Annotated in this window: 71 protein-coding genes and 1 pseudogene; 43 read left to right on the top strand and 29 right to left on the bottom strand. The window is 62.4% G+C overall.

The window, feature by feature from the left end; all coding sequences use genetic code 11:
* The 7 genes from AB0H22_RS24280 to AB0H22_RS24310 form a co-directional block, all read right to left on the bottom strand.
* The coding region (locus AB0H22_RS24280; protein WP_358149704.1) for a type VII secretion protein EsxS at positions 1–266 on the bottom strand (266 nt) is incomplete at its 3' end.
* Positions 267–304: 38 nt separating this feature from the next.
* A complete protein-coding gene (locus AB0H22_RS24285; protein ID WP_180750940.1) occupies positions 305–613 on the bottom strand; it encodes a PE family protein in 309 nt (102 codons plus the stop codon).
* Positions 614–644: 31 nt separating this feature from the next.
* A complete protein-coding gene (locus AB0H22_RS24290; protein ID WP_358149707.1) occupies positions 645–4,829 on the bottom strand; it encodes an AMP-binding protein in 4,185 nt (1,394 codons plus the stop codon).
* Positions 4,826–5,077, bottom strand: a complete 252-nt coding sequence (locus AB0H22_RS24295) for an acyl carrier protein (RefSeq protein ID WP_180750938.1) — start codon at positions 5,075–5,077, stop codon at positions 4,826–4,828. The genes AB0H22_RS24290 and AB0H22_RS24295 overlap by 4 nt, the downstream gene beginning before the upstream one ends.
* Positions 5,070–6,584, bottom strand: coding sequence for an AMP-binding protein (locus AB0H22_RS24300; protein ID WP_358149710.1), 1,515 nt, complete (start codon positions 6,582–6,584; stop codon positions 5,070–5,072). Before AB0H22_RS24300 ends, AB0H22_RS24295 begins: the two co-directional genes overlap by 8 nt.
* Positions 6,585–6,612: 28 nt before the next feature.
* Positions 6,613–7,167, bottom strand: a complete 555-nt coding sequence (locus AB0H22_RS24305) for an FcoT family thioesterase (RefSeq protein ID WP_180750936.1) — start codon at positions 7,165–7,167, stop codon at positions 6,613–6,615.
* Positions 7,164–8,033, bottom strand: coding sequence for a TauD/TfdA family dioxygenase (locus AB0H22_RS24310; protein ID WP_358149713.1), 870 nt, complete (start codon positions 8,031–8,033; stop codon positions 7,164–7,166). Before AB0H22_RS24310 ends, AB0H22_RS24305 begins: the two co-directional genes overlap by 4 nt.
* Positions 8,034–8,424: 391 nt before the next feature.
* Here AB0H22_RS24310 and AB0H22_RS24315 point away from each other — a divergent pair, with 391 nt between their 5' ends.
* Positions 8,425–9,444 carry a hypothetical protein gene (locus AB0H22_RS24315; RefSeq protein ID WP_180750934.1) on the top strand — a complete coding sequence of 340 codons (1,020 nt, stop codon included), beginning with the start codon at positions 8,425–8,427 and terminating at the stop codon, positions 9,442–9,444.
* Between the two features lie 71 nt (positions 9,445–9,515).
* On the opposite strand, the gene groL is transcribed toward AB0H22_RS24315, so the two are convergent.
* The 3 genes from groL to AB0H22_RS24330 all read right to left on the bottom strand — a co-directional run bounded on the left by groL (position 9,516) and on the right by AB0H22_RS24330 (position 13,050).
* Positions 9,516–11,141 (bottom strand): chaperonin GroEL, encoded by a 1,626-nt coding sequence (gene groL / locus AB0H22_RS24320; protein WP_180750933.1) that lies wholly within the window; start codon positions 11,139–11,141, stop codon positions 9,516–9,518.
* 210 nt (positions 11,142–11,351) lie between these two features.
* The gene (locus AB0H22_RS24325) at positions 11,352–12,440 is read right to left on the bottom strand and encodes a hypothetical protein (protein ID WP_358149716.1); all 1,089 of its coding nucleotides are present in this window, start codon (positions 12,438–12,440) and stop codon (positions 11,352–11,354) included.
* A gap of 46 nt (positions 12,441–12,486) precedes the next feature.
* Positions 12,487–13,050 carry a TetR/AcrR family transcriptional regulator gene (locus AB0H22_RS24330; RefSeq protein ID WP_180750931.1) on the bottom strand — a complete coding sequence of 188 codons (564 nt, stop codon included), beginning with the start codon at positions 13,048–13,050 and terminating at the stop codon, positions 12,487–12,489.
* A gap of 100 nt (positions 13,051–13,150) precedes the next feature.
* On the opposite strand from AB0H22_RS24330, the gene AB0H22_RS24335 reads away from it, so the two are divergent.
* The 3 genes and pseudogenes from AB0H22_RS24335 to AB0H22_RS24345 all read left to right on the top strand — a co-directional run bounded on the left by AB0H22_RS24335 (position 13,151) and on the right by AB0H22_RS24345 (position 16,434).
* Positions 13,151–14,071, top strand: a complete 921-nt coding sequence (locus AB0H22_RS24335; protein WP_358149719.1) for an SDR family NAD(P)-dependent oxidoreductase — start codon at positions 13,151–13,153, stop codon at positions 14,069–14,071.
* A gap of 144 nt (positions 14,072–14,215) precedes the next feature.
* Positions 14,216–15,910 (top strand): DEAD/DEAH box helicase, encoded by a 1,695-nt coding sequence (locus AB0H22_RS24340; RefSeq protein WP_180750929.1) that lies wholly within the window; start codon positions 14,216–14,218, stop codon positions 15,908–15,910.
* Between the two features lie 19 nt (positions 15,911–15,929).
* Positions 15,930–16,434 (top strand): annotated as a pseudogene (locus AB0H22_RS24345) (cupin domain-containing protein).
* On the opposite strand, the gene AB0H22_RS24350 reads toward AB0H22_RS24345, so the two are convergent.
* Positions 16,431–17,345: an SDR family NAD(P)-dependent oxidoreductase gene (locus AB0H22_RS24350; RefSeq protein WP_358149721.1), complete on the bottom strand. Its 915-nt coding sequence runs from the start codon at positions 17,343–17,345 to the stop codon at positions 16,431–16,433. The pseudogene AB0H22_RS24345 and the gene AB0H22_RS24350 sit on opposite strands and share 4 nt — an antisense overlap.
* Positions 17,346–17,542: 197 nt before the next feature.
* On the opposite strand from AB0H22_RS24350, the gene AB0H22_RS24355 reads away from it, so the two are divergent.
* A complete protein-coding gene (locus AB0H22_RS24355; RefSeq protein WP_180750926.1) occupies positions 17,543–18,130 on the top strand; it encodes an MspA family porin in 588 nt (195 codons plus the stop codon).
* Positions 18,127–18,537, top strand: a complete 411-nt coding sequence (locus tag AB0H22_RS24360) for a hypothetical protein (protein WP_358149724.1) — start codon at positions 18,127–18,129, stop codon at positions 18,535–18,537. Before AB0H22_RS24355 ends, AB0H22_RS24360 begins: the two co-directional genes overlap by 4 nt.
* Here the strand turns inward: AB0H22_RS24360 and AB0H22_RS24365 are convergent.
* The gene (locus tag AB0H22_RS24365) at positions 18,534–18,923 is read right to left on the bottom strand and encodes a VOC family protein (protein ID WP_180750925.1); all 390 of its coding nucleotides are present in this window, start codon (positions 18,921–18,923) and stop codon (positions 18,534–18,536) included. The genes AB0H22_RS24360 and AB0H22_RS24365 overlap by 4 nt on opposite strands.
* 15 nt (positions 18,924–18,938) lie before the next feature.
* Positions 18,939–19,736 (bottom strand): HAD-IIA family hydrolase, encoded by a 798-nt coding sequence (locus AB0H22_RS24370; RefSeq protein WP_180750924.1) that lies wholly within the window; start codon positions 19,734–19,736, stop codon positions 18,939–18,941.
* Positions 19,737–19,888: 152 nt separating this feature from the next.
* On the opposite strand from AB0H22_RS24370, the gene glp reads away from it, so the two are divergent.
* The 14 genes from glp (at position 19,889) to AB0H22_RS24440 (ending at position 36,169) form a co-directional block, all read left to right on the top strand.
* Positions 19,889–21,082 (top strand): gephyrin-like molybdotransferase Glp, encoded by a 1,194-nt coding sequence (gene glp / locus AB0H22_RS24375; RefSeq protein WP_358149727.1) that lies wholly within the window; start codon positions 19,889–19,891, stop codon positions 21,080–21,082.
* A 39-nt stretch (positions 21,083–21,121) separates the two neighbouring features.
* Positions 21,122–21,853: a phosphatidylserine decarboxylase gene (locus AB0H22_RS24380; protein WP_180750922.1), complete on the top strand. Its 732-nt coding sequence runs from the start codon at positions 21,122–21,124 to the stop codon at positions 21,851–21,853.
* 11 nt (positions 21,854–21,864) lie between these two features.
* Complete coding sequence (pssA, locus tag AB0H22_RS24385; RefSeq protein ID WP_180750921.1) at positions 21,865–22,749, top strand: CDP-diacylglycerol--serine O-phosphatidyltransferase; 885 nt, start codon at positions 21,865–21,867, stop codon at positions 22,747–22,749.
* Positions 22,750–22,755: 6 nt separating this feature from the next.
* Positions 22,756–24,954, top strand: coding sequence for an AAA family ATPase (locus AB0H22_RS24390; RefSeq protein ID WP_180750920.1), 2,199 nt, complete (start codon positions 22,756–22,758; stop codon positions 24,952–24,954).
* Positions 24,955–24,994: 40 nt separating this feature from the next.
* Positions 24,995–25,759: a helix-turn-helix domain-containing protein gene (locus AB0H22_RS24395; protein WP_358149731.1), complete on the top strand. Its 765-nt coding sequence runs from the start codon at positions 24,995–24,997 to the stop codon at positions 25,757–25,759.
* Positions 25,760–26,940: 1,181 nt separating this feature from the next.
* Positions 26,941–27,234 (top strand): hypothetical protein, encoded by a 294-nt coding sequence (locus AB0H22_RS24400; RefSeq protein WP_358149734.1) that lies wholly within the window; start codon positions 26,941–26,943, stop codon positions 27,232–27,234.
* Between the two features lie 453 nt (positions 27,235–27,687).
* Positions 27,688–30,597, top strand: a complete 2,910-nt coding sequence (locus tag AB0H22_RS24405; protein ID WP_358149819.1) for a Na+/H+ antiporter subunit A — start codon at positions 27,688–27,690, stop codon at positions 30,595–30,597.
* On the top strand, positions 30,594–31,058 hold the full coding sequence (locus AB0H22_RS24410; protein WP_180750919.1) for a Na(+)/H(+) antiporter subunit C: 465 nt from the start codon (positions 30,594–30,596) through the stop codon (positions 31,056–31,058). Before AB0H22_RS24405 ends, AB0H22_RS24410 begins: the two co-directional genes overlap by 4 nt.
* Complete coding sequence (locus AB0H22_RS24415; protein ID WP_358149737.1) at positions 31,055–32,656, top strand: Na+/H+ antiporter subunit D; 1,602 nt, start codon at positions 31,055–31,057, stop codon at positions 32,654–32,656. Before AB0H22_RS24410 ends, AB0H22_RS24415 begins: the two co-directional genes overlap by 4 nt.
* Complete coding sequence (locus AB0H22_RS24420; protein ID WP_358149739.1) at positions 32,653–33,231, top strand: Na+/H+ antiporter subunit E; 579 nt, start codon at positions 32,653–32,655, stop codon at positions 33,229–33,231. Before AB0H22_RS24415 ends, AB0H22_RS24420 begins: the two co-directional genes overlap by 4 nt.
* A complete protein-coding gene (locus tag AB0H22_RS24425) occupies positions 33,228–33,518 on the top strand; it encodes a monovalent cation/H+ antiporter complex subunit F (RefSeq protein WP_180750916.1) in 291 nt (96 codons plus the stop codon). Before AB0H22_RS24420 ends, AB0H22_RS24425 begins: the two co-directional genes overlap by 4 nt.
* Positions 33,515–33,841 carry a monovalent cation/H(+) antiporter subunit G gene (mnhG, locus tag AB0H22_RS24430; protein WP_180750915.1) on the top strand — a complete coding sequence of 109 codons (327 nt, stop codon included), beginning with the start codon at positions 33,515–33,517 and terminating at the stop codon, positions 33,839–33,841. The genes AB0H22_RS24425 and mnhG overlap by 4 nt, the downstream gene beginning before the upstream one ends.
* 687 nt (positions 33,842–34,528) lie before the next feature.
* Positions 34,529–34,813 carry a hypothetical protein gene (locus AB0H22_RS24435; protein WP_358149741.1) on the top strand — a complete coding sequence of 95 codons (285 nt, stop codon included), beginning with the start codon at positions 34,529–34,531 and terminating at the stop codon, positions 34,811–34,813.
* 30 nt (positions 34,814–34,843) lie between these two features.
* Positions 34,844–36,169 carry a hypothetical protein gene (locus tag AB0H22_RS24440; protein WP_358149744.1) on the top strand — a complete coding sequence of 442 codons (1,326 nt, stop codon included), beginning with the start codon at positions 34,844–34,846 and terminating at the stop codon, positions 36,167–36,169.
* Between the two features lie 7 nt (positions 36,170–36,176).
* Here AB0H22_RS24440 and AB0H22_RS24445 read toward each other — a convergent pair whose 3' ends face one another.
* From AB0H22_RS24445 to AB0H22_RS24465, 5 genes are read right to left on the bottom strand one after another with little or no spacing between them, the layout of a single operon-like run.
* Positions 36,177–36,506, bottom strand: a complete 330-nt coding sequence (locus AB0H22_RS24445; RefSeq protein ID WP_358149746.1) for a YbaB/EbfC family nucleoid-associated protein — start codon at positions 36,504–36,506, stop codon at positions 36,177–36,179.
* 37 nt (positions 36,507–36,543) lie between these two features.
* Positions 36,544–36,849, bottom strand: coding sequence for a hypothetical protein (locus tag AB0H22_RS24450; RefSeq protein ID WP_358149749.1), 306 nt, complete (start codon positions 36,847–36,849; stop codon positions 36,544–36,546).
* 17 nt (positions 36,850–36,866) lie between these two features.
* Positions 36,867–38,789 carry an AAA family ATPase gene (locus AB0H22_RS24455; RefSeq protein WP_358149751.1) on the bottom strand — a complete coding sequence of 641 codons (1,923 nt, stop codon included), beginning with the start codon at positions 38,787–38,789 and terminating at the stop codon, positions 36,867–36,869.
* Between the two features lie 6 nt (positions 38,790–38,795).
* Positions 38,796–40,610 (bottom strand): type VII secretion AAA-ATPase EccA, encoded by a 1,815-nt coding sequence (gene eccA, locus AB0H22_RS24460; RefSeq protein ID WP_358149753.1) that lies wholly within the window; start codon positions 40,608–40,610, stop codon positions 38,796–38,798.
* A gap of 23 nt (positions 40,611–40,633) precedes the next feature.
* Positions 40,634–43,828: an AAA family ATPase gene (locus tag AB0H22_RS24465; protein WP_358149755.1), complete on the bottom strand. Its 3,195-nt coding sequence runs from the start codon at positions 43,826–43,828 to the stop codon at positions 40,634–40,636.
* Between the two features lie 135 nt (positions 43,829–43,963).
* On the opposite strand from AB0H22_RS24465, the gene AB0H22_RS24470 reads away from it, so the two are divergent.
* From AB0H22_RS24470 to AB0H22_RS24565, 20 genes are all read left to right on the top strand, one after another.
* On the top strand, positions 43,964–44,290 hold the full coding sequence (locus AB0H22_RS24470; RefSeq protein ID WP_358149757.1) for a hypothetical protein: 327 nt from the start codon (positions 43,964–43,966) through the stop codon (positions 44,288–44,290).
* Positions 44,287–44,643, top strand: a complete 357-nt coding sequence (locus tag AB0H22_RS24475; protein WP_358149760.1) for a YbaB/EbfC family nucleoid-associated protein — start codon at positions 44,287–44,289, stop codon at positions 44,641–44,643. Before AB0H22_RS24470 ends, AB0H22_RS24475 begins: the two co-directional genes overlap by 4 nt.
* Positions 44,644–45,100: 457 nt before the next feature.
* Positions 45,101–45,388: a hypothetical protein gene (locus AB0H22_RS24480; RefSeq protein WP_358149762.1), complete on the top strand. Its 288-nt coding sequence runs from the start codon at positions 45,101–45,103 to the stop codon at positions 45,386–45,388.
* A gap of 96 nt (positions 45,389–45,484) precedes the next feature.
* Complete coding sequence (locus AB0H22_RS24485; protein ID WP_358149765.1) at positions 45,485–46,753, top strand: hypothetical protein; 1,269 nt, start codon at positions 45,485–45,487, stop codon at positions 46,751–46,753.
* Positions 46,754–46,764: 11 nt separating this feature from the next.
* Positions 46,765–47,049 carry a PE domain-containing protein gene (locus AB0H22_RS24490; protein ID WP_358149766.1) on the top strand — a complete coding sequence of 95 codons (285 nt, stop codon included), beginning with the start codon at positions 46,765–46,767 and terminating at the stop codon, positions 47,047–47,049.
* Positions 47,050–47,090: 41 nt separating this feature from the next.
* Positions 47,091–48,191, top strand: coding sequence for a PPE domain-containing protein (locus tag AB0H22_RS24495; protein WP_358149768.1), 1,101 nt, complete (start codon positions 47,091–47,093; stop codon positions 48,189–48,191).
* Positions 48,188–49,003, top strand: coding sequence for an ESX secretion-associated protein EspG (locus tag AB0H22_RS24500; protein ID WP_358149770.1), 816 nt, complete (start codon positions 48,188–48,190; stop codon positions 49,001–49,003). The genes AB0H22_RS24495 and AB0H22_RS24500 overlap by 4 nt, the downstream gene beginning before the upstream one ends.
* Positions 49,004–49,073: 70 nt before the next feature.
* The gene (locus AB0H22_RS24505) at positions 49,074–49,346 is read left to right on the top strand and encodes a WXG100 family type VII secretion target (RefSeq protein ID WP_358149773.1); all 273 of its coding nucleotides are present in this window, start codon (positions 49,074–49,076) and stop codon (positions 49,344–49,346) included.
* A gap of 50 nt (positions 49,347–49,396) precedes the next feature.
* Positions 49,397–49,687 carry a hypothetical protein gene (locus AB0H22_RS24510; RefSeq protein ID WP_358149776.1) on the top strand — a complete coding sequence of 97 codons (291 nt, stop codon included), beginning with the start codon at positions 49,397–49,399 and terminating at the stop codon, positions 49,685–49,687.
* 188 nt (positions 49,688–49,875) lie between these two features.
* Positions 49,876–50,640 (top strand): hypothetical protein, encoded by a 765-nt coding sequence (locus tag AB0H22_RS24515; protein ID WP_358149778.1) that lies wholly within the window; start codon positions 49,876–49,878, stop codon positions 50,638–50,640.
* A 2-nt stretch (positions 50,641–50,642) separates the two neighbouring features.
* Positions 50,643–51,659 carry a 3-oxoacyl-[acyl-carrier-protein] synthase III C-terminal domain-containing protein gene (locus AB0H22_RS24520; RefSeq protein ID WP_358149781.1) on the top strand — a complete coding sequence of 339 codons (1,017 nt, stop codon included), beginning with the start codon at positions 50,643–50,645 and terminating at the stop codon, positions 51,657–51,659.
* A 63-nt stretch (positions 51,660–51,722) separates the two neighbouring features.
* Positions 51,723–52,037, top strand: a complete 315-nt coding sequence (locus AB0H22_RS24525) for a hypothetical protein (protein WP_358149784.1) — start codon at positions 51,723–51,725, stop codon at positions 52,035–52,037.
* Between the two features lie 3 nt (positions 52,038–52,040).
* Positions 52,041–53,615, top strand: coding sequence for a hypothetical protein (locus tag AB0H22_RS24530; protein WP_358149786.1), 1,575 nt, complete (start codon positions 52,041–52,043; stop codon positions 53,613–53,615).
* On the top strand, positions 53,612–54,094 hold the full coding sequence (locus AB0H22_RS24535; protein WP_358149789.1) for a YbaB/EbfC family nucleoid-associated protein: 483 nt from the start codon (positions 53,612–53,614) through the stop codon (positions 54,092–54,094). Before AB0H22_RS24530 ends, AB0H22_RS24535 begins: the two co-directional genes overlap by 4 nt.
* A 1,152-nt stretch (positions 54,095–55,246) precedes the next feature.
* A complete protein-coding gene (locus tag AB0H22_RS24540) occupies positions 55,247–61,744 on the top strand; it encodes an alpha/beta hydrolase (RefSeq protein ID WP_358149792.1) in 6,498 nt (2,165 codons plus the stop codon).
* Positions 61,731–62,366 (top strand): hypothetical protein, encoded by a 636-nt coding sequence (locus tag AB0H22_RS24545; protein WP_358149794.1) that lies wholly within the window; start codon positions 61,731–61,733, stop codon positions 62,364–62,366. Before AB0H22_RS24540 ends, AB0H22_RS24545 begins: the two co-directional genes overlap by 14 nt.
* Positions 62,367–62,387: 21 nt before the next feature.
* Positions 62,388–63,896 (top strand): hypothetical protein, encoded by a 1,509-nt coding sequence (locus AB0H22_RS24550; RefSeq protein WP_358149796.1) that lies wholly within the window; start codon positions 62,388–62,390, stop codon positions 63,894–63,896.
* A gap of 1 nt (position 63,897) precedes the next feature.
* Positions 63,898–64,635 carry a hypothetical protein gene (locus AB0H22_RS24555; protein WP_358149799.1) on the top strand — a complete coding sequence of 246 codons (738 nt, stop codon included), beginning with the start codon at positions 63,898–63,900 and terminating at the stop codon, positions 64,633–64,635.
* Between the two features lie 10 nt (positions 64,636–64,645).
* On the top strand, positions 64,646–65,305 hold the full coding sequence (locus AB0H22_RS24560; protein ID WP_358149801.1) for a hypothetical protein: 660 nt from the start codon (positions 64,646–64,648) through the stop codon (positions 65,303–65,305).
* Complete coding sequence (locus tag AB0H22_RS24565) at positions 65,302–66,357, top strand: hypothetical protein (RefSeq protein WP_358149803.1); 1,056 nt, start codon at positions 65,302–65,304, stop codon at positions 66,355–66,357. The genes AB0H22_RS24560 and AB0H22_RS24565 overlap by 4 nt, the downstream gene beginning before the upstream one ends.
* 1,152 nt (positions 66,358–67,509) lie before the next feature.
* Here AB0H22_RS24565 and dmpG read toward each other — a convergent pair.
* From dmpG to AB0H22_RS24585, 4 genes are read right to left on the bottom strand one after another with little or no spacing between them, the layout of a single operon-like run.
* Positions 67,510–68,586, bottom strand: coding sequence for a 4-hydroxy-2-oxovalerate aldolase (dmpG, locus tag AB0H22_RS24570; protein WP_358149805.1), 1,077 nt, complete (start codon positions 68,584–68,586; stop codon positions 67,510–67,512).
* Position 68,587: 1 nt separating this feature from the next.
* Positions 68,588–69,496: an acetaldehyde dehydrogenase (acetylating) gene (locus AB0H22_RS24575; protein ID WP_180751246.1), complete on the bottom strand. Its 909-nt coding sequence runs from the start codon at positions 69,494–69,496 to the stop codon at positions 68,588–68,590.
* A 6-nt stretch (positions 69,497–69,502) separates the two neighbouring features.
* Entirely contained in the window at positions 69,503–70,288 is a 786-nt protein-coding gene (locus AB0H22_RS24580) for a 2-keto-4-pentenoate hydratase (RefSeq protein ID WP_180750885.1), read from the bottom strand.
* Complete coding sequence (locus AB0H22_RS24585) at positions 70,281–71,930, bottom strand: FAD-binding protein (RefSeq protein WP_358149807.1); 1,650 nt, start codon at positions 71,928–71,930, stop codon at positions 70,281–70,283. The genes AB0H22_RS24580 and AB0H22_RS24585 overlap by 8 nt, the downstream gene beginning before the upstream one ends.
* Positions 71,931–72,027: 97 nt before the next feature.
* Here AB0H22_RS24585 and kstD point away from each other — a divergent pair, with 97 nt between their 5' ends.
* Together kstD and AB0H22_RS24595 are read left to right on the top strand one after the other, a co-directional pair.
* Entirely contained in the window at positions 72,028–73,707 is a 1,680-nt protein-coding gene (gene kstD / locus AB0H22_RS24590; RefSeq protein WP_255485993.1) for a 3-oxosteroid 1-dehydrogenase, read from the top strand.
* 9 nt (positions 73,708–73,716) lie between these two features.
* Positions 73,717–74,574: a MaoC/PaaZ C-terminal domain-containing protein gene (locus AB0H22_RS24595; protein WP_180750883.1), complete on the top strand. Its 858-nt coding sequence runs from the start codon at positions 73,717–73,719 to the stop codon at positions 74,572–74,574.
* Positions 74,575–74,583: 9 nt separating this feature from the next.
* Here the strand turns inward: AB0H22_RS24595 and AB0H22_RS24600 are convergent, their stop codons facing one another.
* Positions 74,584–75,342 carry a hypothetical protein gene (locus AB0H22_RS24600; protein ID WP_180750882.1) on the bottom strand — a complete coding sequence of 253 codons (759 nt, stop codon included), beginning with the start codon at positions 75,340–75,342 and terminating at the stop codon, positions 74,584–74,586.
* A 221-nt stretch (positions 75,343–75,563) separates the two neighbouring features.
* On the opposite strand from AB0H22_RS24600, the gene AB0H22_RS24605 reads away from it, so the two are divergent.
* Positions 75,564–76,250, top strand: a complete 687-nt coding sequence (locus AB0H22_RS24605; protein WP_358149822.1) for an Rv3717 family N-acetylmuramoyl-L-alanine amidase — start codon at positions 75,564–75,566, stop codon at positions 76,248–76,250.
* Between the two features lie 5 nt (positions 76,251–76,255).
* On the opposite strand, the gene AB0H22_RS24610 is transcribed toward AB0H22_RS24605, so the two are convergent.
* The 6 genes from AB0H22_RS24610 to AB0H22_RS24635 are packed head-to-tail and all read right to left on the bottom strand — an operon-like array spanning position 76,256 to position 82,275.
* Positions 76,256–77,416, bottom strand: coding sequence for a lipid-transfer protein (locus tag AB0H22_RS24610; protein ID WP_180750881.1), 1,161 nt, complete (start codon positions 77,414–77,416; stop codon positions 76,256–76,258).
* A complete protein-coding gene (locus AB0H22_RS24615) occupies positions 77,413–77,805 on the bottom strand; it encodes a MaoC family dehydratase (protein ID WP_358149811.1) in 393 nt (130 codons plus the stop codon). The genes AB0H22_RS24610 and AB0H22_RS24615 overlap by 4 nt, the downstream gene beginning before the upstream one ends.
* On the bottom strand, positions 77,802–78,758 hold the full coding sequence (locus AB0H22_RS24620) for an OB-fold domain-containing protein (protein ID WP_358149814.1): 957 nt from the start codon (positions 78,756–78,758) through the stop codon (positions 77,802–77,804). Before AB0H22_RS24620 ends, AB0H22_RS24615 begins: the two co-directional genes overlap by 4 nt.
* A complete protein-coding gene (gene fadE29, locus AB0H22_RS24625; protein ID WP_180750878.1) occupies positions 78,755–79,918 on the bottom strand; it encodes an acyl-CoA dehydrogenase FadE29 in 1,164 nt (387 codons plus the stop codon). Before fadE29 ends, AB0H22_RS24620 begins: the two co-directional genes overlap by 4 nt.
* A 12-nt stretch (positions 79,919–79,930) precedes the next feature.
* The gene (locus AB0H22_RS24630) at positions 79,931–80,992 is read right to left on the bottom strand and encodes an acyl-CoA dehydrogenase family protein (protein WP_358149816.1); all 1,062 of its coding nucleotides are present in this window, start codon (positions 80,990–80,992) and stop codon (positions 79,931–79,933) included.
* Positions 80,993–81,015: 23 nt separating this feature from the next.
* Positions 81,016–82,275: a cytochrome P450 gene (locus AB0H22_RS24635; RefSeq protein WP_180750876.1), complete on the bottom strand. Its 1,260-nt coding sequence runs from the start codon at positions 82,273–82,275 to the stop codon at positions 81,016–81,018.
* Between the last annotated feature and the right edge of the window lie 42 nt (positions 82,276–82,317).

An 82,317-nucleotide genomic window follows, 5' to 3' on the forward strand; every position in this document is an offset into this window, starting at 1 on the left:
GCGGCGTCTTCGGCGACGTAGGTTGCGGCGGCATCACCGAGGTTGAGCTGGGCGATATCGAGTAGGGCGTTGACTTTGGCGGCGACTTCCACGAACCGGGCGTGTGCGGCCTGGAAGGCCAGCGAGGATTCCCCGACGTGGAAGGCCTGTGCGGACATCGCGGCGGTCTCGGCTTGGGAAATCGTGGAACGCATCAGTGCGGTCTTGGCCCCGAAGGTGCCCTCAGCGGCCACCAAAGCCGGAATGTGTGCATCAAGCAAACTCATATGAACCTCTCCTCAATCATGTTGTGTTGGAACGATCTCTATGCGATTCCCGGCATATACGTTGCGGCGGCCTGCATATCGCCAACGGTGTAACTCGTGGCGGCCTCGGTGACCCCCACCCCTGCCCGGCCCAGCTCGTAGACGGCACCGGTGCCGGCGCCACTGCGCTCGACCCCATGAGCGCTGAACACCGCCGCACTCTGGATCGATACGGGGTCAGCGGCCGGTGGCACCACCATGCTGATCACGGGCGCGGCAGCGGCATGAACCGCAGCAAGCCGTGCGGTCAGGGCCTCGACCGCGGCACTGGCGGCGGCCAGTCCCTCGGGAACGACGTTGAGGTTCATCGCGAGTTCTCCTCCTCTGAGTGCATTTCGGTCATCGAGAACGTCCCTGCGCGAGCAGATCCCGGATCGACTCCGGGACCGCGGCGAGCTCCGTCACGGGCGCTGCGCCGAGGGAAATGGTCGGATACTCGGCAAGATAGTCCGCATAGGTGCGGGAGCCGAGCCTCATCCCGAGGCCCGACCAAGCGTCGATCACAGACCATCTCCGCGGATTCCGTTTGGCCCAATCGCTGAGGTCCAGTCGGCGCTTCCATTCCCGGAGTTCGAGTTCGTCAAGACCGAACCCGCCGAGGAATTCAGCGTACGGAACGGCCATGCCGCGCACCACGATGATGCCCCGGCCGAGTGCGGACGGTTCTCCCACCCTGCCGAGGATGGACTTCGCCGCGACACTGCCCGTGGTGACCTCCTCGGTCAGCGCCACAGAAGGGAAGGACCGCAAGGCCATACATGCATCGACGATCGACACCAACACGTCGGCACCGTCGCCCAACTGGCCGGCCTCACCGAGCACCCGGGGCAGCCGCACGAGCGTGAAGTCGAGCCCGCCCGGCGCCCCCGCGACAATCAGTTCGGCCAGCGCCTTGGACGCCGCATAGGGATAGACGGCTTCACGCGGATCGGTGACGCGTGCATCCGCGGCGTCCGCGTTGACGACGAACGTCGACATATGAACCAACCGAGCGCCGCGGTCCGCACACACCTGCGCGGCCGCAGAGACCCACTTCACGTTGGCATCTCGGATATCCCGGTAGGGCGCCAGCATGTTCGTGTTTCCGATGCAGTTGACCAGGGTGCGGGCACCGGTCTCGCACATCAGCGCGTCCAGTGCCCCCGGGCCGAACCCGGGCCCGGCATGCTGAACCCGGACACCGGCGACGTCCCGGAGGGCGGGCCAGGGTCCACTGTCGGGGAGCTCTGACCTCGTCACCAAGATCACATCGGGGCGCAGCACGTGTCCCCGTTTCAGGTCGAGCACCGCGCGGGCGAACCCGGTTCCAACGATCCCCGATGCACCCAGCACCACGATTGGTCCGTCGCGGTGGTCTTGAGAGTTACTGCTGTTCAACGACGTAACGTGTCGACTCGCCATCAGTCGTTCGAGGTCCGCGGCTATCTCGGTTGCGGTTTCTGTGGCCGCGAGCTCCTCGGCCGCCGCACCCGCCGCGGCAAGGTAGGCAGCACTGTCGGCACTGATCAGGTCCAGGACGGAGAGCTGGCGGCCGAGATACCTGCGGGTGTCCGGGAGGATTCTGATGAGATCGAGTGAGCCGATCCCCTCAGCCAGGAGCGACGACTCCGCGTGAATCACCCGTCCGAGATGTCGGCTCCAGATCCGTGCGAGTCCCGCGGCAGTCTCCCCGGTCTCCGCCTCGTCCGGTATGGCGTCCACGAATTGCGGTATCGCCCGCAGGCCGTCATTGTCGACTTTGCCGTTCGGCAAACGCGGAATGCTCGGCACACCCACCACGAAGAATGACGAGACACCGAGGCTCACCAGCAGGCGTCTGATCCGCACTGCTACCTCGTTCTCCTCCAGGTCTTTACGAAGGCTCCGGGCCCGGAACCACACCGCGAGGGCGCCGTTGTGCGGTCCCACGCCGATATCGGCGACCGCAGGGTCCGCGGAGATGCGGCGGATCACCTCGGCAGTGTCAATCCGCTTACCGGAGATCTTCACGATCGCATCGCGGCGCCCAGCGAAGACGGGGAAACCGTCCTCGTCGAACACCACGCGGTCCGCCGTGGCGAATGCCCGATGAGACGCGCCGGCGGCGGTGCTCACCACACCGAAGCCATCGCTCTGTGTCCCGAGATAACCCGCCGAAACGGTGTTTCCCACGATGACCACTTCGCCGAAAGCGACGAAGACTGTGTTGGGTACGACCGGCAGTCCCACCCGGAGCCGCTCGGTACCGTCTCCGGGTTGCTCACCTGCGATGGGCAGATACGTGACGACGACTGTGGTTTCGGTCGGCCCGTAGGTCGAGATCAGTGAGACATCCCGGGAAGCAGCGGACGCTATCCACTTGTCGACCGCACTGGAACGGATGGCCTCACCGCCAACGACAACCTGACGCAGACCAGAAGCACCGATTACGGCCAGCGCCTTGGCGTCCTCACACAGCAGGTGCCACACGGCGGTCGGCAGGTCGATCAGGGTTGGCTTGTGCTCACGGATATCCCGGGTGAGTGCGCCCAGGTCACCGGATTTCATTGCGGCGGAACGGACCAGCCGCGATCCACAGACCGCGGCACCGAAGATTTCCTCGACGCTGATATCCGATGTCAGTGGCGCACATTGGAGAATGCTGTCCTGCGCCCCCCAGCCGTAGGCATCTCTGATCGCGCCGACGAACAGCGCGAGCGCACCGTGAGAAACCGGCACAAGTTTAGGCCGCCCAGTCGACCCCGAGGTCGCCATGATGTACGCCGTCCTGGTGCCTAGATCGCCGTCACGCGCCAGCCGGTCGACGCGCTCGTCGACGAGCCGCTGTAGTTCACCGTCCAGATCCACCGCGGTCAGGTCCGCGGTGACGTCGACTACCCGTACCGCGGCTCCACCGCCATGTTCGAAAATCGAATCGGCGCGCAGGGGCAGCTCTTCCGAGCTGTCGCACACGCTGTATCCACAGCCGACGAGATGGCATGCGATCAGGAGATCGATGGCCTGGTCGGTGTCGTCGTCGACACAGACCACGATGTCACCCGGCGCGACGCCATCGCCCACCAGCCACGCAATCCAAGGCTCGACGAATCGCCGCCGGTGCAGGAACTGTTCCACACCACCGGTGGTGTCCAGGAACCAAGCGGGCGCCGTCGCAGACTCTGTCGGCAAGCAATCATCGCCTCTACGCCGGGTGCCGTCGGCGCCGATCCCGAACCATTCGTTCACGGTCAGGGCAATGGGCTTGTGCCACATGGATTCCATCGAGCCGAGCGCCGCGGCGATGCGCTCGGCAACCCACGGGTGTGCGGCCACCTCGGGCAGGTCCGCTCGGTGCCAGATGGACAGGGTGAGGGTGCGGTGGTCCTCGTCCAATACGCACGACACGGTCATACCCTCCACCGGGCCGATATCCGTCGCATATGGTGCGGCCGACAAAAACGGGCGTAGGGCAGGTGCACATGTCTCGCGGATGAAGTTGAAGGTTAACGATTCGACATGCGATGTCCTGTTTATTGCCAAGTACATTCGGCGGTACTGTTCCTCGCGGAGCCACCGGCGTCTCGACGCCTTGACATAGTCTCGATCGAGCGCACGCACGACATCCCGCACGGACGCAAAGGCCGGGAAACGGACGGGATGTGCGATCGAATTGACCAGGCAGGTCGCAACTTCCAGGTCGGGATCGCCGAACCTGTTGTCCACCGCGTGGACCAACAGCGTTGCTGTGCTCTGCCGCAGACTCGCGTCCACCGCAACCGAGGCCGTGGCCACCAGGATGTTCAGCGGCACCTGTTTGGCCTCGGAGAGCGCCTCAATCGCGTCGAATACCTTGCCCGACAGGGTGACCGATTCGCGCAGGACGCCCTTGGCCGCGCCCAACGGTGCGTCGCCCAGGCTCTGTCCGTGTCCGCCGTCTCGCGACGCATCGGCAAGCTCACGCTGAATCGTCTCGGCGAATCGCTGCAGCGATTCATCCGTCCTTTTCGTCTCGCGGCTGTGTGCTGCCGAGAGCTTCGCAAGACCCTCACTGATACAAGGAACTTCGGACTCACAGGTCCGCGCGAGACGCTGGCCGAGATCTGTCTCGATCATCCCCATGGCGCCGCCATCGAGCAGCAGATGGTGCGCATGGATATCGAGCCCCGACACCCGCCCGTCCGCCTCGGTGCGCACGGTATAGCGTACGAGCGGCTTGGTGACGAGATCCTGGGACCACCTGTGCACCAGCTCGCCTGTGGACCCAAACGTCTGATCCGCTCCGGCCGGAACCACCGACACAATGTCGCTGAACTGCAAACGCTGCACCAGTTCTGGGTAGTCTGTTCCCTCCTGCGCCGCCTCCATGACGCAGAGCTGGACGGGGTTCGCGGCGATCGACGCTTCCAAAGCGGACAGGAACACCGGCACCTCGAGCGGGTGGAACCGATAGCTCTTCCCAATCAGATACAACCCGGGATCGTCGGCCTGCAGCGCGCCGTTGTACATGTTCTGCTGGGACCTGCTCAACGGCACACGGTCCACTCGAGGTTCCATCGCCACCGTCATGTGGCATGCTCCCGCTGGGGCTGCTCGAGTACCCGGGTCCAGCCTGCGATGGATAGGTCTGCCACCAGACACTTCTGCAGTCCGGATCCGCGAGCCACACCAAGCTGCTTCATCAAGAGCACGAACCGAACCGAATCGAGCCCCAGGTCGCGCAGGTCGGTGACGTCACCGTCGAAGAGTTCCGATTCCGAGATGTACAGCACCTCGCAGACTGCCGCCAGGATCCGGTTCCGCGTGGTGTCAGGCACGTGACGGCGCTCCAATCACCATGGCGGCCAATGACGAACGCATGACCTTGCCTGACTTCGTCCGAGGGATATCCTCGACAAGGGCGATGGTGGCCGGTCTGGCCATCGACTCCGACTCGCGCCGATAGTTGGCTGCGATCCGCCGCTTGAGCTCGGCTGTGCCCGGCCCGTCGAGCTGTACGGCGGACACCACCGCCAACCCGACGAGTGCCCCGAACTCCTCATCCGGTATCTCATAGCACGCGGCTTCGCGAACGCCCGCAATGCTTTCGGCAATCCGGTCAACCTCGTCGGGTACCACGTTGACTCCTCCGGAGATGATTATCTCCGAGGAGCGTCCCCTGATGTAGAAGAAGCCATCGTCACGGCGCTCCACCAGGTCGCCGGTGTTCACCCATCCGTCGGCCAGTACCTTCCGGGTGCGATCGGCATTGTTCCAGTACCCCAGCATGTTCGCGGGCGACTTGATCCACAATGTGCCGTAAGAAGCAGAGGCTCCGCCGCGGATCGGCCCACCGGACTCGTCATCGGACAGAAAGGTCTGCACCCCCGGATACGGGCGTCCGACGGCACCCTCCTCGATCCTGGCGATCGACTCGCCATCGGTCGGCAGGCACAGTGCGGTACAGCCGGTTTCGCTCAGACCGTAGACCTGGGCCGTGCGCACCCCCGCTGCTTCGATGAACTGCACATCGGCCGGGATTGCCCGTGAGCCGCCATACGCAATCAACCGCAAGGAAGGAATTTCGACGCCGGTGACCTTGAGCTCGGACACCAACCTGGTGAGGAGGGTTGGCACCAGGCACGCCGTGGCCACCTCGTTCGTGACGAGCAGCTCCCGCAGCGATGCCCAGCCCTCACCACCGGTGATACACGATGCGCCATGCATCAGCCCGTTGAGGATCCACCAGAGCCCCCCGATATGCGTCGCGGGTAACGGAGAGTAGGTCGTCTCCCCCGTCACCCAGTCGATCCAGCTCAATCCCTCGTCACGCAGGATATCGGGGATGGCGAAGAACGTACGGTTGGGAAGCACCACGGCCTTCGGTTCGCCGGTTGTGCCACTGGTGAAGATCATGGCGAGCGCGTCGTCTGCTTGCCCTGTAACCCAATCTGTTTCGCCATTCGGGGAACTATCCGCGGCATCCTCCTCTGCAGCAGCACCCGTAGTCGCCGGAAGGATCGCGGTCGGGGCCGTGATCTCACAGAAGCGCGCGATGGCCGCCGGGGGCAGGGTGTTGTCCACCATGACGGCGATGGCCCCGAGCTGTGCGCACGCCAGTACCGAGAGATATGTCTCGGGTCCGTCGTCGGACAGAACCACAACACGGGATCCCCGGGTAACCGACTCGGCACGAAGTCTCGCGGCAAGCCTTCCGACCGCAACGACGAGCTGACCGTAGCTGACGGCACCGGTGCCGTCGCTGCGGCGCAACGCAATTGAATTCGGTTGGGCTCGAGCCTGGCTGAAGACCCGTTCCAGCACGGTGGGCGGTCGCTGAGACATGGCGGTGAAGTGTGCTTCCTGTCGGCGGCTACGGGATGTTGAGGACCGCGATGTCGAACTCTCCGGCCGCGGATCCTCCGTCCTGGTCCCAGAACTCGATGGTGCTGTGGAACTGGAGGTAACGCCACGACCGTTCGACGATATGAAAGTCGCGGGCCTGTAAGCGTGCGGAGAACTGCTGCGCATTGACCAGCCGCCGGAATCGCGATGACGTGCTCTTGATCAACATGCTGGCGAGTTGGTTTTGGCAGTAGTCGTCGACCGACCAGCCCCGGAATGCCCAGATATCGTCGTTGACAACACTTTGAGCGAATGCGCTGTACGCCAGCTGGTTGAAACACAGCACGAGCTCCACGGCGTTGAAATGCCCAGTGCTCCGGATATAGGCAGACTCGTTGATCGCGAAGTTTCCCTGCGCGTGGACCGCGTCGGCAGTGACTCCGTACTCCGCGTCGGCGAGATAGCGGCATCCCTTGTACGAATACGGCTCGAGGACCCTGCTGAGGAGATCCTCGGCGATGGGGGCCATGCCCGCAGAAGGCAACCCGGTCTGTACCGACAGGGTGGCCGCGACCGCACTCACGCCGCGAATCCCGGCGTCTCGAGGCCGTCCAGCATGGTGAGGCGATGGGTCGTCAGCGTGCCCGACGCCGTCCCGTGCTTCGCGCGGTGCACCAGGGACCGGTTGTCCCACAAAACAATATCCCCCACCTCGTAGTGCTGAGTGTGGATAAACGGCGATGCATAATCGGGGTCGAGCTGTCCCGACGCCTCTAGCAGCTGCCGGAGCAGCACTGCGTCCATGGGTCCCCCATTACCGTCCTCGATCGTTTCGGTACCGGCCTCGCAGATATAGAGGATCTCTTCCCCGGTCTTCGGGTGCTTGATCACCGTCGGCCATTTCTGTGGTGGCGTGATCTGCTCGATCTCTGCCAGGATTTCCCCGATGGGCCGGTAGACATCGCTCGGGCGGATCTTGATGTAGCGCCGTGGGGTATGCGTGCTGAATGTCCCCAGCGCCGCGTCCTTTGTCTTGGCGGGCAACGATTCCCACACCTTGTTGAGATCGATGAAATACGTGCCGCGGTCGCGCCCCGGCACCGCCAGCGGCACCACCATGGAGAACGCGAACGGCTTCGGCATAAACATGTAGTCGACATGCCAGAACGCACCGGTCCGCGGAACCCCTTGGCCCTCTTCGGTTGAAGACACGAAGATCTCCGGGTGATCCTGGTGGTGATACACGGGCTCGTAATAGGGCACGATCTCGCCGAGCAACCGTCCGAGCTGGATGAATTCCTCGGGTGAGGGATGTACGTCCTTGAGGACGACGAGCTTGTTCCGGTAGACGAGTTCGCGGATCTCCTGTGTGGTGATGCCCTCCAGGTTCCCCGGATCGATCCCTGTGACGTGCGCCCCCAGTCCCTCGCCCTTCACGTTGAGCGTCATCGACTCCCTGTTCTTTGTGCTGATCGGCCAACTGATGCGACTAAAGGAAGAGTCGAGCCAGGCTCGTGAAAAGTTCCCGAGAACGTGAAACCCGTTTCGGGCACCCGCGGCGCGAATGTGCGACTGCCGAGCTCGCGGCGGGTAAACCGTTGGAAAACAATGCAATTAGTGGTTGACATCACGCCCGGCGTCGAGAGTCGGCGATGTCAGCAGAACAGATTCCGCCCGACCCCGGCGCCGCGGTACGGCAGGGCAATCCGGGCAATGACTCAGGCCAACGCGTGAGCGACGCAAGGCCACCCCTACCGGTCGAGATCGCGCACCAGAACACACCTTTGGCCATACTGCACATATCTCATCCAGCAAACACATCCGCTGCTAGCCTTATTTGGTGACTTACCCACCGCAAGAACCGCCCGCATCGGGCGATCCCTCCGCGTACAACCCGAATCAGCCGCCACCGGGATATCCGCAGGCACCCCCGCCCGGATTCCAGCCCGGTCCGCCGCCGGGATATGCCCCGCAGCCCGGGTATCAGGCAGGTCCTCCGGGAGCTCCTCAGTACCCAGGTGGACAGTTCCCACCGCCGCCTGCCGGATACCCGCCCGCCGGATACGGCTACCCACCGCCGCAGGCGCCGTGGCCGCCACAGGGCCCGTTCTCAGCCGGCGAGGCGTGGAGCTGGTCGTGGGCTCAAGTCACCAAACGCTTCGGCACGATCGTTCCCCCATACATCGTCTGGATGTTGATCATTGCCATCCCGCAGGTACTGATCCAGGCGGTCGGCACGAGCATGGTGGCGGTGCCTGACTCAGACGATGTACTCGCCGTGTACACCGCGACGTCCCCGGTCGTCTCGTTGTTCACCACCATTGTGGCGATTGCTGTTGGACTAGTCGCAATGAACTGCCTCGTCGGCGCGAATCTTGAGATAGCCGACGGTAGACCCGTTGGGTTCGGCAGTTTCTTCCAGTTCCGGAATTTTGGCCAGTTCGCCGGAGCCGTGGTGTTGACCGCCGTCCCAGGCTTTGTGACGCAGTTGATCTCGTTCGGCGCGGCCCTTACCGGGAGTATTCCTCTAATCCTCCTGGCCGGCCTGCTGTCGCTCGTCGTGGGAATTGCGGTGTTTGTGTTCACCCAGTTCACCGGCTACTTCGCGTTGGAGCGTGGACTGTCCGGTCTTGCCGCTGTAAAAGCAGGTATCGAATTGGTCAAGAGCAACGTAGGTTCTGTGCTCCTTGTCGACCTCATCGCGATCGGGATCGCATTTGCCGCGGCACTCGCCACTGGGATCACCTGCGGATTGGGTGGAATCATTTTCCTGCCGTTCGCCATGGCTGTATGCGCTCTGATGCACGCCTACACCTACCGGCGTCTCACCGGAGGCGTCATCGCACCGCCACCGGTGTAAGCGAAGACGCTCCCGAAAACGAAAGAGGCCCGGCCTGCGTGATGCAGACCGGGCCTTTTCCGTTGGGGGACTTAGAAGTCCATACCGCCCATGCCACCGGTCGGGTCGCCCGCAGGTGCGGCCGACTTCTCCGGCTTGTCGGCAACGACGGCCTCGGTGGTGAGGAACAGTGCCGCGATCGACGCTGCGTTCTGCAGCGCCGAGCGGGTCACCTTCACGGGGTCGGCAACGCCGGCCGCGAGTAGATCCTCGTACACGTTGGTCGCCGCGTTGAGGCCGTGGCCCGCAGGAAGGTTCGCGACCTTCTCTGCGACGACACCCGGCTCCAGACCACCGTTGAAGGCGATCTGCTTCAGCGGAGCCGACAGCGCCACACGCACGATGTTGGCACCCGTGGCCTCGTCACCCTCGAGCGAGAGCGCATCCAGCGCGGGGGCAGCCTGCAGCAGGGCGACGCCACCACCGGCGACGATGCCCTCTTCGACGGCGGCCTTCGCGTTACGAACGGCGTCCTCGATGCGGTGCTTGCGCTCCTTGAGCTCCACCTCGGTGGCAGCTCCGGCCTTGATCACCGCAACACCGCCGGCCAGCTTGGCCAGGCGCTCCTGCAGCTTCTCGCGGTCGTAGTCGGAGTCGCTGTTCTCGATCTCGGCACGGATCTGGGCCACACGGCCCTGGATCGCGTCGGCATCGCCTGCACCCTCGATGACGGTGGTCTCGTCCTTGGTGACGACGACCTTGCGCGCGGTACCGAGCAGCTCGACGCCGGCGGTCTCCAGGGAGAGGCCGACCTCTTCGCTGACGACCTGGCCACCGGTGAGGATGGCGATGTCCTGCAGCATTGCCTTACGGCGATCTCCGAAGCCCGGGGCCTTGACGGCGACGGACTTGAAGGTGCCACGGATCTTGTTGACGACCAGGGTCGAAAGTGCTTCGCCCTCAACGTCTTCAGCAATAATCAGCAGCGGCTTGCCGGCCTGAATGACCTTCTCCAGCAAGGGCAGCAGGTCCTTGACAGTCGACACCTTGGAGCTGACCAGCAGGATGTAGGGATCCTCCAGGACGGCTTCCTGACGCTCGGCGTCGGTCACGAAGTAACCCGAGATGTAGCCCTTGTCGAAGCGCATGCCTTCGGTGAGCTCCAGCTGCAGGCCGAAGGTGTTGGACTCCTCGACGGTGATGACACCCTCGTTGCCAACCTTGTCCATGGCCTCGGCGATCAGATCGCCGATGGACTGGTCGCCCGCGGAGATACCGGCCGTGGCCGCGATCTGCTCCTTGGTGTCGATCTCCTTCGCAGAAGCGAGCAGGGCGGTGGTGATTGCTTCCACTGCCTTCTCGATGCCGCGCTTCAGGCCGAGCGGGTTGGCGCCGGCGGCAACGTTACGCAGGCCTTCCTTCACGAGAGCCTGAGCGAGCACGGTGGCGGTAGTGGTGCCGTCACCTGCGACGTCGTCGGTCTTCTTGGCAACTTCCTTGACCAGCTCAGCGCCGATCTTCTCGTACGGGTCCTCCAGCTCGATCTCCTTGGCGATGGACACACCATCGTTGGTGATCGTGGGGGCGCCCCACTTCTTCTCCAAGACGACATTGCGACCCTTGGGCCCCAGCGTCACCTTGACCGCGTCAGCGAGGGCGTTAAGGCCCCGCTCCAGGCCGCGGCGAGCCTCTTCGTCATACGCAATTATCTTGGCCATTGCGAAGTGATTCCTCCGTATAGGGGGTTGCACGTTCTTGGCCGGGCTCAGTGCCCGCGACGGACGGACGCAGCTGTGTGGGCTGCGGCCTCACCGTCCCGGCCTAGCACTCACCGGTCGTGAGTGCCAATCCCATTTTTAGCACTCGGACATGGCGAGTGCAAGGTCGATCTGGATGCAATACCCCGAGGACAACCGCCCTGTCGGCTCTTATGGACGGAATCGCTTACCCGCCGCGGCGGCCACGTCCTTGATGTCGTCACAGGACGAAGTTCCCCGCAATACGGCACCGGGCACCCGAACATCCTCCGGGCGAGCCCTTTCCGGCGTGAAGTACGTCGGCCGGTATTCCGAACCGAGGAACACGTAGACCTCGCAGAACGGCTTGTCGTACCTCCGAGTGACGGTGCTGACATGCAGCTCGACACCATCTCGCTGCTCGACCACCGAATGCCTCTCGTCCCCGTACGACGAGGTGTCGGGCTCATGTGGGTCCACCGGCCGCAGCGTCATCCGAACCCTGTGTGTCTTCGGGTCGCCGGGCGGGCCAGAACTAAATAGGCAGCCATATAGGCCCCTCCCCATTCCGGTGCCGCCGGGACTGTAGTTGGAGAAATCACGCAGATCGGGAAACAGCGCGCACGGGTCCTGCCCAGCGGGGAATGGAACGGAATCGGACCTGCCGGGCAGCTGCCGCGACCTGATCTGCGCAGCCCCGGAGGCGATCGCGATCGCCTCCTTGCAGGGATAGATCGGCCGACCCGGACCCGGGTCGTTCGACAGGCTGGCCCTCACCTCGACGCGCACCCGCTTCATCAAATCGGCGACGCCACCACGGGATGACGGATCGGGAACGTCACCGACACCCAGATTGAAGACATACCGGCACCATCCGCGATTGCTAGTCGGCCCCAACATATGGATGATCGTTATTCCGCCGACCTGCACCGCGTCAGTGGGCTGCTCCACCATCCCACCTGGATCAGGCGTGAAATCGAACCCGATGGTCGCCGAGACATCACTGGTGAAATCGCCGTCGTACGCGCCGAGCCGAAGGGTGCACCGGTCGAAACCCTCGGCGTATCCGTAGGAGATCGCACGCGGAATCTTGGCCTTGATCGATTCCGCGTCCACGAATCCGCACGGATCGATATCCCGCAGCACCGTGTTGATCGCCAGCTCCGCGGAATCCACGTCGGTCCGACCGCGCCAGTCGTCAGCGTGCTGCGACCCGAAGTACGAGCACCCGGTCACCAGCAGCGGCGCTGCCGCGACTGCCATCCACCGACGCATCAACATTTGCTACCTCCGACCCACTAAAGGTATCGAAGCTAATCACCCATGACTACCGGCGCGGCCGCAGCCCGTCGAACACGACGTTGGTCACCTGCTGCGAGACTTCCTTGTTGTAGCTCTGCATGGCCTGACAACCGACCATGAGCGCCTTGACCTCGTGCACACCGACATCGGGGCGCACCGTGCCCGCCTTCTGTGCGGCCTGCAGTAGGTCACCAAGGACGGCGTAGAAGGACTCCTCGATATGCGGTATGAGTGCCTGAACATCAATACCAGCGCCCGATAACGCGTCCACCAATCCTTGATCGGCGCTACTCCAGTCCATCACCACACGCAAGAATCCGAACAGCGCCTCACCCGGACTGGCAGATTCCAGCAGCTCGCGCCCCTTGCCAATCACGCTGCCCATTTGATCCTCCGCGACCGCGCGATACAGGTCCTCCTTGGCCGGAAAATGCCGGTAGACGGTCCCGGCACCTACCCCCGCGCGCCGCGCGATCTCGTCGATCGGGACGCCAAGGCCCTCCTCGGCGAATGTCTGATAAGCGACTTCCAACACCCGCGCGCGGTTGCGGGCGGCATCGGCGCGCAAGGGACGGGCGGGTTGATCCATCTCACAGTCCTCCGGGTGTTGACAAAACGGGGCGTACGTTCCGTATATTCGTAAGCGGAGTAACCGCCCCGGTTGCTGAAATACTACTCAAGGAATCCCCATGGCATCGACAACCAAATGGAACACCACCGACATACCCGATCAGGCCGGCCGCGTCGCGGTCATCACGGGCGCCAACACCGGCCTCGGGCTGGAAACCGCCAAGGCACTGGCCGCACACGGCGCCCACGTCGTGCTCGCGGTGCGCAATACGGAGAAGGGAAAGGCCGCGGCCGACGAGATCACCGCGGCGCATTCGAGTGCCGACGTCACCCTGCAGACATTGGACCTGTCATCACTCGATTCCATTCAGCGAGCCAGTGACGAACTCAAGTCGCGCTACGAGAAGATCGATCTGCTGATCAACAATGCCGGTGTCATGTGGACGGAGAAGTCCACCACCGCCGATGGCTTCGAGCTTCAGTTCGGCACCAACCACCTGGGCCACTACGCCTTCACCGGTCTGCTGCTGGATCGCCTACTGCCGGTCGAGGGGTCACGCGTCGTCACCGTCTCCAGCATCGGGCACCGTTTACGCGCAGCCATCCACTTCGATGATCTGCAGTGGGAACGCAGCTACGACCGGGTGGCGGCGTATGGGCAGTCGAAGCTGGCCAATCTGTTGTTCACCTACGAACTGCAGCGGCGCTTGGTGGGCACCAATACCGTCGCCCTGGCCGCGCACCCGGGCGGCTCCAACACCGAGCTGGCACGCAACTCACCGCTGTGGGTCCGCGCAATCTTCGGCGTGGTGGCTCCGCTGCTGACCCAGGGCGCCGATATGGGCGCCCTTCCCACTCTGCGAGCCGCCACCGACCCTGCCGTCCTGGGCGGCCAGTACTACGGCCCGGACGGATTCGCCGAGCAACGCGGGAACCCCAAGGTTGTCGCATCGAGCGAGCAGTCCTATGACCTCGATTTGCAGCGCCGGCTGTGGTCGGTGTCTGAGGGACTCACCGGAGTGATCTTCCCGGTCAAGTGAGCTAAACGGCAGGAAGCGGGCACCGTATCGACTGTCACGCCCGTGGCACGACACGCGGTGCCCGCCACGCCCGCCGGGATGCACTCTCGTAATCCGTTGCGCTAGTCTGCGACTCAATCATCGAATCAGAACGGAGTCGATAGGGTGCGGGCTGTAGAGGCGCCCAGCACCCATACATTGCGGGGCTGGCAGCGTAGGGCTTTGGTGCGGTATCTGGCCGCCAAACCCCGGGATTTCCTGGCCGTGGCGACCCCGGGATCAGGGAAAACGAGATTTGCCCTGCGCATTGCTACCGAGCTGCTGGCCGATGGCACCGTCGACAAGATCACCGTCGTCGTACCAACCGAACACCTCAAGGTGCAGTGGGCGCAGGCGGCAACGTCCTTCGGCCTGGCCCTAGACCCGAGGTTCAGCAACTCCGATGCACAGACCTCCTCGGAGTACCACGGCGTGGTCGTCACCTATGCACAGATCGCCAGCCACCCCACCCGACATCGGGTGCGCACTGAGAATCACCGCACCCTGGTGATCTTCGACGAGATCCACCACACCGGAGACGCCAAGACCTGGGGTGAGGCAGTCCGCGAGGCGTTCGACGACGCCACCCGACGCCTTGCATTGACCGGGACGCCCTTCCGCAGCGACGACAGCCCCATCCCGTTCGTCGACTATGAGCCCGACGGCGCGGGCTTCCAGCGCTCGCGGGCCGACCACACCTACGGCTACTCCGAGGCACTGGCCGACGGTGTGGTGCGCCCCGTGGTCTTCATGGCCTACTCGGGCGAGGCCCGCTGGCGTGACAGTGCCGGCGAGGAACACGCCGCCCGCCTCGGCGAGCCGCTGTCCGCCGAGCAGACCGCACGCGCCTGGCGCACCACCTTGGACCCCAACGGTGACTGGATGCCTGCGGTGCTGCGCGCCGCCCATGCGCGGCTGCAGCAGAAACGCAACGGCGGCATGACCGATGCCGGGGCCATGATCATCGCCTCCGATCAGAAGGCCGCACGCGCCTACGCGAAGCTGCTGACCACGATCACCGGCACGGAACCCACCGTGGTGCTCTCCGACGATCCGAAATCCTCGGACCGCATCTCCCAGTTCGCCGCCGATAGCAGCGAGTGGCTGGTGGCCGTGCGCATGGTGTCCGAGGGGGTCGACGTGCCACGTCTGGCCGTCGGCGTCTACGCGACGAGTGCCTCGACGCCGCTGTTCTTCGCCCAGGCAATCGGGCGGTACGTCCGCTCACGGGCCCCGGGCGAGACGGCGAGCATCTTCCTGCCCTCGGTGCCGACGCTGCTGGAGCTCGCCAGCCTGCTCGAAGAGCAGCGCAATCACGTGCTCGGTAAGCCGCATCGCGAACCGATGGATGGTGAAGAGCAGGAGGAGCGCAAGCGCACCGAGCCCGGCGAGGAAGAAAAGGGATTCGAATCGCTGAGCGCCAGCGCCGAGCTGGACCAGGTGATCTTCGATGGGGCATCCTTCGGCACCGCGACACCCGCAGGCAGCGAGGAGGAGGCCGAGTATCTCGGCATTCCCGGCCTGCTCGATCCAAACCAGATGCGAGATCTGTTGCGGCGCAGGCAGGAAGAGCAGCTCACCAAGCGCACCGCATCGGGCGAGGTGCCACCGGAGATCACCTCGACACACGGCCAGCTGCGCGAGCTGCGACGCGAGCTCAATGCGCTGGTGTCGGCCACTCACTTCAAGTCGGGTAAGCCGCACGGCTGGATCCACAACGAGCTGCGCCGCCGGTGCGGCGGCCCCCCGATCGCGGCGGCCACCCGCGATCAACTCAAGGAGCGCATCGTCGCGGTCCGCACCCTTCACCGGGAGCTGTAACGCGCGTAGCGTGAATCGCATGTCACTGCTCGTTTCTGGATATCCCGAACCGCGATATCAGGGCGATACCGGCGAGATCAGCGCGATATTCAAACCGGCCACCGATCCGCCCGATTACGCCCCGGGGTGACGGCAACGTCGTCCAGTACCACTACCTGGCCACCCAACAGTCGACGGCTGGCGACTACGGGTTGTACCGAATCGACGCCGGGCCGGTGAAAGGCTTCGGTGCCGCGACACATTTCCACAAGGCGATGTCGGAGGCGTTCTTCGTGCTGTCCGGCACCTGGCGGTTGTACAACGGTGAAAATTGGGTCGACGCCACCCCTGGCGACTTCTTGTTCGTCCCCCCGGGCGGACTCCACGCATTCCAAAACGATTCGGGCGAAACAGCTTCCATGCTGATGCTGTTCGCTCCGGGCGCGCCCCGCGAGAAGTATTTCGAGGGCTTCGGCACACTCGCCGATATGACCGATGAACAACGCACCCAGTGGTTCATCGACCACGACAACTTCTTCGTCTAGACGGGGAACCGCACTCCGGTCAGCTCCTCAGAGACTGACCAAAGCCGTTGTTGCAGAGCCTTATCATGTGACTGCTTGCTCGACTTGACCACCTTCGGATATCCGCGGAGCTCGCCGAAACCTGAAGGCCCGTAGTACTGGCCACCCAACGCTGTCGGGTCGGCGGCGGCGCGCAGACTGGGCAACGCTCCCATCGCCGGGCTCTGCGCGAGTTTCAACACTGCTGCACTAAACGCCTCCGGGCCGAATGCGATGTGGCGCATCAGCTCAGTACCCGATGCGCCAGGATGTGCGGCCAGTGCCGCGGTCTCGGTCCCGGCGGCCTCAAGGCGCCGCTGCAGCTCGTAGGTGAACAAAAGATTCGCGAGCTTGGACTGAGCGTATGCCCCCACGCGACTGTAACTGCGCTCCCACTGCAGATCATCGAAATGTATTGCTGCCCTGATCTTATGCCCGTTGCTGCTGACGGTGACGACGCGGGACCCGCGCACGGCGGCGAGATTCTCCAGCAGCAGACCGGTGAGGGCGAAATGACCCAGATGGTTGGTGCCGAACTGCAGCTCGAACCCGTCCGCAGTGCTGCCCTTCGGCGGGTACATCACCCCTGCGTTGTTGATGAGCAGATCGATCTGTGGGTATTCGGTGCTCAGCTGTCCGGCGGCGGACTTGATATCCGCCAGCGACGACAGATCCAGCCGCTGCAGCGCCAGGTTGCCCTCAGGCGCGGTTTTTTTGATCTCGTCAACAGCGGCGGCGCCCTTTTCGAGATCGCGAACCGCAAGGACTACCTGGGCGCCAGCGCCTGCCAGTGCACGGGCCGTCTCCAGGCCCAGGCCGGTATTGGCGCCGGTAATGACGGCGACACGTCCGGTCTGGTCAGGGATATCGGCGGTGGTCCATTTATCGGTCACGACTGCATCCTGCCGCAGATCCACCGCGCTGCCCACCCGGTGCATTCACAGTTCTCCCGGTGTTCGGTACCAGGTATCCCACAGCCGGGGTCAATACGCTCGGCGCCGGATAACCGAGTTTGGCCATCTACTCCATATAAGGCGGGTTCGTGCGCAGAATTATTTCTGTTGTCACTCTTGTCATTTCACTTTTCTGTGTGGGCATCGCGGTAGCGGGGGCCGATCCGCTGCCGGTGGCCGACGTGACCCAGTCCGCAGTTACCGACGATGGCTGGCATCTGAGCGCATCACTGACACGGATGACAATCAACTCGGTGCCGAACATGGCCGCGACGGCATTCACTCGCGAGGGTTTTGTCACCGGTAAGTCAGCCGCCGGCATCGATGGCAACGGAGCTATCCCGGTCAACTCGGGCACCCTCGTCATGGGCTTGCAGCTGGGCTGTCAGATCGACCTCAGCGAGGGCGGCAGCGTCGACGTCGGCGCCGACGCGGGAATCAATCCCGGCTTCTCGGGCGGCACCAATCTACTGGGGATGATCGGCCCCTACGCGGAAGTGAACGGGAGCATTTCGATCAACCTACTTCCGGGAACGATCAAGAACATCGTGCTGGGCAAGAAGGCACTCAAGGGCCGCACCGGCGAGATCGTGGTGCATGACGCGCACGTCAAAGTGGACGCCTGCGGCGGGCCAGTCTCCGTCCGGTTCTTCACGACGGCGATGATCGACACCGACAAGTCCGATGACAGCGTCAACGTCTACGGGGACATTCTCTCGCTGTGAGCAGCCCCGCGAAATCTCGTCTGGTCATCCGCATTACTTGCGCCGCGGCCCTGTCTCTGTGTCTGGCCCTGCCACCGATCCCCGCCGCACGTGCCGATAACTGCAGCCCAGGGGATTTCGGCGCTTCGGCGGGATGCGCTCCCCCGGCGGCGGCAGGCGGCGATAAGGCCGAAAGTTGGCCCCCGACAAGCGTGGATTGGCCGCCCGATGCGGATTCGGACGCCGACTCCGAAAATTCCAGTCAACGCGGCACCGCGCGGGCACCGATCGTGATACCCGATGGTGCAGCATCGGTCACCCCCGCGCACTCGACCGAAGAATCGACGACGCCACCGGCGCCAATCGTCCCGGCGGGTTCTGTTCCGACAAAGTCCGCGCCGACCGTGATCGTTACACCGGGCTCCTAGGCAGGCGCTGCCCCGTGGAACACCGCCTCGACGTTGTTCCCATCGGGGTCGCGCACAAACGCCCCGTAATAGCCGGGGTGATATTCGGGCCACAGCCGGGGCGCATGGAGCACCTCGGCGCCCTCACCGGTCGCCGTCGCGAAGAACTCGTCAACCTTCTCGATACTCGCAGCCGAAAAGGCAACGTGGATCTCACGATTGGGACCCGTCGATGCCTGTCCATCAGGGTCGCCGCCGATCCAGAAGTCGGGTTTTCCTGCCGTTCCGTACCCGATAGCGACACCGAAATCCATTTGGCGGGTGTACCCGAGAACCTCGAGCACCTTGTCGTAGAACGCGGCTGCTGCCGGTAGGTCCGCACAGTTGATACCAAAGTGATCGATCATGTCGCCGATTCTGGTCTACAGGTCCGACAACAAGTGCGGTAAATCCGCGACAGAGTCGATGACGTACGCCGGTTGCATCGTGTACTGGTCGGCCGCCCACCTGTCGAGAGTGTCCTGACGGAACTTCCCGGTGCGCACCAGCACGCCGGTCATTCCCACCACCTGCGCAGCCAACACGTCGACAATCAAATCGTCACCCACCATCACGACTTGATCCGGGTCGCAGCCCATCCGCTCGGCCGCCAGCTGAAATCCCGCCGGAGCCGGCTTGCCGACGGCGACGGCCTTACGTCCCGACACCTGCTCCATCCCCGCCAGGTACACACCGGTATCGACTCGCAATCCCTCGCGGGTGCTCCATACCGCGTTGCGATGCATCGCGACCACCGGAATCCCCTGAGCCATGAGGTCGTACACCCGGCTCAGCGCGACGTGGTCGAACTGCTGGCCGGCGCCACCCAGAATGATCACATCGGGGTCATCGGAGAGGGATTCGACGAAGTCGACCCCCGGCATATCCGCGGTGATATCCCCATCGTTCAACAGATAGCACCGTGCACCCGGATGCTGGGCGATCACATGGTCCGCGGTCAGCATGGCTGCGGTGATCACCTCGTCGGCGGGTACAGCCAGCCCGGCGGCGGTGAGCAGTTCCGCGATCTGCACCCGGGTCCGCGAGGTGGTGTTGGTCAAGAAACAACGACGAACATCTTCGTCGTGAAGTGCGTTGAGGGCCTCGGCCGCGCCGTCGATCGGCTCCCACGAGGTCACCAAGACCCCGTCGATATCGAAGAGCACTCCACCGACGGTCATGGCGCCATTTTGCTGCCACGCCGTGGACACCGCACGTCGAGGGCCTACCCGGTACACGGTATGCGGCTAAACCCCTGCGTGCGGTACGCCCTCGGCGGCGTAGCAGGTTGTCGCTCGAATGCGGGCAACTCTGCGATGGATAGAGTTAGCCGATGCGTTCCGTCGCAGAACACCAGCAGGTTGTCGCCGGATTGATCTCCGCTCCGGTACCCGTACGGGTACCGGTCGGGGCCGCCGAACGGCTGGTACTGGCCGCCGATGTCATCGCGCCACTGAATCTGCCGGTGTTCGACAACTCGGCGATGGACGGTTATGCGGTTTACCGCGACGACCTCGTGGGGGCTTCGCCCGCTCACCCGATAACGCTGCCGGTCACCGAGGACATCCCCGCCGGGCGCACCGACGAGCTGACATTGACCCCGTGCACCGCACACCGGATCATGACGGGCGCACCGGTTCCGTCAGGTGCCACCGCGGTGGTGCCCGTCGAGGTCACCGACGGAGGCACCGTCACCGTCACCATTACCGAGGAACCCCGTGCCGGGCAACACATCCGGTGCGCCGGTGAGGATGTGCGTGCCGGTGACACCGTGTTGACCACCGGCACCCGCCTCAACGCACCGGCATTGGGACTTGCCGCGGCGCTCGGCCTGGAAGAACTCACCGTGCATCCCCGTCTGCGGGTGGTCATCGCTTCCACCGGCAGCGAGCTGGTATCCCCCGGCACCGACCTCAAGCCGGGACAGATCTACGAATCCAATGCGGTCATGCTGGCCGCGGCCGTCCAGGAGGCCGGAGCCGATGCCGTCGTGGCACCGACAGTCGCCGATGACGTCGACCAATTCCTGTCCGTGCTGGATGAATTCGGTGCGCAGGCCGACCTGGTGATCACCACCGGCGGGGTGAGCGCCGGAGCGTATGAGGTGGTCAAGGACGCGCTCACCAACGCGGGGGTCCAGTTCCTCTCGGTGGCCATGCAACCCGGTAAGCCGCAAGGAGCGGGTCGCGTCAACGGCGTCCCAGTACTCACCCTGCCCGGGAATCCCGTCAGCGCACTGGTGTCGTTCGAGGTGTTCATTCGTGAACCGCTGCGCGCTGCCATGGGATTGGCCCCGGCGAGGGAGCGCCATGAGGCGGTCCTCACCGATCCTATCTCCGCCCCCGCCGGTAAGCGGCAATTCCGGCGGGGATGCTGGGACGCGCAGAAAGGCACCGTGACGGCCGTGGGCCCTCCCGCGTCGCACCATCTGCGCTGGCTGGCGGCATCGAACTGCCTGCTGGACATACCCGAGGACGTCACCGAGCTGGCCGCGGGAACGACGGTCAGCGTCTGGAACCTGACCTAGCGGGCCACCGCGCTCCGCTGCAATCACTAGGATGGTCCAGTGGCAAGACGTCCCCGCCCCGTAGGTTCAGAGCCCGATTCCGGGATCCCGCATATCGTCGAACTGTTCCGCTCGACCATTCCACCGATCCATCCCGCAGGCCTTCCGTTCATCGCAGGCGGATTGGGACTGGCCGGCCTTGGGTTCAAGAACCGCTGGATTCGCGGTACCGGGCTGGCACTCGCCGGCGCGTGTGCCGGTTTCTTCCGGCATCCGGCGCGCATCCCACCCAATCGCGCCGATGTGGTGGTCGCCGCCGCCGATGGCCAGATCTGCCTCGTCGACCGTGCGGTGCCGCCGCCGGAGCTCGGGCTGCCCGCCGAACCGCTCCCCCGCATCAGCATTTTCCTCTCGGTATTCGACGTTCACGTTCAGCGTGTTCCGGTGGCCGGCGCAGCGACCGCAGTCATCCACCGCAGCGGACAGTTCTTGTCCGCGGATCGCGCCGAGGCGAGCGTCGCCAACGAACGCAATAGCGTGCAGATCCGCACCCGTACCGGGCACGATGTGGTGGTGGTTCAGATCGCCGGGCTCATCGCGCGTCGCATCATCTGCCACGCGAGGGTGGGTGACCAGCTGTCGATCGGCGATACCTACGGATTGATCCGATTCGGTTCTCGGGTCGACACCTACCTGCCCGAGGGGTCGAAAATTCTTGTCCAGCAAGGACAACGGGCCGTCGGCGCCGAGACGGTGCTGGCCGAGCTACCCTCCTCGCCGGACATCGCGTAAGCGGCTCGTCCATGAACCAAGCCGCCTCGAAGCGTCCCGTCCACATCCGGATCCTGCCGAGTGTCATGACGGTGCTGGCGATCTGCGGTGGCCTGTCCTCGATCAAGTTCGCGTTCGACGGAAAGCCGTATATCTCGCTGACCTTGATCGCCGCAGCCGCGATCCTCGACGGTCTCGACGGCAGGATCGCCCGGCTCCTGGACGCGACGTCTCGGATGGGCGCCGAGATCGACTCGCTCGCCGACGCGGTGAATTTCGGTGTCGCTCCCGCCGTGGTGCTGTACATCTCGATGCTGTCGGATACCCCTACGGCGTGGGTCTTTTCGCTTCTCTACGCGGTGTGCATCGTGCTGCGGCTGGCGCGCTTCAACACGCTGCTGGACGACGATTCCCAGCCCGCGTTCACCAAGGAGTATTTCGTCGGGGTGCCCTCCCCGGCAGGGGCGTTGATGGTGCTGGCACCATTGGCCGCCTATCTGCAGTTCGGCGACGGATGGTGGTCGTCGGTATGGGCGATATGCGGATGGATGGTGGTCGTATCCATGCTCATCGTCAGCCAGATCCCCACCGCAGCCATGAAATCCGTCTCGGTGCCACCCCGCATGGTGGTGTTGCTGCTCGCTCTGGTGACGGTGGCCGCCGCCTTACTGCTGCAGTACCCATATGTGCTGCTACTGGTCCTGATCGTCGTCTACCTGGCGCATATCCCGTTCGCCTGGCGCGGTCAGCGCTGGGTGGCCGCACGGCCCGAGTCCTGGGATGCCAAGCCCAAGGAACGCCGGGATCTTCGTCGCGACCAGCGTCGGGACCAGCGACGCTCATTCCGACGGGGCTCGCTGCCCAAAAGGCGAACCGCGGCACGTCTTGGCCTGCGACGGCCCGGCAGGCCACGCTAGGGCGCCATGAGCTCCTCTCCCAATGCTCTTCGCGCAAGCGGCTCATCGCTCACCCTCACTGTCCGTCTCAACACATCGGCCGTCGACTCGCGGCGCGGTGTTGTCCGGTTGCATCCGGAAGCAATTGCCGCCCTAGGGATCCGAGAATGGGATGCGATATCACTGACCGGATCGCGGACGACCACGGCGGTGGTGGGTATCGCCCCTCGCTCGGTTCCCGCCGGCACCGCCCTGCTCGACGATGTCACGCTGTCGAATGCGGGTCTGCGTGAGGACGCGTCGGTCGTCATCGCGCCAGTAGTGGTGTATGGCGCGCGGTCGGTCACCGTGAGCGGCTCCTCCCTTGCCACCCAATCCGTTTCGTCGGCGACGCTACGGATGGCGCTGTTGGGCAAGGTCATGACCGTCGGGGATACCGTGTCACTGCTGCCGCGAGACCTCGGGCCGGGCACCTCCACCTCGGAGGCGACATCGGCACTGGCCCGATCGGTGGGCATCACCTGGACCTCCGAACTACTGACGGTGACCGCGGTCGATCCGGTCGGTCCGGTCAGCGTGCAACCCAATTCTCTTGTCAGCTGGCAGGGTTCGACACCATCCACCCAGCCTCCGACCCCGGCTGCCGAGGCGGCCCCGCCGACCGAACCCGTCGCAGCGGTATCCGTGGAGGACCTCAAGGGCTCCCAGGCGCAGGTCGCACGCCTCACCGAGTGGCTAAAACTTGCCCTCGACGAACCCGGTCTACTGAAGACACTGGGCGCCCAGCCCAATCTGGGCGTGCTGATTTCCGGGCCCGCCGGTGTCGGCAAGGCGACATTGGCGCGCGCGGTCTGCGCGTCGCGCACACTCCTCGAACTGGACGGGCCGGAAGTGGGAGCCACGACCGCGGATGGACGCCTCAATGCGATCCGCGGCGCCGTGAGTCGGGTCCGGCAGTCCGGTGGAGTTCTGCTCATCTCCGATGTCGACGCACTATTGCCTGCCACCGCCGAACCGGTGGCGACACTCATTCTCGCTGAGTTGCGCTCTGCGGTAGCCACTTCCGGCGTTGCATTCATCGCGACCACCGCCCATCCCAATGCGATCGATGTGCGGCTGCGTGCTCCCGAGCTGTGTGACCGCGAGCTGGGCCTGAGCCTGCCCGACGGCGCCACCCGCAAGGCACTGCTAGAGGTCCTGCTAGCGAAAGTGCCTTCGCAGGATTTGCAGCTCGACGAGATCGCAGCACGGACACCGGGTTTCGTGGTGGCCGATCTGGCCGCCCTGGTACGCGAGGCCGCATTGCGGGCGGCCGCACGCGCCAGCGAGCAGGCCAGCGCACCAGCGCTCAGCCAGGAAGATCTCGTCGGTGCGCTGTCCGTGATTCGTCCGCTCTCGCGGTCCAGCACCGAAGAGGTGGCCGTCGGGTCCATAACCCTCGATGACGTCGGCGACATGGTAACCACCAAACAGGCGCTGACAGAAGCTGTTCTGTGGCCTTTGCAGCATCCGGACACCTTCGAGCGGCTGGGCGTGGATCCGCCCCGCGGGGTGCTGCTGTACGGGCCGCCCGGCTGCGGGAAGACATTTGTGGTGCGGGCGCTGGCCAGCTCGGGCAGGCTTTCGGTCCATGCCGTCAAGGGTGCCGAGCTGATGGACAAATGGGTCGGCGCCTCCGAACAGGCGGTGCGCGATCTGTTCCGGCGTGCCCGGGATTCCGCGCCCTCATTGGTGTTCCTCGACGAGGTGGATGCGCTGGCCCCGCGACGCGGGCAGAGCTTCGACTCGGGAGTCACCGACAGAGTGGTGGCGGCCCTGCTCACCGAGCTGGACGGGGTGGAACCGCTGCGCGACGTGGTGGTACTCGGTGCCACCAACCGGCCCGAGCTCATCGACCCGGCACTGCTTCGTCCCGGTCGGATGGAACGCCTGGTGTTCGTCGAGCCTCCGGACGCGCAAGCCCGCAAAGACATTCTCAAGACCGCCGCCCGATCGGTGCCGCTTGACGCCGATGTGGATCTGGATGCCCTCGCCACCGAACTCGAGGGCTTCTCGGCCGCCGATTGCGCGGCGCTGTTGCGTGAGGCGGCGATGGCGGCAATGCGGCGTTCCATCGATGCCGCCGACGTGACCGTCGCCGATGTCGAAACGGCCCGGGCCACCGTGCGCCCCTCGCTGGACCCGGTGCAGGTGGCTTCGCTGCGCGCGTTTGCTGACAACCGCTGAGGCTAGAAGGAGTGCTACACGTGCCGACAGAGGAGCCAGTATGTCCCAGTCCCATTTAGCTAATCACGGGTTGAAAGCGCTCATGGATCACCAAGGGTGTGACGATGCCAGCCTCGCTAAAGCAGCGGGTGTAGATGCGACCACAGTCGACTCTTGGGTACGGGGCGAATCCATGCCCCCACCAAGCAACGCCCGACGCGCCGCGGAGGCGCTGGACTGCGACCCCCAGGACCTATGGCCCGACATCTTCCCAACAATGGAGCCTCCTAGCACAGGGACGGCCGCCGTCAGTGTCTACGCCAGGCGAGCAGACATGCCAGCTAGCGCATGGACCTCATTTTTCAACAAGGCAGCCAAAGCGATCGACATCCTCGTCTACAGCGGTACATTCCTCTTTGAGAACGTTCCGCGCTTTGCGAAGACGCTCTCGAACGCGGCCTCAGATGGTGCTCAGATCCGATTCCTTACCGGCGATCCCACTACATCCACCGCCGAACTACACGGCCTTGATGAACAGAGCGATAAAGAACTAACGGGGCGCCGACGAATGACCTTCTCCCGTGTGCGGGCACTGGCCAACATCGACGGGCTCAGCGTTCGTGTGCACAACAACCCCGCCTATACACCGCTGTTCCGCGCTGATGACACCCTCATCACCACACCACATCTTTACGGCGCTCCCGCCAGTAACAATCCAGCCATCCTTATCCGGCGTGAAGACACCCCGGACCTGTGGCACAACTACCAACAAACCTTCGAACGCGCATGGAACGATGCGCGTTCTATTACCAGTACAGACAAATAAAGCTGTTCCCCGATCATCCTCTCGTCCTTAGCGACGAGTCCATCCGAAAGTTATCGCAGGCGAGGCGATTTCCCAAACCTCGGCCGAGGTCAGACATTCAGTCGGCAGATGTTTATCGCGAAGCGTTTAGCTCCGGCTTCCATCGGACTGCCAGCGTTGCTGGCCGGGTCCCCGCGAGCCCGGACCGAACCAGCTCCCGCGCGGTCACCAACTCTTCCGGGCCGACGAGCTGACCCTCTGCACATCATCACTTGAAATGTTTACGGCAGTCACAGCGCCCATCGCTTCGGTAACCATCTTCCGCGTTTCCGCGGCATCTGATCTCGGGGTTCGGAAGCCTGCCGACCAACCTCGTGGAGACCTATTACTCGCTGTCACGGCGCTGGAGACGTTCGAGTTCGGCGCTTAGCGCTTCCTCCAGTGCGGTCGGATGGACCGCGGGCGCTCCGCTATTTTCCATCACGTCACGCATCATTTTCAGCATTGATAGTTCTGACTCGATATCAGCTGCGGTGCGGTGACCTGTCGGTGTGTGCGAGGGGTAGGCGCAGCAACCGTCGCACTCATGCACCGCTAATATTTCGCCCCCTTGGGACAGCCACAACGTGAACTGGTCTGGGTCAGGATGGGCCTGCCCGTGTTCACAGATCCGGTCCAGAATGCCGTTTGCCCGCCACCGCTGCGGCCAGTCCTGTATGTGGTGGCCACTAGGGTTGTGGATTACGCAATCTGTTCCCACGCAATCATCGAGTGGATGTCCACCAGCGAACCCGTACATGCCCCTATCGTCGCCCCTATAGCCACATATAGCAAGTATTGGGATACGTGTGGCCGGCGTAAGTGGCCACCCACCATCGGGTCCTGCACAATGACGTGGTGGATGATCCGTTTTATGGCGAGTTTGCCGGTGCACCTGATCCAAGGGCGTTCGCTAGCGCGGACCCGGCTGTAAGCCTTGCACTCTCCCGACAGCCATTAAAAGTACGGATCCTGCCCCTCGCGGAGTGCCAGAACACCTGTTGCTGGTGAGCACGGCGACGATCACGACTGCCCACCGACCATCGTCTAAGATCCTGGGCGAACACATGAGGATCGCGATCAGTGCCACTTGAGGGACCTAGAAACGTTTCGGAGCCATTGGCAAATATTCCATGCTGCCTTACCTGACGCCACTAGCTACAATGGTATCGACTCTTGCCATTGAGTTGGCGCCCGCTCAGGCTCTCTACGAGAACGAGAACATCAATGCCGACTACAGGGACGATGTTCTGGACCGTGTACGCCAGGTCGGTAACAGCTTCGCAGACACCGCACGTGAAACGTTCACCGAATTGGTCAGCCACGAACTGCCTGTCGGCGAACTGGTTGATGCCATCGAGGTGACGGTGGTTGAGCACACACGCATTACCACCGACCTGACCGTCGCGCTCCGGCACGATTTGCACCAATTCACCAACGCCATCGAGACCAGCTAACAGGACCATCGGGACGCCGACCTGTGCCCCCCTGGTCACGATCACGGCCTCAGCGGGGACCGATGCATCAACTCCACCGAGCTCAACATGAGGATGCCGAGGGACAGCGAACAAGATCTACCGCGACAGTTTTCGTCGGGCTGTGAACCGCGACGCTGAGATCCCCGAACTACCTAAGGGGTCACACATGTGGCCGCAGCTCTCCTCGGGCCACAGCATCGCGCCGCCGATCGAACTCTGCCGGGCTATAAGTGTCCCGCGCCGCGGACCCCGGCCCGGTAGTAAATCGCGCATATCGCGCTAGACGAAGACGCTTGGCACGGCAGCCAATGGGCGTGTACATCTACGTTTGCCACTTGATACGGCTCGAGACCCTCGCGGGAACATCGAACCTCCGCCCCGTAAACTAGCCACCACGACACCCCGCCCAACAACAGATAGACGGGAGTGCCTTTGCTTGCGATTCTGCTTGCGCACGCCCTGGCGGCCGCGTTGGCGCCGCTACTTGTGGCGCGCGTTGGCCGACTGGCGTTCTACCCCCTTGCCCTTGTCCCGCTGGGTTCGCTGATCTGGGTCTTGGCAAGGTGGCCGGGCAACGCTACGGACGTTCGGGTGGACCTTCCTTGGGTCCCCGAACTGGCAATGGATATCGCGCTGCGCTTCGACTCACTCGCCGCAATCATGAGTGTGCTGGTGCTCGGCATCGGGTCGCTGGTCCTGTTCTACTGTGCGAGCTACTTCCGGCATCGCGACGGGCACACCGAACCGCGGCTACCGAGCTTCGCTGCCGAGTTGGTGGCATTCTCCGGCGCGATGTTCGGCTTGGTGGTCAGCGACAATCTGCTGCTGCTCTACATCTTCTGGGAACTGACAACCGTGCTGTCCTTCCTCCTCGTGGGGCACTACGCCGAGCGGCTCGCAAGTCGTCGGGCAGCGGTGCAGGCACTGCTGGTGACAACCGCCGGTGGTCTGGCGATGCTGGTCGGGGTCATCGTGCTCGGTCATGTGGGTGGCAGCTTCTTGCTGTCCGACCTCATCACACATCCCCCGTCGGGTATGGCCGCCAACGTCGGCCTGGTGCTGGTGCTGATCGGCGCGCTGAGTAAATCCGCCATTGTGCCCCTGCACTTTTGGCTTCCCGGCGCGATGGCGGCACCTACTCCGGTCAGCGCCTACCTGCACGCTGCGGCAATGGTGAAGGCCGGTATCTATCTGTTGGCCCGCATGTCGCCGGGGTTCGCCGAGGCGACGCCGTGGCGGCCCATCGTGCTGGTATTGGGCATCGCCACGATGATCCTGGCAGGCTGGCGGGCCCTGCGTGAGTACGACCTGAAGTTGATCCTCGCCTTTGGCACGGTGAGCCAGCTCGGGTTCCTCGTTGCGCTCACCGGTACTGGCGATCCCGACATCCTGCTGGCCGGGCTGGTGATGTTGTGCGCACATGCGTTGTTCAAGGCCGCACTGTTCATGGTGGTCGGGGTCATCGACCACACGGTCGGCACCCGCGATATCCGCAAGCTGGCCTGGCTCGGAAATCGCGAACCGTCACTTCTCGTAGTCGCCATGCTCGCCGCGGCGAGCATGGCCGGAGTGCCACTGACCCTCGGGTTCGTCGGTAAGGAGCTTGCCTTCGCCACCGTCCTGCACAGCCGGGTGCTCGGTTCGGCGGCACCGTGGGTGCTGGCCGGGATCGTCATCGGTTCGATGTTCACCATCACCTACAGCATGCGATTCATGTGGGGAGCATTCGCGCGGAAGGGATTACCCGAGCCCAGCGCTCGCGTTCAGGGAAGGCATGCTCCGGCCTCGACTTTCGTGGCAGCGCCCGCGCTACTGGCAGTGGCGGGCGTCGCGGCCGGGGTGCTACCCGACTGGCTCAACTGGGTGCTCGGCAGTTACGCCAATCCTGTTGACGCACATATCGCGATCTGGGAGGGCTTCGGGGTTCCACTGTTGCTCACCGCGCTGGCCTTCGCGGTCGGTATCTTTGCGTTCTTCTCGCGGGGGCGCCTACGACGGGCACGGCTCGCCGTCAATCCGCTGGGGAATGCCGACCGCGGCTACGACGCGGCACTACGTGGCGCCGATGTGCTGTCCCAGCGACTGACCGCGCTGACCCAGCGAGGCTCAATCCCGTTCACCCAGGCCACCATTCTGGTGACCCTCGTGATGCTGCCGACGATCATGCTGGCCCTTGGCGCCCGCGACCAAGCACATCTGAAACTGTGGGATTCCCCATTGCAACCTGTGGTGGGTGTGCTGATGCTGGCGGCCGCCATCGGCGCGACGCTCATGCGTAACCGTCTCGCGGCGGTGCTGCTGGTGGGTATCACCGGGTACGGGACGGGCACGATCTTCGCCCTGCACGGTGCGCCCGACCTGGCGCTGACCCAGTTTCTCGTCGAGACCCTGACCTTAGTGATCTTTGTGTTGGTGCTGCGCGCCCTGCCCGCCGAATCGAATATCGAGCAGGCCAACAGGTTCCGGCTTCCTCGTGCTGTGCTCGCGATCGCCGTCGGATGCACCGTCACCACACTCGGGGTGTATGCGATGGCGGCGCGACGTGATCGGCCCATCGCCGACCTCCTCCCCGAGGCGGCATATCTGCGCGGGCACGGAGCCAATACGGTAAACGTCTTGTTGGTGGATATCCGCGCCTGGGACACCCTCGGCGAAATCTCGGTGCTGCTGGTCGCCGCCACGGGTGTGGCCTCGTTAATGTTCCGGCACCGGCGTTTTGGCAGAGCTCCGCGCGTCTCGGATGAGCCGCTTGCGCGAAGATCATGGGTATCGGATGAGCCGCTTGCGCGAAGACCATGGGACACGGCCGGTCAGCCCGATATCGTAGTAGCTTCCAGTATCTGGCTGCGCGGCACCGAGTTACGCGATCCCAAGCACCGGTCGTTGGTTCTCGAAGTGGCGACGCGGCTGATTTTCCCCCTCGTCATGGCGCTGTCGATCTACTTTTTCTTCGCCGGGCACAACGTTCCGGGCGGCGGGTTCGCGGGCGGCCTGACTGCCGGTCTGGCGCTGGTGCTGCGCTATCTCGCAGGCGGGCGCTACGAGCTGGGTGAGACCCTGCCCTTCGACGCCGGAAAGATCCTCGGTCTCGGACTGGCCTTCTCCGGCGGCACCGCACTGATGTCGTTGCTGCTAGGGGCACCCGTGCTGTCTTCGGCCACAATCCAATTCGACATGTTCGGATTCGGGCACGTCAAGATCGTGACGGCATTGTTCTTCGATCTGGGTGTGTACCTGGTGGTGGTCGGCCTGGTACTCGACGTGCTGCGCAGCCTTGGCGCGCGCCTGGATGTCGAGCTCGAGGAGTCTCCACGTCCCCGGGGAGGGGTGCGTGGAGCATGACAAATCTCGGACTGCTCATCATCATCGGCGCTCTCACCGCGTGTGGCGTGTACCTAATGCTGGAACGCAACCTGACACGTATGGTGTTGGGCCTGCTCCTCGTCGGTAACGCCGTGAACCTGCTAATCCTCACGGTAGGCGGCCCGTCGGGTAACCCACCGATCATGGGGCGGCAGTCGGCCGGTCGCGATACCGACGCAGATCCGTTGGCACAGGGCATGATCCTCACCGCAATCGTCATCACCATGGGTGTTGCCGCTTTCGCCCTCGCACTGATCTATCGGATGTTCACCCTGGAAGCCGATGATGTCGTGGACGATGACGCTGAAGACGCGCGCGTCGCCCAGGAGCCTCTCGAACCGGTCACCGACGACCGGGACGAACGCACGGAGCCATCCGAATCTCCCGATGAAGACTCCCCCGCCGAGCTCGATGCACTACCGGCGGGGGAAAAGTCATGAGTGCCATTGCCGTTCTCACACCACTGCCGGTGCTCGTGCCGACGGCGGCGGCCGCCTTGACCCTCATCGCGGGGCGTCGTCCCCGGCTACAACTGCTGATCACCGTGACGGCGTTGACCGCTGTCCTCGGTGTCTGCTTCGCACTGCTGTACCTGGCGGATCGCGACGGCACCTTCGCGCTGGCCGTCGGTGGCTGGGGGCCGACCCCGGAGCGGCTGGGACCTCTCGGGATAACCCTTGTGGTAGATCGCCTTTCGGCGTTGATGCTGGTGGTGTCGGCCATCGTGCTGCTGGCGGTGGTGCTGTACGCGGCAGCTCAGGGTATCCGTGACGGTGACGACCGGCAGCCGGTGTCGATCTTCCTGCCCACCTATCTGGCGCTGTCGGCGGGTGTGTGCAACGCCTTCTTGGCAGGCGACTTGTTCAACCTGTACGTCGGCTTCGAGGTGCTGCTGTCCGCGAGTTTTGTCCTACTCACCATCGGGGCCAGTGCCGACCGGGTGCGTGCGGGCATCTCGTACGTGATGGTCTCGATGATGTCCTCGGTGGTTTTCCTGCTGGGCATCGCCTTTGTCTACGCGGCGACCGGAACGCTGAACATGGCCGAAATCGCCCTCCGCGCAGACGGTATCCCGTCGGGCACCCGGATGGCGATCTTCGCGGTACTGCTCATAGGTTTCGCCATCAAGGCGGCCATCTTCCCCCTGTCGACCTGGCTGCCCGACTCCTACCCCACCGCCCCCGCGCCCGTGACCGCCGTGTTCGCGGGCTTGCTCACCAAGGTGGGCGTGTACGCCATCATTCGCGCGCATTCCCTGTTGTTCCCCGGCGGTGGCCTGAATACGGTGCTGCTGGTGGCGGCACTGCTCACCATGATCGTCGGAATCCTGGGCGCCATCGCGCAAAGCGATATCAAGCGGCTGCTGTCCTTCACCCTGGTCAGCCATATCGGGTACATGGTTTTCGGTATCGCGTTGTCCAACGAGCTGGGCATGTCGGGCGCCATTTATTACGTGGCACACCACATCATCGTGCAGACGACGTTGTTCCTGGTTGTCGGCCTCATCGAGCGCCAGGCCGGCTCATCGTCATTGAATCGTCTGGGTGGCCTTGCCGCTGCTAGCCCGCTGCTGGCCTTCGCGTTCGTGGTGCCCGCGCTGAACCTCGCCGGCATCCCGCCGTTCTCGGGGTTTATCGGCAAGGTCGCACTGCTGGAGGCAGGGTCGCTGCAGGGCTCGGTGCTGGCCTGGATACTCGTGGCCGGGGGCACAGTGACGAGTCTGCTGACCCTGTACGCGGTGGCGCGGGTATGGACCAAGGCATTCTGGCGGCCGCGTATCGATGCGCCGGAGGGTGATCTGGCCGCGGCGACACCGTCGGCACTTCTCGACGATGCCGTAGAGGTGGCCTTTGTCGATCGTGAAGATGTGGGCCGGATGCCGGTCGGCATGCTGGCGCCCACATTGGGTTTGATCGCGGTCGGGGTGGCCCTAACGGTCTTCGCGGGGCCCATCATCGGGATAAGCGACCGCGCCGCCGCCGAGGTCCGTGACCGTGCGGTCTACATCAACGCAGTGCTCGGGGGTGGCGCACGGTGAAAGATCTGGTGATGCACGGCCCGCGGGAGCTCGCGCTGCGGGCCTGGATCGTGGTGTGGCTCGTACTGGTCTGGACAATGCTGTGGGGCAATTTCTCGGTCGCCAATACCATCACCGGGCTGCTGGTGGCTCTGGTCATCACGGTCCTGATGCCGATGCCACGCCTCCCGGTCGAGGGACGTCTCCACGTGGTGTCCATGATCCGGCTGGCGTTTACAGTCGCCTGGTACATGGTGCTGTCCAGCCTGCAGGTGGCCTGGCTGGCGATCAGGCCCGGCCCACCACCGTTGAGTGCCGTGCTGCGAGCACAGATTTCGGTGAAGTCCGATCTGGTGATGGCACTTCTGCTCAACACACTGACGATCATTCCGGGTTCGGTGGTCCTGGAAATAGACCAGGAGCGCCGACTGGCATATGTGCACGTCTTGGATGTCGGCTCGCCGAAGGCCGTGGCCAGCTTCTACGCTCAATTGAGGCAATTGGAGCGACTTTTCATCGCCGCCTTCGAGCGGGAGAGCGACTGGCACCCGGAAAACGACATCGTCGACGGGTCCGCGGCGAGGGAGGGACTATGAACCTCGTGTGGCATATCGCGGCGGTGCTACTCATCGCCGCGGCCACCGTCACGATGTACCGGCTACTCGCCGGGCCCAACACGCTGGACCGACTGGTCGCTGTCGACACTCTGGTGGCCGTCACCATGTGCGCACTGGCCGCGTGGGCGGCCTACAGCCTGGATTCCACTGTGCTGTACGGGATTGTCGCGCTGTCCCTGATCAGTTTCCTCGGCTCGGTGAGCGTGACCCGATACCGCGTGCCGGATACCGCGATCGACCCGCGAGATGAAAGGCGCCGCCCATGAACGCATTCCTCGACGGCATCTCCGGCGCGTTGGTGTTGTTGGGTTCTGTGCTGGCATTGACCGCCGCGATCGGCGTGGTGCGATTCCCCGACACATTGGCGCGCATGCATGCCGCCTCCAAGCCCCAGGTGTTGGGGCTGCTCCTGGTGCTGGCCGGCGCCGCGCTGCGGCTTCGTGGGCATGCCGATGTCAGCATGATCGTGCTCGCCGGACTGTTCACCATCATCACCGCCCCGGTGGTCGCACACCGGGTGGCGCGGTTGGCATATCGCGAGCGCAGCGTCCGCGATGATCTGATGACTACCGACGAACTGGAACGTTAAGGGAACCTGGGCAATTACCTGCGCGTGTTCCGACGATTCCCAAAAGGGGCCGCAGACACGTTGGCCGTCGGCTCTCCGCGGGCCGGCCATGCCTTCGTCTGGTGCTCCGCAGCGAAACCGCTCGGCAATCCGCTATTCGACTGCCCGAGTGCCGCAGACGGCGCGCTGGTCGACGGCTCATCTGGATAAGCGGGAGGCAGGGGATCAGGCATGGGATCTGGAACGTAGTACGACTCGTGTTCCACGCTGGCGACCACCGGAATTGGAACGGTTGCCGCTGTGTCTTCGAATTCATAACCGCCTGCCAAAGGGAGGTGCGGAGCCCGCCTACGGACACGACTTGACCTGCGACGAAACACAGAAACCTCCCGATATCTCATCTGAAGTATTCCACCTCGTCCTCGCGTAAAGAGACGCTGACACGTGAGCTCAGCAGCTAGGGCAATCACGGCAACCCGGCTCTGCCAAGCATCAGCCAAGACTCAAGTTGTCTGGTCGACTACTCAAAGTTCGATTGACATGGCCAAATAATCGCCCGCTGCCGAACCAGGCGATTTGCCATAAGTTTCCCCAGAGTTCGGATGCACTTCCTGAGCTACTCAACCGAGCCACCAGACTGGGGGTGCATTCACGCGTGACCCCTGATAGCCTTGAGCAAAGACTTGACCGTCAGGAAAGGGAGGGACTATGGGGGACATGAAGGTAGTACCCGTCGGCTTGGAAGCGTTCGCGGGCGTCCAGGAGGGCGCAGCGACAGCAATTACCACTGCGGGCTCGGTGAATGCAACCGGAATGATGAGTGCTGCGGCGGCAGCCGTAGGGCCGATCGGTGCCATCTACCTGGCCGCATACGGCCCTGCGCAGGCGGTCAACCTCGCCGGAACCCTACTGCTCGGAGCGGTGCACGCAGGTACCGGAGTCGGCACCGTGGTGTCCAAGGCGTCCTATGCCGCTGTCGACTCCGAGCTGTAACTGGCAATTGCGCGTCAGTACCTAAATCCCATGGCCGATGTAAATCCATCGTCACCGTCGGATTCCTCCTCGGCAGGTCCCTCACTCCAGGTAGCCCAACAAGTGCCGGGATACGACCCGACCCCACATATCAATGCACAGGAGCAGGGTCTTGCGGACTACCTCAATATTCCTGTCCATGAGGTTCTGACGCAGCTAGGCATCCAGCCACCGCCCCCTGGCACTCCACTCCTTCCGCCGACCCCGGGCGTGCACGCTGCCGGAGCCGCAGGAAGTCCGTTCAATCCGGGGTCGATGATCAAGCCCGTGACCGATGCGCTCGGCACTCTGGGTACTGGGAAGTTCGACGAGGGGTCCGATCCTCCGAAGATGTACGACGGGATATCCAAGACCTTCGAAACCACTGGTCAAGCGGTGCAACAAGCCACCAGCATGCTCGGTGGCATCTGGCAGGGTCTCGCGGGAATTGCGACGATGGCCAAGTCGTTGGAGGCTGTGCTCAACGGTGTCGAGGTAGCTCTACAGTCCAGCGGAATCGGCGGCAGCCTCACCTCGTCTGCTACGGACGTGACGCAAGCGGAAACTCGACTTATGGAAATCCTGCACGAGTGGGAAGCCAAAATGGCGGCGCTGTCGCCTGGGCTTCCCTGGACCGCACCAGGGATTGCCGAGGCATGTACCCAGGCTGTTGAAATGGCCGTTCAGTGCATGACCGAACTACAAAGTTCGCTGGGTGCCGAATCCGGGATCGTTTCCGCGATCGGTGCTCCGCTATCGCTCACGTCAATACCGCAAGCCGGTTCACAGGCCCTCTCCCCTGTCGTTCAGATGGCGAGCAGCACGGCGTCTCAGCTCTCATCGCTCCTTGGCAACTCGTCGTCTGGGGGTGCCGGGCGCTCCGCCGGTGCCTCTCACGGCATGGCAGCCAGACCAGTGACAAAGGGGGCCCTCACTGGATCTTCAGGCCGGGCAGCTGGTCTGACCCCGAACAGTAATCTGTCCAATTCTGTGAACAACGGTGGAGGACTACTCAGGGGAGGACTCGCCGCACCGCCCGGGTCGAACTCGGGAGCGCCTCGTGCCGCTGCGGCGCCCCCTCCCGCCAGTGCCGCACCCGCCAAAGCACCCACAGGTGGCGGCATGGTGGGCCGCGCGGAAAATGCCCGAATCGCCAAAGGCGGAAGTGCCGGAGTCGGATCCAAAGCCGGTGCGGGTAGTGACGATCATGAAACCGCCTCGTTCCTGCAGACCGCACTTCAGGGCACTGAGGTAGTTGGCGACCAGGGAACTGCTAGTCCGGCGGTTCTCGGAGACGAAGTGGCTCAGGACGAGCCGGGAACAAGCTCGCCGAAGTAGTTTCTCGCTACCCGCCCGGCCGTCCGGGTGTGAACATCGTGCCGTCCCATCGCCGTAGGGGTTCTTGCTGTAACACGGCTAACCGCTGGGAAAACTCCGCGTTGACGAACTGCTGGCGCTGTAGAACCAGTTGCGCTGCCGCAGAGGCTGTTTCCAGGACGCGCTGAGCAAGGAGATCAGGTCCGAGGCGCTGGCCCTGGCTCGTTATCTTCAGGCCCGTCATGGCACCGTGCGCATCAACCGTGACCTTGACCGATTGGTCCTGACTACTGACCTCCACAGACGTCGACTGGCTTTCGTCGTTCATCGCATGAAGAAGGTCGCGCTGCTTTCGCATTCGCGCGACCACGGAGTCTGCGAGGCTTCTCGTTGGCTCAGTCATCCGCGAACTGGGCTTCCTCAGCATCGGACAACTGCTGTTCGGTCGCTAATCGCAGGCTTCGACATACCGCTGCCGCATAGGGCGATCCCTCGAATTGCTTACGTCGTGCGACCTGTTGGCGCATCGCAGAAAGTTGACACAGTTCAAGGATGGTCTGTGCGAGAAGCTCTGGAGCCCTGGACATTTCGCTTGCGTCGAGCTTGAGCCTGATCGGTAGACCTCGCTCGTTGGCGAGAACGACGACGCTGTCGTTGCGCGACGACGCAATGAAGTGTGCGGGCACTTGGGGCAATGCCATCTAAGTTCTCAATTCGATCAGTTCCACCTGCGATGCGGGTCGCGCCCTCCGTATTGGAACCCGTCGGCCACTGCGGCCGCCAGTTCCGTGAATGCCATTCGAGTCTTTCTACTGATCAGATCCAACGAGATCTCCGAGCCTTCCGACAGATGGTTGTCGAACGGAACGATATGCACGGCGCGGGCCCGGGTGAGGAAATGTCGACTCAACTGTTCCAGGTCGACCGAAGACGCACCCGGACGCGACGAGCTAATCACCACCACGGACTGCCGCACTAAATGCGAATAACCATGGTGGTCAAGCCAATCCAGCGTCGCCAGGGCGCTGCGGGCTCCATCGATGGCCGGCGATGTGACCAGCACGATGGCGTTGGCTTCGTCCAGCACTCCGGCCATCGCCGAGTGCATCAGTCCAGTGCCGCAGTCGGTCAGAATGATGTTGTAGAAGCGCTGTAGAATGCGCATGACCGCGCGATAGTCGGCCTCCGAAAACAGCTCGGATGCCGCCGGATCACGTTCGGATGCAAGTATTTCAAGCCTGCTCGCGCTTTGCGAGGTATGCCGCCGTACGTCGGAGTAGCGATGAATATCGTTGTCCATGAGTAGATCTCGAACGGTAGAGCGTGTCTCGTCCGGGCCACGCTGGGCCAGGGTGCCGAAGTCCGGATTCGCATCTACAGCGATCACCCTGTCACCGCGCAATGATGCGAAGGTGGCACCAATCGAGAACGTCGTAGTCGTCTTACCGACGCCACCCTTCAGTGACAGAACAGCAATCCGGTAGTCGCCGCGCACCGGAGCATTGATGCGCTCGATAAGTGCGGAACGGGTTGTCTCCTCTGACGATTCACCGGGGTTGATAGCGCCGCCGGACAACCGGTGAACAACCTTGCGCCATCCCGATTTTGGTAGCGGCTTGGCAGACCGGATCAACCCGAGCTGATCAACCGAAGGACCCTGCGAGCGGTGGTGTGGCGACTGCTGGTAGCCGATCGTTTCCGGCTGCGCTGTTGTGAAAGGGGTAGCAACGGGGATATGGGGCGCATGCCCCTGCGGCTGCGGGGCTGTCGCGGGAGCGTTCCAGTCTGCACGCGGGAATGCTGGCGGCGGCACGCTTACCGAGGGCGGCGGGGGTACCGCATGTCGGGTCGGTAGCAGCTGCGGCGTCGGGACAAACGGCGCCGGGGCGGCCCCGGGTGATGTAGGCGCCACCTTCACCGGCGGCGGTGTGCTTACGAGATGAGGTGCGACCTCCGTTGGCGGTATCGACATATCGAGCGGTTGACTCGACGCTTGCGGTCCGGCGATCGGTGCCTCCGGCGTCAACTCATTGACCTCGGGCCGGGTGAACCCCTTATCTCGCTGCGGCGCCGATACCACTTGAGGCCCTGAAACCTGTTGGTCAACGTTGACCTGGCTCGGCGGAGGTATGTAGTAATTATTTTGCGGCACAACAGGATTTGCCGGCGGCTGGTACTGCGGAGGCGGAGGCGGCTGCTGATACTGCATCGGCGGCGACTGCTGATACTGCACAGGACCAGGCGACTGCTGCGGAGGCGGCCCCGGCTGCTGATACTGCATCGGCGGCGACTGCTGGTACTGCACAGGACCAGGCGACTGCTGCGGAGGCGGCCCCGGCTGCTGATACTGCGGCATTCCGTATGCGCTGAGCGGATCAGGCTCCCACGTAGGCGTCAGCGGGCGCTGATGCTCGCGTTGACGACGACTGAGCTTGGGCGCCTTGGGCAACGGGGGCGGCGGCGTTGGCTTGAGCGTCGGGAAGTAGTCGGCGCTCGGGGGTACAAAGTTCTGGGCCTGCTGCTTGGCGGCACGACGGCGCGGCACACCCCCCGAGTCCTGGCCCAACCCGTCGGGAATGGGCTCGCGCCACGGGCCACTCGTCGGCGGGCCATCGCTCTGATTGCTGGGCTGTTCAGCCATGGCGGATCACTTGGCCAGCATCCCAAGCACATTGGCGAGTGCCGCACGCATGTCGGCCGCTTCGATACGCATCAATGCACTCTCGTCAAGATCTTCTAAACCTGCCCCGTGTTCTTCACTGAGCCTGAATTCCCGCTCCTCCTCTGCAGACTCGATGACATTTCGAACGAAGCGGCCGTTGCCGGCGAGGTCGATGTTCCGGCGGGCATGCCCGGCCTGGTCGACCGACTCACCTTCGTACAGAGTTGTACATGCTGCTACCAGCTCGTTGTACGCCTCTTCGGCAAGATCCGAATCACGCGCCTTCGCGATCACCCGCCCGATGTCACCCAACTCCGCCGACGTATACGACGCGAACCTGATCCGCTTGGTGAAACGGGATGCCAAACCATCATTGGAGGCCAGGAAACGATCGATCTCACCGTCGTATCCGGCGATGATCACCACAAGGCGGTCGCGATCGTTCTCCATGCGTGCCAGCAGAGTGTCAACAGCCTCGCGGCCGAATGCGTCTCCACCCGACAAGCCGGTCTGAATAAGCGCGTAGGCTTCGTCAATGAACAGCACTCCATCCATAGCGCTATCGATCAGCGCATCTGCCTTGATGGCGGTACTGCCCAGGTGCTGTCCAACAAAGTCCTGCCGCTTAGCCTCCACCACCGTCGGCGTCTTGAGAAGACCTAAACCACAATAAGTTTGGGCGACAACTCGGGCGATGCTGGTCTTACCGGTTCCCGGAGGGCCAGTGAAGGCCAGGTGCAGGCTACGTGAGGCCGCGTTGAGCCCCTTGTCCCCGCGTATCTTGGCAAGCTTGGCCGCCGAACGTAGCTTGGCGACCTGAGTCTTGACCTCTGCCATGCCAATCTGGCGATCCAGTTCCTCCTGCGCGGCCCGCAGGTATTGGTTGTTGCGCTCTTCCAGGCCCTCGGCATCGATCTGGTCACCGGTACGCGCGGTACTGGGATCCCATTTGTCGGTACGCGAGTCGATGATCTCTTGAGTTGTGATGATCAGCCGGTACTTCGGGTCACGCAGTGCAGCCGCATTGGCCTCGAACCCCGGCTCCTCGCTGTAGAGCCGCTCGAAGATGACCCGTGCCTCGTCCTCCTTACCCATCTCTCGCAGGGTCAGTCCCTTGCAGAATTCGGCGGCCCGCTTGGCGGCAGGAATCGGCCCTTCGGCCGCCTGGTCAAGGCGCCGAATCCCCTCACCGAACAGTCCCATCTGCGCGCAGGCCGAACCGACCATCAAGTGCGCACCTGCAGCGATGTATGAATCAGTAAAAGAGGCTGAATTAGCAAGTGCGGTAAGGACATCCGGCCAACGCTGCGTCGTGAAATGTAGAACACCTCGTATATAGGCACAGATCTCCTGCGCGTCCTTGTTGCCGTCAGCCATCCGCGCCCGGCGCTTGTCCAGCTCATCGAGCACATGTTCGGCCTCGCCGAAATCCTTACCCCCGATCAGACTTGCCGCATACGCCAGCCATACCTCGGTGAATGTCGCCAAGGTGTAGTTGATGTACAAGCCAGTTTCGAAAAGCCCCGCCAAGGCACGAGGCTGCAACCCCAACCTGCGTTGTTCGCGGAACATCGATGATTCGCTGGTGCGGTAAAGGTTGAAGTACACCTCGGGGCTGGTATCCCCGGCCGCCGCACGACCAAGCCACGCGTCACACATCTCGGCGTCGTATTCGGTCGCGCGTTGGAAGGCAAGCTTGGCGTACTCGACATCGCGATCGGTCTCTAGCCCATCGATCGGCATGCCAAGCGAGAGCACCCCCGCGTCGAACACCCGCTGAGCGTCCCTGCTGTCAACCATGATGTTTCCCTGCCTCTTTCGTATTACATTTGCTGTTCGCGCGTACGCAGTCGAGGAAAGTTCTCCGCGATCGCCCCGGCCAAGCCTAGATATGCCTCATTGGTAGCTAGGCCCAACAGGTTGAAGTCGACATCAGCGCCCTCAGCGAGGTGCGGATCGAACGGCACCAAGTGGATGGACCTACAACGCGCCTCGAAATGCTCATACACCTTGTCGAGTTTGATACCGGCCGTCCCGGGTCGCGAAGCGCTAAGCACCACGTGAGCCTCTCGAACCAGGCCCGAATGTCCGTGCTGCATCAACCAATCCAGCGTCGCCGAGGCACTTCGTGCCGCGTCCATGGCCGGCGAGCTGACTAACACGATGGTGTGCGCGAGGTCCAGTACGCCGGTCATGGCCGAGTGCATAATGCCTGTCCCGCAGTCGGTCAGGATGATGTTGTAGTACCGCTGCAAGATCTCGATCGTATGGCGGTAGTCCACCTCTCCGTACGCCTCAGATACTGCCGGATCCTGCTCACTGGCAAGCACTTCCAAACGGCTCGTGGCCATTCTTGTGTGGTTTCGGACGTCCGCATAGCTGTTGATGTGGTCGTCGTTGAGCAGGTCGCGCACCGTGGAATGGGTCGACTGGTTGCGAACGCGCTCGGCTAAAGTGCCACGGTCAGGGTTGGCATCGACGGCGATGATGCGGTCGGTGCGAACCGTAGCGAAGGCCGACCCGAGACCTAACGTTGTGGTGGTTTTTCCCACTCCGCCTTTGATTGACAGAACTGCAATCCGATAGTCACCCAGGATCGGCTGCCGGATACGCGCGAGCAAGTCTTCGTGATCCCGGTCCTTGCGAGAGTCGCCGGGGTTGACGTGTCCAGCACTAGCGCGGTGGACTGCACGGCGCCATCCCGACCGCGGGGCATGCAGACCACGGTTAATGATCGCGGCTTCGTCGAGCGAGGGCGGCATCCTATATGCCTGTGGCGCTTGATAGTTCGCAGGCGGCACATTGAACTGAGGTGGCGGCACGTGGCCGGGCGGCAGTGGCGGCACCTCCTGGCGCATCGGATACCCAGGCTGCGGCGGCTGTTGTTGCGGCATCGGCGCCGGGACCCAACCGAGCGGCGGCATCTGGTTGACCTGTTGAGGGGGCGGACCCGCTGGCTGCCCATGCCCCCAAGGCATCTCATGACCGGGCACCTGCAATGCGGCGGGATGCTGCCCGGCATACGGATTCGGCGCCTGGGGAGGAGCAGCCATTGGGGGCGGCTGAGGCCCCTGCTGCTGCGGCGGCCATTGCTGCGGTTGTTCCGGCCCCTGCGTCCAGCCGGGAGGTGGCACTACCGCCGCAGACTGCTGCGGCGGTACGTAGTAGGCGGGACCCGGAGGGGGTTCGACTGCCGGTGCCTGCTGCACCGCGTTTGGGATCTGCCAAGGCGGCGTCGCCAACCTGCGGCCAACCGGCCGCGGCGGCCGAGCCTCTTCGCCTGGTTCCTTCACCCCTTCAGGTGGCGAAGGCTCCTGCGGTCCAACAGACTCAGGCGTTACAGCGGGCGACTCCGCTTCTGTCGGCACATGGGCCTGTTGGGGCTCGGGTCCCACAGTCTGCTCAGGTTGTACATGCGCTACCAGGACCGATTCGTCGGGCAGCTCCGACACCGCTTCGGCGATAGCTTCCGGCTCCCGCGCCTCACCGACCGAAACGTCAGGCTCTGGTTGCGCCACAGCAACGGGCTCCACCTCTACCGGCTGCGGCTGCCAATCGTGCTCCACCGCCGAAACTTCCACCACCGACTCAGGCGCCACCGCAATAGGCTCCGGTTCCGGTTCAGACACCGCCGCAACGGGCTCCACCTCTACCGGCTGCGGCTCCCGCTCCGGTTCCACCGCCGAAACTTCCACTACCGACTCAGGCGCAAGTTCCACTTCGGCGTTCGGCTCGGACTCTGGAACGAACGGCGCTGGGGCCGTCATCACCGGCGCGAAGTCTTCCGAATTCTGCTCAGCAGCAACCCGTTCCGACTCGGCATCAGGCTCACTGATCGCGGCCATATCCCTGTTGAGCTCTGCTCGTTTGGCTTCGATCCGTTGAAGCAATGCCGCCGCACGAGCGTCGATATCGTCGGCTTCGCTGCTCCGAGGAATCTCAACTGGCGGCAACTGCGCGAGGGCTGGCTCAGGTTCCGGTTCCGGTTCCGGTTCAACAGAATCGGCGATGCCATCGTCCGGTTCGCCAATTTCCACTTCATCGCATGCCGCATGCCGCGACTGTGGTGGCTCATGTACATCCGGTACGACAACAGCCGCCGACTTCTCCGCACGAACAAACGAAACCGGCTCAGGCACAGCCGGTTCCGGATCGACCATAGAGACCAGTTGCTCAGGGGGGATAAACTTCCTCAGCTGACTTTCGTCCACCCCAGAGTCCAGCGCAAGCGCATTCTGCCGAACCTCTTCCGGGATGCTCTCGTCGAGCCCCATCTGCCGTAGCTTGGCCTCAAGTTCGCTGAACCGAGAGAACGGGTCCGATCCGATCGACTCATCTGGAGCCTCTAAAGCCTGCGCGGCCGGCGCAACGAACTCGCTGGACCTCACCGGTTCCGGATCAGGTGCCTCCGGCTGCGATATTGACCCAACGACAGGCGTAACTGACTCAAGGGCGACAGCTTCGGTTGTCGCCGTCTCCGGTGACAAGTCGTCCAGCTCCCTCAGGGATTCGGACTCGGGTCCGGAGACGCCCGGCAATACTTCTGGCGTCGACACCGGCTGACTGTCCCTGGCTGGCGGTGTGTCAATCGGTTCAGAAAGCGGAGCGGGTGTCGGTAGTGCCAGCGGAACCGACTGCGTGACGATTTTTGGTGGCGCTGAATCTGATTCGGGCCCTAGGCTTTCCGGTTCCGGCTCCGCCCGCGCAGATTCAACCGGCTCGATCTCGGCGGATTCAGAACGCGCCGGAACGAAGTAGTTCGCCGCTCCGAGCTTGTTTGCCGAGGCGTCGACCGTCTGCTCCTCGACCGAACGTTTTGGTGCCAAGCCGTTGCTCTTGTCGGCCTTCAACGATGATGCCGCTGGCGCCGGTGTTGCCGCTGTTTTCTCGCGGCTTACCGGGGTGGCTTCGTGCTCCGATTCGGATTTGCGGCGCCGCCTGAACAACCCCTTGCGATGATCATCCTCTTCGGGCAGCCACGGAGGACGGACTGGAGCAACACGGTCCTGCTTGGGCAACGTCCCCCTCCCCTTCCTCAATCGCCATACGGTCGTAGAGTTTGATGGTACTCAGTAGTTAGCACACAGGTATCCAGACCGGTCAGACGACCGACCCAACCCCCGTAGTCAACAATCAGCCTAAGGGAGATAGCGATGGCCGCGCAGCGTTCGGTGCGATCACGGACCGGCTCGATTTCGGTGACCACAACCGAGCAGGGTCTGCCGATGAGCCTCAAGATCGACCAACGCGAGATGAAGCGGTCACCGCAGGCCCTCGCGGACGAGATTTTAGCGCTGTGCAAGCTCTCGGCCCTCCGCCAACAGGTTGCTCGACGACGAGAGATCCTCCAGGAGCCTTTCGGCGCGGAGATTGTTCGGACGCTGGAACTGCCCACCGAGGCCGAACTGGCAGCGGCCGAGGAAACAGTCCTTGGCCAGGAGGAAGACGACCAGCCGCAGACATGGATGAGAAGCGTATGAGCGGTCTAGCAGAATCCCTAATGGCGCGTATCCGCAAGCAACGCGACCTCATGCAGGCCATGACTGACGAGTGTCACTCGATCTCGGTGAGCATGGTCAGTCAAGACCAGGCGGTAAAGGTCCAGGTCGACGGACTCGGGGCGATGACGGGTCTCTGGTTGAGCAGTCAGGCTCAGAAGCTGTCGGCCGAGGCGTTGGCCAAGCTCATCGTGGAGACCGCGCAGGCCGCCGCCCAACACGCTCTGGAACGCCAGCGATTCCTTGGGGACCACTTCGACAAAAAGTTCAACGAGCTGCGGAAAACGCCGCTCACTCGATGGGACGGCACAATTTTCGTACCAGGCCAGCATTAACCGTCGCGAGATCGACAGGCAACGATCGTTGACATCAATGCCGCCGCTTGGCAGCTCGCGCCCAGCGACGTAGGGAGCGCCGGGAATACGCCCCTGCACAGCCCGGCTGCTGGCTATTTGCCAGACGCCGGCGTTCGGCAGGCGTAAAGGGATCTAGGGACTCCTGTTACGAGGGCCACAGGAAATCCCACTATGTGCGTAGTGCGGCTACTGGACGACTGTCAATTGACCAGCAGCCGCCGAACCTGCAGGTAGTACCCGCATATTCCGACACCACCCGCCCCTTCGGCACAACGTTGGGGCCGAAACCGGTGCCGAGGCTGACGCTGGCAACCATTCTTCACCCCAATTTTTCCCTTGACAACTCGCGTCGTCAGAACGTTCCAGCTATGCTGACGATCAACTGCAGGGGAAGGGGCCGGCCCGAGTCGGTTCATCGGAGTCAGGAGGCGGGAATATGGCTAAGGACGTAGAAGCAGTCTGGACCACGCTCAGCAAGTTTGCGATGACGGCAGCCGAAGGAGGCTCGCAGGTCACTGAGGCCGCCTCTGTCGATACAGCACAGTCCGTGGCCGAGGTCTCTCAAGCCGTCGGGCCATTTGGAGTGCAGTTTCTTGCTGCGTTTGGACCTGCGCAGGCGAGCCATATCGCCGGTGCGCTGCAGCAAGCCGCTCTGCACACCGGCATTGCCGTGGCAACGGAAGGCACAAACGCAGCCTTCCAAGTCACAGACATGGGTGCCTAGGTCGTCATGGCTGAGATCACCCCACCGCCCGGCCCGGCCGCGAGCGGTCCAACGGCAGTCTTAGCGCACCAGGTCCCAGGTTACGACCCTGGTCCGGTGATCAATGCGTCCGAGCAGAACCTCGCCGACTTTCTCAACACGCCGGTCCACGACATCCTCAACAAGCTCGGGGTTCCCGCAATGCCAGGGCACGGGACCCAGCCGGGCCAAGATCGTCAAGAGCAGGGTGCTCAAGATGGGCAGGCCGATGCGGGCCAAGGCAATCCAATGGATCCATCGTCACTCATCTCACCTGTCACAGAGGCCCTGAGTTCACTGGGTACCGGCATCTTCCAGGCTCTCGATCCTACGAAGATGTTCGAATCGGTGTCCAAGGCCATCGAGGGTGCGACCTCGGCCCTAAGCTCGGCCTCCAAGTCCAACTCGGGCGGAGGCTGGTCGGGCCAGGCATCCGACGCTACCGCTAACAAGACTGCTCAGGCGGCAAAGAGTGGTGCCAACCTGTCGAACCAGGGCCAAAAGCTGGGTTCGGAGACTCAATCAGCCGCGGACACTACAGCGAAAACACGCCAAAAGGTTCAACAAATTCTGCAGGAATACCAAAAAACGGTGCAGTCGGTCGGCGGGGATATCGCCACCCCGTGGGGCTACGCCAAGGTGATGGCAGCCGCGACCAAAGCGACCACAGAGACTTCCCAGGTCATGGCCGAAGCCGAGGGCAAACTATCGGGCAACGCGGCAGCCACAACTGCGGCCGGAGCCCCGGTTGATGTCGCCAGCATCGGAATGCAGATGATGGGCCCCGCGCTCCAGGCCGTGACCGGACTCCTCACTTCTGGATTAGGCATGGTCACCCAGGGCGTGGGCACTGGCGTCCAGACCGGTACCGGAATGATCAGCAAGATGATGTCGGCGACAAAAGGCACCTCGAAAGACGCTGCGAAGAAGGCAGTCAGCACCGCCAAGCCACTGTCCACCGGTGGTAGTCATGCCGTTAAAGCAGGAGGCGGTGGAGGCGGTGGTGCCTCGACATCGAAGCAGAGTCTCAGCGCTCGCAGCGCTACCGCAATGCCCGGCGCCGGTTCCGGCGGTGGTGAATCCGCTGCCAAACTGGGCTCGTCCGGCGCTCGCGTTTCCGCAGCAGGCTCGACGGGCGGCATGGGCGGAGGCGGCATGGGCATGGCGCCCGGCGCCGGTGGCAGTCGAGGAGGCAGCAGCGGCGAGGGCGGCGGCCACACGTCGGCGGACTTCCTGCATACCAGCGACCAGGGCGGGGAGATCATCGGCGATCTCGGCAGCGTGGCTCCACCGGTCATCGGTGAAGCCGATCCACACGAAGTGCAAGAAATCGACCTGAGGATTTAGGAGAAGAGAACATGGCTAGTTCAGATTTTTCCATGAATGTCGGCGACGTTGCCGAGGCCAGCAAGCAGCTTGACGCGCTGGCGGATCGCCTCCAGAAGGTGATGCACGACGAGGACACCAAGCTCAATGTCATCGCCGGCGGGAGCGACGAGGTATCCGTCCGTGCCGCCAGCACCATGAACGAGGTAAAGGGTTCGTACGCCAAGGCCAATCAGGCAGGGTTGAACGAGCTGCACGAGATTGCCGCGGCCATGCGTGCTCACGGCAACACCGCTGCCGAGGTCGACCGGGTCTAACAACCGGATCAGCCGGCTAATTGATGTGAGGGGAGGTTTGCGTGGGTTTCACTGATGTCGTCTGGGAGTCGCGGAGCACTGAGCAGCTCGCGCGTGACCTCACCAACGGTCCCGGTCCCACCTCGATGGGCGAGGCCGGTGCCGCTTGGGTGCGGATTGCGAACGCGCACGCGACCGCTTCGGAGGAGTACCGCAAGATTCTGGACACACTGCGTGGGGCGTGGAGCAGTAGCGGGTCCGAAGCCGTCATCGGACGCCTGGAGGCGTTCGGCGAATGGCTTACGGCCACGGCGATCAACGCGGCCGCCAATGGCCAACGCGCAGAGGAAGCTGCGGTCGCGAATACCGTTGCGGTCCTGGCGATGCCGAGCGTGACCGAGGCCATTGAAAGCAAGGCCCGACACGACATGATGGCGTCGTTGGCCGCCTATAACGGCGCGGTACTCACTGGGACGTTCGCCGAGTTCGACGAAAGCGCGACGGCCGACCAGGCCGATGCCGCGATGGTGATGAACCAATACGAGGAGGCCGTCACCCCGCTGGCTGCGATGTGGGAGGAGCCGCTCCCTCCGCAGGTGGTGTCCGGGGATGCCCTCAAAGCCGAGAGGGATGCAAAGGAGGCCGCGGCGAAAGCCGCCGGTGGTCGCGGTGGTGGGGGCGGCGGTGGCGGGATGACGCCGACCCCCCTGTCGCCGCGTCAGGATCGTCGGATCAAGGAGAGCGCACCCCCCGCTCAGCTGCAACGTGTCGGGTTTACCGCCGGAGCGGCTAGTGCGGGCGCTGGCGGTATGGGCGGTATGGGCCCCATGAGCGGAATGATGGGTGGGGGGCGCGGCCATGACAATGACCGTGAGTTCGATTCCGTACGGCCGGCTTCGGCGCTTGAAGGCGGCGGCGAAGCTGCTGCCGGGGTGTCTGGGGCGGGGCAGTCGTGGCTGCCCGCGACGGCACAGAATGACTCACCTTTCGCGGTCTCAAGTGTCAGCTGGTCTCCGACTAGTTCCGTGTTCGACGAACTAGTGGTGCCGGCCGAGCCTGACGTCCCTAAGTGGGACGCCAATGAATCGGCGCGGACGCTGGAGCAAGTGTCCGATAGTTGGGTGTCTCCACCCGTCATCGGCCAAGACCGGGAGAGCGTATGACAAATGCGCTCGCCGCTGCCTACACCCTGACCGACGACGAACTGCAGGTCATCGGTAATCGCATTGGTGTGCAGTCGTTTCCGGTCGTTCTAGCCATCCGGCCTCGATACGCGACGCACACCGCGCTAGACGACGCATTTGACGCCGCAACAACCCAACTGACCGAACGCGGGCTGATTTCCGAAGGTCAGGTGGCACCTGAGCTGATCGCGACCATCCGGCTGCTACAACGGCCGGATCGCGACTTGTCGATGCGACTGGTGACACCGGACGGCATTTCACGGGTCTCGGTGGTTCGCAACGGAAAGCGTGTGGCGTTGGCGCGCCGGATCGGAAACGAGATCACCCTGCGGGAAATCGCGGGACACGGCGAGGCTTCGGAAGCGATACAGGCTCTGATGTCTGAACTACCCGCCGCGGATGCCGCACAGATTGATCCGGTGGGTGCCCCCATCGACGCGGCCCGGGACGCATTGTTTGGGACCCACGACCCCGCGATTCTCGCCGACCGTGTCAGAACACTAGGGGCTGATACGCGAGCTGCGATGACGCTCGGCGCGGCGTTGTCGACCCGAATGGCGTTCGCGGAGATTGTGTATCACGCGATTGACGCTGAAGAAGACCGCATCGAGCGGACACCTGCTGCCGTTGGGATCTTCTATACAAAACGGGGTCGTTTGGTGGCGGCCCCGAGTCGCGCCCCTAGCGGCCAAGTCTGGGCGACCATCAAAGGCGCGTCCAACCACACCATCACTCAGGCCATCCGACAGCTCATCGAGCTGTTGCCATGCGAATGGGAGGGAAATCCATAGGGGCGAACGGACAATACTTCAACCGTAAATCACTATCGAATTTTGCAAACGCACAAACTGAGGAGAAGAAATGGGACTGAAAGTTTCGCACAGCGAAGCCCTTGCCAAGATGAAGAACGTTCGCAGCGAGGTCAACTCAATTCAAGATGTTTTGAAGCAGTGGCAGGTCGAGGGTGAAACCATGACGACCAGCAACTGGCAGGGTGCTTCGGCACAGAAGTTCGGACAGGGCCAGGAAGAACACCTCACCGAATTCAACTCGATCATCGCAAAGCTCGAAGAGACTGTTGACTACTCGGACGAGAGCCTGAACGACTTCATCAACCAGGACGCCACCAGCTAATTGCTATGCAGTACGCATACCCAATCTCACCCTAAGACAGGAGCAAAAAAATGAGCGGCGACTTCATGCAGTACAACTTCGACGCCAACCACGAGCACATCGATACGTTGGACAAGAAGGTTGCTGAGGTGGGCGAACTTCAAGAACGCGTCAAGAAGGTCTTCGAGACCCTCAACGACGTATTCGATGGTGGCACGGCCGCGGCAATCCACGGCAAGGCGCTCGAGATCGACCGGATGTTCTCAGAGCTGACCGACAATGTGAGCCAGTCACAGGCACGCGCTCGTGCAAAGAACGACGAGATGCAGGACCTGGACCGGTACCGCGCTGCGAACATCTAAGTTCTAAGCAATCGGCGGGGTTCGGTTGGCTACAAACCAACCGAACCCCGCCAACCAATTTTGGCGTTCCGCCTCCGACTCCATGACGGACGTATGAACTCACACATCGCCTCCGAAAACTTCCGCTCAGCGATATACGGTGCGTCATGCAGTGGCACCCTCACTCGATTCGCGTCGGAGACTGAAGCATGATCACCGGAGACCTTGCGCCGGTTCGCCATGACATCGAGTCGTGGAACATGAGTGGTTTCGACTTCAGGTGCACATGCGAAGCACTGGGATTCGACCAGCTGCCCTTTCCTCTCGGCTACCGCAATCGGCAAACCTATATGGAAGAGGTAGAAGCTGATCGAATCGCCGCGCTGGATCGCCAACGAGCTGGCATGAACCAGTACCGCATATACGTTCTTGAGGCGCTGCGGCACCCAGCACTGATCGTGCGGGGATTCGGCAAAATTAACCGCGGACCGTCAGAGAAAATCTACCGACTGTTTGGCGCCATAGGCACCAACGCATATAGCGCGGTCATCACCCAAGATCCCAGCGACGAGTATTTGTTTGGTTCAGACGTCCAGGTTCGCGGCTGCGCAAATATAGACTTCCCCCAAGTGCTCATTCGGGCATTGCCTGAGTTTCGCCCCGGGAAACACGCACGCCAGGACATACCCCGCAAATCCGATTCCTTATCGAAGTTATTCCAAGGATTGAATATTACTAGTTCAATCCTCCTCAGTGTGTCGGTCGACTTCAGTCTGGACTACGAGCTCAGAGATCCTGTACATCTGACTCTGGTTAACATTGCCACGGATGGCGCATACCTTGTTAATGAAAATCCCGACGTGATCCAGATCGTCCCTGCAACCATTCCCAATCTTATAAAGACGTTCCACACTGTCGAAGCTATTCAAGCAAATGCTGCACAGAAACTCGCAGCTCATAGGCAGACGGACTGACAATGGCCCATCTCAGTACGGTTTCCACTTACGTTCCCAAGGGCGCTGACTCACTGGGATTGCCACGCCATCTGTCGACCAGCCAAAGAGACATGCTTTCGGTTCATGAAATGACAGAATTGGCCGCCGATCAGATCGAGCCTGCGCTGTTGATCAAAGCGGCCGAAAGCTTGGCAGCCTCCTTTCACTGCGGCTCCCTCTTTCAAGGTGAGCACTTTTGGCCAATTCAAAACTCGTTGCAACAGTCTATTCTCAACAAAACAACGGCTGGATCAGCGACGGAGATACGCCAGTTCTGCTCCGGAGGCCTGTTTGGAATAATGCTCGCGGACGCGGTACTCGAAGCCGGGTGGGCAGGCGACTACGCGATGGTAACCGGCGGTGACAGTAACTTCATCTTTGACCGCTACGAATACGCGGAGAGCGCGGCAACCGAGGGTTCGCTGATGGGAGACAGCGCGTTCTGCACAATTCTGAACAAGGATAAAGGCTTCGCTGAGATAATTGCCGTGTCCGCCCGATCGTACAATCCCTCTGCCGATGAGATGCGCAGCAGAGCAGACTACGGAATAGATGATCCCTCATTTCCCGAGCTGTCGGATTGGACAGCCAGATTCACAAACAGCGCCAACACGAACCCCCAGTTAGCCGCTTACAATGCACGAGAAAGCTTTAAGACTGCCGTCAGCACGATCACTGACTGTTATCAGCGGGCTGGTATCAGAGCCGAAGAAGTAGACTGGTTTGCTCCATCTTTCATAAGACCACGATATATGTCAGAATTGATCGCCAAGAGAACGCATCTACGGCCGGACTACCGCCTCTACGAATTTGGTGAGAGATTCGGCCACCTCACCGTGTCTGACTTCTGCTTGAATCTTGCATACTTGATGAATGGCAAAATTGCCAGAAGTGGCGACCTCGTACTTCTTTTCTCTTCTGGAAATTTCGTCAATTCGGCTGCGGTGCTGATTCGTATCGAAGAGGAGGTGGAGCTTCCCCTCAATGTTGCGCTATAGATCATCTACCAAATGCGATGTCGAATTGCCATAAGTCGGTCCCATAAATAGAAATGAGGAATAATGTCTAGCCCGTGGAGTTCGTTAGATGCCGATACTGCTTCCAAGAAGCTATTCCTCGATCCCGAGGTAATGCCAAAGATTAACGGCGCGATAGATGCCTACAAGACAGGCCTTCAGAGCGTCATTAACGCATCGGTTAGTGACACCACTGGATTCGGGAACGATAATCCATTTGCATCAGCTCTAAAGAAGGCATTCGACGCCCGCGGTGCAACCTTGACCAACTACGTGAAGCAACAGCTGACTAACACTGAAGATTTCGTTCAAACTGCCAACGATGCCGTGACAGCTTTTCAGAACCAGGATCGGCAGTAAAAAATGGGTAGCGTAGGAAATTATCTCGGTGCTGCAATGGGCGGCGAGTACGACGATTCCTGGGTAACTAACACGAATTTCCCCGATCGGCAGAATTTGCTGGGTTCCGACGGCAAGCTCAAAGATCTATCAGCCCCCACTCCAGGAGCCGATAATGATCCGAACAAGCCAAAGTTTGATAGTCGGTTACTCGGTCCTGTTCCGGGTCTACTTTCGGACCGAAGCTTTAAGCAAGAGCTGGATAAGTACGTGCACGGTCCGCAGGCGGTCAACTGGGAATCTAAGACGTTCGCCGCCTTACGTAAGGAAAGTGAGGCGCTGAGCCCGACGCGGATGACGGGCTACGCGACCGCGTGGAAAGACGCGGGCACAACTCTGAAGACCCAGTCCGAAACCTTCAAGTCCAAAGTGGAGGAATCGGTGTCCGGACATTGGTCAGGAGAAAGTGCTAGCGCTGCCGATAGCGCAGTAAAGAACGTCACGAAGACCTCAATATACGACTTCACGCCGTCGTCGGAAGCAATCCATAACCGACTAACCGTGCTCAGCACTGCATTTCAGTATGTTCAAGACCAGTTTAAGCTGCTGGACCCTAACGATAAACTCATCGAAGATGGAAATTTTGACAAGGCTAAATTAGACGAAAAGATTAGCGACTTCAACTCAAAATACGTTCTCGACGGCGATGGTCGACTGCGAAACAGAAGCAATGGGTACGTCCCAGCGCAGCAGGCTATTGACGAGATGGACGAAATTGACCGCTCCATCAAAGATTATGCTCGGGCGGTCCAACTCTTCCGCGACACATACCAGGACGCGGCGATGAAAGTTGTTGAGGACTTCCCCAATTTGCCATCTCCGCCAAACATGACTTTTGGACAGAACCTCGGCGGCCCAGGCGGAAACGGTGGCGGTGGCGGTGGCGGTGGCGGTGGCGGCAACCCACTGTCCAACAAGTCGGGTACACCTGTGGATACCAAGAAATACACCGACGCGCTAAAGAATCTACAGAATAAGAACACTACGAACCCGAATGCCAACAATTCCAGCACTAATCCTGCCCAGGCGCTGAGTGGGATAACCAGCGGGCTAAGTGATGCGGCGAAACAAGCTGCCAGTGCTGGTCAACAGGCGTTGAGTGGGGCTACCGACGCACTCAACCAAGCACTCGGCGGCCTGTCGCAAAACGGCTTGGGTACTAATCCCGCGATTCCCGAGGGCGCCCTCGCGCTCAACAACGGTAAGGCCGTGGGCGGCATCAAACCGGCTGGTGGCGCAGGTGGCGGTTCGGCCGTCAAGGGGGTTAGCGCTGAGAAGGCACTTCGGAGTGGGACTGGTAGCACCGTCAGTAACGCCGGTAAAGCATCAACTGCCGCCGTTCAGGCCTCGCGAGCCGGAGTCGCAGGCCAGGGAACGGCCGGCGGTATGGGCGGAGGGGCTCCTGCCGCAGGCAACCGCGGTGGCAGCGACAAGGAACACAAAGTCAACAAGGCTCTTCGTACTAAGCAGAATGGTGAAGAACTCCTAGGAGAAGCCGAAGCGATCGTGCCAGTGGTCGGTGAGAAGCGACTGACGTGACAGGCGGCGGCATTGATTTCACGGAGATCTTGGCGCAAGCCGAGGAGCAGATGGCTGAGATTGCAGCCATTCAGAAGAAGCAAGCGGCACTTGTTACTACTGCGACAGCGGCCGACGGGCTCGTCACTGTTTCAGTCAACGCGCAAGGCATCGTCATCGAAACCAAGATCGATCGTGACTATCTCGATGAGTTCGATGTTGACGACCTTGGTGGGCACATAACCCAGGCCGCGCAGGCTGCCGCCAAGGATGTGCAATCCCAGGCCGCCGCGTTGATGGCGCCCGCCGCTGAGCGTCGCAAGGTATTCCCGTCGCTGTCTGAGCTCATCCCAGATGCGCCCGATATTCGCGATTTCACCGCCGCGATCCCGAAACCCTCCCTGGCGCCGCCGAACTCACCGTCTCGCCTCAACCTTGAGGGCGACCCGGGCGACCATCACCAAGGCGACGACGAGCCTTGGTTTGGAATCCGAGCATGACTGTCGTGCATAACCATCGACTAGGACGCACTCGGTGGCTGGCGACGACGTAAGCCTCTCTCCCGACGAGCTGCGAAACAACGCACGACACGTTGAGGACTTCGCGAGCCGATTCGACTCGCTGACCCAACAGATCCTCAGCCGGGCAAACAGCGAGGATGGTAAATGGGGTGGCTCAAAGGACGGCCAGCAGTTCGCTGGCGGCGGGAACGGCTACATCGCTCAGCTCAAATGGGTGAGCGGTGTGTTCGACGGCCAAAGCAAAACGCTTCACAGCTTTTCCGACACGATCCGCGACACCGCGGACACTCTGGAACAGCAGGACGATGACAACAGTGCCGGGCAGAACGGCAGCCCGTCCGGGACATCTAACGGCGGCAATTCTGGTTCTGGATCCCCCGGTTCAGCGTCGTCACGAACCACGTCGAATCCCAACAAGACGAAGCCGGATCAACCGAACGATCCGCCATCGAATCAGCCCCAGCACCCCAGTTCGCAGGCCGACTCGGCCTTCGCAACGGACGGCTCTGGCCAGTCTTCATCTCCGTCAGACCAACAGGAAGCGACTGCCCAGCCGGCGAGTTCATCTGGACAGTCAGCGAGCTCTCAGCCTGCTTCGCCCGGACCCTCCTGGGGCGGCGGCCCTGTCGGTCCGCCAATCACGCCGGCGGGCCAAACTGCTTCAGGCCAAGCAACTGCTGCAGTAAGCCCACTAAGCGAACGGTCAGATGCGCCCGTCGCTGCGTCTAACTCTCAATCATCGCCGCCTCAGCCCCCACAACAACCCAATCAAGGTGTCGGGCAGTCTGGTGCACCACCTTCGGGCGGATCACCGAGGTCGACTCCCCCGGCATCATCGGGAACACCGCCACCGAATCTCGCCAAACCACCCAAGCACTCTGCTAAATTAGCTAATTCGGCCGCGGCCTCGGGCGCTCAAGGTCCATTCCAGCCCAACTCAGCAGCAGCACTCAGCGCTAGGCCGGCCGGACAGCAGCCAGGTCGCCCCGTGTCAGCGGCCGCACTCTCCAATAACCCAGATCACGCGACTGGTATTGAACGTGATCGACAGACTCAGCAGCACAACCCCTCCAACGAAGCGTCCCCCTCCTCGGAGTCGGCAGACGATTCCACGCAGGTCGGTCGCAGCATATGACCATCACGATCCCCGGTTCGCTCCAATGGGTTGCCTATCTTGTTGGAGAGGAATGGCCGGAGGGCGACGAAGATGCCATGAAGCGTCTGGGCTCGGGCTGGCGAACATCGTCTGGTGAACTCAAAGATCTTGTCCCAGACCTGAATCGGATTAAGGAAGAAATCCGAGCATCGTTCTCCGGAGAGTCTGCCGACGCCGTCGATAAGGTCTTCAAAGACTGGTTCGAAGGCGACTACGCACTCGACAAACTTTCTGAGGCTATGGACGGGCTCGCCGATCTCAGCGACGCGCACGCCATGCAAGTTCAGTACACGAAACTGATGATCCTGACCTCGCTTGGGATCGCAGCTGTCGAGATCGCCTTTGCTCTGGCCTCAGCCTGGGCAACTTTCGGTGGGTCACTCGGCACTATCCCTATTATCGAGGCGCTAACCACTATGGCTGTGCGCCAGGCTATGTCACAACTTCTGCGACAGATCGTCGAGAAACTTGCCGAAGCAGGCGCTCGGACCGCGATTAAACAACTCGTCAAGGAATTCGGAGAGACAGTCGCAAAGCAGGCCGCCAAGAAGGCCGCGGAGCGTGTGGCACGGCAGGCAGCTCGCAGCACTGCCCAGAAGATCGCTCTCGGCGCTAGCCGAGTCGCCGCCAACGTCGTGTTCGAAACCGCGATTGGCGTCGGACAGGAGGTGGGCATTCAGGCATACCAAATCAACGATGGTATGCGGGACAAGTTCAATACCGGCCAAATCCGCGACACTGCAATATCTTCCGCGGCAGGTGCGCTCGGCGGCCAGGCGACGGCGTTTGGCGCGGGCAAGCTACTGAAGAACACACCGCTAGGGCAGATCAACAACACCGCCGCTGGCCGATTTACCTCGGGAGCGGTAACCGGATACTCCGCCGGAGTGGTCGGGAACCTCGCAGGAACCGGTGCACTCTGGGCCGGAAACCGCGACACGCAGTTCTCCGCTCTCTCCATCTTCGGCGGAGCCAGCTCTGGTGCGTTGTCTGGCGGCGTGCATGGTGGCCTCGACACTCACGCTGCCAGCGCAGGCGACACCGGGAACTCGGGACATAATGGAGGCACGGGTACCACCGACCACGGCGGCAATAGCAGCAGCGAGTCCAGCGCAAACAACAACAGCCACAACGGATCCCAGTCTAACTCCGGGGAGAACGGCTCGCCGTCACACAGCGGAAGCACCTCGAACACAACGGAATCCGGGCCCTCTACCCACCAACAAAACGGTGGCGAGCACAGCACAGCACAGCACAGCACGCAGCAGACCGGCTCGCAACCGCATGAAACCAACGGTAGCCAAGCCGGCACCACTAACGGATCTACCTCGTCACATCCGAATCTCGCGGCGGCTGTGCATGACTCGGCCGCGCCTAGTCATCCTAATGTCGGCGACTCCACCACGACACCGCACGGCACTACCGAGGCGGCGCCACACACCCCGGCCGGCGTCGACACACAACAGCCCGGACCGTCGGGTGCAGAGAGTTCATCTCAGTCTCATACCCTGACGAATACCGAAGGTATCCAACAAAATCCGGCAACGAACGCGGACTCCGGGCCGGTTCCGCAGCACCAGGATCAGCAAGCCGCATCACAGCATCCTGCTGGCACCCAGCCCGCTACTGCTGGTCCTGCTGGAACTCAGCCATCCGCCGCGAGCTCGAGTACGACTCACCCCTCGGCGACGACGACAACCCATACGAGCACCACCTCCACGCCCGCAACTACGGCCCAATCACCCTCCAGCACATCGACTCCTGCCCATACCGCGACTCCTGGCTCGCAGGCCACCGGGGCGCCAACCACACATCGTGCAGATAGCGCCGTCACGCCTGCCAAAGCTCCCGAATCCGCGCCTACGGGACAACAGGTCACATCGGGCCCGGAATCGACGCATACGCAGCCAACCGGGACCTCCAACGACAAGGCTGCTCCGGTTGTACCGCAGACCAGATCGGATGCGCCACAACAAGTTCGCTCGGATAGCAGCCAGAACCGAACCGACACCCCCACGAGCCGTGAGCCAGTGAGCCCCGAACGGTCCACCCCGGAGCGTGGCGACAATACCCGATCATCGGACCCGAGCAGCACCGATAAGAACACCCAAGTCAACGACGACGCCCGCGCGGATGACGGACGAGTCAAGCTCAGCGGGCACGGCACATACAACCCGGAAAACGGAACGGTGACTGTTCCCAAGGGCACTTCGGTCACCGTGTACGCAGAACACGGAGCACGGATCACGGACGGGCTCGGCAACCGCATTGAGACCGGCCAGGATGTATCTGGCGTCTACTCCCGGACCTATACGGAAGGCGAGGTGATGCCCAACTACACCCTGCATCCGCCGGATGGTCTGGATACGCAGGGAACGCCACACACCGTGGACCGCGCCACCAACCTCCGCGACATCCTTAGCGAAGGCATGGGGCCGGTCGATTGGGCCGCATGCGTCGAAGCCGCTGTAACGCCCGACGGAGGTGACGCGCCAGGCCGGCACAAGCTGTACGACACCACCAGGATCGGCGACAAGACGTCCGGGGAAACGACCTATTACAGAGGGCCGGATACAGACTCGACTGGCGATCGACACGGGGACGGCGACCAGACCACCCGGTCGCCGCAGCACTCATCAGACTCGTCACACAAGTCCAGCGAGGAACACACCATCGACTCGCTGGAAGAGCATCGCACCAGGCAGCATGAGGGTGCCACTGCCGACGACACCCGCAATGCACACGACCAGGCCCATGCTGTTCGCGAGAAGTGGGACGCACTGACTCCCGACGAGCAGAGGTCACTTATCAACCATGAGACTCAGCCGGGCCACCAATCCAAGCTCGGCGATCTGGACGGACTTCCCGCCCATATCCGAGACACTCTCAACCGCCACAACCTCGTTGAAGACATGGTCAGTCGTCACCCCAAGCTCGAAGACCAAATTCGCGAATATGCCAACGCGATGGACGATCACCTCGCCAGCCCAAACGAGCACCCCAAACCGGACCACTTCGATCCGACTCACGACAAGCCGAGCGCTCTCAACCGCCTGGCGGCGCTTTTCGACAACGACATGGCGCCGTACAAGAACGTCGATGCAACCTGGCGCGCAACGTATGGAGTGCCAGACACTGCAACGACGCCTACACGTCAGCTACTTGCATACGATCCCAAGGCATTTGGCGGTGACGGGCGGATCGCAGTCGCCGTCGGAGACCTCGACGCGGCGCGGGTGGTATCGGTGCACACGCCAGGTATAACGTCCACAATCCGCAGCATCGATGGCAACATCATCAATGCGGAGAACCACCACATACGCTCCAACGAGCAGCGGCCCGACCAAATCAACGCCGTTATCGCATGGATCGGTTACGACGCCCCGTCGGGACTCGGACTGGCCCGCACCCCGAGTACGACTCTCGCAAGGCTGGGCGGATACCGACTCGCACACGACGTTGCGGCCCTAGCAGGGACCGTGGGCGCTGACACTCGAATCAACATGTTCGGACACTCCTACGGGTCGACCACGACGGCCTTCGCGGGGCAACACGGCCGCCTCGCTAACTACGTCGACACCGTCACCCTGCTTGGTTCGCCAGGTGCCGGCCCGCTGCACCGCGCCAGCGATTTCGGAATCGGCGCCGAAAACGTCTATGTCGCCTCAAACAGCCACGACTTGGTGACCTGGGTGGGCGGCACCCAAGACGGGCATTTCAACCGGATATCGGGGCGGCTGCATCTAGGCGGACTTGGCTTCGATCCTGCGATGCGCGAGTTCGGTGCGACTCGCATTGCGGCTGAGTATGTCTCACCGCATCACACAGACGGGCTCATCACCGCGCACGTCAACTACTTCAGCACCGAGCACTTTGAGGCCGACGGCCAAAATACGCGGCTCTCCATCGATCCACATGCGCGCCCCACTGAATCGCTTGCCAACTTCGTCCATATCTCGACCGGGGATACGCATCGGCTGACATTGGAGACGCCGGACCCAGGCACCGCCACTCCCGTGCATTCCGATCAGCACGGCCGTGTGGGCGCGAGCCACGATGCCGCAACGTATCGCGACGCGGATCCACCCACTGGCTATCCCGGCCAGGGACAATGTGTTCCGTCGGTGCTTCAGGATCTTGGCGGTTCGCATGTCTGGCGAGACGCGCTCGGTGACGTGGGGCCAGAAGGTGCCACGCGCGGGGCGTTCGAGGCGGCGCTAGGCACACACCTGCGCGAGGGCACCACCGAGGACATCATCGCGGCCACACAGCGCGGCGAGCAGGTTGTCGTGGTGCATACCTACGACCGCGCGGGCCTGTCCGAGGGGCACCCTGGTGCGCACACCTTCCTCGTCAAACCGAACCTGGATGACCCCGCGCACCCGCTCGTGGTCGATCGCCAAACAGGTGGCACACACCCTTGGCCACCAAGGGATCTCGACCGTGTCACGCATGCAGACATCGCGATGTTCCACGAAGATGGCATCCCGACCCGCCCAATGGATCCGCACGAGCTCGCGACCCACGCCGAGCGCTCGACCCACCATCAACGCATCGGCCAGACCGCGCTCGAAACGGAACGCGGCCGGACACCCGAGGACGGTTTCCATTACCCCAAGTCCGACGAGATAGCCAATGTCGGACAGGATAATCCGCTGACCGTCAAGTACCCGGACAGCGGCGACGAGATACCCCACATCGGCAAGACGGACCCACCTGAGATCACCTATCCGAAGACCGATGAGATCCCCGACACCGGCCTACGGGACAGACTGGAGATTGACTACCCGAACCTGGCTCAGGTCACCGAGGGAACAAACGATATTCACGAGGTACCGCCGGAAATCGATCACACCCAAACAACCGACATTGACCGAAACAGGCTGGCCGATCTCGACGCTGACCGACCGGCTGACATCAATCAGGCTCGCCCCGCCGATATCGACCTGAACCGTCCGACGGAGATGATCGGCGATCGCCCCGCCGAATTCGGGAACGATCGGGAAACAACGCCACTCGTGTCCAGCGACGAGGCCGGACCTCTATGGTCTCAGCCCAACGAGACTCACGAGGGTCCCGAACCACGTCCGGCTCGAGAATATGACGTCACCGAGCAGCAGGAACAGTCACACCTCTACGAAGCTGCCTATCCCTCCGATCACATCTCAAATCAATTGGAACTGCACGGATACCATCCGGGGTCTCTATCCGGACACGAGACCCGCACCGTGTACCTCAATGGCGAGCAACGAATGCGCGCGTTACACGACGACATGGTCGCGCGAGGCGTAGACCCGGAAAGTCGCGCTCACGCGATGGCCCGCATGCGTAACGAACTACGCACGTGGGCACGCGAATTGATGGCTGACCGCGATGGAGCGGCGAAGCTAAACCGAGAAAACCCCAACCATTCCTGGGACGACGTCGTCCGGCGGTATGCAGCGGAAGGGCGTGAAGGCCGCGATCTGTTCGAGCGGATAGTCGAAAAGTCCACCTCTAGCCGGAAGAGCGTCAACGAGGGATTGGGGATCGACCCGGAGAACCCTGGACAACTACCCCAAATTCGAGAGGGCAGCCTATCCAGCAACTCCACGCGGGATCATGCACATCCTCCACGAGGTGAACCTGAGCGTTCAAGCAGTGACCATCGCGATGAAACCCACGATGACGTAAACGCCGACTCTGACGAGTCAAGCGACAGACAGAAGACACCCAAGCGTTACATGCTCGACGATGGTCCAGGTGAGCCACATACGACCCGTGAGGTACAGCCAGGAGTCACAGAGCGCCACTACGCATGGGACTCGCATCTAGGTGAGCCTGGGGTTGCCAAGGCTGACATCATGAACCACCCCGACACGACACACGTGCACCGCACACGAATCGAGCGTGATTTTGAGCGCGGTGTCCACGGAGATTTCCCCAACTCCCAGGTAAGAGAAATCGAAGTCACGGTAGGACGAAACACCGCGGTATTCACTCTCGTGGACGGCCATCCTGCTCGGGTGGACTTTCTACACCGACAGACTTTTGATCCTGTACCTGAGAGGCCCAGCAGCGAAACGCGTGCACAGGGAGAAGTTAGTTCCGGCCATGACGGAGACGATGCCGGCCATATGTCCGCATTTCGTTTCACCCTCGATCAAGAGTTCGCAAATCTGTTCCCGCAGGATGCCAACTTCAACCGTGGCGCTTTTAAGACCATGGAGAACGAATGGGCCGCTTTCATCCAGCAAGGCGGCGAGGTATACGCGCGCATCGACCTGAATCCACCGTCGGAGCGGCCTGATACGGTCTCAGTGGAGTACGCCGTCAACAAGGCGGGTACTGATACTGAAATTTACTTCAATCAGAAGAAGTTCGATAATACTGGTGGCCAGAAATTTAAACGCCTCACTGTGGACCAGATAATCAAGAAGTTAAAGAAACCTATCGAACTCGACAGGGATGGAATTCAGGATGAGTCAGACTGATATAGACAGGATAGTCGAACTCCTGCAGTCAGATACCCGACTAAATGAAAAACCGTGGGACCGATATGTATTCTTCTTGCATATCGGAGATAGGGTTGTAAGCTCGTCAGGATTCCGTTTTTTCAATCGGAATTGGTATTCGGGCTCTACCACTTGTCACGGATCAATTACGGGCATCATCGAAGAGCTTCGGAAAGAAGGGGGGCTGCCTGTCGATAACCTTTGGAATGCCGCAGCAGTAACTGTCGAGAGGAATTCCGCAAACGGGACCCTCCACCTGTTCTACGATCTGGATGCCGAGGCTTGGGACATGACACCTGAGAATCAGTCGGATATCGCCGACCGCGCGTTTCAACTATTCGGCGACGGCAAACTGGATCGCACTGAGCCTTGGCAACAAGTACTCGTCGATCAAACGGGCCTTAGGACCCGGACCGCGAAGCTGCTCACCCACGAGCCAACGGACGACGCGGGCTGGCCAGCCGATCTACCAGCAGGCGCTACTGAGGTGGTTGTTCTCGATGACGAACCGAACCCAACGCTTACTTTGCGAGTTTTTGTTCCTGGGACACCCAAATATGCATTCGTCAGATTCGACCAATTGGCTGTCCATGCGGAATGACAAAACGAGGAAGAGTGGCCGATGACCGAGCCCCAACAGTTCGACCCGACCCGCTACGCAGCCGACTCCTTGGCCAAGGCGGGTATCAGCGTTGACGTCGAACCAACGCCCTCTGGCCAGGATCCCAAGGCTCTCGTCGAGCAGGTCGTCCAGTCGATCGCTCAAGCCGCGCCCGCCGGGTGGGAGAGTCTGCACGGCGCATTCAGCTTCGCCGGTGGCCAAGAGATCGCGAGTGTTGTCGTCACTACACCCGACGGCCCTGTACGGATGCCCATCACTTCAGATGTCATCGACCCGATCCGCACCCATCGCCTGATCAGCATCACCGAACGCGGTCCCTGGCTTCGCCTGATGTTTGACTGTGACAGTTCCGGCGCTCTCCAGGTCGCATTCGACTACGGTGACAACGAAATTCCCGTCGAGCTGCGCCTGCCCCCCGAGGCGTATCTGCGTGACTTCGAGGAATTCCCGCGACCAGACGCACCGCTGTGGCTGCTCGCCTACATGGGCAACGAAGGCCAACAGATGCGCACCGCCGCCCGGGCCCGGGCCATAGCCGTCAGCGATGCCCGCCAATCCGATGACGAAATCCCTTCTTTCTCCAAAATATGGGCGCGCGTTGCCGTGCTATCCGCCCTCTGCCGTGGCTCCGACGCCCCGGTTGGTCCTCGCGCTGATCCTGCCTTTCAGCTGTATCTGGGCGACAACGGCGGCTGCACACTCTCGCGCCTGCCCGGCAACCGGGCTGTTCTGTCCGGCGGCAGCAATGACTCTCAACTCCTCTCTGCTGCATACAAGGGCGCCATCGCTTGGCCGGACCTGTATCGGAACGCACCCTCTTGGGTGCACAACCTCTACCTGGATCCCCGTACGGCCAACGGCCTGCTGTCGTTCTGCTACTGGTGGGACGGACAACATTGGTACCGCTCTGATCTGCCGGAGGCTCGTCCGCTCATCCAGAGCGAAACCCCGTGGAAGCCAACCGATGAGATTGCCCGCGGTGTCCCGGGCGTGTGGACGGCCCAAACTACCGCCAACCTGATCAAGAGCATCCTGCAGCGCATCGGCGTCGAGCCTTCTGACAGGAATCATTACGCTGCAATCGATCTCGTGCGCGCCGCCGAGGCACGCATCGCCTCCGAAAGTCACCTGACGCGGCTGTTCCTCGACGGTGTGCCCGGATCATTCGACATCGCGGAGGCGCTCGCACAGCTCGACGCCACCAATGTGCTCCTTCCGTACTACCCCCCGATAGACCAGAGCACGGCCAAGGAGCTTGTCGTCAACTTCTGCCGGATAAACCAGATCGATACCACCAACTACCCGCTAGACCGCCTCGTTGCCGACCGGCTGGATATGGGATGGCAGGTGTTCACTCCGGTGGCCAACGGCCAAATCGCTATCGGCCGAATGGTTTTCCTGGTCGCCGATGACGGCATAGTCGATCAAGCATCCACCTCAGCGCCCCTATCGGAGATGGCGTACGTATTCGCGAGCAGGTTCGCGCAGCGCGTGCGGGGAGTGAACTGAGATGAGTCCAGCGAATGGCATCGAGGAACTCATCACGCGCGCAGCTACAACCCAGGACCAGCAATTGGCCAGTGAGCTGTTCCTCGCCCTCGACGATCACGAGATCTTCTATTCCGTTGATATCAAGGACGTAGATGGGGAAGAGCAGATCAATACCCCGCTACTGGAGATGGCTGACGGAACGTATGCATTGGTGGCATACCCCTCGAAAACGCATCCCGAGCTGTGGAAACAGTTCGCAGGCGCACCATGGCGAACTGTCCTGGATCTGGCGTCGAAGATACCGCCCGTCGAGTGGCTGATCGTCAAGAACATCCAGGGCAGTCGGGTACCGATCCGAAAGAGCCAGATCGCCGCCATCTTGGACCTCCTGCCGAGCATGAACAAACCCGCCGACACAATCGAATCGCTGATCACCGAGTCAGCGGATCACCCACGGGCAGAGTGGTTCTCGGCGCTACAGCGACGATTGAATGACAGGGAACTGTTCGTGCGATTGACACCGCCAACATCAGAGTCCGAACAACCCATACTCGTCACCTCATCGGCCGGCGGTATCGACGGACTTGTGCAGGCTTACACCACCAGGATCCGCACGGGATACACGTATGGCGGGATGAGCTGGGACGCCATCGTGGGCATGGTCGCTGAGACTCCGGCACTCTCCGGCGTGCAACTCATCAACGATAACGACGATTGGGCGGTCGTCACGCGATCTGACCTTGGTCTTGTGAAGTAGGGAAACATCAATGAACTTTGATCAACCGGTAGAACTTCGGTGCATCCTTGAGCCCACCAAGGTACTCAAGCGAGGAGTCCCCTTGTTGATCATGGCCGGTGTTGTGTCATGGCTCGTAGTGGCGGTGACACTCGGTCTGATGTTCCCGACTGTCGCTGCCATCTCCTTCATCGGCGGATTTATCGCAGCGGTCGCCGTGCCATATCTGATGTATACCCGCAAGCACGCCCAACTTGCGAGCCAGTACGGCACGCAGACGCGTCTCATCCTGTCTCCCAGCGGTTTACAGCGCCTCGACAACGCAGTTGCTATCGAGATCCCTTGGAGCGCAGTCGACCGGATTGAAACGCACAACTCCGCTTTACCTTCGGGCGCGATACGATTCATTGGCGGACCCCTCAATGCCATGGCCAACGCAGCAGTATCTACCGCAAGCGCCGCATTCGCGGCGGGCATCATTGGCGAGGGCACACTAAGTCCACTTCCTGGTGCCCCGCACGCAATCCTCAAAGCCCACGACCGTAACTCCGGCTCAAAACTGCGCAAAGGACAGCCATTCCAGGCAACCCAAGCCGTCATCTTCCCTAGCGAGTTCGAAAACGATTGGACGCGTGGCACTATCGGCACATGGGTGCGGCACTACCGCCCCGATGTGACGGTCACCGCATGAGCAAGCCATGGGGCGAGTTCGGCTTTGGTGAATGGCTGTGGACCCAGACCCGTAACCTTTCACCAAAGCGTTCGGCGCCCATCCCGGTTGTCGACTTACCGGGCTGCGCCGCGGGTGAGGTGTCATCCCGGCATTGGCTCACCTGGCGCCAGGCGAATTCCGCCACCGCGTTCGGTGTACAGCTCACGCGCGAAATCGTGGAAGCACTGTCGCGCGAGGGAACCAGACCAACTGAGACCTTCCTGCGCCTGGATCAGGCCCGGGCTGCGCTGGGCGGCGGACATCAGCGGGCGCTCGATGCCTATGGCGACAAGAATGGCTTCTATGTGACGAGTTCCGTAAGGCTGCCCCGAGACAGCGTCAACCGGTTCCACTTAGAACGCGCCATTCTGCCACCTATCTACAGTCGGTATCCGATTTCCGATGTTGGTGATGCGACCACCATGAACTGGACACCTGGGCCTTACGGATTTCGCTCCAGAATCGAACGCCTCAATCAAGCGGATCCATACGACACCCTCCGCGTCGTATCGCCGCGCTACTTCGGCCGCTATCGCAATGTTGGCACGTATCCCGGCCGCTATGTCAACCACTGGCCGCTGGATCCGGCGGATGAACGCGAACCGCTCATCTATCCCGACGAGCCACGTCGGGCGGAACTCTCCCGCAAGGAGGTTCTTAGCGTCGCCGAGTACACCCTGGCAGCAATAGATCGTTGGAGCGAGTACCTGGGCTGCCGGATCGGCGATACCACTTCCGGTTGGCACTTGGACTGGCAGGAGCCCACCGTCAAAGGTCATGAGACGTACGTGATCGCGGCACCTGTCGATCTCGCCGTCACCGAGGCCGAGATCGGACGGCGCGCACTTCCTCACACGGCCCTATCTGCACCACTTAACGGCGCGTCCCGCGAACCTCGACTCGGGCACCGAGGCCGCTCCCCATTGATCACTTTCAACATTTTCAATGGCCTGCGCGCGTACATCAATGACCTTGAAGCCCCCGGCCAGTTCGTCCTGACAATAGCAAGCAGCGGCTACCGAGCCCGCTGAACTACCCCTTCGCCGCGTTCCACCGTTGGAGATGACGATCACCGAATGAGCCAAGACATCGTGCGGGCTACCCTGTCCGGCAAGGCATTATGAGACTCGTCTCGTTCAGTCCGTTGCAACCCAAGTAGGACGATCACTAGCGCAACAAATGGGTGGTGCCAGGTATTACCTGCGGCGCCCATGGCCAAATAGATTGCAAACACCTCGGTGATCACACCGAGAAACGCCAATGTCGTCACGACAGGCCCCAACGCGCGGCGTCGGATCCAAGCCTCAGAGTCCGCACTCTTCCAGCAGGATGACAAACGCGAGCAACCCATACCCACTGTGGCCGCAACACCCGTAATGACAAACAGAGCGACGGTCAATGGACCGTCGCCAGCTGAAACAGCCCAACCGATTACACCGACCAGTGAACGTACGAGGAGCAGAATCAGCAGTTGTCGAGCTGGATTCTGGTGAGAATGTGTCGTAGCGGCCATCCGAGGCGGCTCCGGTAGGAGTACTTAACCTTACGGGGGTAACGCGCAGTAGATGTGACAGCGCGGATGGGTCCCACGATCCATACGCGCGATACCGCCGCCGCCCACGGGGATCGAGCAGCCCTTTTTCCGGCGCATCGACCCACTTCGAGCCAACTCCGTCGGATACTCGATGGACGACCGTCTCTTCTGAAATCGGATATCGTCGCCAATCTCTCGGCACAAGACGCGTTCCAAATCGTCTCCTGGAGAAACTTCGAACTTCGGTCTCCACCCTCGATAGTTTGAGTCAACCTGCACCTGGCCGGAGGAGAGGATCCGAAGGGTGTACCGACCCCAGTCCTCGTGCTCAATTAGAACTTCCCCCGACTGCTGATCCACAATCGGGACACTCTGGTCTGCGGCCCATTTCAGGAAGCGCGCTGAGAATACCGCAGCAGAATTAGCCGGGACGAACTCGAAATGTGCCCGAAGGTTCAGTGTTCCTGCCACGGTTGTTGGCCACATCTCCGAACACGCGGTAGCCACCCCCTCCCTAACGCATTACCCACCGACGCCAAGGAGCGCACCGGCGTGTTAATCACCCGGCGGTGGGCATACAGACATCGTAGCTGTGCACCCCGCCGTGATCCGACGTCGATCGAGGAATATGCGAAAGACGACCGCTGAATTACCCCTTCGCTGCGTTCTCCCGCTGGATCTCCAGCGCGATATCGATGAGCTGATCTTCCTGCCCACCAATGAGCTTGCGCTGACCGGCGCGGTGCAGCAGCTGGTGCGCGGGCACCCCGTACCGCTCCGCCTGCCGGATTGCGTGCTTGAGGAAGCTGGAGTACACCCCGCTGTAGCCCATGATCAACGCGTTGCGGTCTAGCAGGCATTCGGCCGGCATCGCGGGCGCGACAACCTCTTCGGCGGCATCGGCGATATCAAAGAAGTCGATACCGGTCTTCACGCCGATCTTGTCGAACACGCCGATCAACGCCTCAACCGGAGCGTTGCCCGCGCCGGCACCGAAACGCCTTGTGCTGCCGTCGATCTGCTTGGCACCGGCGCGTACCGCCTCGATCGAGTTGGCGACACCCAGACCCAGGTTCTCGTGCCCGTGGAAACCAACCTGCGCATCGTTACCCAACTCGGCCACCAGCGCGGCGACCCGGTCGGCCACACCGTCGAGAACCAATGCGCCCGCCGAATCCACCACGTACACGCACTGGCATCCGGCATCCGCCATGATCCGCGCCTGCTTGGCCAGCTTCTCCGGCGAAACAGTGTGCGACATCATCAGGAAGCCAACGGTTTCCAGCCCGCGCTCACGTGCCAGCCCAAAATGCTGAATCGAGACATCGGCCTCGGTGCAGTGCGTGGCGACACGGCAGATCGATCCACCGTTGCCCTGCGCCTCGATGATGTCTTCCTTGGTCCCGAGACCCGGCAGCATCAGGAAGGCGATCTTGGCATTCGTAGCCGTCTCCGCTGCGATCTTGATCAGTTCCTGCTCAGGGGTTTTCGAAAAGCCGTAGTTGAACGAAGACCCGCCCAACCCGTCACCGTGAGTCACCTCGATGACCGGCACACCCGCACCGTCGAGAGCCGCGACAATGGCTCGCACCTCGTCGGCGGTGAACTGATGCCGCTTGTGATGCGAGCCGTCACGGAGCGAGGTATCGGTGATCCGCACATCCCATGCCGCGTCGAAGAAGATGCCGTCGGTGCCCAAAAGCTGAGTACTGGTGTCCGAAACCATATTACGAAACCTTCGCTGATAGAAGTTCTTTGGCGATTTCCTCGCCGACCTTGGTCGCGGCCGCGGTCATGATGTCCAGGTTCCCGGCGTACGGCGGCAGGAAATCGCCCGCACCCTCCACCTCGACGAAGGTGGTGACGACGTGGTTGCCGCCGTTGACTACCGAGGGCTCGTCGAACTGCGGCTCGTTGAGCAGCCGATACCCGGGCACGTACTGCTGCACCTGGCTCACCACATCGTGGATCGACGCCGTGATCGCATCCCTGTCCGCGCCCTCCGGGATCGCGCAGAAGATTGTGTCGCGCATGATCATCGGCGGATCGGCCGGATTCAGGATGATGATGGCCTTGCCGCGCTTGGCGCCACCGATCACCTCGACACCCTTGGACGTGGTCTTGGTGAACTCGTCGATGTTGGCGCGCGTGCCCGGCCCTGCCGAAACAGACGCCACCGACGCCACGATCTCCGCGTAGGGCACCTCGACTACTCGCGACACCGCGTACACGATCGGAATCGTCGCCTGGCCACCGCAGGTGATCATGTTGACGTTCGGGGCATCAAGGTGTGCGCGCAGATTCGCGGGCGGCACAACCGCAGGACCCACCGCGGCGGGCGTCAGGTCGATCGCCCGGATCCCGGCTTCCTCGTATCGCGGTGCCGCGGCCTTATGCACGTACGCAGAGGTCGCCTCGAACACCAAGTCGGGCTTCTCATCCTGCGCCAGCAGCCAGTCGACGCCCTCGTGCGAGGTTTCCAGCCCGAACCCGCGGGCGCGCTTGAGGCCTTCGGACTCGGGGTCGATCCCGATCATCCACCGCGGCTCCAGCCACTCGGACCGCTGCAGTTTGTACAGCAGGTCGGTGCTGATATTTCCCGAACCGACAATCGCTACAGATGCCTTGCTCACAATTCTCCTCTACTCGAAAGCCAGTCGGACCGAACCAAGTCCGGCGAACTCGGCCAAAAACTCGTCCCCCGGATGGGCGTCAAATGCCCGTGTGCACGACCCCGGCAACACCACGTCGCCCGCACGCAAGCGCACACCAAACGACGCCACCTTGCGCGCCAGCCATGCCACCGACGTCACCGGATTGCCCAGCACCGCGTCGCTTCTGCCCTCAGCCAACTTCTCGCCGTTGCAGGTCAGCACCGCATCGATCGACTTGATGTCGATGTCCTTCGGCGAAACCCGTTGCTTGCCAATGACAAACCCGGCCGAGGATGCGTTGTCGGCGATGGTGTCGCAGATCTTGATCTGCCAGTTGGTGATCCGGCTGTCTACCACCTCGATGGACGGCACGTACGCGGCAGTCGCGGCCAACACATCATCCTCGGTGCAATCCTCACCGGGAAGATCAGCAGCCAGGATGAATCCGACCTCCACCTCCACCCGCGGGAACAGGAACTTGGACGCCGACGCCGCGACATCCTCGAATAGCTCCATATCGGCCAGCAGATGCCCGTAGTCCGGCTCGTGGACACCCATCATCTTCTGCATCGCCTCGGACGATAAGCCGACCTTGTGCCCGACGACCTTGGCACCGTCCGCTAGGCGAGAGCGAATATTGGCGAGCTGAATCTCGTAGGCGTCCACGACGCCGAAATCCGGGTAGGTGTCGGTGGGCGGCCCAATGGCCACCCGGGTGCGCTCGGCCTCGGCCAGATCGGCGGCAATGGCCTCACGAACTTCGGAACTAAGCATCTACGCGCCTTCCAGTCTCGGTCCCCGCCCGGCGCCCGGAAAAGACGCAGTCGGCTAGGGACAACCCGCTCACATACGAATTGGAGCAGATACCCACCGCCGCACGTCCGGCGGCATAGAGCCCCGGGATGGCGTCGCCGGATGTCGTCTGCACGACACCAGTCTCCTCGTCCACAACCAGCCCGCCAAGAGTCAGCATCGGGCACGGATTCAGCATGTTGGTCTTGATGGACACGTTGAACAGATAGAACGGTCCCTGCCCGATCTTGACACGAAAATCGTCGGGCTTCCCCATCGGATCCGGCGCGCCGCCGTCAATAGCGTCATTATGCTCGGATACGGTGCGCGCCAAGGCTTCCGGATCGATACCCGCCTTGGCCGCCAACTCCTCGATGGAGCCGGCCTTCTTGCGCCCCACATTGAGGAACGCCTCGGCCTGTATCCGCTGGAACCACAGCGTCTGCGAACCAAGCTGCTGACGAGCCCGCTTCAGCAGCGCCTTATCGGCCACCAGATACCCCACCCCACCGGCCTGCTGCACAATCGCCTTGCCCAGCGCGGCGCCATAACGCGATTCGTCAACCATCCGCTGCCCCTTGGCATCCACCAACAACGAGCCAAGGAATGCGGCGGTTGGCACGATGAAACGCCAGGCGGAGATCTCGTCGAGGTGCCCGGTGGCTGCATCCAACGGCGCCGCGAGCTTCAACGCGGTTCCGTCGTCACCCGCAGTACCCAGCTGCAACCCGTCCCCGTACGCCGGGGCATATCGCTCCACCAACTCACGATTGGCGATGAACCCGCCGGAGGACAGGATCACCCCGTCGTTGGCGCGGATCTCAAACGGCTTGGCGAACCGACGCTCCAACGCATAGGCAGGCCCCTCCAATGCCTTTCGCATCGGTGGGTAGTAGATGCCGGGTTTAGTGGCGTAGCGCGTCAAACGCGCGTACGTCCGTTGCACCCAACCCGGTGCGTCCTTCAGCGTCGCCCCCCGCACCCCGACGACACGACCGCCCTCGATGATCAGATCCGTGACCCGGGTCTGCCGCCACACGTCGGCACCCAAACGCTCCGCGGAGGCCGCCAACGGCGCGAAGAGCGCCTTACCGGACACGCCGCGGCCAAAGGCCCGATGTCCGCGTTGACGAGGGGGCGTCACCGTGCGCGCCATCCCAGAGGATTCGCTGCCGGAAAAATAGAGGTAGTAGTCGTTGGTGGGGTACGAAGTCTTGAACGGAGCCAGCGAACCCTCGAACGGCACTCCGTAACCTTGTAGCCAATCCAGGGTGTCGACGCTGCCGTCGACGAAACGGCGCAACGTCTCGGGTTTCACAGCGTCCCCGACCTCCAGCTGCAAGTACTCCAGCATCAGCTCCGGGGTGTCCTCAACGCCCGCGTCGCGCTGAATGTTCGTCCCGCCGCCGGCGTAGTAAATGCCCCCTGAAATGGCGGAAGCCCCGCCACCGTCGAATCGCTCCAAGATCGTGACGGACGCACCGCGTTCGAGCGCGGCCAGGGCGGCCGCCGCTCCGGCCACTCCGTACCCGACGATGACAACATCCGGGGAGGGCACAGCGGGCACATCCAACCGACCCGGCACTGGGCCTCCCTCATCGTCATATAGCCAAAACAGCAACATGTTTCTGTTTTCACCGCAACATCAAAGTGTCGGAACGATGAAACCACAGGCCAGCGCCGGTAGCGCCGGGCCGCCTCAATTCTATAACGTGTTCTACATGACTGAGCAGGAGTACGACGTCGTCGTCGTCGGGAGTGGTGGCGCCGGCATGGTTGCGGCGCTCACCGCGGCACACAACGGGCTGAGCACCGTACTGATCGAGAAGGCCCCCCACTTCGGCGGATCGACCGCCCGTTCCGGTGGTGGCGTCTGGATCCCCAACAACGAGGTGCTCAAGAAGGCCCGACAGACCGACACCCCCGAGGCGGCCCGCGAGTACCTCTACAACATCATCGGCGATGTCGTGCCCCGCGAGAAGATCGACACCTATCTCGATCGCGGCCCGGAGATGCTCTCGTTCGTGCTCGCGAACTCCCCGCTGAAGCTCGACTGGGTGCCCAACTACTCCGACTACTACCCCGAGGCGCCGGGTGGACGTGCCGCCGGACGCTCGGTGGAGCCAAAGCCTTTCGACGCCAAGAAGCTCGGTGACGAGCTGCCCAACCTGGAGCCACCGTACGGCAAGGTTCCGCTGAATGTCGTGGTGCGCCAGCAAGATTACGTGCGGCTGAACCAACTCAAGCGCCACCCGCGTGGCCTGCTGCGCAGCCTGCGCGTCGGCGTGCGCACGTTCTGGGCGCAGGGCACCGGCAAGAAGCTCGTCGGCATGGGGCGTGCGCTGTCGGCGGCACTCCGTATCGGCCTGCGCGACGCGGGAGTTTCAGTGAAGCTCAACACCGCGTTGACCGATCTCTACATTGAGAACGGCACCGTCAAGGGCGTCTACGTGCGCGATAGCAATGGCGCCGAGTCCGCCGAGCCGACGGTCATCAAGGCACGCAAGGGCGTCATCCTGGCCTCGGGTGGTTTCGAGCACAACGAGCAGATGCGCGTGAAGTACCAGCGCGCCCCCATCACCACCGAGTGGACTGTCGGCGCCAAGGCCAACACCGGTGACGGCATCCTGGCGGCCGAAAAGCTGGGCGCTGCGCTCGAGTTCATGGAGGACTCGTGGTGGGGCCCGACAGTTCCGCTGGTCGGCCGGCCATGGTTCGCACTGTCCGAGCGCAACTCCCCCGGGTCGATCATCGTCAACGCGTCCGGTAAGCGGTTCATGAATGAATCGCTGCCCTACGTCGAGGCCACCCACCGCATGTACGGCGGCGAGTACGGCCAAGGCGCAGGTCCGGGCGAGAACCTGCCCGCGTGGCTCGTCTTCGACCAGGAGTACCGCAACCGGTACATCTTCGGCGGATTGCAGCCGGGACAGAAGATTCCGAGCAAGTGGATCGAGTCGGGTGTCATCGTCAAGGCCGACACCATCGAAGAGCTAGCGGAATTGGCGAAACTCCCCATAGATGCGTTAGCGCAGACCATCGAGCGGTTCAACGGCTTCGCCCGCGACGGTGTGGACGAGGACTTCGGCCGCGGCAAGAGCGCCTACGACCGCTACTACGGCGACCCCACCAACAAGCCGAACCCAAATCTGGGTGAGCTCAAGAAGGGCCCGTTCTACGCGGCCAAGATGGTGCCGGGAGACCTGGGCACCAAGGGTGGCGTGCGCACCGACCTCCAAGGCCGGGTGCTGCGCGATGACAACAGCATCATCGAAGGTCTTTACGCCGCAGGCAATGTCAGCACTCCGGTGATGGGTCATACCTACGCCGGCCCGGGCGCCACCATTGGCCCAGCCATGACGTGGGGTTACCTCGCCGCGCTCGATATCGCCGGCAAGTAGGGTCGGCTCATGCCTATCAACGTCGATATCGCCCTGGGCGCTGCTGTCGAGCCCGCGGAATTCTCCTGGACCGCATCCGATGTGCAGCTGTATCACCTGGCGATTGGTGCAGGCGCCGATCCAGTCAGCGAGACCGAACTGCGGTACCTACAAGACAAGACCCCGCAGGTGTTGCCGACGTTCGCGACCGTCGCCTCCGGTTTCCACGCGGTGGAGCCCCCCAAGGTGTCGTTCCCGGGTATAGAGATCGACCTGGCCAAGATCCTGCACGGCACCGAGCAGGTGACCGCGCACCGCGCCTTGCCACCCTCGGGTACCGCGCGGTCGGAAGGCAAGATCGTAGAGATCTGGGACAAGGGCAAGGCTGCCGTTATCGTCACGGAGACAACAACTTCCGACGACCAGGGGCCCCTGTGGACCATCCGTCGTTCGATCTTCGCGCGCGGCGAGGGCGGCTTCGGCGGCGAAAGAGGTCCGTCCGCTGCCGGTGGTGCTCCCGAACGCGCGCCGGACCTGGAAGTTTCGACGCACATCCTGCCGCAGCAGGCGCTGCTGTACCGGCTCTGCGGCGACCGCAACCCGTTGCACTCCGACCCCGCCTTCGCGGCAGCGGCGGGATTCCCCCGTCCGATCCTGCATGGGCTGTGCAGCTACGGCGTGGTCTGCAAGGCGGCCGTCGACGCGGCGCTGGACGGTGACGCCTCGCGGGTGACCTCATATGCCGCGAAGTTCGCGGGTGTGGTGTTCCCGGGCGAGACACTCAAGACCCGCATCTGGAAGGAAGACGGCAAGCTGCTGATCTCTGCAGTCGTGGCCGAGCGTGAGGACGCTCCCGCACTGGCCGATGTGGAGCTCACCTACAAATAGCCGTTCCGGCTAGTACCACCGTATTCCGCGGTAGCGGTTCACCCCCAGCGCAAGCACGGTGCCGATGCTCCAGACCGCGATACCCAAGCCGAGTTCCATGAGGGATCGCTCGGTAAGCGGCATGGAGTGGAAAACGTTGCGCCCGAATATGGCCCGTGGAATACCTCCTACCGGTGCCACGAGGTAGTAGACGCCATATGGCAGGGCCAGATAGATGAGCCATCGCGCGGTGACCAACAGGTCGCCCCGTTGCCGCCAACGCATCCGCAGCGGCCGAGCCACCATGGGCAGCAGCACCGACACCAGATTGCCCAGGCCCAGCCAGCTCACGATGTGCACGGCGACATCGGGCACCGTGATCGCGGTCTGGGTTGCCTGCTGCCGGTGGATGGTCAGGAAAGCCGTCAGCACAAGTGTCGGTAGCCCGGCGACGAGAAACAGTGCGATGTTCTTGACCAGCAAGACATGTAGAAGCGACCGATGACCCCGCAACGCGTGCCTGACTCGATCGGCGTCCAGACCGAGCATGTTGGTCACGGACACGTCGGCAAAGATGAACATGGCGAAGTAGGTCCCGACGAGTAGCGCCCAGTCGCGCTTGCGTCCGTGTTGGGCGATCGGCTGCCAGATGATTAGGTAGGCGATCGACAGCGCGAGGTTCAGACCCAATCCCTCGAGCCATCGACGTGGCGGCTGAAAGGTCTCGGCAAGGTCCCTGCGCAGGCGGGTCAGCACGCCCGCCGCGGTCGAGGCCTCCCGATAGATCATCGACCAAGCATTACCGGGGTTTCTGTCAGAAAGCTGTGACTGCGATACGGTCTCGTCTCGGCCACAGTTCAACCGAGCCACATGTCCGAGCACCGTACCCCAGGTTCGGCGCATACCTTTCCCGCGTGCAGACCTCCCCGTGCGGTCCCGCCAAGCGGTCCCGCTGCCTCTCGCGACGCGATGTCCTCAAGTACGCCTCGAGCGTGCCCGTCCTGTTGAGCATGCCGGCCATGCTCTCAACCGCCGCCCTGGCCCATGCCCAATCTCCCATCGCGGGCAAGATCGTCTTCCTCGACCCCGGCCACAACGGCGCCAACGACGGCTCGATCACCCGGCAGGTCAGTGACGGCCGGGGGCGCACCAAGGACTGCCAGACCAGCGGCACCGCCACCGATGCAGGCTTTCCTGAGCACACTTTCAACTGGAATGTGGTGTTGCACATCCGCCAGGCCCTTACCGGGGCCGGTGTTCGCACCGCGCTCTCACGCGGCAACGACAACGCACTCGGACCATGCATCGACCAGCGCGCCGCTAACGGCAACTCCTTCAATCCCGATGCGATTGTCAGTATTCATGCCGATGGCGGCCCCCGAGACGGCCGGGGATTTCACGTCAACTACTCGAATCCGCCGATCAACGAAGCGCAGGCGGGTCCGTCGTTGCGCTTGGCCAGCACCATGCGCGATCAGCTCAAGACCTCCGGATTCCAGCCGTCGACCTACCGTGGAAACGACGGTCTCTATGGGCGTTCCGACCTAGCCGGGTTAAACCTGGCCCAGTACCCGGCAATCCTCATCGAGTGCGGAAACATGAAGAACGGCGACGACGCCGCGATGCTGTCCAGTCCGGATGGCCAAGCCCGTCTGGCGGCGGCGATCGCTCAGGGCATAGCCAGGTTCCTGAGCTGAGTCGATTACCCCAGGATGAGGCCGGAGGTCGGCACCCCGGTACCGGCGGTGACGAGGACATGTTCGACATTCGGCACCTGGTTGACGGACGTGCCGCGCAGCTGACGCACACCCTCGGCAATGCCGTTCATGCCGTGGATGTAGGCCTCGCCGAGCTGACCGCCGTGCGTATTGATCGGCAGCTTCCCGCCCAGCTCGATGGCGCCGTTGGCGACGAAATCCTTGGCCTCGCCCTTATCGCAGAAGCCCAGCTCTTCGAGCTGCAGCAGGGTGTACGGCGTGAAGTGGTCGTACAGGATCGCGGTTTGAATGTCATTGGGCGTCAAGCCACTTTGCGCCCACAGCTGCCGGCCGACCAGGCCCATCTCGGGCAGCCCAAGCTCGTCACGGTAGTACGAGTACATGGTGAACTGGTCATCGCTCGACCCCTGCGCGGCGGCCTCGATGATTGCCGGACGATGCTTCAGATCGCGCGCACGTTCGGGAGTCGTCACGACGATCGCCACCCCACCGTCGCTTTCCTGACAGCAGTCGAGCAGTCGCACCGGGTCGGCGATCATCCGCGAGTTCTGGTGGTCCTCAATGGTGATCGGCTTGCCATAGAAGAAAGCCTTTGGATTGGTGGCCGCATGCTTACGGTCGGCCACCGACACGGCACCGAAATCGGCACTTGTGGCGCCGTATTCATGCATGTACCGCCGGGCGATCATCGCCACCGATGCCGCCGGTGTGCTCAACCCGTGCGGGTACGACCAGCTGTACTCCACCCCGCGCGAGTCAGCCGTTGAACTGAGTCCGGTCATCACCTGGCCGAACCGAAACTCCGAACGCTCGTTGAATGCACGGTATGCCACAACAACTTCCGCGACACCGGCGGCAACTGCCAACGCGGCCTGCTGCACCGTCGCGGCTGCCGCCCCGCCGCCGTAGCCGATCTGGCTGAAGAACTTCAGCTCGCCGATACCCGTCGAGCGGGCGACTGCGGTCTCCAGGTTGGAGTCCATGGTGAAGGTCACCAAGCCGTCAACATCCGACGCGGCTAGCCCGGCATCGTCCAGCGCGTCCAGCACGGCTTCCGACGCCAGGCGCAGCTCCGAGCGTCCAGACTTCTTGGAGAAATCGGTGGCGCCGATGCCCGCGATGGCGGCCTTACCCGAGAGACTCACTGTCCCGCTCCGATCGTCAGCTTGACCTTGGCGGTGACGTGATCACCAAGGCTGTTGCGGCCCACCACATCTACCTCCACGAGCCCGTCCTCGACGGCCGACACCTCACCGGAGAACACCGTGGTGTCGTAGGCGTACCAAGGGACGCCCAGACGCAACGCGATGGACTTCACACGCGCAGACGGGCCCGCCCAGTCGGTGACGAACCGCTCCACCAAACCGGTGTCAGTGAGGATATTGACGAAGATGTCCTTGGAACCCTTGGCCTGCGCCAGATCGCGATCGTGGTGCACATCCTGGAAGTCACGGGTCGCCAACGCGGTCGACACGATAAATGTCGGAGTGCCTTCGAGTTTCAGCTCGGGCAGCTTCTCGCCAACGATACTCACGCTGCCTCCCATGCGTATAGGGTCCACGCCGGACTATCGCCCTCGGCCGGGAAGTCGAGATATGTCACCTGAACGGGCAACCCGATTACGACATCATCGGGTGAGACGCCGCGGAGCTCCCCGAGCATCCGGACACCTTCCTCGAGCTCGACCAGGGCGATCACGAAAGGCAAAGTACGCCCGGGAACTTGCGGCGCATGATGCACGACGTAGCTGTACACCGCACCCTTGCCGCTGGCCACCTGGTACTCGACGGGCGCCTCTTTGTCCTGCCAGACCGCAGGTACCGGCGGGTGCTGCAACGAGCCGTCGGGCCGCTTCTGCAGACGCAGCTCGTGCGCGGCGACGCCTTCCCAGAAGTAGGCGCTATCGCGCGACCAGGACGGTCGCATCAACTTGGACGGATCAAGGTCTTCGGGCACATCCGATGTGGGCTTCGCGCCCGGTCGGAACTTCATAATGCGCCAATTCATTTCGGCGACAAGCTCGTCGCCGACCGTCCACTCGACGTGGATGTTGATAAAGAAACTCTCACCCAGCGCGGTCTGCTTGGGTCCGAAGATGTCGCTCACCTCGTTGGTGATGCTGACTTCTTCACCCGGCGCTAAGTAACGGTGGTAGATCTGTACGGAGTTGGTCGCGACGACCGACTCGTACCCAGCTCCGTCCAATAGCTCCATTGCACGACCCAGCGGGTCGTCGGTGGCCTGCACCTTGTGCAACCCGCCCATGGTCCACACCTGCGCCATCGCCGGCGGTGCGACGATGCCGGGATGCCCTGCGGCACGGGCCGCTTCATCGGACACGTAGATGGGGTTCTTGTCCCCCATCGCCTCGATCCAGTTGTTGATCATCGGCTGGTTGACGGGGTCGCGACCCACCTTGGGTGTACTCGGCCCGTCGGCCTTGATCTTGGCCGCACCCTCTTGAACCTGAAGCACTACATCAGTCATCGCGGAACCCTCGGGGTTCCTAGTCCTGCGGTTGCAACCATCTCGCGCATAACCTCATTCACACCGCCACCGAAGGTGATCACCAAGTGGCGCTTGGTCTGTGCATCAAGCCATTCAAGTGTCTCGGCAGTGTTCGCGTCCGCGGGATCGCCATAGCGGCCCACGACTCCTTCGCTCAACCGGCCGAGTTTCTGAATCCATTCGGTGGCAAGGATTTTCGTCGCCGCCGCATCCGCCATGCTGATGTCGTCACCCGACGAGGCGACCTGCCAGTTGAGCAGCTCGTTGAGCCGCCATACTGCCTTCATCTCACCCAAAACGCGGCGGACATCATCGTGTGACAGCGGCGCGACACCGTCGGCCCCCGGCTTCGCGGCCCACTCATATACCCGGTCGTACATGCCGGCAATTCGCCCAGAGGGGCCCAGTGAAACCCGCTCGTGGTTCAGCTGGGTGGTGATGAGCTTCCAGCCCTGATTCTCCTCGCCCACTAACATCTCCACCGGCACCCGGACATCGGAGTAGTAGGTGGCGTTGGTGTGGTGTGCACCGTCGTTGGTGATGATCGGCGTCCACGAGTAACCCGGATCTTTTGTGTCGACGATGAGAATCGAGATGCCCTTGTGCTTGGGTGCATCCGGATCGGTGCGACAGGCCAGCCAGATGTACTGGGCCTGGTGTGCGCCGGTGGTGAAGATCTTCTGCCCGTTGACGATGTAGTGGTCGCCATCGCGAACCGCGGAGGTGCGCAAGGACGCCAGGTCCGTTCCCGCCTCCGGCTCGGTATATCCGATGGCGAAATGGATTTCGCCGGCCAGGATTCCGGGTAGGAACTTCTTCTTCTGCTCTTCGGTGCCGTACTTCTGCAGGGTCGGACCGACAGTCTGCAGTGTCACCAGGGGCATCGGGACATCGGCGCGGATGACCTCGTTCATGAAGATCTGCTGCTCCAGCGGACCGAATCCGTGTCCGCCATACTCCTTGGGCCATCCGACACCGAGCCAGCCGTCCTGACCCATCCGACGCACGACGGCCTCATAGGACGCGCTATGACGGTCGACCATCATCCCGCGGGTCTCGTCGGAAGTGACGAGATTCGAGAAATACTGCCGCAGATCGCTTTGCAGCTTCGCCTGTTCCGGCGTGAGATCAATGAGCATCGTCGAGTCCAATCAGACTTGCGCCGCAGCGAGTACGTCAAGACGCTCGGAGGAACCGCCCACCAGACGGCTCAGGTCCTTGATCGTCGAGTAGTAGCGATTCAAGGGGTAGGTGATATCCACGCCCAGACCGCCGTGCAGGTGATGGCAGATCTGCATGACCCGCTGCGCCTCCAAGGCCATCCAGAACGCCACGATGTCCAGGTCCTCGGTCGCATCGAGCGCTGCCGACAGCCGCCACACCGCAGATGTGACACCGAGATTCAGTGTCCGCGACACCACGTACACATCTGCCAGCTGCTGCGATACCGCCTGGAAGGTAGCCAGCGGCTTGCCGAACTGTTCCCGGTTCGACACATGGTCTGCAGTAAGACGCAAAGCGCCGGAAACCAATCCATCCGCGTAGGAACCAACAGCTGCCAAAACAAGGTGATTCAGCCGATCAACCGACCCGCTCAACACATCCGACGCAGGTACCGAGACATCGGAAAAGGTCACCGCGTATTCGGCAGCCTTACTGGCCGTAGGCGTCCGGGCGATTGTCACGCCCGGGGTGTTAGGTGCCACCACAACGACGCCATTGTCGGCGGTGACAAGTATCCAATTCGCCTCGGCCGCATGCAGAACGCCGATCTTGCGGCCGTTCAACACCACCGAGGACCCATCGCGTACGGCGGACACCGAAGGCGTGAAAGGAACGGCTCGGCCCGGTTCATTCAGAGCCGCCGTCAGGATTCCGCCGGAGCCCACACCGGCAAGGTACCTATCCTGCTGCTCGTCAGAGGCCAGTTCCACCAGGGGAACCACACCGAACCCGAGAGTGGACAGCGCCGGCGTCAGGGCGCCGTGCTTACCGAGCACCCGGAGCGCCACCGATACCTCGGCAAGGCCCAGTCCGTCACCGCCCAGTCGTTCCGGCAGCGCAAGATTCAGGACCCCGTTGTCAGCCAGTGCCCGCCAGACAGGTTCGTCGTATCCGATCGCGGGCACTACGCCGATGAATTCACGATCGGCAAGCACCGTTTCGACCACATCGGAGACAGCCTGCTGCTCCTCTGCAAAAGCGAAATCCATAGCGTGCGTTTCCTTTTGAATAACTACTGCAGAACCGGGCAACCGCTAACGCCGGTGAAGTCAACCGGCCAGTGCTTGATGCCGTTGAGCCAGCCGGACTGCAACCGCTTCGGATCGCCTGCCGGAGCCAAGTTCGGCATGTGATCGGCGATGGCGTTGAACATCAGGTTGATGGTCAGACGAGCCAGGTTGGCCCCGATGCAGAAATGCGCACCGCTGCCACCGAAACCCATGTGCGGGTTGGGGTTACGCATGACGTTGAAGGAGAACGGATCCTCGAACACCTCTTCGTCGAAGTTGGCGCTGCGGTACATCATCACCACGCGCTGCCCCTTCTTAATCTGCACGCCACCAAGCTCGGTGTCCTCCAACGCCGTCCGCTGGAAAGACGTCACTGGGGTTGCCCAGCGGACGATCTCATCGGCGGCAGTCTCGGGGCGCTCCTTCTTGTACAGCTCCCACTGCTCCGGGAACTGGGTGAAGGCCATCATGCCCTGGGTGATCGAGTTGCGCGAAGTCTCGTTACCGGCCACTGCCAGCATGATCACGAAGAAGCCGAACTCGTCATCGGACAGCTTGCCCTCGCCCTCGACCTCGGCGTTGATGAGCGTGGTCACGATGTCCTCGCCCGGGTTCTCGGCCTTCTGCTTCGCCATCTCCATCGAGTAGGCCAGGATCTCCATCGACGAGACCGCTGGGTCGATATGAGAGAACTCAGGATCGTCATACGAGGTCATCTCGTTGGACCAATTGAACAGCTTGCCGCGATCCTCGATGGGCACCCCGAGCAGCCCAGCGATGGCCTGCAGCGGCAGTTCACAAGAGACCTGCTCGACGAAGTCCCCGCTGCCGCTCGCCGCCGCCGTCTTCGCGATCTGTTGAGCGCGCTCGTTCAGCTCGTCACGCAACCGACCAATGGCACGCGGAGTGAAACCACGGGAAATGATCTTGCGCAAGCGCGTGTGGTGCGGGGCGTCCATGTTCAACATGACGTAGCGCTGCAGCTCGATCGCCTCGCGCGTGATGTCGTCCTGGAACCGCGGGATCGCGGTGTTTTCCCAGCTGGAGAAGACGTCACTGCGTAGCGACACGTCCTTGACGTCCTTGTGCTTGGAGACGACCCAGTATCCGCCGTCGTTGAAGCCGCCAACTCCCTCTGGCTGTTCCTGCCACCAGATTGGAGCCGTCTTCCGTAGCTCCTTGAGCTCCTCGATCGGGAGCCGTTCTGCGTAGATCTCCGGGTCGGTGAAGTCGAAACCGGCGGGAAGGCTGGGGTGCACCACGTTGAACTCCTATGGCCTTTCGGGGCGTCTTTCAGGGACGAT

The organism is Mycobacterium sp. NPDC050853, assembly GCF_040653875.1.
Lineage (GTDB): Bacteria > Actinomycetota > Actinomycetes > Mycobacteriales > Mycobacteriaceae > Mycobacterium.

Excerpts from the sequence above, each read along its gene's own strand:
- groL (WP_180750933.1), bottom strand. The coding sequence starts at position 11,141 with ATGGCCAAGATAATTGCGTATGACGAAGAGGCTCGCCGCGGCCTGGAG.
- AB0H22_RS24585 (WP_358149807.1), bottom strand. The coding sequence starts at position 71,930 with ATGTTGCTGTTTTGGCTATATGACGATGAGGGAGGCCCAGTGCCGGGT.
- AB0H22_RS24475 (WP_358149760.1), top strand. The coding sequence starts at position 44,287 with ATGAGCGGTCTAGCAGAATCCCTAATGGCGCGTATCCGCAAGCAACGC.
- AB0H22_RS24335 (WP_358149719.1), top strand. The coding sequence starts at position 13,151 with ATGGCATCGACAACCAAATGGAACACCACCGACATACCCGATCAGGCC.
- AB0H22_RS24285 (WP_180750940.1), bottom strand. The coding sequence starts at position 613 with ATGAACCTCAACGTCGTTCCCGAGGGACTGGCCGCCGCCAGTGCCGCG.
- AB0H22_RS24530 (WP_358149786.1), top strand. The coding sequence starts at position 52,041 with ATGGGTAGCGTAGGAAATTATCTCGGTGCTGCAATGGGCGGCGAGTAC.
- fadE29 (WP_180750878.1), bottom strand. The coding sequence starts at position 79,918 with ATGCTCATTGATCTCACGCCGGAACAGGCGAAGCTGCAAAGCGATCTG.
- AB0H22_RS24480 (WP_358149762.1), top strand. The coding sequence starts at position 45,101 with ATGGCTAAGGACGTAGAAGCAGTCTGGACCACGCTCAGCAAGTTTGCG.
- AB0H22_RS24310 (WP_358149713.1), bottom strand. The coding sequence starts at position 8,033 with ATGACGCTCAACGTGAAGGGCGAGGGACTGGGGGCGCACGTCACAGGG.
- AB0H22_RS24490 (WP_358149766.1), top strand. The coding sequence starts at position 46,765 with ATGGCTAGTTCAGATTTTTCCATGAATGTCGGCGACGTTGCCGAGGCC.
- AB0H22_RS24470 (WP_358149757.1), top strand. The coding sequence starts at position 43,964 with ATGGCCGCGCAGCGTTCGGTGCGATCACGGACCGGCTCGATTTCGGTG.
- pssA (WP_180750921.1), top strand. The coding sequence starts at position 21,865 with ATGAACCAAGCCGCCTCGAAGCGTCCCGTCCACATCCGGATCCTGCCG.
- AB0H22_RS24525 (WP_358149784.1), top strand. The coding sequence starts at position 51,723 with ATGTCTAGCCCGTGGAGTTCGTTAGATGCCGATACTGCTTCCAAGAAG.
- AB0H22_RS24455 (WP_358149751.1), bottom strand. The coding sequence starts at position 38,789 with ATGGCTGAACAGCCCAGCAATCAGAGCGATGGCCCGCCGACGAGTGGC.
- AB0H22_RS24605 (WP_358149822.1), top strand. The coding sequence starts at position 75,564 with ATGCCGGCCATGCTCTCAACCGCCGCCCTGGCCCATGCCCAATCTCCC.
- AB0H22_RS24620 (WP_358149814.1), bottom strand. The coding sequence starts at position 78,758 with ATGACTGATGTAGTGCTTCAGGTTCAAGAGGGTGCGGCCAAGATCAAG.
- AB0H22_RS24505 (WP_358149773.1), top strand. The coding sequence starts at position 49,074 with ATGGGACTGAAAGTTTCGCACAGCGAAGCCCTTGCCAAGATGAAGAAC.
- AB0H22_RS24515 (WP_358149778.1), top strand. The coding sequence starts at position 49,876 with ATGATCACCGGAGACCTTGCGCCGGTTCGCCATGACATCGAGTCGTGG.
- AB0H22_RS24330 (WP_180750931.1), bottom strand. The coding sequence starts at position 13,050 with ATGGATCAACCCGCCCGTCCCTTGCGCGCCGATGCCGCCCGCAACCGC.
- mnhG (WP_180750915.1), top strand. The coding sequence starts at position 33,515 with ATGAACGCATTCCTCGACGGCATCTCCGGCGCGTTGGTGTTGTTGGGT.
- AB0H22_RS24510 (WP_358149776.1), top strand. The coding sequence starts at position 49,397 with ATGAGCGGCGACTTCATGCAGTACAACTTCGACGCCAACCACGAGCAC.
- AB0H22_RS24425 (WP_180750916.1), top strand. The coding sequence starts at position 33,228 with ATGAACCTCGTGTGGCATATCGCGGCGGTGCTACTCATCGCCGCGGCC.
- AB0H22_RS24325 (WP_358149716.1), bottom strand. The coding sequence starts at position 12,440 with ATGTTGATGCGTCGGTGGATGGCAGTCGCGGCAGCGCCGCTGCTGGTG.
- glp (WP_358149727.1), top strand. The coding sequence starts at position 19,889 with ATGCGTTCCGTCGCAGAACACCAGCAGGTTGTCGCCGGATTGATCTCC.
- dmpG (WP_358149805.1), bottom strand. The coding sequence starts at position 68,586 with ATGGTTTCGGACACCAGTACTCAGCTTTTGGGCACCGACGGCATCTTC.
- AB0H22_RS24300 (WP_358149710.1), bottom strand. The coding sequence starts at position 6,584 with ATGTCTCAGCGACCGCCCACCGTGCTGGAACGGGTCTTCAGCCAGGCT.
- AB0H22_RS24550 (WP_358149796.1), top strand. The coding sequence starts at position 62,388 with ATGACCGAGCCCCAACAGTTCGACCCGACCCGCTACGCAGCCGACTCC.
- AB0H22_RS24520 (WP_358149781.1), top strand. The coding sequence starts at position 50,643 with ATGGCCCATCTCAGTACGGTTTCCACTTACGTTCCCAAGGGCGCTGAC.
- AB0H22_RS24440 (WP_358149744.1), top strand. The coding sequence starts at position 34,844 with ATGGCCGATGTAAATCCATCGTCACCGTCGGATTCCTCCTCGGCAGGT.
- AB0H22_RS24400 (WP_358149734.1), top strand. The coding sequence starts at position 26,941 with ATGGTATCGACTCTTGCCATTGAGTTGGCGCCCGCTCAGGCTCTCTAC.
- AB0H22_RS24290 (WP_358149707.1), bottom strand. The coding sequence starts at position 4,829 with ATGACGGTGGCGATGGAACCTCGAGTGGACCGTGTGCCGTTGAGCAGG.
- AB0H22_RS24435 (WP_358149741.1), top strand. The coding sequence starts at position 34,529 with ATGGGGGACATGAAGGTAGTACCCGTCGGCTTGGAAGCGTTCGCGGGC.
- AB0H22_RS24445 (WP_358149746.1), bottom strand. The coding sequence starts at position 36,506 with ATGCGAAAGCAGCGCGACCTTCTTCATGCGATGAACGACGAAAGCCAG.
- AB0H22_RS24630 (WP_358149816.1), bottom strand. The coding sequence starts at position 80,992 with ATGGATTTCGCTTTTGCAGAGGAGCAGCAGGCTGTCTCCGATGTGGTC.
- AB0H22_RS24450 (WP_358149749.1), bottom strand. The coding sequence starts at position 36,849 with ATGGCATTGCCCCAAGTGCCCGCACACTTCATTGCGTCGTCGCGCAAC.
- eccA (WP_358149753.1), bottom strand. The coding sequence starts at position 40,610 with ATGGTTGACAGCAGGGACGCTCAGCGGGTGTTCGACGCGGGGGTGCTC.
- AB0H22_RS24580 (WP_180750885.1), bottom strand. The coding sequence starts at position 70,288 with ATGCTTAGTTCCGAAGTTCGTGAGGCCATTGCCGCCGATCTGGCCGAG.
- AB0H22_RS24395 (WP_358149731.1), top strand. The coding sequence starts at position 24,995 with ATGTCCCAGTCCCATTTAGCTAATCACGGGTTGAAAGCGCTCATGGAT.
- AB0H22_RS24560 (WP_358149801.1), top strand. The coding sequence starts at position 64,646 with ATGAACTTTGATCAACCGGTAGAACTTCGGTGCATCCTTGAGCCCACC.
- AB0H22_RS24540 (WP_358149792.1), top strand. The coding sequence starts at position 55,247 with ATGACCATCACGATCCCCGGTTCGCTCCAATGGGTTGCCTATCTTGTT.
- AB0H22_RS24595 (WP_180750883.1), top strand. The coding sequence starts at position 73,717 with ATGCCTATCAACGTCGATATCGCCCTGGGCGCTGCTGTCGAGCCCGCG.
- AB0H22_RS24565 (WP_358149803.1), top strand. The coding sequence starts at position 65,302 with ATGAGCAAGCCATGGGGCGAGTTCGGCTTTGGTGAATGGCTGTGGACC.
- kstD (WP_255485993.1), top strand. The coding sequence starts at position 72,028 with ATGACTGAGCAGGAGTACGACGTCGTCGTCGTCGGGAGTGGTGGCGCC.
- AB0H22_RS24365 (WP_180750925.1), bottom strand. The coding sequence starts at position 18,923 with ATGATCGATCACTTTGGTATCAACTGTGCGGACCTACCGGCAGCAGCC.
- AB0H22_RS24410 (WP_180750919.1), top strand. The coding sequence starts at position 30,594 with ATGACAAATCTCGGACTGCTCATCATCATCGGCGCTCTCACCGCGTGT.
- AB0H22_RS24600 (WP_180750882.1), bottom strand. The coding sequence starts at position 75,342 with ATGATCTATCGGGAGGCCTCGACCGCGGCGGGCGTGCTGACCCGCCTG.
- AB0H22_RS24370 (WP_180750924.1), bottom strand. The coding sequence starts at position 19,736 with ATGACCGTCGGTGGAGTGCTCTTCGATATCGACGGGGTCTTGGTGACC.
- AB0H22_RS24555 (WP_358149799.1), top strand. The coding sequence starts at position 63,898 with ATGAGTCCAGCGAATGGCATCGAGGAACTCATCACGCGCGCAGCTACA.
- AB0H22_RS24415 (WP_358149737.1), top strand. The coding sequence starts at position 31,055 with ATGAGTGCCATTGCCGTTCTCACACCACTGCCGGTGCTCGTGCCGACG.
- AB0H22_RS24390 (WP_180750920.1), top strand. The coding sequence starts at position 22,756 with ATGAGCTCCTCTCCCAATGCTCTTCGCGCAAGCGGCTCATCGCTCACC.
- AB0H22_RS24500 (WP_358149770.1), top strand. The coding sequence starts at position 48,188 with ATGACAAATGCGCTCGCCGCTGCCTACACCCTGACCGACGACGAACTG.
- AB0H22_RS24545 (WP_358149794.1), top strand. The coding sequence starts at position 61,731 with ATGAGTCAGACTGATATAGACAGGATAGTCGAACTCCTGCAGTCAGAT.